The 113320-nt window shown below is 70.7% G+C and carries 105 protein-coding genes and 2 pseudogenes (2 of these 107 cut by a window edge); 56 read left to right on the top strand and 51 right to left on the bottom strand.

What is annotated here, in order from left to right; genetic code table 11:
• A protein-coding gene (locus SSP08S_RS13795; protein WP_026178467.1) for a glycosyl hydrolase crosses the window boundary here: on the bottom strand, positions 1-3072 show its 5' portion. Its footprint begins 879 nt before the window's first position; the window shows 3072 of its 3951 coding nt (coding positions 1-3072); its start codon is at positions 3070-3072; the stop codon falls past the left edge of the window.
• Between the two features lie 219 nt (positions 3073-3291).
• Between SSP08S_RS13795 and SSP08S_RS13790 the strand changes: the two genes are divergently transcribed.
• Positions 3292-4584, top strand: coding sequence for an MFS transporter (locus SSP08S_RS13790; protein ID WP_019068191.1), 1293 nt, complete (start codon positions 3292-3294; stop codon positions 4582-4584).
• Between the two features lie 32 nt (positions 4585-4616).
• Positions 4617-6086 (top strand): L-fucose/L-arabinose isomerase family protein, encoded by a 1470-nt coding sequence (locus SSP08S_RS13785; RefSeq protein ID WP_019068190.1) that lies wholly within the window; start codon positions 4617-4619, stop codon positions 6084-6086.
• A gap of 11 nt (positions 6087-6097) precedes the next feature.
• Here the strand turns inward: SSP08S_RS13785 and SSP08S_RS13780 are convergent, their stop codons facing one another.
• Together SSP08S_RS13780 and SSP08S_RS13775 are read right to left on the bottom strand one after the other, a co-directional pair.
• On the bottom strand, positions 6098-6364 hold the full coding sequence (locus SSP08S_RS13780) for a DUF6959 family protein (protein ID WP_019068189.1): 267 nt from the start codon (positions 6362-6364) through the stop codon (positions 6098-6100).
• A gap of 92 nt (positions 6365-6456) precedes the next feature.
• The gene (locus SSP08S_RS13775; protein ID WP_019068188.1) at positions 6457-7122 is read right to left on the bottom strand and encodes a DUF6629 family protein; all 666 of its coding nucleotides are present in this window, start codon (positions 7120-7122) and stop codon (positions 6457-6459) included.
• Positions 7123-7397: 275 nt separating this feature from the next.
• Between SSP08S_RS13775 and SSP08S_RS13770 the strand changes: the two genes are divergently transcribed.
• Complete coding sequence (locus SSP08S_RS13770) at positions 7398-7613, top strand: DUF4177 domain-containing protein (protein WP_019056094.1); 216 nt, start codon at positions 7398-7400, stop codon at positions 7611-7613.
• Positions 7614-8276: 663 nt separating this feature from the next.
• Here SSP08S_RS13770 and SSP08S_RS13765 read toward each other — a convergent pair.
• Positions 8277-9284, bottom strand: coding sequence for a LacI family DNA-binding transcriptional regulator (locus SSP08S_RS13765; RefSeq protein ID WP_026178466.1), 1008 nt, complete (start codon positions 9282-9284; stop codon positions 8277-8279).
• A 163-nt stretch (positions 9285-9447) separates the two neighbouring features.
• Between SSP08S_RS13765 and SSP08S_RS13760 the strand changes: the two genes are divergently transcribed.
• From SSP08S_RS13760 to SSP08S_RS13735, 6 genes are all read left to right on the top strand, one after another.
• On the top strand, positions 9448-10257 hold the full coding sequence (locus tag SSP08S_RS13760) for an ATP-binding cassette domain-containing protein (RefSeq protein ID WP_051105898.1): 810 nt from the start codon (positions 9448-9450) through the stop codon (positions 10255-10257).
• A complete protein-coding gene (locus SSP08S_RS13755; protein ID WP_019068185.1) occupies positions 10254-11315 on the top strand; it encodes an ABC transporter permease in 1062 nt (353 codons plus the stop codon). Before SSP08S_RS13760 ends, SSP08S_RS13755 begins: the two co-directional genes overlap by 4 nt.
• 52 nt (positions 11316-11367) lie before the next feature.
• On the top strand, positions 11368-12369 hold the full coding sequence (locus SSP08S_RS13750) for an ABC transporter substrate-binding protein (protein WP_019068184.1): 1002 nt from the start codon (positions 11368-11370) through the stop codon (positions 12367-12369).
• A gap of 113 nt (positions 12370-12482) precedes the next feature.
• Positions 12483-13928: an argininosuccinate synthase gene (gene argG, locus SSP08S_RS13745; protein WP_019068183.1), complete on the top strand. Its 1446-nt coding sequence runs from the start codon at positions 12483-12485 to the stop codon at positions 13926-13928.
• Positions 13929-14074: 146 nt separating this feature from the next.
• On the top strand, positions 14075-15136 hold the full coding sequence (locus tag SSP08S_RS13740) for a M20 family metallopeptidase (protein WP_051105903.1): 1062 nt from the start codon (positions 14075-14077) through the stop codon (positions 15134-15136).
• Between the two features lie 110 nt (positions 15137-15246).
• Entirely contained in the window at positions 15247-15780 is a 534-nt protein-coding gene (locus SSP08S_RS13735; protein ID WP_019068181.1) for a TerD family protein, read from the top strand.
• Here SSP08S_RS13735 and SSP08S_RS55280 read toward each other — a convergent pair.
• Complete coding sequence (locus SSP08S_RS55280; RefSeq protein ID WP_019068180.1) at positions 15746-16474, bottom strand: hypothetical protein; 729 nt, start codon at positions 16472-16474, stop codon at positions 15746-15748. The genes SSP08S_RS13735 and SSP08S_RS55280 overlap by 35 nt on opposite strands.
• Before the next feature lie 187 nt (positions 16475-16661).
• On the opposite strand from SSP08S_RS55280, the gene SSP08S_RS13725 reads away from it, so the two are divergent.
• The gene (locus SSP08S_RS13725) at positions 16662-17798 is read left to right on the top strand and encodes a PP2C family protein-serine/threonine phosphatase (RefSeq protein ID WP_019068179.1); all 1137 of its coding nucleotides are present in this window, start codon (positions 16662-16664) and stop codon (positions 17796-17798) included.
• A gap of 13 nt (positions 17799-17811) precedes the next feature.
• On the opposite strand, the gene SSP08S_RS13720 is transcribed toward SSP08S_RS13725, so the two are convergent.
• From SSP08S_RS13720 to SSP08S_RS13685, 8 genes are all read right to left on the bottom strand, one after another.
• Complete coding sequence (locus tag SSP08S_RS13720; protein ID WP_026178465.1) at positions 17812-18786, bottom strand: MASE1 domain-containing protein; 975 nt, start codon at positions 18784-18786, stop codon at positions 17812-17814.
• A gap of 48 nt (positions 18787-18834) precedes the next feature.
• On the bottom strand, positions 18835-19665 hold the full coding sequence (locus SSP08S_RS13715; protein ID WP_019068177.1) for a PP2C family protein-serine/threonine phosphatase: 831 nt from the start codon (positions 19663-19665) through the stop codon (positions 18835-18837).
• Positions 19666-19793: 128 nt separating this feature from the next.
• A complete protein-coding gene (gene ykgO / locus SSP08S_RS13710) occupies positions 19794-19916 on the bottom strand; it encodes a type B 50S ribosomal protein L36 (RefSeq protein WP_006130958.1) in 123 nt (40 codons plus the stop codon).
• Positions 19913-20161, bottom strand: coding sequence for a type B 50S ribosomal protein L31 (locus SSP08S_RS13705; protein WP_026178464.1), 249 nt, complete (start codon positions 20159-20161; stop codon positions 19913-19915). The genes ykgO and SSP08S_RS13705 overlap by 4 nt, the downstream gene beginning before the upstream one ends.
• Positions 20162-20211: 50 nt before the next feature.
• A complete protein-coding gene (gene rpmG / locus SSP08S_RS13700) occupies positions 20212-20376 on the bottom strand; it encodes a 50S ribosomal protein L33 (protein WP_019068175.1) in 165 nt (54 codons plus the stop codon).
• A gap of 94 nt (positions 20377-20470) precedes the next feature.
• Positions 20471-22348: a Na+/H+ antiporter NhaA gene (gene nhaA / locus SSP08S_RS13695; RefSeq protein WP_019068174.1), complete on the bottom strand. Its 1878-nt coding sequence runs from the start codon at positions 22346-22348 to the stop codon at positions 20471-20473.
• A gap of 102 nt (positions 22349-22450) precedes the next feature.
• The gene (gene pgm, locus SSP08S_RS13690) at positions 22451-24091 is read right to left on the bottom strand and encodes a phosphoglucomutase (alpha-D-glucose-1,6-bisphosphate-dependent) (RefSeq protein ID WP_019068173.1); all 1641 of its coding nucleotides are present in this window, start codon (positions 24089-24091) and stop codon (positions 22451-22453) included.
• A 115-nt stretch (positions 24092-24206) separates the two neighbouring features.
• Positions 24207-25127, bottom strand: coding sequence for an SGNH/GDSL hydrolase family protein (locus SSP08S_RS13685; protein WP_019068172.1), 921 nt, complete (start codon positions 25125-25127; stop codon positions 24207-24209).
• Positions 25128-25390: 263 nt separating this feature from the next.
• On the opposite strand from SSP08S_RS13685, the gene SSP08S_RS13680 reads away from it, so the two are divergent.
• Positions 25391-26065 carry a hypothetical protein gene (locus SSP08S_RS13680; RefSeq protein ID WP_026178463.1) on the top strand — a complete coding sequence of 225 codons (675 nt, stop codon included), beginning with the start codon at positions 25391-25393 and terminating at the stop codon, positions 26063-26065.
• A gap of 54 nt (positions 26066-26119) precedes the next feature.
• Here the strand turns inward: SSP08S_RS13680 and SSP08S_RS13675 are convergent, their stop codons facing one another.
• The 8 genes from SSP08S_RS13675 to SSP08S_RS13640 all read right to left on the bottom strand — a co-directional run bounded on the left by SSP08S_RS13675 (position 26120) and on the right by SSP08S_RS13640 (position 36093).
• Positions 26120-26350, bottom strand: coding sequence for a chaplin (locus SSP08S_RS13675; RefSeq protein ID WP_019068170.1), 231 nt, complete (start codon positions 26348-26350; stop codon positions 26120-26122).
• 125 nt (positions 26351-26475) lie between these two features.
• Entirely contained in the window at positions 26476-26928 is a 453-nt protein-coding gene (locus SSP08S_RS13670) for a flavodoxin family protein (protein WP_019068169.1), read from the bottom strand.
• 9 nt (positions 26929-26937) lie between these two features.
• On the bottom strand, positions 26938-28527 hold the full coding sequence (locus SSP08S_RS13665) for a serine/threonine-protein kinase (RefSeq protein WP_019068168.1): 1590 nt from the start codon (positions 28525-28527) through the stop codon (positions 26938-26940).
• A 111-nt stretch (positions 28528-28638) separates the two neighbouring features.
• Positions 28639-30849, bottom strand: a complete 2211-nt coding sequence (gene katG / locus SSP08S_RS13660) for a catalase/peroxidase HPI (protein WP_019068167.1) — start codon at positions 30847-30849, stop codon at positions 28639-28641.
• Positions 30850-30882: 33 nt separating this feature from the next.
• Complete coding sequence (locus tag SSP08S_RS13655) at positions 30883-31320, bottom strand: Fur family transcriptional regulator (RefSeq protein WP_019068166.1); 438 nt, start codon at positions 31318-31320, stop codon at positions 30883-30885.
• Positions 31321-31370: 50 nt separating this feature from the next.
• Positions 31371-32888 (bottom strand): AMP-binding protein, encoded by a 1518-nt coding sequence (locus SSP08S_RS55275; RefSeq protein WP_019068165.1) that lies wholly within the window; start codon positions 32886-32888, stop codon positions 31371-31373.
• Positions 32885-35197, bottom strand: a complete 2313-nt coding sequence (locus tag SSP08S_RS13645; RefSeq protein ID WP_019068164.1) for a CaiB/BaiF CoA-transferase family protein — start codon at positions 35195-35197, stop codon at positions 32885-32887. The genes SSP08S_RS55275 and SSP08S_RS13645 overlap by 4 nt, the downstream gene beginning before the upstream one ends.
• Positions 35198-35214: 17 nt before the next feature.
• Positions 35215-36093: an alpha/beta fold hydrolase gene (locus SSP08S_RS13640; protein WP_019068163.1), complete on the bottom strand. Its 879-nt coding sequence runs from the start codon at positions 36091-36093 to the stop codon at positions 35215-35217.
• A 127-nt stretch (positions 36094-36220) separates the two neighbouring features.
• Between SSP08S_RS13640 and SSP08S_RS13635 the strand changes: the two genes are divergently transcribed.
• Positions 36221-36706 (top strand): FAS1-like dehydratase domain-containing protein, encoded by a 486-nt coding sequence (locus SSP08S_RS13635; RefSeq protein WP_019068162.1) that lies wholly within the window; start codon positions 36221-36223, stop codon positions 36704-36706.
• Complete coding sequence (locus SSP08S_RS13630) at positions 36703-37110, top strand: hotdog family protein (protein WP_019068161.1); 408 nt, start codon at positions 36703-36705, stop codon at positions 37108-37110. Before SSP08S_RS13635 ends, SSP08S_RS13630 begins: the two co-directional genes overlap by 4 nt.
• On the opposite strand, the gene SSP08S_RS13625 is transcribed toward SSP08S_RS13630, so the two are convergent.
• Positions 37031-37732, bottom strand: coding sequence for an HAD family hydrolase (locus tag SSP08S_RS13625; RefSeq protein ID WP_019068160.1), 702 nt, complete (start codon positions 37730-37732; stop codon positions 37031-37033). The two genes, SSP08S_RS13630 and SSP08S_RS13625, sit on opposite strands and share 80 nt — an antisense overlap.
• 64 nt (positions 37733-37796) lie before the next feature.
• Entirely contained in the window at positions 37797-38978 is a 1182-nt protein-coding gene (locus SSP08S_RS13620) for an MFS transporter (protein ID WP_043259410.1), read from the bottom strand.
• A gap of 89 nt (positions 38979-39067) precedes the next feature.
• Between SSP08S_RS13620 and SSP08S_RS13615 the strand changes: the two genes are divergently transcribed.
• Entirely contained in the window at positions 39068-39829 is a 762-nt protein-coding gene (locus SSP08S_RS13615; protein ID WP_019068158.1) for a DeoR/GlpR family DNA-binding transcription regulator, read from the top strand.
• Positions 39830-39857: 28 nt separating this feature from the next.
• Here the strand turns inward: SSP08S_RS13615 and SSP08S_RS13610 are convergent, their stop codons facing one another.
• The 3 genes from SSP08S_RS13610 to SSP08S_RS13600 all read right to left on the bottom strand — a co-directional run bounded on the left by SSP08S_RS13610 (position 39858) and on the right by SSP08S_RS13600 (position 43907).
• Positions 39858-40811, bottom strand: a complete 954-nt coding sequence (locus tag SSP08S_RS13610) for a quinone oxidoreductase family protein (protein ID WP_019068157.1) — start codon at positions 40809-40811, stop codon at positions 39858-39860.
• 196 nt (positions 40812-41007) lie between these two features.
• Entirely contained in the window at positions 41008-42009 is a 1002-nt protein-coding gene (locus SSP08S_RS13605; protein WP_019068156.1) for an NAD(P)H-dependent flavin oxidoreductase, read from the bottom strand.
• Between the two features lie 98 nt (positions 42010-42107).
• A complete protein-coding gene (locus SSP08S_RS13600) occupies positions 42108-43907 on the bottom strand; it encodes an AMP-dependent synthetase/ligase (RefSeq protein ID WP_019068155.1) in 1800 nt (599 codons plus the stop codon).
• Positions 43908-44303: 396 nt separating this feature from the next.
• Between SSP08S_RS13600 and SSP08S_RS13595 the strand changes: the two genes are divergently transcribed.
• Positions 44304-44933, top strand: coding sequence for a TetR/AcrR family transcriptional regulator (locus SSP08S_RS13595; protein WP_043259409.1), 630 nt, complete (start codon positions 44304-44306; stop codon positions 44931-44933).
• A gap of 55 nt (positions 44934-44988) precedes the next feature.
• On the opposite strand, the gene SSP08S_RS13590 is transcribed toward SSP08S_RS13595, so the two are convergent.
• Positions 44989-45621, bottom strand: a complete 633-nt coding sequence (locus SSP08S_RS13590; protein ID WP_019068153.1) for a TetR family transcriptional regulator — start codon at positions 45619-45621, stop codon at positions 44989-44991.
• Between the two features lie 346 nt (positions 45622-45967).
• Between SSP08S_RS13590 and SSP08S_RS13585 the strand changes: the two genes are divergently transcribed.
• Both SSP08S_RS13585 and SSP08S_RS55270 read left to right on the top strand, forming a co-directional pair.
• Complete coding sequence (locus SSP08S_RS13585; RefSeq protein ID WP_019068152.1) at positions 45968-46840, top strand: alpha/beta fold hydrolase; 873 nt, start codon at positions 45968-45970, stop codon at positions 46838-46840.
• Positions 46837-47856 (top strand): annotated as a pseudogene (locus SSP08S_RS55270) (VOC family protein). Before SSP08S_RS13585 ends, SSP08S_RS55270 begins: the two are co-directional and overlap by 4 nt.
• 46 nt (positions 47857-47902) lie before the next feature.
• On the opposite strand, the pseudogene SSP08S_RS59255 reads toward SSP08S_RS55270, so the two are convergent.
• Positions 47903-48056: pseudogene (locus tag SSP08S_RS59255) on the bottom strand (thiolase family protein); the annotation flags it as partial.
• A 35-nt stretch (positions 48057-48091) separates the two neighbouring features.
• Positions 48092-49249, bottom strand: coding sequence for an acyl-CoA dehydrogenase family protein (locus SSP08S_RS13575; RefSeq protein ID WP_019068149.1), 1158 nt, complete (start codon positions 49247-49249; stop codon positions 48092-48094).
• 123 nt (positions 49250-49372) lie between these two features.
• Between SSP08S_RS13575 and SSP08S_RS13570 the strand changes: the two genes are divergently transcribed.
• The 19 genes from SSP08S_RS13570 to SSP08S_RS13475 all read left to right on the top strand — a co-directional run bounded on the left by SSP08S_RS13570 (position 49373) and on the right by SSP08S_RS13475 (position 67912).
• Positions 49373-50224, top strand: a complete 852-nt coding sequence (locus SSP08S_RS13570; protein ID WP_019068148.1) for an enoyl-CoA hydratase-related protein — start codon at positions 49373-49375, stop codon at positions 50222-50224.
• A complete protein-coding gene (locus tag SSP08S_RS13565; RefSeq protein ID WP_019068147.1) occupies positions 50221-51408 on the top strand; it encodes a TetR/AcrR family transcriptional regulator in 1188 nt (395 codons plus the stop codon). The genes SSP08S_RS13570 and SSP08S_RS13565 overlap by 4 nt, the downstream gene beginning before the upstream one ends.
• A gap of 287 nt (positions 51409-51695) precedes the next feature.
• Positions 51696-52904 carry an aromatic ring-hydroxylating oxygenase subunit alpha gene (locus tag SSP08S_RS13560; RefSeq protein WP_019068146.1) on the top strand — a complete coding sequence of 403 codons (1209 nt, stop codon included), beginning with the start codon at positions 51696-51698 and terminating at the stop codon, positions 52902-52904.
• 115 nt (positions 52905-53019) lie between these two features.
• Entirely contained in the window at positions 53020-54354 is a 1335-nt protein-coding gene (locus SSP08S_RS13550; RefSeq protein WP_019068144.1) for a M20 family metallopeptidase, read from the top strand.
• Entirely contained in the window at positions 54351-55310 is a 960-nt protein-coding gene (locus SSP08S_RS13545) for a DODA-type extradiol aromatic ring-opening family dioxygenase (protein ID WP_019068143.1), read from the top strand. The genes SSP08S_RS13550 and SSP08S_RS13545 overlap by 4 nt, the downstream gene beginning before the upstream one ends.
• A complete protein-coding gene (locus SSP08S_RS13540) occupies positions 55307-56176 on the top strand; it encodes an alpha/beta fold hydrolase (protein ID WP_019068142.1) in 870 nt (289 codons plus the stop codon). Before SSP08S_RS13545 ends, SSP08S_RS13540 begins: the two co-directional genes overlap by 4 nt.
• Before the next feature lie 43 nt (positions 56177-56219).
• Positions 56220-57035 carry an IclR family transcriptional regulator gene (locus SSP08S_RS13535; RefSeq protein WP_019068141.1) on the top strand — a complete coding sequence of 272 codons (816 nt, stop codon included), beginning with the start codon at positions 56220-56222 and terminating at the stop codon, positions 57033-57035.
• Positions 57032-57553, top strand: coding sequence for an FAS1-like dehydratase domain-containing protein (locus SSP08S_RS13530; protein ID WP_019068140.1), 522 nt, complete (start codon positions 57032-57034; stop codon positions 57551-57553). Before SSP08S_RS13535 ends, SSP08S_RS13530 begins: the two co-directional genes overlap by 4 nt.
• Positions 57550-57942, top strand: a complete 393-nt coding sequence (locus SSP08S_RS13525; RefSeq protein WP_019068139.1) for a hotdog family protein — start codon at positions 57550-57552, stop codon at positions 57940-57942. The genes SSP08S_RS13530 and SSP08S_RS13525 overlap by 4 nt, the downstream gene beginning before the upstream one ends.
• 68 nt (positions 57943-58010) lie before the next feature.
• Positions 58011-59024, top strand: coding sequence for an NAD(P)/FAD-dependent oxidoreductase (locus tag SSP08S_RS13520; RefSeq protein ID WP_019068138.1), 1014 nt, complete (start codon positions 58011-58013; stop codon positions 59022-59024).
• Positions 59025-59026: 2 nt separating this feature from the next.
• On the top strand, positions 59027-59347 hold the full coding sequence (fdxA, locus tag SSP08S_RS13515; protein WP_019068137.1) for a ferredoxin: 321 nt from the start codon (positions 59027-59029) through the stop codon (positions 59345-59347).
• A 156-nt stretch (positions 59348-59503) separates the two neighbouring features.
• Positions 59504-60841: a metal-dependent hydrolase family protein gene (locus SSP08S_RS13510; protein WP_245607876.1), complete on the top strand. Its 1338-nt coding sequence runs from the start codon at positions 59504-59506 to the stop codon at positions 60839-60841.
• Between the two features lie 11 nt (positions 60842-60852).
• Entirely contained in the window at positions 60853-61815 is a 963-nt protein-coding gene (locus SSP08S_RS13505; protein ID WP_019068135.1) for an ABC transporter permease, read from the top strand.
• The gene (locus SSP08S_RS13500; protein WP_019068134.1) at positions 61805-62683 is read left to right on the top strand and encodes an ABC transporter permease; all 879 of its coding nucleotides are present in this window, start codon (positions 61805-61807) and stop codon (positions 62681-62683) included. Before SSP08S_RS13505 ends, SSP08S_RS13500 begins: the two co-directional genes overlap by 11 nt.
• Before the next feature lie 53 nt (positions 62684-62736).
• Complete coding sequence (locus tag SSP08S_RS13495; RefSeq protein WP_019068133.1) at positions 62737-64320, top strand: ABC transporter substrate-binding protein; 1584 nt, start codon at positions 62737-62739, stop codon at positions 64318-64320.
• Complete coding sequence (locus SSP08S_RS13490) at positions 64317-65354, top strand: ABC transporter ATP-binding protein (RefSeq protein WP_019068132.1); 1038 nt, start codon at positions 64317-64319, stop codon at positions 65352-65354. Before SSP08S_RS13495 ends, SSP08S_RS13490 begins: the two co-directional genes overlap by 4 nt.
• Positions 65347-66336: an ABC transporter ATP-binding protein gene (locus SSP08S_RS13485; protein ID WP_019068131.1), complete on the top strand. Its 990-nt coding sequence runs from the start codon at positions 65347-65349 to the stop codon at positions 66334-66336. The genes SSP08S_RS13490 and SSP08S_RS13485 overlap by 8 nt, the downstream gene beginning before the upstream one ends.
• Positions 66336-67127: an alpha/beta fold hydrolase gene (locus SSP08S_RS13480; RefSeq protein ID WP_019068130.1), complete on the top strand. Its 792-nt coding sequence runs from the start codon at positions 66336-66338 to the stop codon at positions 67125-67127. Before SSP08S_RS13485 ends, SSP08S_RS13480 begins: the two co-directional genes overlap by 1 nt.
• Complete coding sequence (locus tag SSP08S_RS13475) at positions 67124-67912, top strand: IclR family transcriptional regulator (protein WP_019068129.1); 789 nt, start codon at positions 67124-67126, stop codon at positions 67910-67912. Before SSP08S_RS13480 ends, SSP08S_RS13475 begins: the two co-directional genes overlap by 4 nt.
• On the opposite strand, the gene SSP08S_RS13470 is transcribed toward SSP08S_RS13475, so the two are convergent.
• A complete protein-coding gene (locus SSP08S_RS13470) occupies positions 67866-68672 on the bottom strand; it encodes an alpha/beta fold hydrolase (protein ID WP_019068128.1) in 807 nt (268 codons plus the stop codon). The two genes, SSP08S_RS13475 and SSP08S_RS13470, sit on opposite strands and share 47 nt — an antisense overlap.
• Positions 68673-68713: 41 nt before the next feature.
• On the bottom strand, positions 68714-69787 hold the full coding sequence (locus tag SSP08S_RS13465) for an Lrp/AsnC family transcriptional regulator (RefSeq protein WP_019068127.1): 1074 nt from the start codon (positions 69785-69787) through the stop codon (positions 68714-68716).
• Between the two features lie 173 nt (positions 69788-69960).
• Here SSP08S_RS13465 and SSP08S_RS13460 point away from each other — a divergent pair, with 173 nt between their 5' ends.
• Complete coding sequence (locus tag SSP08S_RS13460; RefSeq protein ID WP_026178459.1) at positions 69961-71241, top strand: metal-dependent hydrolase family protein; 1281 nt, start codon at positions 69961-69963, stop codon at positions 71239-71241.
• A 5-nt stretch (positions 71242-71246) separates the two neighbouring features.
• Here SSP08S_RS13460 and SSP08S_RS13455 read toward each other — a convergent pair whose 3' ends face one another.
• On the bottom strand, positions 71247-72317 hold the full coding sequence (locus SSP08S_RS13455) for an LLM class flavin-dependent oxidoreductase (protein ID WP_051105895.1): 1071 nt from the start codon (positions 72315-72317) through the stop codon (positions 71247-71249).
• Positions 72318-72462: 145 nt separating this feature from the next.
• On the opposite strand from SSP08S_RS13455, the gene mgrA reads away from it, so the two are divergent.
• From mgrA to SSP08S_RS13410, 9 genes are all read left to right on the top strand, one after another.
• Positions 72463-73506 carry an L-glyceraldehyde 3-phosphate reductase gene (mgrA, locus tag SSP08S_RS13450; protein WP_019068124.1) on the top strand — a complete coding sequence of 348 codons (1044 nt, stop codon included), beginning with the start codon at positions 72463-72465 and terminating at the stop codon, positions 73504-73506.
• Positions 73507-73558: 52 nt separating this feature from the next.
• On the top strand, positions 73559-74569 hold the full coding sequence (locus SSP08S_RS13445; protein WP_102133336.1) for a Dyp-type peroxidase: 1011 nt from the start codon (positions 73559-73561) through the stop codon (positions 74567-74569).
• Positions 74570-74675: 106 nt separating this feature from the next.
• Positions 74676-75557 (top strand): FAD binding domain-containing protein, encoded by an 882-nt coding sequence (locus SSP08S_RS13440; RefSeq protein WP_019068122.1) that lies wholly within the window; start codon positions 74676-74678, stop codon positions 75555-75557.
• The gene (locus SSP08S_RS13435; protein WP_019068121.1) at positions 75554-76111 is read left to right on the top strand and encodes a (2Fe-2S)-binding protein; all 558 of its coding nucleotides are present in this window, start codon (positions 75554-75556) and stop codon (positions 76109-76111) included. The genes SSP08S_RS13440 and SSP08S_RS13435 overlap by 4 nt, the downstream gene beginning before the upstream one ends.
• Positions 76108-78504, top strand: a complete 2397-nt coding sequence (locus tag SSP08S_RS13430; RefSeq protein ID WP_019068120.1) for an aerobic carbon-monoxide dehydrogenase large subunit — start codon at positions 76108-76110, stop codon at positions 78502-78504. Before SSP08S_RS13435 ends, SSP08S_RS13430 begins: the two co-directional genes overlap by 4 nt.
• A gap of 11 nt (positions 78505-78515) precedes the next feature.
• Positions 78516-79391 carry an XdhC family protein gene (locus tag SSP08S_RS13425; protein ID WP_019068119.1) on the top strand — a complete coding sequence of 292 codons (876 nt, stop codon included), beginning with the start codon at positions 78516-78518 and terminating at the stop codon, positions 79389-79391.
• The gene (locus SSP08S_RS13420) at positions 79388-80281 is read left to right on the top strand and encodes an AAA family ATPase (protein WP_019068118.1); all 894 of its coding nucleotides are present in this window, start codon (positions 79388-79390) and stop codon (positions 80279-80281) included. Before SSP08S_RS13425 ends, SSP08S_RS13420 begins: the two co-directional genes overlap by 4 nt.
• Positions 80278-80892: an SRPBCC family protein gene (locus SSP08S_RS13415; RefSeq protein ID WP_019068117.1), complete on the top strand. Its 615-nt coding sequence runs from the start codon at positions 80278-80280 to the stop codon at positions 80890-80892. The genes SSP08S_RS13420 and SSP08S_RS13415 overlap by 4 nt, the downstream gene beginning before the upstream one ends.
• Complete coding sequence (locus tag SSP08S_RS13410) at positions 80889-82193, top strand: vWA domain-containing protein (protein WP_019068116.1); 1305 nt, start codon at positions 80889-80891, stop codon at positions 82191-82193. The genes SSP08S_RS13415 and SSP08S_RS13410 overlap by 4 nt, the downstream gene beginning before the upstream one ends.
• Here SSP08S_RS13410 and SSP08S_RS13405 read toward each other — a convergent pair.
• On the bottom strand, positions 82168-83127 hold the full coding sequence (locus SSP08S_RS13405; protein ID WP_019068115.1) for a LysR family transcriptional regulator: 960 nt from the start codon (positions 83125-83127) through the stop codon (positions 82168-82170). The two genes, SSP08S_RS13410 and SSP08S_RS13405, sit on opposite strands and share 26 nt — an antisense overlap.
• Before the next feature lie 313 nt (positions 83128-83440).
• On the opposite strand from SSP08S_RS13405, the gene SSP08S_RS13400 reads away from it, so the two are divergent.
• A complete protein-coding gene (locus SSP08S_RS13400) occupies positions 83441-84193 on the top strand; it encodes an NPP1 family protein (RefSeq protein WP_026178456.1) in 753 nt (250 codons plus the stop codon).
• A gap of 25 nt (positions 84194-84218) precedes the next feature.
• Here the strand turns inward: SSP08S_RS13400 and SSP08S_RS13395 are convergent, their stop codons facing one another.
• The 3 genes from SSP08S_RS13395 to SSP08S_RS13385 all read right to left on the bottom strand — a co-directional run bounded on the left by SSP08S_RS13395 (position 84219) and on the right by SSP08S_RS13385 (position 88891).
• On the bottom strand, positions 84219-85634 hold the full coding sequence (locus SSP08S_RS13395; protein ID WP_019068113.1) for an FAD-binding oxidoreductase: 1416 nt from the start codon (positions 85632-85634) through the stop codon (positions 84219-84221).
• Between the two features lie 101 nt (positions 85635-85735).
• Entirely contained in the window at positions 85736-88336 is a 2601-nt protein-coding gene (locus tag SSP08S_RS13390) for a helix-turn-helix transcriptional regulator (protein WP_019068112.1), read from the bottom strand.
• Between the two features lie 45 nt (positions 88337-88381).
• A complete protein-coding gene (locus tag SSP08S_RS13385; protein ID WP_019068111.1) occupies positions 88382-88891 on the bottom strand; it encodes a hypothetical protein in 510 nt (169 codons plus the stop codon).
• 307 nt (positions 88892-89198) lie between these two features.
• Between SSP08S_RS13385 and SSP08S_RS13380 the strand changes: the two genes are divergently transcribed.
• The 6 genes from SSP08S_RS13380 to SSP08S_RS13355 all read left to right on the top strand — a co-directional run bounded on the left by SSP08S_RS13380 (position 89199) and on the right by SSP08S_RS13355 (position 96663).
• Complete coding sequence (locus SSP08S_RS13380; RefSeq protein ID WP_019068110.1) at positions 89199-90569, top strand: chitinase; 1371 nt, start codon at positions 89199-89201, stop codon at positions 90567-90569.
• A 52-nt stretch (positions 90570-90621) separates the two neighbouring features.
• Positions 90622-92847: a pectate lyase-like domain-containing protein gene (locus SSP08S_RS13375; RefSeq protein WP_043259408.1), complete on the top strand. Its 2226-nt coding sequence runs from the start codon at positions 90622-90624 to the stop codon at positions 92845-92847.
• Between the two features lie 26 nt (positions 92848-92873).
• A complete protein-coding gene (locus SSP08S_RS13370) occupies positions 92874-94172 on the top strand; it encodes a ThuA domain-containing protein (protein WP_019068108.1) in 1299 nt (432 codons plus the stop codon).
• Positions 94173-94292: 120 nt separating this feature from the next.
• The gene (locus SSP08S_RS13365; RefSeq protein ID WP_019068107.1) at positions 94293-95000 is read left to right on the top strand and encodes a TetR/AcrR family transcriptional regulator; all 708 of its coding nucleotides are present in this window, start codon (positions 94293-94295) and stop codon (positions 94998-95000) included.
• A complete protein-coding gene (locus tag SSP08S_RS13360; protein ID WP_019068106.1) occupies positions 94993-95736 on the top strand; it encodes an SDR family oxidoreductase in 744 nt (247 codons plus the stop codon). The genes SSP08S_RS13365 and SSP08S_RS13360 overlap by 8 nt, the downstream gene beginning before the upstream one ends.
• Positions 95737-95763: 27 nt before the next feature.
• Positions 95764-96663: an SDR family oxidoreductase gene (locus SSP08S_RS13355; protein ID WP_019068105.1), complete on the top strand. Its 900-nt coding sequence runs from the start codon at positions 95764-95766 to the stop codon at positions 96661-96663.
• A gap of 9 nt (positions 96664-96672) precedes the next feature.
• On the opposite strand, the gene SSP08S_RS13350 is transcribed toward SSP08S_RS13355, so the two are convergent.
• The 4 genes from SSP08S_RS13350 to SSP08S_RS55265 form a co-directional block, all read right to left on the bottom strand.
• Entirely contained in the window at positions 96673-97434 is a 762-nt protein-coding gene (locus SSP08S_RS13350; protein WP_043259407.1) for an IclR family transcriptional regulator, read from the bottom strand.
• Positions 97435-97680: 246 nt separating this feature from the next.
• Positions 97681-98691 (bottom strand): 4-hydroxy-2-oxovalerate aldolase, encoded by a 1011-nt coding sequence (gene dmpG / locus SSP08S_RS13345; RefSeq protein ID WP_019068103.1) that lies wholly within the window; start codon positions 98689-98691, stop codon positions 97681-97683.
• A complete protein-coding gene (locus tag SSP08S_RS13340) occupies positions 98688-99638 on the bottom strand; it encodes an acetaldehyde dehydrogenase (acetylating) (protein ID WP_019068102.1) in 951 nt (316 codons plus the stop codon). The genes dmpG and SSP08S_RS13340 overlap by 4 nt, the downstream gene beginning before the upstream one ends.
• A complete protein-coding gene (locus SSP08S_RS55265) occupies positions 99635-100507 on the bottom strand; it encodes a 2-keto-4-pentenoate hydratase (protein ID WP_102133320.1) in 873 nt (290 codons plus the stop codon). Before SSP08S_RS55265 ends, SSP08S_RS13340 begins: the two co-directional genes overlap by 4 nt.
• Before the next feature lie 231 nt (positions 100508-100738).
• Between SSP08S_RS55265 and SSP08S_RS13330 the strand changes: the two genes are divergently transcribed.
• Positions 100739-102346 carry an FAD-dependent oxidoreductase gene (locus tag SSP08S_RS13330; protein ID WP_019068100.1) on the top strand — a complete coding sequence of 536 codons (1608 nt, stop codon included), beginning with the start codon at positions 100739-100741 and terminating at the stop codon, positions 102344-102346.
• A gap of 53 nt (positions 102347-102399) precedes the next feature.
• On the opposite strand, the gene SSP08S_RS13325 is transcribed toward SSP08S_RS13330, so the two are convergent.
• Both SSP08S_RS13325 and SSP08S_RS13320 read right to left on the bottom strand, forming a co-directional pair.
• Complete coding sequence (locus SSP08S_RS13325; RefSeq protein ID WP_026178454.1) at positions 102400-103014, bottom strand: TetR/AcrR family transcriptional regulator; 615 nt, start codon at positions 103012-103014, stop codon at positions 102400-102402.
• A 36-nt stretch (positions 103015-103050) separates the two neighbouring features.
• Positions 103051-103911, bottom strand: coding sequence for an alpha/beta fold hydrolase (locus SSP08S_RS13320; RefSeq protein ID WP_019068098.1), 861 nt, complete (start codon positions 103909-103911; stop codon positions 103051-103053).
• Positions 103912-104080: 169 nt separating this feature from the next.
• Between SSP08S_RS13320 and SSP08S_RS13315 the strand changes: the two genes are divergently transcribed.
• A complete protein-coding gene (locus SSP08S_RS13315) occupies positions 104081-104953 on the top strand; it encodes a VOC family protein (protein WP_019068097.1) in 873 nt (290 codons plus the stop codon).
• A 54-nt stretch (positions 104954-105007) separates the two neighbouring features.
• Here the strand turns inward: SSP08S_RS13315 and SSP08S_RS13310 are convergent, their stop codons facing one another.
• Genes SSP08S_RS13310 through SSP08S_RS13295 form a run of 4 tightly spaced genes read right to left on the bottom strand, consistent with a single transcriptional unit; the run spans position 105008 to position 107393 of the window.
• On the bottom strand, positions 105008-105199 hold the full coding sequence (locus SSP08S_RS13310) for a ferredoxin (protein ID WP_019068096.1): 192 nt from the start codon (positions 105197-105199) through the stop codon (positions 105008-105010).
• 13 nt (positions 105200-105212) lie between these two features.
• The gene (locus SSP08S_RS13305) at positions 105213-106025 is read right to left on the bottom strand and encodes a mycofactocin-coupled SDR family oxidoreductase (RefSeq protein WP_026178453.1); all 813 of its coding nucleotides are present in this window, start codon (positions 106023-106025) and stop codon (positions 105213-105215) included.
• 16 nt (positions 106026-106041) lie between these two features.
• The gene (locus tag SSP08S_RS13300; RefSeq protein WP_019068094.1) at positions 106042-106251 is read right to left on the bottom strand and encodes a hypothetical protein; all 210 of its coding nucleotides are present in this window, start codon (positions 106249-106251) and stop codon (positions 106042-106044) included.
• Positions 106248-107393 carry an amidohydrolase family protein gene (locus SSP08S_RS13295; RefSeq protein ID WP_026178452.1) on the bottom strand — a complete coding sequence of 382 codons (1146 nt, stop codon included), beginning with the start codon at positions 107391-107393 and terminating at the stop codon, positions 106248-106250. The genes SSP08S_RS13300 and SSP08S_RS13295 overlap by 4 nt, the downstream gene beginning before the upstream one ends.
• A 181-nt stretch (positions 107394-107574) precedes the next feature.
• Here SSP08S_RS13295 and SSP08S_RS13290 point away from each other — a divergent pair, with 181 nt between their 5' ends.
• Positions 107575-108438 carry a mycofactocin-coupled SDR family oxidoreductase gene (locus SSP08S_RS13290; protein ID WP_019068092.1) on the top strand — a complete coding sequence of 288 codons (864 nt, stop codon included), beginning with the start codon at positions 107575-107577 and terminating at the stop codon, positions 108436-108438.
• Between the two features lie 9 nt (positions 108439-108447).
• On the opposite strand, the gene SSP08S_RS13285 is transcribed toward SSP08S_RS13290, so the two are convergent.
• From SSP08S_RS13285 to SSP08S_RS13265, 5 genes are all read right to left on the bottom strand, one after another.
• Entirely contained in the window at positions 108448-109425 is a 978-nt protein-coding gene (locus SSP08S_RS13285; RefSeq protein ID WP_019068091.1) for an NADPH:quinone oxidoreductase family protein, read from the bottom strand.
• A complete protein-coding gene (locus SSP08S_RS13280; protein ID WP_019068090.1) occupies positions 109422-110609 on the bottom strand; it encodes an acyl-CoA dehydrogenase family protein in 1188 nt (395 codons plus the stop codon). The genes SSP08S_RS13285 and SSP08S_RS13280 overlap by 4 nt, the downstream gene beginning before the upstream one ends.
• Complete coding sequence (locus SSP08S_RS13275) at positions 110606-111373, bottom strand: SDR family NAD(P)-dependent oxidoreductase (protein ID WP_019068089.1); 768 nt, start codon at positions 111371-111373, stop codon at positions 110606-110608. The genes SSP08S_RS13280 and SSP08S_RS13275 overlap by 4 nt, the downstream gene beginning before the upstream one ends.
• A 27-nt stretch (positions 111374-111400) precedes the next feature.
• On the bottom strand, positions 111401-112549 hold the full coding sequence (locus SSP08S_RS13270; RefSeq protein WP_019068088.1) for an acyl-CoA dehydrogenase family protein: 1149 nt from the start codon (positions 112547-112549) through the stop codon (positions 111401-111403).
• 126 nt (positions 112550-112675) lie between these two features.
• Positions 112676-113320, bottom strand: the 3' end of a protein-coding gene (locus SSP08S_RS13265) for a FadR/GntR family transcriptional regulator (RefSeq protein ID WP_019068087.1). The gene runs 828 nt beyond the window's last position; the window shows 645 of its 1473 coding nt (coding positions 829-1473); its start codon lies off the right edge, out of view; the stop codon is at positions 112676-112678.

Raw genomic sequence — 113320 nt, 5'->3', positions numbered from 1 at the left:
TTCGCCTTCTTCCAGGGTGAGTTGATGACGGAAGAACATCGGCACGGCGCCCCAGTCGGACTCGTAGTACTCCGCCTTCTCCTGGCGTGCGACCACCGCCCCGTCGAGCAGCACAGTGACACCCACCGCGGCACCCACGACGAGTACCGCCTCTCCAGCGGCGCGCAGACGCCCTCGATACGTCACCCCGCCCTGCGGTCGTACGCCCTCGGGCAGGCACATGAACTGTGGGCGCGAGGAGAATCCGTCCGGTCGGGTCAGGCAGAAGTAGCTGCCCAGGGGTGTGCCCGCGGTGCCGGAGATCAGCAGCGGTCTGTCCTGGGCGTCGGCCAGTTCGTATTCGAGGACGTTGCGGGGCCGCTCGACCGTCACGCGTGCGGTGGTGAGGTATCCGGTGGCGGTGTCGAGGAGTTCGCCGTTCCACCACACCCGTTTGACGGCCGCGGCGCCCACGTGCAGATCGGCGGGTCCGCGGTGGTCCGTCTCGACGATCGCCCGGATCCTGGCGACCGTCCCGGGTCCGGGCGCAGGGACGCGCACGAACTCCTCGGGCACCAGACCCTTGTTGCCGAGAAGGCCGTCCGGTTCCGGGATCCCTCGGCTCGACGAGTACAGCGAGACCTGCCAGTCCTCGTCCGAGGGGGTGAGGGGGAGGGTGTCGGCAAGGACTCGTTCGACACCGGGTCCGTCCAGCGGTTCGGGGGCCCGGGCGGCCGGTGTCGGCGGCAGGACGCGGACCCGGTTGCCGTAAGTCGCCCGAGTGGATTGCCAGTTGGCGTCGGGGCCTTCCGTCTCGGTCCAGTGCGTGGTCCAGATCTGCGGTGCGGCTACGGACGAGCCCGCCGGGAGCGCCAGGTCGCCCCAGGTGTTGTCCATGGTGGGGACCAGGCGGCCTTCCCAGCCGTCCGAGAGGTCGGTCGTCCGCTCCGCGCTCGGTGGTGGTGCGGCCGTCCGGGGCGTCCGCGGGGTGCCTTCGCGCCATACGACGAGGACGGCGGGGGCGCCCTCCAGTGGCACCGCGATGGTCGAGCGGCCCTCGCGGACCGTGATGTCCGCCTGCTGTCGGGTGCCGGTCGCCGGGTTCCAGATCTCGGCCTCGGCGACCTCGGCGCGCACGGTGACGGTCGAGTGGCGGGCGTAACGGGCGGGGTCGGCCTCGTGGTTGGCGTCTCCCGGCAGCATGCGGGCGTCGGGGAAGGCGCCCGTCACCAGGGCGACCGCCTCAACTCCCTTTCTCCTGACGAGGAGTGGCATCTCACCGGTGGCGTGTCCGGCGTTGTCCGCCACCGTCGTCGCGCCGGCCTCGGCGTCGCTCGCCCGCTCCAGTCGCGGGTGCTTCAACAGGGCCGCGACGACGGAGTCGTCACCGGCCAGTCCGGCGGCCGACGCGGGCGGACGGCCCACGACCACCACCCGGCCGCCCGTGTCGAGGAGTTGGGTGAGCCGACGTGCCGTCTCCTCCTCCAGGACGCTCGCCGAGGGCAGCAGCACGGCGCGATAGGCCAAGTCCCTTACACGCAGGGCGCCTTCGGTTGCCGTGGCGCACTGCACGGAGGCGTCGTCGATGATGTCGTAGGAGATCCGGTGGCGGTCCAGTGAACCGACGCGCGGGCCGAGCCAGTTGTTCGTGCCGCACAGGCCAAGGTAGTGCTCCTGGGTCTCGTCGACGTCGGCGTGCTCGTCGCCGAGGCGGCCGTCGCCGAAGTGGTGGACGGGTGCGTCGAGCGGGAGGAGTGCCTGCATGGTGGCGGTGGGGTGCAGGACCGCGACGTCGGCGCTGTAGGTGCCCCAGGACATGATCGAGCAGATGCGGGCGACGGCGCGGGAGAACGCCGGGTACTGCTGCCAGTAGGGCTGGCGCCAGTCGGTGGACGGCGGTGCCCACTCGAACCAGCCGCCCGCGGTGCCGAAGTAACTGGCGTGCGGGTTGTACAGGTTGGCGCCGCTGCGCAGGAACGGCAGCAGCCAGTCGTAGGTGTCGGCGAGGGTGCCGCCCCAGCCGGAGGAGTGGAACGCCTCGATCCAGACGCGTTCGTGGCCGTACAGGTGGGCCATGGAGGAGTGGACCTTGGAGTCGCCGTGGTGGTCGCTGCCGACGGCGCCGTACCAGCGGTGGGTGCGGAAGTAGTCGGTGTAGATCTGTGTCGACTGGGCCGGGAACCCGGCTCGCGCGGGGTTGCTCTGGTCGGCTCCGACGAGCATGCCGCGTTCCGCGTGCCAGACGGCGAGGGGCTTGAAGAGGGCCTCTTCCGTGAGTTCGGCGCGGACGGCGTAGTAGTCGGCGCGGATCTTCGCCGCGCGGGCGTCCGCCGGGCCGAACAGGGCCGGCAGGTGGTCGAGCAGGTCGTAGCCGCGGCGGGCGCGGAACTCCTCGGGGAAGCGGGGGCTCCAGGAGTTCGTGGCGGGCAGTTCGTCCTGGAAGCTGCCCGCGATGACGTTGCCCAGGTACTCGGGGACGCGGCGGTCGTACTCGTGGTGGACGGCGTCCAGCAGCAGTTCCCCGGCATGCGGGGAGAGGTAGTCGAAGGCCGTGGGGACGGCGACGACGAGGCGTACGTCTGTGCCGTCCGCTGCGGCGATCCGGAAAGTGCCGGAGTCGGGATCCAGGGACAGCCGACGGCCCGTCAAGTCGTAGGCGGCGACCAGGGTTTCGGCACCCTGCGGGGCGACCGTGCCGCCCGAGACGGTGGCCCGGCGGGAGCGCAGTGCGCGGCCGGTGGCGGTCAAGTGCCGTCGGGTGACGGCGCCTTGGACGTTGGCGCCGGAGAAGCCGATCTGGTCGTAGAGCCACAGACGGGTGCCGATGTCCCGGGCGATCCGGCAGGTGTCGGTGAAGCGGTCCCACCACTCCTCGCCGAACCACGGGGGGTCGTCGGTCCGGGCGCCGAAACTCGGGCCCGCCGGGGCCAGGTTGATCACCACGAGGTTGTGGACGCCGCCGTCCGCGAATCTGCGCAGTTGCCGGTCGAGACGCTCGCGGGTGACCTTGGCGCCGGACCACCACCACAGCGGGGTGGGGCCGAAGTCCCGGGGCGGGGCGTCGAAGAGCTGCTGGAGCGCGGGAGAGATCACGTCGGCGGTCCTTCCGAGTGCGGCTCGGTCACCCATACGGATCAAAAACGTTTTTGGTCGACTCAGTCGTCTGCCACCTGCAATGTTGGCACCGGTGGCGGGGAGCGGGAAGAAGGCTGACACTTCTTCACGTCGAATGGCGCAAGGGGACTTGTTGGAACGTTTTCCGAACCCTATATTCACTGCGACCCCGGCCCCCGAGCCGCGAGGAGCCGCACCATGAGCCGATTCCTGCCCGCTGCCCAGGCACACCCGGAACAGCCCATCCCGAAGCACTTGTGGAAGGTCGCCGCCCTCTCGGGCATGGCCTCCTATCTGGACGCCGCGCTCATCGTCAGCATCGCCGTCAACCTGGCCATCTACCGCGACAGTTACGACATGGGCGTGTGGATGGCCGGGGCGATCAGCGCGATCGTCACCGGTTGCATCGCCGTCGGCTCGCTCGTCGGCGGCCGGCTCGCCGACCTGTTCGGGCGCCGCCGCGTCTACAACCTGGACATCCTCTGCTACGCGGTGGGCGCGATCGTCATCACGCTGGCGCCGAACGACATCGTGCTCTTCGTCGGCGTGCTCGTCGCGGGGCTCGCGGCCGGTGCCGATCTGCCGACGTCCCTGGCCGTCGTCTCGGACGCCGCGCCTCCCGAGGGCCGGGCGCGGCTGGTGTCCTTCACCCAGGTCATGTGGGTGCTGGGCATCGTCGTCGTGATCTTCCTCGGGTATCTCCTGTCCGACACCGGCCTGACCGGGGCGCGGTTCATCACCGGCCATCTGGTCGTCGCCGCACTCGTCACCTGGCAGCTCCGCTCCCGGCTGGAACTGCCCGACGAACCGACCGAGGAGGAGGTGCCACAGCAGGCCGTGCCGCGTGGCATCGAGCTGAAGAACATCTGCAACCGCGCCGCGCTGGTGCCGATGGTCGCGACCTTCGTCTACTACGTCACCTGGGGCATCGGCGCCAACACCTTCGGCCAGTTCGGCACTTACCTGCTGGTCACGGTCAGCGGTGCCTCGCAGAGCCTGGCCACCGGGATCAACCTGGCCTTCCTGCCCATCGCGCTGGTGCTGACATTCGTCTTCGTCCGACTCGCCGACACCCCCTGGCGCGACCGGCTCTTCTACGTCTTCACGGTCGTGCAGGTCCTCGCCTTCTGCATCGCCTCCCTCACAGCCGGCGCACTCGCCGGCATGCTCGTGTTCTTCGTGCTCTACCAGATCTCCAACCCCTTTGCCGGGGAGGCCAGTTACAAGGTGTGGTCGCAGCTGACGCTGCCCCCGGACACCCGCGGCACCACCCAGGGCCTCACCTACGCCCTGTCGCGCGGGGTCTTCGCGGGCGTCGCCTTCGTCACGCCCGCCCTGATGGACTACAGCGCCTCCGTCCTGCTCTGGTCGATAACCATCTGCATGGCGGCCTCGGGCGTCGCGGGCGTGTACGTCATCCACACCCTCATCCGGCGTTCCCCCGAGGCAACGGCCGCTCGGGTCAAGGGACTCGGCGTGGCACGGACCTGAGTCCACACCGGAACCCGGAAGGAACACCCCGCATGACTACGACCGACCCCCTGACCGTGACCGCGGAACGCGCCGCGGTCCTGCGTGAGTTGCTCCCCCCGGTGTCCCGCCGCCGCACCCGGATCGGACTCGTGGCGGGCGGCCTGGGCGCCTACTGGCCCCAATTCCCGGACCTGCTCCCGCAGTTGAAGGAGTCGTCCGCGTACGTCGCCGAGCGTTTCCAGCGGCTGGACGCGGAGGTGACCGACGTCGGCTTCATCTCCGACGCGGTGGAGGGAGCGGCAGCGGCGGAGCAACTGCGGCGCGCGGACTGCGATTTGATCGTGCTGTTCCTGACGACGTATCTGACCTCGTCGATGGTGCTGCCGATCGCCCAGCGCTCGCACACCCCCGTCCTGGTCATCGACCTCCAGCCGTCCGAGCGGATGGACCACGCCTCCTTCGACACGGGCGCCTGGCTCGCCTACTGCGGGCAGTGCCCGGTGCCCGAGGTCGGCAACGTCTTCCGGCGGGCCGGTATCCCGTTCCGCTCGGTGTCGGGCTGGCTGCGCCAGGAGTCGGCCTGGCGACGGATCGAGCAGTGGGTCCGGGCGGCGCACGTCCGGGCCGCGCTCCGGCACGCCCGGCACGGTCTGATGGGGCATCTGTATCCCGGCATGCTCGACGTGTCGACCGATCTGACACTGCTCCCGGCGACGTTCGGCTCACATGTCGAGGTGCTGGAGTTCGACGATCTACGGCAGCGCGTGGAGCGGGTGAGCGAGGCCGAGACCCGTGAGCGGACGGCTCTCGCCCGGCGGATCTTCGCCGTGGACGACAGCGTGGTCGACGAGGACCTCACGTGGGGGGCGACCGTGTCGGTCGCGCTGGACCGGCTCGTCGAGGACTTCGGCCTCGACACCCTCGCCTACTACCACCGCGGTCTCGACGGCGAACTGCACGAACGGCTCGGCGCCGGCATGATCCTGGGTGCCTCCCTGCTCACCGCCCGGGGTGTGCCGGCCGCCGGCGAGTACGAACTGCGCACCAGTCTCGCCCAGTTGGCGACGCAGAGCATCGGCGCCGGGGGTTCCTTCACCGAGATCCAGGCCCTCGACTTCGAGGACGGGGTGGTGGAGATGGGGCACGACGGGCCCGCGCACCTCGCGGTCAGCTCCCGTGACCCGCTGCTGCGCGGCCTGGGCGTCTACCACGGCAAGCGCGGCTGGGGCGTCAGCGTGGAGTTCGACGTCCAGCACGGTCCCGTGACCCTGCTCGGCCTGGGCCAGGACGCCGACGGCTCCCTGTCGTTCATCACCTCCGAGGGCAGCGTCGTACCCGGACCGCTGCTCGCGATCGGCAACACCACCAGCCGTGTCGACTTCGGCCGCGATCCCGGCGAGTGGGTCGACGCGTGGAGCGCCACGGGCGTCGGCCACCACTGGTCCCTCGCCCTCGGCCACCACTCCGCCGACTTCCGCGCCGCCGCGAGCCTGCTGGGCATCGAACACCGGGAGGTGTGAGGGCGGTCGGGTCAGTAGGGCGCCTGGATGCTGTGGTTCGCCAGCGCCACGGAGTAGCGGGTCAGCAACGCGTCGAGGCCCGCCAGCAGAAGCCCCGCAGACTCCCCCGCCTCGGCGAGGTCGCCGCGCTCGCAGGCCTCCACCACCTCGGCCACATCGCTGCGGAGTATGTGCAGGGAGTCGCCCTGGATCAGCACACCGGGGAACCGGCGCCCGGGCAGACGGACCACGGCGTCGTTCCCGCCGTCAGTGAACAGCTCTACGTCAACGCGTTCCATGGCGCCATCCAACCCGACAGCACCGCCCGACATCAACGAAGTTGTACGCGGGGCACGTTGGGCTTCACCGAACTCTTGCCCCGTCCTCGTCGTCACGGTCGCGCGGATCCGCCGCCCGCCACACCGGCGTACGGTCGCTTCCCCGGCGCCCCGTCCCGGCCGCGCACCCAGAAGAACAGGACCACCGAGGACACCGCGGCCACCGCGCACCAGGTCGAGACGAACTCCAGCTCCCACAAAGTCCAGCAGACGAGCGCGCCGACCGTGACCAGGATCCCCAGCACCAGCAGCCCGCGGTCGCCGGACAGCAGCAGCGAGCCGACCGTCGCCACGAGGTAGCCGGCGATGACCAGTTGAGGATGGGAGAGGTCGACGACGTACCCGACGGTGTGGCCGCGGATCTCGGACGTCACCGGATGCGCGACGAGGGCGTAGGCGAGTGCCGCGGCCGTGGCCGCCCCGATCGCCAGCAGTACGGCGATCCGGGGCCGGGCCTGCGGTGGCGCGGCGCACCACACCCCCGCCGGGACCCACACCGCCAGCAGCGGCAGGGCGATGACGGCCCAGGTGACGGTGGCGGCACCGGTGCCTCCGCCGGCGGCCCACACCAGCGACTCGACGATCTGATGGACACCGAGCAGCCACGGCAGGGCGGCCAACGGCAGATCGGCCGGCCGACGGGTCCGGGCCACACACGCCACCCCCACGGCGAGGACCCCCGCACCCGCGACGAGATCGGCCTTCGCACTCCAGCACATCGCTCCCCCACGTGATCGGTCCGCATCCGCCTGCGCCACTGTTCACGCTACGTCTCCGCCCCGCCATGTGCCGGGCGACATCACGGCCGCGGCGCGCCGTGATCACATGTCCGCGCGCGCTCTTTCAACCCCCCGCCCGCTCAACGCACCCACCCCCCGGCCCAGTTGACGGACGTGCCCCGAAACCACCCCCGGCCTGCGCGCGAGCGTCCTCCCGTGATTGGCTGACCCCGCCCACCGCACACCGTGCGCACGCACAGGAGGACATCGCAGCCATGAGCAACGCCTACACGTTCGAGTACAAGGTCGTCAGCTTCCGGGAGTCGCTGATCGGCGACGCGCTGGACAGCGACAAGCTGGAGAAGGTCCTGAACAAGCACGCCGAGGACGGCTGGGGTCTGAAGGCGATCACCGCCGCCGACGTCAAGGGCCGGATAGGCCCCGGCGCCGTCGAGGGCCTGCTCCTCACCTTCGAGCGACCCCGCGCGTAGCGGCGGGCGCAGCGCCTGACTGGCCGGGCGGGGCGCCGGAGGGAAACGGCGACCGTCTAGCGCCGGTGAGCGGAACTCGGCGCGTCCAGCCGTGAGGCGGAGAAGGGCGTGCCGGGCCCGCGTCCACGGCATGATCCGCCGGACAGGACCTGCGCGGCAGCCGACACGGGACGCGTGCCCCGCGCTGCGGCCGACTCCGTGCGCGGGGCGCGGGCCGGGAGTCGTAGGCGCCCAAGACCCGGAAGCAACCCGGCGGGCGCCGGAATCTCCCCCGACTTACGCGGAATCAGCTCCGTCGGCATCACCACCCGCCGCGGCGGCGACGCGTCCCCACGGGCCCGAGCGAACAACAGATCCGCAGCATGCGCCGCCCGACCGCTCCCCCGCCACAGACGACTCCGCGCAAGGCGCAGGCCTGCAGCCATCAGCCCCGAGAACCCGGAAGCAACCCGCCAGACCCCGGAACCTCCCCCGACCCACCCGGAATCAACTCCGCCGACATCACCACCCACCACAACGGCGACGCGTCCCCACGGGCGCCAGCGAACAACAGATCCACGGCCCTCGCCGAGCGAAGCGTGCCCGGCCCCGCGTCCGCAGCACGAGCCGCCCGACCGCTCCCCCGTCGCAGACGACTCCGCGCAAGGCGCAGGCCTGCAGTCGTCAGTCCCGAGAACCCGGAAGCAACCCGCCAGGCCCCGGAATCTCCCCCGACCCACGCGGAATCAGCTCCGTCGGCATCACCACCCGTCGCGGCGGCGACGTGTCCCCGTGGATGCGGGCGAACAGCAGATGCGCGGCGTTCGTCGCGAGGGCGACCGGGTCCTGTGCGATAACGGTGACCGGCGGGGTCAGCTGCGCGGCCAGCGCGAAGTCGTCGAAGGCGATGAACGCGACGCCAGCGGGCAGCACCGGCAGCGCGCCCAGCGCGAGGACCTCGTTGCCCGCGAGCACGGCCGTGGGCGGTTCGGGCGTGGAGAGGATCGCGGTGACGGCCCGGGCGGCGTCCGCGCCGGAGCCGAGTCCGTGCCGTACGAGTGCCGGGTCGGCGTCGATGCCCGCGGCGCCCAGGGCGGCCAGATAGCCGCGGTGGCGTTCGCCGAAGGTCCAGATCTCCCGTCGGTCGCCGAGGTAGCCGATCCGGCGGTGGCCGTGTGCGACGAGATGGCGTACGGCCTGTTCCACCGCGCCGAAGTTGTCCACCACGACGGTGTCCACGTCCAGGCCCGGTGCCGCCCGGTCCACGCACACGATCTTCGTGCCCCGTGCCTGCGCCGGGCGCAGAAATCGGTGGCTGCCCGCGGCCGGGGTGAGGATGAGACCGTCGACGCGACGGGCGGTGAAGGCCGCGACGACCTCCCGTTCGCGGCGCGGGTCGGCGCGGCTGGAGCCGATGAGGACCATGTTGCCGCGCCGGTGGGCGATGTCCTCGATGGCCGAGGCGACGGCGGCCATGAAGGGGTCGGCAACGTTGTCCACCATCAGTCCGATGGTCTGGCTCAACTGGTCCGTACGGCGCAACTGCCGTGCCACGTCGTCGCGTTGATAGCCCAGCTTGCGGACCGCCGCCTCGACGCGAGCGGCGGTGCGGGGCGCCACGCCCGCCTCGCCGTTGACCACCCGGGACACCGTCATCACGCTCACGCCCGCTTCCGCGGCCACGTCTTTCATCCTGGGACGACCGGCCACGCCACGTCCTCCAGATCTCGTCGCGCGCGACCTGACCGACGGCCGATGACATGCGCCCGAACCGTGTCCGTCACGACCCTTGACGCCCACTCATGGGCCTCTCAGAATCGACGAACTGTTAACGATACCAACCAGAAAGCACAGCATGGCCTCTGCAAGGGAACCACTTCTCGCGGCACATGGTGTGGTCAAGCGTTTCGGCCATGTCCAGGCGCTCCAGGGCGCCGACTTCACGGCGTACGCCGGTGAGGTCGTCGCACTGATCGGTGACAACGGTGCCGGCAAGTCGACGTTGGTGAACGTACTTTCCGGTGTGCTCACCCCGGACGAGGGCGAGGTGCGCCTGGACGGGGTGCCGGTCCGGTTCACGGGCCCGATGGACGCGCAACGGCACGGAGTCGAGACCGTCTACCAGGATCTCTCGCTGGCGCCCGATCTGGACGCGGCGGCCAATCTCTACCTCGGCAGGGAACTCGTGCGCGGGGGTCTGCTCGGCCGCCTGGGCGTGCTCGACCGGCCCACGATGCGGCGCGAGGCGATCGCGGCCTTCGGTGAACTGGGAGTCGAACTGAAAGATGTGACGGCTCCTGTGACAACGTTGTCGGGAGGGCAACGGCAGTCCGTGGCCGTCGCCCGCGCGGTCGCCTTCGCCAACAAGGTCATCTTCATGGACGAGCCGACCGCCGCCCTGGGCGTCGTCCAGCGCGCCCGGGTCCTGGAGACCGTGCGCAGGGTGGCCGACCGGGGCATCTGCGTCGTCCTCATCAGCCACAACATGCCCGAGGTGCTGTCGGTCGCGGACCGGGTCGAGGTGCTGCGGCTGGGCCGCCGGGTCGCCTCGTTCACCGCGGCCGACGCCACGATCGAGAAACTCGTCGGCGCCATGACCGGGTCCCTGGACGAGCCCGCGCAGAACGGGAACCACGGCGCGACCGAAGCGGAGGACGGCCGATGAGCGCCAACAGCCAGGACATCAAGCCGGCGGCCAAGGCGCCGGACGTGCCCCCGTCCGACGGCGGAAGGTTCGCGATACCCCCGTGGCTGCGACGGGCCGCCGGCATCAGCGAGTTGTGGACCTTCGTGATCCTGGTCGCGCTGGTCGCGTTCTTCACCATCGCGGCGCCGGGCAAGTTCTTCACGCAGTACGACCTCACGCAGATCGCCGTGAACGCGGCCATCTATCTGGTGCTCGGTGTCGGCATGACGTTCGTGATCATCACCGCGGGCATCGACCTGTCGATCGGTTCGGTGCTGGTGCTGGCCGCGGTCGCGGCGGGCGAGTACAACATCCACCACGGCGGACCCGCCTCCAGCTGGGGCACGGTCGCCGTCTGTGTCGTCATCGCCCTTGCGGTGGGCGCGGGTTGGGGCGCGTTGCAGGGGGCGGTGGTGGCGACCGGGAAGGTGCCGCCGCTGATCGTGACCCTGGGCGGTCTGGGCGCGGCGCTGGGCATCGCCGAACTGGCCACCGGCGGCCAGGACCCGGCCGGTGCCGCCGCCACCCACCTCCAGAACAGCCTGGGCTTCGGCAAGTTGGCCGGCATCCCCTGGATGGTGATCCTGGCCGCGGCGGTCACCGCCCTGTTCGGCGCGGTGCTCGGCGCCACGAGGTTCGGCAGCCACACCCTGGCGATCGGCTCCAACCCGACCGCCGTCCGGCGCGCGGGCATCCCGGTGGGCCGCCATCTGATCATGGTGTACGGCCTGATGGGCCTGCTGGCCGGTCTCGGCGCGGTGATGTGGCTCGCCTCGTACGGGACGACGTCCATCGCCGGGCACTCCACCGACAACCTGAAGGTGATCACCGCGGTGGTCCTGGGCGGTACCAGCCTGTTCGGCGGGCGGGGCTCCGTGCTCGGCACGGTGATCGGTGTGTTCATCCCCGCCGTGCTGACGACCGGGCTGATCGTCATCGGCGTGCAGCAGTACTGGCAGGACGTCGCCGTCGGTGTCGTCCTGGTCGCGGCCGTCTACATCGACCAGATGCGCCGGAAGACCCGAGAGCGTGCGTGACCCCCTCCCCGACCTTCGCCCCAACCCTCGTACGACCCTGGAGGACAGCCTTATGTCGAGCATTCGCATCACGCGCAAAGTACTGGTCGCCGCGGGCACCGTGCTGGTCCTGACCGGCGCCGCCGCCTGCAGTTCGTCGAGCGACAGCGGCGGTTCGGGGTCGAAGGGGGGTGCCTCCGGGAAGAAGGTCCGGCTGATCACCGGCGTGAAGAGCGACCCCTTCTACATCACCATGACCTGTGCGGCGCAGACCGAGGCCAAGGCCAAGGGCATGGACTTCTCGGCGGACGGTTCCGCGCAGTGGGACGTGTCGGTGCAGCGGCCCCTCCTCGACTCGGTGGCGGCTTCCCGGCCCGACGGGCTGCTGATCTCGCCGGTCGACGTCAGCGCGCTCACCCCGTCGCTCAAGCAGATCCAGTCGGCCGGGACGAAGGTCGCCCTCGTCGACACCACGGTCACCGATCCCTCGATCGGTATGACCCGGATCTCGTCGGACAACGAGAAGGGCGGCCGGGTGGCGGCCGACGCGCTCGCCAAGCTGATGAACGAGAAGGGCTCGGCGATCGTCATCAGCGTCAAGCCCGGCGTCTCCACCACGGACGCCCGCATCAAGGGCTTCACCGAGGAGATGAAGAAGTACCCGAACATCAAGATGCTGCCCACGCTCTACGACAACGACCTGCCGGCCACCGCGGCCTCCCAGATCCAGTCGACGCTGGCGGCCCACCCGGACCTCGGCGGTGTCTTCGCGGGCAACACCAACACCGGTACCGGCATAGCCACCGGTCTCAAGCAGGCCGGCAAGCAGGGCACGGTGAAGGTCGCCGCGTTCGACGCCGAGCCGGACGAGGTCGCCTCCCTGAAGGCGGGCACCCTCCAGGTGCTGGTCGCGCAGGACCCGGCGGCGATCGGCAAGGAGGCCGTCGACCAGCTGGCCGCGGCCTTCGAGGGCAAGTCGGTCCAGAAGTCGATCGGCACCAACATGGTCGCCATCACCAAGGCGAACATGGACCAGCCCGAGATCAGCAAGTACTTCTACAAGGCGGGCTGCTGACCGGCCCGCGAGAACAGGTTCTGCCGGGCATCCCAGCGCTTCCGGGGTGCCCGGCAGAACTGCTCCCGCAGAGGGACTTTGCATGACCATGCGCGAGCGTGCATAATCTTCCTATGTCTAAGGTCCTCACCTCCCTCCCCACCGGCGAGCGCGTCGGCATCGCCTTCTCGGGCGGACTCGACACCTCGGTCGCGGTCGCCTGGATGCGCGACAAGGGTGCCGTCCCCTGCACCTACACCGCCGACATCGGCCAGTACGACGAGCCCGACATCGCCTCGGTGCCCGGCCGCGCGCAGGCCTACGGCGCCGAGATCGCGCGTCTGGTCGACTGCCGTGCGGCGCTGGTCGAGGAAGGTCTGGCCGCTCTGACCTGCGGGGCGTTCCACATCCGCTCCGGCGGGCGCGCCTATTTCAACACCACCCCGCTGGGCCGTGCCGTCACCGGCACCCTGCTGGTCCGGGCGATGCTCGAGGACGACGTCCAGATCTGGGGCGACGGCTCGACCTTCAAGGGCAACGACATCGAGCGGTTCTACCGCTACGGCCTGCTCGCCAACCCGCATCTGCGGATCTACAAGCCCTGGCTGGACGCGGACTTCGTGACCGAGCTCGGCGGCCGCAAGGAGATGTCGGAGTGGCTGCTCGCGCACGAGCTGCCCTACCGCGACAGCACGGAGAAGGCGTACTCCACCGACGCCAACATCTGGGGCGCCACCCACGAGGCCAAGACGCTGGAGCACCTGGACACGGGCGTGGAGACCGTGGAGCCGATCATGGGCGTCCGCTTCTGGGACCCGTCGGTCGAGATCGCCACCGAGGACGTGACGATCGGCTTCGACCAGGGCCGCCCGGTGACGATCAACGGCAAGGAGTTCGCCACCCCGGTCGACCTGGTGATGGAGGCCAACGCCATCGGCGGCCGGCACGGCCTGGGCATGTCCGACCAGATCGAGAACCGGATCATCGAGGCGAAGAGCCGCGGCATCTACGAGGCACCGGGCATGGCCCTGCTGCACGCCGCCTACGAGCGGCTCGTGAACGCGATCCACAACGAGGACACCGTCGCCCAGTACCACAACGAGGGCCGGCGCCTGGGCCGACTGATGTACGAGGGCCGCTGGCTGGACCCGCAGGCCCTGATGGTCCGGGAGTCCCTGCAGCGCTGGGTCGGCTCGGCGATCACCGGTGAGGTCACCCTGCGGCTGCGGCGCGGCGAGGACTACTCGCTGCTCGACACCACGGGCCCGGCGTTCAGCTACCACCCGGACAAGCTGTCCATGGAGCGCACCGAGGACTCGGCGTTCGGCCCGGTCGACCGCATCGGCCAGCTGACCATGCGCAACCTCGACATCGCCGACTCCCGCGCCAAGCTGGAGCAGTACGCCGTGCTCGGTCTGATCGGCAGCGGCAACGCGGCGATCGGCGCCGCGCAGGCCGCCGCGACCGGCCTCATCGGCAGCATGCCGGAAGGCGGCGCCGAGGCCATCGCCTCCCGCGGCGAGGTCTCCGAGGACGAGGTGCTGCTGGACCGCGCCGCGATGGAGTCCGGCACGGACTGACCGAACTCCTGGGATCAGTACCGCCGTTGGGCCGGTTCGACGCGTTCGCCGTCGGGCCGGCCCTTCGTCGGTCGGGGTGCGAACCGGGGCCCGCGTAACCTTCCCCCGTGACCACAAGCGAGACGGTCGGCCTGAGTGTCGACGCGATGATCGAAGACCTCCGGACCCTCGTCGAGGTCGAGTCCCCCTCCCGTGACCTGGACGCCTTGCGGAAATCGGCCGAGACCGTCGCCGCCGTCGTCGAGGGGCGGCTCGGTGGCCGGGCCGAACTCGTCGACAGCGAGGGCGGGCCACACGTCCACTGGTCCGGCGGCGGCACACCCCTCGTGCTGATCCTCGGTCACCACGACACGGTGTTCCCGCTCGGCACTCTTGAGCGCCGCCCGTTCCGGGTCGAGGACGGTCGCGCGACCGGACCCGGTGTCTTCGACATGCTCGGCGGTCTGGTGCAGGCGATCCACGGGCTGGCCTCGCTCGAGAACCGGTCCGGCGTCGAGATCCTGGTGACCGCCGACGAGGAGGTCGGCTCCCACTCCTCCCGGGCTCTCATCGAGGAACGCGCCCTGGCCTGCGGTGCCGTGCTGGTGGTCGAGGGCGCCGCCGACGGCGGGGGTGTGAAGACCGGCCGCAAGGGCTGCGGCACCTTCGAGGTGTCCGTCACGGGCCGGGCCTCGCACGCGGGACTCGAGCCCGCCGCCGGGGTGAACGCCCTGGTCGAGGCGGCCCACCAGGTGCTGGCCATCGCGGAGTTGGGGCGGCCCGAGGTCGGTACGACGGTCACCCCGACCGTCGCGTCGGCGGGCACGCTGGACAACGTCGTACCGGCGGCGGCGACCGTCGTCGTGGACGTCCGGGTCGAGTCGGCCGAGGAGAAGGAGCGGATCGAGTCCGCGTTCGCGGCGCTGACCCCGCGTCTGGACGAGGCCGTGATCACCGTACGGGGAAGTGTCGGCCGGCCGCCGATGCCCGAGTCGGCGGCGGCCGGACTGTTCGCGGTGGCGCGGCGGCTGCTGCCCGGTCTCGAGGGCAGGGCGGTCGGCGGTGGCAGCGACGGCAACTTCACGGCCGCGCTGGGGGTGCCGACGCTCGACGGACTGGGCGCGGTCGGGGGCGGGGCGCACGCCGACCACGAGTATCTGGTGGTCGCGTCGATGGCCGAGCGGGCCCGTCTCGTCGCCGGGCTGGTGGACGCGATCCGGAGTGTTTGATCCCTGGCATGTCAGAAGCGCCCGGACGGCATCAACCGACCGGCGAAGAGCCATACTTGACCATACGGGGGATTGTCCCGTCCTGGCCTGAATCGGGAGAGCGGCATCCGGTGAGCAGCATCAGCAAGGTGGCGGGCAAGGTCGAGGTACGGCTCCGCTGGGATCCGAGTCCCTGGGGCAGCCGGCCGTGCCGGCTGGACATCATCGCGGCGACCTACACGGCCGACGCCCCGCACGGACGTCCGGTGTACGTCGTCAACTCCGAGAGCCGCTCGCCGGACGGCACCATCAACATGAGCCGGCACAGCGAGACAGGTCAGGGCTACGGCGACATCGAGGTGATGGTGCTGGAACTCGACCGCCTGGCCACGTCCTTCGGGCGGGTGGTCGTCGGAGTGGCGATCCATCAGAACGGCGGGACGCGGACCTTCGGCGATCTGTCGCACGCCAGGACGCAGGTCGTGGAGGGTTACAAGGAGTTGCTGTCGGACGACTTCGCCGGGGTGGGCGGGTCCACCGCGGCGACGGTCGGCGAGTTCACCAAGGACGCCTCCGGGGACTGGGAGTTCCGCCCGATGGTGCGCGGCTTCGACAGCGAGCCGGTCGGCTTCAGTGCGGAGATGGGCAGCGTGCCTCAGGCCTGACCGGCCGGTCCGTCTTGAAGTGCGGGAGCAGCGTGGCGGCCGTGGGCCGCCGGTGGCGCAGTTCGTGGACCAGACCGAGGACGACGGCGGTGCCCACCGCGACGAGGTGCTCGCGGCCCGCCAGGTTGGGCTTCACGATCGACTCCCACACCATCGAACCGCCGGTGAGGAAGAACACGACGGGCGCGCGGCGGACGACGGCGAGATAGGTGAACAGTCCTACGACGGCTGCGGACGGCCCGGTGTCGAGGACGTGCCCGATCTCGGGCCGCAGTCCGATGCCCCCGCAGCCGGGCCCGATCAGGAGCATGACGCGCACGGTGAGGGTGCCGGCCAGTGTGGTCGCGTAGGCGACGACCAGGGTGCGCACCCGGCCCAGTGCCAGTTCGGCGAGCGCGAAGGCCAGGAACAGCTGGGTGATGCCGGCCCACACGGGCAGGTCGAGGGCGGGCACGTACAGCGATATCGGAGTGCGCAGCAGGGCGAGCCACAGCGGCAGGTCGCCCTGGACCCCGCCGAGGTGCCGGACGATCGAGGCGCCGCCCGGCCGCTGTGCCAGCGCGTGGAAGAAGATGACACCGAAGGCGGCGACGAACGCCAGGGACATACCCGGCAGTCCACGCCGCAGCAGCTGTCGTACGGGATCGACGACGATGCCCTGCCATTCACCCCGCAGTGTGCGCCAGATGAACACGCTCTCCCCACTCCCCCACCCTTGGACGAACACACGGATCGGAATCTAGCCCCCTGACGGGGTCAGGTGCGTCCCGGCTCGGGCCGGAGTGGTGTTGCGGCTCGCGGACGGTACACATGGGGCTGATATTGAAGAGTGGGAAGTGTTCCCGACGGTTGGCCGACGACCGCAGGCAGTGGGAGGGCCGGTGCGTATCTCCGGAGATCCGGCCGGTTCCACCGCGGCCGACGCAGGGCACCGGACCACGCCTCCGCTCAGCTGGGCCGCGGTGATGTTCTGGCTGGTCAGCATCACCGCGCTGGTGGCCCTGACCGGTATCGCCCTGGGCCGCGACACCCGGCCGGCGCCCTTTCTGGTGGTGCTGCCCGCGCTGATCGCCGGGCGCGGGACAGTGCGGCAGACCACAGTGGCGTCCGTGTGGGTGACGATCGTCATCGTCGGCTCCCTCTTCGACAGCCCGCTGCACACGGTGGGCGCGGACGCGGCGGTCATCGCCTTCGCCCTGGTCTTCAACGGCCTCAGCGTGGCGCGGGCGGCGCAGCGGATCCGCTGGGAGGGCGAGATCGCCCGGCTGCGCTCGGCGGCAGCGGCCCTGCAACGGCAGATCCTGCGCCCGTTCCCCCTGATGACCGACCAGTTGCTGGTCCACGGCCTGTACCGGCCGGTGGAGGAGGACAGCCGGGTGGGCGGCGACGTCTACGAGGTCGTCGCCTCCCCCTACGGCACCCGGGTCTTCATCGCCGACGTCCAGGGCAAGGGCCTCCAGGCGATCAGCGCCGCGTTCGCCGTTCTGAGCGCCTTCCGCGAGGCGGCCGTGGCCGAGCCCACGCTCACCGCCGTGGTCGACGCCCTGGAGGAGGCGGTGCTACGGCACAACTCCTTCGCGGCGCAGACCGGTGAGCGGGAGCGGTTCGTGACGGCGATCGTCCTCGGCGTCGACGGCGAGCAGGAGGTCCAGGCGATCAACTGCGGTCATGTGGCGCCGCTGCTGCTGCGCGAGGAGCGGGCCGATCCGGTGCTGCGGCAGGAGCCGTGTGTACCGCTGGGCCTGGACGCCCTGGCCCCCGAGCCCCGTACCGTCGAGTGGTTCGCCTTCCCCGCCGACGGCACACTCCTGCTCTGCACGGACGGTGTCACCGAGGCCCGCGATCCGTCCGGGGTCTTCTACCCCCTTGAGGAGCGGGCGGCGGCCTGGGGCGACGTCCTCCCGAAGGATGTTCCGGCCACCGTCTACGGCGATCTGCGCCGCCATACGGCGGGGATGCCCCGCGACGACACCGCGCTGCTGGTGCTGCGCCGCAGGGGCGACGCGCGCCTTCTCTGACGGGACGGCCCGGTCAGGGCCGGCCACCCTGACGGGGGTCGCCCGCGGTGAGGTGTTCGAGGACCTCGGCCAGTTCCTGGCAGGCCTGTTCCACCGAGAGTCGGGTGTTGCGCTGCTCGGTGATGACGGAGGAGAGCAGCAGGGCGGTGAGGGCCATCGTGCCGTTGAAGGCCTGGAGTTTCATCATCACCTCGACGTGCGTCAGGTCGGCGAAGGGACCCGACTCCCGGGTCGCCGCGATGGTGGCCATCACGGAGGCGAACAGGGCGCACAGCATGCTGCCCGCGAAGCGGAACCGCAGCGCGGCCCAGATCAGCAGCGGATAGACCAGGAACAGCAGGCTGACGTGGCTGTGGGTCACCAGGGGGACGATGACGGCGATGGTGGCCACCAGCAGCAGGGCCTCCTTCCAGCGGTGCAGGTCCAGCGGGAAACGCACCGTGCGCAGCATGAGCAGGAGCGGGGTGACGATGAGCACGCCCATCGCATCGCCCACCCACCAGCCCAGCCAGACCGGCCAGAAGGAGTGCGAGGCCAGCTTGTCGGTGGCGAGGAGCAGGACGACCCCGCAGCTCGCGCTGATCAGCATGGCGGTCAGGGCGCCCAGGAAGACCAGGGCGAGGCCGTCGCGGAGTCTGCCGAGGTCGGTACGGAAGCCCACCCGGCGCAGCATCAGGCATGCGCAGACGGGAGCCACGGTGTTGCCGGCGAGGACGACGAGCGCCGTCGGGTGGAGCGAGGTGAGTGACAGGATCACGAAGAGGATGCCGAGGGCGATACCGGGCCAGACCCGCAGCCCGAAGATCAGCAGGGCGGCCACCGCTACGCCGGTGGGAGGGTAGATCGGGGTGAACACGGCGCCCTCGACGACGAGCTCGCGGAGCAGGCCGAGCCGTCCCGCCGCGAAGTAGCAGCCGGCGACGGCCAGCGTCAGGAGGGCGTACCCGGCCGGTCGCCGCAGATCATCGAAACCCACCACAGCTGCCATCAGACACCGACCCCGCCGTGTCGGCGAGGCGAGCGACGCGGGGCGGGCCTATGGTCCGCTCTCGGGCGCGTCGTGTCCCACGACCAGTACGGCCGCGTCGTCCTCGTGCCCCACACGCTCGGCTCCCTTGATCACGGCGGCGGCGAGCGCACCCGCCTCCATGCCCGCCACAGCGGCGATTCCGGCGAGGCGCATCACCTGGTCGAGGCCTTCGTCGACGCTCATCGAGGGGCCCTCCACCACGCCGTCGGTCACCAGGACGAAGACCCCGCCGGTGGTGAGCCGGTGCTCGGTCACCGGGTACCGCTGTCCGGCGACGATGCCGAGCGGCGGTCCGCCCTCGTCGTCGGCGATGCCGCACCGGCCGTCGGCAGTGGCCCAGACGGAGGGTATGTGTCCGGCCCGCGCGCTCTCCAGCACCCCGGTGGCGGGGTCGAGCCGTACGAAGGTGCAGGTCGCGAAGAGTTCGGTGCCCAGGGACAGGAGCAGGTCGTTGGTCAGGGCGAGGAGTTCGCCGGGCTCGCTGGTGACGGAGGCGAGGGCGCGCAGGCCGACCCGGACCTGGCCCATGAACGCGGCGGCCTCGATGTTGTGGCCCTGGACGTCGCCGATGGACAGGCCGATGCGCCCGTCGGGCATGGTGAAGGCGTCGTACCAGTCGCCGCCCACGTTGAGGCCGTGGTTGGCGGGCGAGTACTTGACCGCCAGGTGGAACCGGGGGGTGACGGGCATGTCTCCGGGCAGCATGCCGCGTTGCAGGGCGACGGCCAGTTGCAGCAGGGAGCGCTGCAGCTCCGCCCGCTCGCGCGCCTGGGCGGTCAGCGTCCCGAGCCTGGCCAGCAGCTCGTCGCCGTCGTCCGTCGGGCGTATCCGGGACATCGACCACTCCAAGGGGGTTGGTACCGCTATAAGCATAAAGAACCGATTTTTCTCCTCCCGGGCAGGAAGACGAGAACGGCCCGGCCGCCGCCGTAGCGGGGCCGGGCCGACCGGTCGTGTGCGCTGTGTCAGCCCTGGCGGGCCTTGAAGCGCGGGTCCTTCTTGTTGATGACGAACGTCACACCGCGGCGGCGGACCACCTGCGCGCCGGGCTTGGCCTTCAGCGAGCGCAGGGACTTGCGGACCTTCATGACTTCCTCCCGTAGCGGCGCTCGAAGCGCTCCACACGGCCGGCGGTGTCCACGACCCGTGTGTTGCCGGTGTAGAAGGGGTGGCTGGCCGACGAGATCTCGACGTCGATCAGCGGGTAGGTGTTCCCGTCTTCCCACTCGATCGTGCGCGCGGACTGCGCCGTCGAGGTGGTGAGGAACGCGGTGTCCGCGGCACGGTCGCGGAAGACGACCGGACGGGACACGGGGTGGATGCCAGACCTCATGGTGTTTCCTTCCTCAGGCCGTCCCCGGAGGGACGGCCGCTCTGCTGGGTTCAACGCTGTTCGCGGAATTCGACGTGCTCGCCGGCGACCGGGTCGTACTTGCGCAGGACCAGCCGGTCGGGGTCGTTGCGACGGTTCTTCCGCGTCACATAGGTGACGCCGGTCCCGGCCGTCGACCTGAGGGTGACGACGGGACGGTTCGTGGTGCGTGCCATGAGGACCTCCTTCCGCCCACATCCCGGGATCTTGTCCCGAGCATGTCAGCTACATGCGTTTCAACACCGGCACCCCTCGGCGCATTCCCGCCGTCTAGACCCGCAGCGCGGCCTTCTCCCTGGCCGCCCGAACGGCCTGGGAGAGGCCCTCGATGTCGTACGCGCCGTAGTGCCTGCGGCCGTTCACGAAGAAGGTGGGTGTGCCCGCCACTCCGCTGAGGTCGGCCGACTCGACGTCCTCGGCGACGTGGCCGGCCCCGGCGTGGGCCCGCATGTCGCGTTCGAAGCGGGCGGTGTCCAGGCCGATCTGTTCGGCATAGCCCCGCAGGTCCTTGAGGCGCAGGGCGCCCTGGTGGCTGAGCAGCAGGTCGTGCATGGCCCAGTAGCCGCCCTGGAGCGCGGCGGCCTCCGCGGCCTCGGCGGCGAGCTGGGCGTGCAGGTGGACGTCGGTGAGCGGGAGGTGCCGCCACACGTAGCGCACCTCGTCCCCGAAGTCGCCGAGCAGTTCACGGACGACCGGCTCGGCCTGGCCGCAGTACGGGCACTCGTAGTCGCCGTACTCCACGACGGTCACCGGGGCGTGTCGCGGGCCGCGCAGATGGTCGCGGTCGGGGTCGACGGGGACGGACAGGTCGACGATGGTCTCCGCCCGGCCGAACAGCACCCGGGGCCGGATCTGCGGCGGGAGCAGTCCGATCACGCCGGTGACCAGCCGGGCGACCAGGAACGAGCCGACGACGGCGCTGAGGATGCCTGTCTTCGCGTCCTCCAGGGTGGTCCCGTCGAAGGCGAGCGTCGCGATCAGCAGGGAGACGGTGAAGCCGACGCCCGCCAGGGTGCCGCCCGCGGTCACGGCGCCCCAGCCGACCGGCGGCCGGACCCGGGACAGGACGCTGGTCAGCGCCGTCGAGGAGATGATGCCGAGCGGCTTGCCGACGACGTACCCGATGAGGATGCCCAGCCCGACGGGCGAGGTGAAGGCTCTCGCCAACTGCTCCCCACTGATCTGGAGCCCGGCGTTGGCCAGCGCGAACAGCGGGACCACGGCATAGCTAGCCCACGGGTGGTAGATGCGCTGGAGGCGGTCGTTCGGGGAGATGGACGCGGCGATGCCGGCCCTTACGTCGCGTTCCAGTTCGGGGGTGGGCTGTTCGCGGAAGAGCCGGAACAGTCCGGTGGCGCGTTCCAGGTCGTCGCGTCCCGCCGGGTAGGCGAAGGTGATCAGCCCCATGGCGAGCCCGATGACGACGGGGTCCACGCCCGATTCGAGCAGCGCGACCCAGGCGACGACCCCGAGCACCGCGTACACGGGCCCCCGGCGCACCTTGAACCGCCGCAGCAGCAGGACGACGCCGAACGTGCCCACGGCGGTCAGGAGCGCCGGTACGGCGATGTGGTCGCTGTAGAAGACGGCGATCACCACGAGCGCCAGGAAGTCGTCGACGACGGTGATCGTGAGGAGGAAGACACGCAGTCCGGGCGGCATCTCCCGGCCCACGACGGCCAGCATGCCTAGCGCGAACGCCGTGTCGGTGGACATCGCCGCGCCCCAGCCGCCCGCCGTGCCGTGGCCGGCGTTGATCGCCAGGTAGATGCCGATCGGCACGAGCATGCCGCTCAGGCCCGCGACGAGCGGCAGCGCCAGTCGCTTGCGTTCGCGCAGCTCGCCCATGTCGAACTCGCGGCGCGCCTCCAGGCCGACGACGAGGAAGAACAGCGTCATCAGCCCGCTGTTGACCCACTCGCGCAGATCGAGGGAGACCCCGTGCGAGCCGAGCCGGACGGAGAGGTGGGTCCCCCAGAACGACTCGTACGCCGACGGCGTGACATTGGCCCAGACGAGCGCGACCAGCGCCGCCGCCACGAGGACGGCGGCGCTTCCGGTCTCGGTCCGCAGGAAGTCGCGCAGCGGGGTGCGGGCTTCGTCGCCGCACGACGTCTGCCCCGTGTAGTCGGTGGCTTCGAGGGACATACGGGGTTCAACTCCACCTGGCGTCGTGACTCACGTGTCGGCCCAACACCGGCCGCCCCACCGTTCATTCCGGCCACGGGCGGCACACGGCCGACCGTACGGTCAGCCGCCGAGCGCCGTCCCGACCACGGCCTTGGCCTCCTCCTGCACCTGACCGAGGTGGTCGGGACCGAGGAAGGACTCGGCGTAGATCTTGTACACATCCTCGGTGCCGGAGGGCCGCGCCGCGAACCAGGCGTTGGCGGTGGTCACCTTGATGCCGCCGAGGGCCGCGCCGTTGCCGGGCGCCTCGGTGAGCACGCCGGTGACGGGCTCACCGGCCAGCGTGTCGGCGGTGACCTGAGCGGGCGAGAGCTTGGCGAGCAGCGCCTTCTCCTCGCGGTTCGCCGGTGCGTCGATCCGGGCGTAGGCCGGGGTGCCGAAGCGGTCGGTGAGGCCGGCGTAGTGCTGCGAGGGCGTCTTCCCGGTGACGGCCGTGATCTCGCTGGCGAGCAGCGCCAGGATGATGCCGTCCTTGTCGGTGGTCCACACGGAGCCGTCCCGGCGCAGGAAGGACGCGCCGGCCGACTCCTCGCCGCCGAAGCCGAGCGAGCCGTCGACCAGGCCGTCCACGAACCACTTGAAGCCGACGGGCACCTCGACGAGCCGGCGCCCGAGGTCGGCGGCGACCCGGTCGATCATCGACGAGGACACCAGCGTCTTGCCGACCCCGGCGTCCGCGGGCCACTGCTCGCGGTGGGCGTAGAGGTACGAAATGGCCACGGCCAGATAGTGGTTGGGGTTCATCAGGCCCGCGTCCGGCGTGACGATGCCGTGCCGGTCGGAGTCGGCGTCGTTGCCCGTGGCGATGTCGAACCGGTCGCGCTGGGCGATCAGCGAGGCCATCGCGTACGGCGACGAGCAGTCCATGCGGATCTTGCCGTCCCAGTCCAGGGTCATGAACCGCCAGGTCGGGTCCGTGAGCGGGTTGACCACGGTCAGGTCGAGCCGGTGCTCCTCGGCGATGCGCCCCCAGTAGGCGACGGACGCCCCGCCCAGCGGGTCGGCGCCGATCCGCACCCCGGCCGTCCGGATCGCGTCCAGGTCGAGGACGCTCGGCAGGTCGGCGACATACGTGCCGAGGAAGTCGTAGCGGCCCGTGCCGGGGGCGGCGAGCGCCTGCGTGTAGGGGATGCGGCGGACGTCCTTCATGCCGCCGGCGATGATCTCGTTGGCGCGGTCCTGGATCCAGGAGGTGATCTCGGAGCCGGCCGGGCCGCCGTTCGGCGGGTTGTACTTGAAGCCGCCGTCTGCGGGCGGGTTGTGCGAGGGGGTCACCACGACGCCGTCCGCGAGGCCCGAGGTCCGGCCCCGGTTGTGCGTGAGGATGGCGTGGGACACCGCAGGGGTGGGCGTGTAGCCGTCCGCGCTGTCGATGAGGACGGTGACCTCGTTGGCGGCGAACACCTCCAGCGCGGTGACCTGCGCGGGCTCGGACAGCGCGTGGGTGTCGGCGCCGAGGAAGAGCGGGCCGTCGGTGCCCTGGCCTGACCGGTACTCGCAGATGGCCTGGCTGGTGGCGGCGATGTGGTCCTCGTTGAACGCCGTGTTCAGGGAGGACCCGCGGTGCCCGGAGGTGCCGAACGCGACGCGCTGCCCCGGCTCGGCGGGGTCCGGGTGCAGCGCGTAGTAGGCGGTGACCAGTCGGGCTACGTCTACGAGATCCTCGGCACGGGCCTGTTCGCCCGCTCGCTCGTGTGGCATCTGCCCGCTCCTCCATGTCGACCGACTTCGCGTACGGCCCCATCTTTCCTCGTCAGGGGCGCGTTTAGCGAGTACACCCCCGCCGCCTGTGGAAAACCCGGGCCTCCGCTGTCCGTCAGTACCGGTGGCGCCTGTCCAGTTGCTTCAGGACCGCGCCCGCCATGGCCGCCTCGCCCTTCGCGTTGGGGTGCGCCGGAGCCGCCGAGGAGGCGGGCTGCAAGGGTTCGATCCAACGGTCGGCGGGCGCCTTGCACATGTCGTGGCCGACGGTCGGGCCGTAGGTGTCGACGTACTCCGCGCCGTTGAGGGCGGCCACCAGACGGAGCATCAGGTTGAGCCGCTTGCCGGTGTCGCGGAGGTAGGGGAAGTCCTTGGCGGCGAACGGCACCGAGGGGTAGCAGCCGCTGCCGTCGTCGGGCAGGAGGTCCGGGTACCCGACGACGAGCACGCGCGCGTGCGGTGCCTTCTTGTGGACCGCGCGGAGCACCTTGGTCACCTTCGGCGCGGTGTTGAGGATGTTCAGCGCCAACTGGTCGACGCCGGAGGAGTTGTAGTAGCGCTGGCAGGGGTTGCCCGCCAGGTCCGTGGCGCTGAGCTTGGCGCAGGTGCCGATGATGGTGCTGAACCCGATGTCGTTGCCGCCGATCTGGACGGTCACCAGGTCCGTGTCCCGCTGTACGGCGTCCAGTTGGGGCGGGTTGGTGCCCTGCGCCTGCCACATCTCCGCGGTCGTCGCCCCGCTGCAGCTCACGTCCGTGAGGACGGTCCCTCTCTGGTCCGCCGTCACCACCGAGGGGTAATTGTGGTCGGAGCGGGCGCAGTTGGCGTCCACCTGGGTCGGTATGTACGGGCCCGACGTGTAGGAGTCCCCGAGCGCCACGTACTGGGTGGTGCGGTCGTGGCCGTGTCCCGAGTCGTGTGCCGCCGCGGGCGCCGCGGACGCCACGACGAGGGCGCAGCCGCTGACCGCCGCCGCGACCGCCACGGCCCTGCCGCGGTGGTGCGCCGACGCGGCCGGATGCGTCTCACGGTTCATGGAGTTCCTCCCCCAGGTAGGAGACGGCGCGACAGGACACCCCGACGTGGTCGTCTCTCGTCCAACTGGCCTTGTATACCGGGCGGTAAGTCCCGGGGGCCAGGGGTCGGGAGGGAGGAGTTCGCTGCCCCCAGGGGCAAGGCGCGCCGAAATGGTTCGGCCGGTTCGGTGGCCGGTTCCCGGCGCCACGCACATGGACCCGCTCCGCCGGGTATCTCTACGGCAGGCACCAACGCGCGTGGGGGTGGGGGGAGTTGGCGCTGTTGACGGAGAGGTTGCGGAGGCACGAGAAGCGCGCGTCGCGCCGTTCTCGACGGCGGGAGACGATTCGCGCGCTGCGCGCCCAGGGACGCTACGGCCCCGGACTGCGCGAGGTGCTGCCCGCGCTGTTGGTCGTGGCCCTCGTCGTGTGCGGGATCGTGGCCGGCCTCGCCGTGGCGTACCGCACCCTCGGCGCCGGCGCGCTCGTCGGCGGTCTGGCGCTGCTCGGCGTGATCGCCGTGGCCGCGGTCGTGCACCACCGGCCGCTGGCCCGTCGCCGCCTGGGTTTCTACACGCCCGAGGAGATCGCCGACCTTGACGTGGAGGGCCTCGCGCTGGCCGTGTCCCGGATGCTGCGCCGCGACGGCTGGCGGGCGCTCGCCCGGCCCGACGCGCTGGGCAGGCCCCGCGTCCGGGCCCGCGACCGGCGCGGTCGCCGTCTTGAGGTGGCCTTCCGGCCGGTCGCCGAACCGCTGCCCGACGAGGAGGCGCCGACCCGCTCGGGCCGCACGGCCGGCTCCGGGCCGCACCTGCGTCTCGTGGTCCACCGGGGGACCTTCAGCGGCCGTGATGTGCAGTGGGCACGCCGTCAGGGCGGCGTCCAGCTCATCGACGGCACGCGATTACGGCGCTGGGCCCACGGGACTCCCCTGCACCGGTTGACCGACGTCCCGTGAAACGCGGAACGAGCCGCGGGCACAACACCCACGGCTCGTTCGCGGTACGGCTCGTCAGCCCTCGCAGTGGTTGCCCGCCGCCGGGTTCAGCAGACCGATCACGTTGATCGAGTTGCCGCACACGTTGAGGTCCAGGTCGATGGGGATCTGGACGACGTTTCCGGAGAGCACGCCCGGGCTGTCGACGGCGACACCGACGGGGTCGGGGTCCGCGCTCGCCGTACCGGCGCACAGCAGCAGTGCCGCACCCGCCAGACCCACGGCGGCCGTCAGACGCTTCCTCATGGAGAACTCCTGTCATTCGGAGGGGCATGTCCCTCCACGCTGAGGGTGCTCCCGGGGGTGCCGACACTCTTCGGCGTCCGAACGGGTGGCGGCCGTCCTCCAGACCGTCGCTCCAGGCCGCCCGCTCAGGCCGTCAGGCCAGCGGCGACCGTCGCCCCGAGTTCCCAGCAGGCCTCGGTGCCCGCTCTGTCAGGCTCGCCGGTGAGCGTCACCGACTCCGCGACCCGCCGCCAGCCCAACCCGGTCGTGATCGACTCGATGCCGCGCACGGCTCCCGTCACGTCGTTCCCGCCGTGCACGTAGTACCCGAAGGGCCTGCCGCGGGTCTCGTCCAGGCACGGGTAGTAGACCTGGTCGAAGAAGTGCTTCAGCGCGCCGGACATGTAGCCGAGGTTCGCGGGCGTGCCGAGCAGATACCCGTCGGCGGCCAGCACGTCGGATGCGGTCGCGGACAGGGCGGCACGCCGTACGACCTGCACGTTCTCGATCTCAGGGGTGGTCGCTCCGGAGACCACGGCCTCGAACATCGCTTGGCAGTTGGGCGAGGGGGTGTGATGGACGATCAGCAGGGTGGGCACGGGGTGAACTTACTCGTCGGCCGGATACGTCTTGGTCACCTTGCCCTGGGGATCAGCCTCCAGATATCCACTCGACCCGTACTCGTCACTCAGGTAGACGGACATGTTCGCGGGCTCGTCGAAGGTCTTCCACGGGCCCTCGACCAACAGGTAACGGGACGTCGGGTTCTTCACCTTGAGCACTTTCCCCGCACGGGTGAGCAACGCGGGGACAGCGTCCCAGTCGAACTTCCCCAGGTCCACCGGCTCATACCCGTCCATCAACTCGTCCTTGATGATCCCCTCCTCCACGCTGCCGCCGACACGGTAGGTGTACGAGTCGAACTTGGTGTTGCTGCCGTTGACCATCACATCCGCCAGGACGTACTCGGGATAGACGCTCAGGTTGCCGAACCTGTCACGTCCCGATTTCTGCTCGATGGCCTTGATCGCGGTGCGGATGCCGTTGGGGGTGAGCAGGTCGGTGGTCTTCGCGGAGCCCGAGCTGGAAGGCGTGGCGGTGGGTGAACTCTGCTGTGTCTGTCCGGTCGCGCCCGGGGAGTTGGTCGCACCCTTGTCGTCGCTGTTCCCGCCCGGCAGCACCTTCCAGGCGAGCGTCCCGATCAGCAGTACGCCCACCACGCTGGAGGCGACCGCGACGCCCGGTCGCCCGCGTCGCCGTACCGCCTGCATGTCGTCGGTGGGCGGCAGCACAGGCAGCACCGGCGGAGCCGGGGGTGCGAGCGGGTACGACGTGGTCTCGGGGCCGCGGGCCACCGGCTGGGCCGCCGCCGCGGCCAGCATCCGGCCCACCGTCCCCGCGTCCGGCCGCGCCTCGGGATCGCGGACCAGGACGCAGGACAGCATTGGCGTCAGCGACCCGGCACGGACCGGCGGCGGGACCTCCTCCTGGAGTACGGCGGCCAGCGTGGCCAGGGTCGTACCGCGCCGGAGCGGGTGGTGGCCCTCGACGGCGACGTAGAGCATCATCGCCAGCGACCAGAGGTCGGCGGCGGGTCCGCCGCTGTGGCCGGAGACGCGTTCCGGTGCCATGTAGTCGGGGGTGCCGATGATGGAGCCGGTGGCGGTGAGGGCCGTGGCGTCGCGGATCGCGGCGATGCCGAAGTCCGTGAGGACGGGGCGGCCGTCGGTGCGCAGCAGGACGTTGGCGGGTTTCACGTCACGGTGCTGGACGCCGGCCGCGTGTGCCGCGTTGAGGGCGTCGAGCACTCCGGAGCCGAGCCGGGCGGCCTCCGCCGGTGCCATGGGTCCGCGCTCCAACCGGTCGGCCAGGGAGCCGCCTTGGACGAGTTCCATGACGAGCCAGGGGTAGGTGCCCTCGCCGCCGTCGACGATGTGATGGATCGTCACCACGTTCGGGTGCTCGACCCTCGCCAGGGCGCGTGCCTCGCGCAGGACCCGCTGGCGGAGCATCTCGGCCGCGCCGGGGTCGTACTCGGCGAGGTCGAGGTCCGGCGGCCGGACCTCCTTGACGGCGACATACCGGTGCAACAGCAGGTCGCGGGCGCGCCACACCGTGCCCATGCCACCGCCGCCGAGCCGTGACTCGAGCTCGAAGCGGCCGTCGACGACCCGTCTGTCGGTCTCCCCCTCGTTCATGCGGAGGAGCTTATGTGACGAACGTGCACTCCTGTGCCGCGCGTTCGGTGATTGAGAAACGTCCGGGCCGACCCGTGTGGGCCGACCCGGACGTCAGGTGGTGCGGACTGCTCAGATCAGGTCGAAGCGGTCCAGGTTGGAGACCTTGACCCACGCGTCGACGAAGTCCTTCACGAACTTCTCCTTCGCGTCGTCGCTCGCGTACACCTCGGCGAGCGCGCGGAGTTCGGAGTTCGAGCCGAAGACCAGGTCGGCACGCGTGCCGGTCCACTTGACCGCGCCGGAGGCGTCGCGGCCCTCGAAGGTCTGCTGGTCCGAGGAGGTCGACGACCAGGTGGTGCCCAGGTCGAGCAGGTTGACGAAGAAGTCGTTCGTCAGCGTGCCGACCTTGTCGGTGAGGACACCGTGCGTGGACTGGCCCTGGTTGGCGCCCAGGACGCGCAGGCCGCCGACGAGGACGGTCAGCTCGGGGGCGGTCAGCGTGAGCAGGTTGGCCCGGTCGAGCAGCAGGTACTCGGCGGGGAGGCGGTTGCCCTTGCCGAGGTAGTTGCGGAAGCCGTCGGAGGTGGGCTCCAGCGCGGCGAACGACTCGACGTCCGTGTGCTCCTCGGTCGCGTCGACACGGCCCGGCGTGAAGGGGACCTCCACGTCGACGCCGCCGTCCTTGGCGGCCTTCTCGACCGCGGCGGCACCGCCGAGGACGATCAGGTCGGCCAGGGAGACCTTCTTGGCGCCGGAGTTGAACTCCTGCTGGATGCCTTCGAGGACCCGCAGCACCTGGGCGAGCTGGTCGGGGTCGTTGGCCTCCCAGCCGCGCTGCGGCTCCAGGCGGATGCGGGCACCGTTGGCGCCGCCGCGCTTGTCGCTGCCCCGGTGGGTGGAGGCGGACGCCCAAGCCGTGGACACGAGCTGCGAGACGGTAAGGCCGGAGGCGAGGAGCTTCGCCTTGAGGGCCGTGATGTCGGCGGCGTCGATGGTCTCGCCCTCGGCGGCCGGCAGCGGGTCCTGCCACAGCAGGGTCTCGGACGGGACCTCCGGGCCGAGGTACAGGGACTTCGGGCCCAGGTCGCGGTGGGTCAGCTTGTACCAGGCGCGGGCGAAGGCGTCCGCGAACTGGGCCGGGTTCTCGTGGAAGCGCTTGGAGATCTCACCGTAGATCGGGTCGAAGCGCAGCGAGAGGTCGGTGGTGAGCATCGTGGGGAGCTTCTTGGCGTCGCTGTGGGCGTCCGGGATGATCGCCTGAGCGTCCTTGGCCACCCACTGGTTGGCGCCGGCGGGGCTCTGGGTGAGCTCCCACTCGTAGCCGAAGAGGATGTCGAAGAAGTCGTTGCTCCACTGGGTGGGCTTGGTGGTCCAGGTGACCTCGAGACCGGAGGTGATGGCGTCGCCGCCCTTGCCGGTGCCGTAGGTGGACTTCCAGCCCAGGCCCTGCGCCTCGAGCGGGGCGGCCTCGGGGTCGTCGCCGACCGACTCGGCCGGGCCCGCGCCGTGGGTCTTGCCGAAGGTGTGGCCACCGGCGATGAGGGCGACGGTCTCCTCGTCGTTCATCGCCATGCGGCGGAAGGTCTCACGGATGTCGCGGGCCGCGGCCAGCGGGTCCGGGTTGCCGTTGGGGCCCTCGGGGTTGACGTAGATGAGGCCCATCTGGACGGCGCCGAGCGGGTTCTCCAGCTCGCGGTCGCCGGTGTAGCGCTGGTCGTCGAGCCAGGTGGTCTCGGGACCCCAGTACACGTCCTCGTCGGCCTCCCAGACGTCGGCGCGGCCGCCGCCGAAGCCGAAGGTCTCGAAGCCCATGGTCTCCAGCGCCACGTTGCCGGTGAGGATCATGAGGTCGGCCCAGGAGATGGACTGGCCGTACTTCTTCTTGACCGGCCACAGCAGACGGCGGGCCTTGTCCAGGTTGCCGTTGTCCGGCCAGCTGTTGAGCGGCGCGAAGCGCTGCTGGCCGCGGCCGCCACCGCCGCGGCCGTCGCTGATGCGGTAGGTGCCGGCGCTGTGCCAGGCCATACGGATCATCAGCGGGCCGTAGTTGCCGAAGTCCGCCGGCCACCAGTCCTGCGAGGTGGTCAGTACCTCGGCGATGTCCTGTTTGACGGCGGCGAGGTCGAGGGCCTGGAACGCCGCGGCGTAGTCGAAGTCCGCGCCGAGCGGGTTCGCGACCACCGGGTCCTTGGCGAGGATCTTCAGGTTGAGCCGCTCCGGCCACCACTGACGGTTGCCGCCGCCCTGGGTGGGGTGCGGGGCACGCCCGTGCGCGACGGGGCAGCCCCCGGCATCCTCCGACTTCGCGTCCGTGACGATTGCGTCGTGGTTCTCAGACATGGGAATCCTTCCAAACGGGGTGGATCACGTGACTCAGGAACTGGGGGCAGCGGTACAGGTGGGGCACAGACCCCAGTAGATGACCTCGGCCTCGTCGATCGAGAAACCGTGGTCGTCGGACGCGGTCAGGCAGGGTGCCTCGCCGACCGCGCAGTCGACGTCGGCGACGACACCGCACGACCTGCACATGACGTGGTGGTGGTTGTCGCCGACGCGTCCTTCGAAGCGGGCGGGACTGCCGGCCGGTTCGATACGGCGTATGAGTCCGGCCGAGGTCAGTGCGTGGAGGGCGTCGTAGACGGCCTGGAGCGATATGTGTCCTACGCGGTCACGGACCCCGGACGCGACCGCCTCGACATCGAGGTGGTCGCCGTGCCGGACGGTCTCGAGCAGCGCGACGCGGGCTGCCGTCACCCGCAGGCCGGCACCGCGCAGCTCCTCGGCGGTGGTCGGAGGCGGGGAAGCGGTCATGGCGCTCAACCTACAGCCATAAACACGAGTGATTCAAGAAAACAAACGGTTCAAGTTTGATGTCGTGCCGGGGTGGGCGATGTGGAACGGTCCCAGGTGGTGGCCGTGACCCCACGTTCCCGCAATGCGGCCTTGCGAACTTTGCCGGTCTCGGTGAGCGGGAGTTCACGGACGGTATCGATGTAGCGGGGCACCGCGAACGGGGGCAGCTCCTCCGCGCAGTGCCGTACGAGGTCCCGGAGGTCCAGCACCTGCCCGGGCGCGGGAACTACGGCGACCATGACCTCGTCCTCGGCCAGTTCCGAGGGGACGGGGAAGGCCGCCGCGTCGGCGACCGCCGGGTGCGCGCGGACGGCGGACTCCACCTCGTGCGAGGAGATGTTCTCGCCGCGCCGCCGGATGACGTCCTTGATCCGGTCGACGAACCGGAACCACCCGTCGGGCTCGCGCACCACCCGGTCGCCGGTACGCCGCCACTCGGTGGGGCCGGGTTCCGGCTCGCCCAAGTAGCCGGTGCAGAAGGCGAATCGGTGTGCGCTGCGGACCAGCAGCTCGCCGGGGACTCCGTCCGGGACGGGGTCGAGCAGTTCGTCGACCACGCGCGCGGAGAAGCCCTCGCGCACAATGCCGACGTAGCCGGGCCGCTGTTCCTCGGGGGTCGAACCGATCACGAGGTTGGTCTCCGTGGATCCGAACCCGTCGACGAGCGTGACCCCGAACCGCTCACGGAACGGCTGCCACGCGGACCCCGGAGTGGCCGGCGAGAGCGCGCGCCAGGCCCGGTGCGCGCGGTCGGCGGGGCCCGGCGGCTGCGCGAGCAGCATGGGCACCATCGCGCCCAGCAGATAGACGACGGTCGCCCCGGTCCCGGCCACCCGCTCCCAGTACCGCGTGGCGGAGAACCGCTCGTCGATCACACAGCTCGCGCCCACGACCATCGCCTGCGTCAGGGTGGTCAGGGCATTGGTGTGGAACAGCGGCAGGCAGGTGTACAGCACGTCGTCGGCGGTGAGGCGGAGCGAGTCGGAGACGTTGCGGCCCCACCGGACGGCCTGCGCGTGCGGGCAGCGCACCCCGCGCGCCGCCCCCGTGGTGCCGGAGGTGAACAGCACGAACACGGTGTCGTCCGGGCGCACTTGGGCCGCCGGTACGGCGGGCGCGATGCCCGGGGCAGGTATGCCGTCACGGCCGAGGACCCACAACTCCCCCTGGAATCCGGCCGTTACGACCCGCTCCGCCAACTCCTCCTCCACCACAAGGAATCGCGGTTCCGCCGCACGCAGCACCTGTCGGAGTCCACCACCCCGCAACCCGGTGTTGAGCGGGATCAGCACCGCGCCCAGCCAGGCGCAGCCGAGGAGGAGGTCGACGAGCTCGATCCGGTTGCCGGCCATGACGGCGACCCGGTCTCCCGGCCGACAGCCGCGCGCCGCGAGCGCGCCCGCCATCGTGGCCGCGGCCGTCCGGGTCTCCGCGTACGTCCGGGTCACCTCCCCCATCCGCAGGAAGGTCCGTTCGCCGAACTCCCCGGCCGCCGCGTCGACGAGGCCGGGAATGGTGTCGATCACCGCAGGACTCCGGCCTCCCGGAGCTGTTGGACGCGCTCCGCCGAGAACCCGGCCACCTCTTCCAGTACGGCGTCGGTGTCGGCGCCCAGCACGGGCGCGGGCTCGCGGACCGCGCCGGGTGTGCGGGTCAGGCGGATCGGGACGCCCTCGTGGAGGAAGGCGCCCGCGACCGGGTGCTCCTTGCGCACATAGAAGCCGCGGGCCCTCAACTGCGGGTCGTGCTCGACGAGTTCACGCCCGTCCTGGACCGCTCCGGCCGGGATGCCGTGGGCCTGGAACGCCTCGGCGGCGACGTCGGCGGGGAGCGTGCGGGTCCACTCCCCCAGGGCTGCGTCGACCAGGTCGGTGGCATGTCTGCGCGCGTCGGCCGTCAACGTCCGTTCGTCGGCGGCGAGTTCGGGGCGGCCGATGACCTCGCAGAGCGCGGCCCACTCCGTGTCGTCGCGCACGCTGACGGCCAGCCAGCGGTCGGCGCCGAGACAGCGGTAGACGCCCTGCGGGCTCCAGCTCGGGTGGGTGTTGCCGGCCGGTGTCACCTTCGGGCCGCCGAGGAGGCTGGTGCCCATGTGGGCGGCGATCGCCTCCAGTTGGGACAGGTCGATGTGCTGTCCGCGTCCGGTGCCGGAGCGGTGCTCCAGGGCGGCGACCGTGCCGAGGGCTGCCTGCAGTCCGGCGACGATGTCGCCGTGGCCGTAGATCACCCCGACCACGTCGTCCGGCCCCCAGCCGGTGAGGGCGGTCAGGCCCCCGCTCGCGGAGACCGTGTCGGCGTACGACACCCAGCCGTTGCGCGGTCCGGTGTGGCCCATGCCCGACATGCTGACGTAGACGAGTCCGGGGTTGATCCGGCGCAACTCCTCGTAGTCCAGGCCGAGTTTGCGCATGACCGTGGAGCTGAAGTTCTCCACGAGGACGTCGCTGTGGGCGATGAGTTCGCGCAGCACCGTGATGCCGTCGGCGGTGCGGGTGTCGAGGGCGATGCTGCGTTTGTTGCGGTTGACCTCGTTGAAGTAGCCGTTGGTGTTCGGGTCCGTGTGGGGGCCGCGCGAGAGGTGCATGAAGGGCGCGAAGCGGGTGGGGTCGGGGCGGCCCGCGGACTCGACCTTGATGACGTCGGCGCCGTGGTCGGCGAGGATCTTCGTGCAGTAGGGGCCGGCCAGGACCCAGGTCAGGTCGAGGACGCGGATGCCGTGCAGGGCGGGGTGTGCGGAGGCTTGCCGCGCAGGGCGTTCGGCACGTGGTCCGGCCTGGATCAGGTCCTGGTCCGCGCCCACCTCCCGGACGTCCAGCTCCCGTACCCGGTGGCCCTCGGGGAACGCGAACGGGAAGCCCAGGTCGGTGCGTTCGCCCTGCGGTGTCCGTACCCGGGTGAAGAACTCGCGGGCCGCGAGCTGGGGGTTGTCGGGGAGTTCGTGGGGCAGGTCGACGGCGGCCCAGGGGAGTTTCCTGGCCTGGGCTCGCTCGGCGAACTCGGCCTTCGGCCAGGTGCCCACGAAGTCCTGGACGACCTTGAAGACGTGCTCCTGGTGTTTCTTGCGTTCGACCGGGTCCTGCCAGCGCGGTTCGGTGAGGTCGGCCGCCGCGTCCTCCTCGCGCAGCCAGGCGAGCAGTGCGTCCCACATGCGGGGGCTGCCGCCGAGCCCGCCGCCCAGGTAGCCGTCGGCGGCCCGGAACAGGCCGTGCGGGACGAGGGGGTGGACGCGGCCGGGGCGTGGCGGCACCCGGTCCTCGTGCAGATAGGCGAGGGTTCCGGCCTCCAGGGCGGCGGCCACGCAGGCCTGTGCGGAGACGTCGACGAGCTGTCCCGGGCCGGTGCGGCGGGCGCGCAGGCCGAGCAGGGCGGCGATCGCCGCGTTGACGCCCGCCAGTTGCTCGGCCTGCTGCTCCGGGAGCCGCAGCGGCGGGCCGTCGGGGTCGCCGACCTGGGCGAGCATCCCGCCCAGCGCGGCCACCACGAGGTCGGTGCCCTGCCAGTCGCTGCGCGGGCCGATCAGCCCGAAAGGGGTGACGCGGACGTGCACGAGGTCGTCGAGTCCGGCGGCCAGCGCCTCCGCGCCGCCCGGAGTCCCGTCGAGCAGCACGTCGGCGGTGGTCAGCAGGGCGCGCAGTTCTTCCGGCGAGGCGGCTACGACCGAGCGTTTGCCCGCGTGCCAGTGCGTGAAGGCGTCGCCGTCGAGTTCGCGTCGCGTCCCGTCACCCTCCGGCGGCTCGACGAGCACGACCTCGTAGCCGAGCCCGACCAGCAGTCGGCCGGCGAACCGGGTGAAGGGACTGGACAGTTCGACGACGCGCGGAGCGGCCTGGCTCACGTCTCCTCCCCGGAGAGTCAGTGGTGCTGCTGGTTCAGGAAGCCGGTGACGACGCTGTGGTAGTCGTGGGGCCGTTCCTCCTGCGGGTGGTGGGAGGCCTCGCTCATCACGTGCAGGTTGCCCTTGGGGATCATGCGGGCCAGCATCAGCGGGTAGTCGGGGGTCAGGAACGCGTCCTGCATGCCCCACACGAAGAGTGTCGGCGCGGCGATCAGGCCGAGTTCGGCGGTGAGATCCTGCCAGTCGCCGCGCGGGTTGTCGGAGGCGCCGGCGAGGGCGGTCTCCTCGGGGTCGAGGCTCTGTTCGTAGCGCAGAGTCACGGTGCCGTCGGGGATGGCGTCCGGGTCGAACCACTCCAGGCGGGCGATGAGTTCGCGCATCTTCTGCCAGGAGGGGCCGGTGCCGCCGTAGTACACGTCCCGGGCGTTGCGGCCGCGTCGGCCGCCCTCCGGGAGCGGGGCGAGAGGGCCGTAGAAGACGGGCATGCTGCCGGTGATGACCAACGACCGTACGCGGTCGGGGTACTTGGCGGCCAGGTTGAGGGCGATGGTGCCGCCCCAGGAGTTGCAGACGAAGTCGGCGCGGTCGATGGCGAGTTCGTCGAGGAGGGCCACGGTCTTGGCCGCGTGGTAGTCCCACATGGGGCCCTCGATGACGGGCTTGGCGGACTTGCCGTACTGGAGGATGTCGACGAGCAGACAGCGGCGTTCCTGCGCGAACAGGGGGGCCACCTGTCCGAAGTCCGACCAGCCGGTGCAGCCGGGGCCGCCGCCGTGCAGGAAGACGGTCGGACTGACCGCGGGGCCGCCCTCCCCCAGTTCGACGTAGTGGTATTTGACGCCGTCCGCTTCCGCGTAGGCGCCCTCCGGCGGCGGCTGGATGTCCATGAGGTCCATGTCCCGATGGTGGGACGGCGGCGATCTCCGCCCAAGCGGAACGGTCCGCTGAGCGGGCCGGATCCGTGGCGGCCGGGGGACGGTCCTCCTTAGCGTCCGGGCATCGGACGAGAACAGGAGGCAGCCCATGTTCCGGAACGCCGAGCTGGAGCTGGTCGAGGAGCGGGCCCGGGCGTCCCTGGGGGCGTGGGAGCGGCGGTCGCTGGGGGTCGTACGGGCCGAGGACGCGGCGGAGTTCGCGCGGGCGGCCGGGGAGAGAGCGCCACGTCTCGTCGATCCCGGCCACGCCGACTTCGCCGTACATCCGATGTACGTGGTGAGCCTGCTGCGCGGGGCACCCGGTGCCGAGGCGTCGGAGCTCCGGCCGGACGGCATGTACCGCGACGAGGTGCCCGGCACCGACGGGCTCGGGGTCCGGCTGATGGCGGGCGGCCAGGCGGTGCGCTGGATCGCGGCGGCACGGGCCGGCGACCGGATCGAACTGCGGCGCGCGCTGACCGCCGTGGAGCGCAAGGGCAGTGGTGAGGGGTTCGTGCTGCTCACGGTCGAGAAGGTGTACGGCTCGGTGCGGGGGACGCTGGTCGAGGTCACGGAGAGGTTCATCGTCCGATGACGGACCGTCACATCATCGTCGGGCAGGCCGTGTTGCCGGTCGGAATGGCTCCCGACGCGATCACCCTGCTGCGGTTCGGCGCGGTCACCCGCAACGCCCATCGCATCCACTACGACACCGAGTTCGCCCGCTCGGAGGGGCTGGCCGGGCCGGTCGTCATGGCTCAGCTGCACGGCTGTCTGTTCTATCGCGCCGCCGCGCAGTTCGCGGGCGAGGGCGGGCAGGTCCGGGAGGTGGAGTGGCAGAACCGGGCGCCGGCCGGCGTGGGAGAGCGGCTGGTGGTGACCGGAACCGTGCGTGCCGTGGGCGGAGCCGACGGTGAGATCACTCTCGATCTGGTCGAGCGCTGCGGTTCCGGTGACGTGGTGTGCTGCCGGGGGCGGGCCGTGGTCGTCCTGGGGTGAGAACCGCTCGCTCCGGCAGCCAGGCGTCGATGGCGGCCGCCAGCTCGGCGCGGTCGGTGAAGACGTGTCCGTCCATGCCCGCGGCCCGCGCGGCGCGTACGTTCTCCTCCCGGTCGTCGACGAAGAGGAAGTCGGCCGGGGCGGCGCGCAGGGCGACGACACAGTGCTCGAAGGCCGCCGGGTCCGGTTTCGCCGCGCCGATCTTCCCGGAGAAGGCGACATGGTCCAGCCGGTGCAGCCAGGGCTGTGCGGCGAGGAAGGCGTCCGCGTGGTCCGAGGGGATGTTGGACAGCAGGGCGACCTCGGCGACGGCACGGAGGGACTGGGCGTAGGCGACCATCGAGGGGTCGACGCGTGACCAGCTGTCGATGTCGGTGCGGCGCAGTTCCTCGACGGTGTCGGCGTCGACGGGCCTGCACAGCCATCGGAGTACGGCGGTCCAGTACTCGGGCGCGGACTGGTGACCGGCGTCGTAGGGCGGGCGGCAGGCCCAGTAGGCCTCGGTGAAGGCGTCGGTGGGTGTGGCACAGCGGGCGGCCATCCTTCCCAGGGCGCCCGGGCGTTGATGGCGGGCGATGACTCCGAAGAGGTCGAAGAGCACGATGCTTCGGTCGGTGGGCATGGCGAGGGTTCCTCCGGGTTCCGGGGGCCTGTGCGGCACGGAGTGAGCCGTGCCGCACAGGCGGTCAGTGGCCGCTGGGTGCCATCTCGGGCGTGCGGTCGGATCCGGTGCGCAGGATTCCGGCGGCCACGGCGGTGATCGCACAGAGCAGGATCAGCAGGACGAAGGCGTGGTTCAGGGCGACGAGGTGGGTCAGCCAGCCGATGACAGCGGGGCCGGCCAGCATGCCGACGTAGCCGAGCCCGGCGACGCGGGAGACATTGGCCCCGGCGGCGGAGGGGTCTGCGTGCCCGGCCGCGCTGAACAGCTGCGGGACGCAGCCGGACAGCCCCAGGCCGAACAGCGCCCACCCCACGAACGCGGCCCAGATCCATGGGGAGACGGTCACGATCGCGATGCCGACGGCGGCCGTCGTCGCGCCGTGGCGCAGGATCGCCATGGATCCGAACCGGGCGGCGAGGTGGTCGGCGAGGAGTCGGCCGATGGTCATGGTCGCCGCGAAGGTGCCGTAGGCGAAGGCGGCGGTGCTGGCGGGGGCGCCGAGGACGTCCTTCAGGTGCAGCGCGCTCCAGTCGTTGGCGGCTCCCTCGCACAGCATGACCATCAGGGCCAGGGCGGCGAGGATCCAGATGCGTCTGGCGGTGCCACGCCGCTCGGGAACCCGGACCTCCGCCTTGGCGGCGATCGGCGCGGTCGGCAGCAGGGCGCGTGCGGATATCAGGGCGGTCGCAATACCCAGAACTCCCACGGCGGCCATGCCCGTTGCCGGGCTCAGGCCCGCGCTCGCCGTGGCCGCTCCGACGACTGCGGCGAGGACGCCGCCGACCGAGAACGTGGCGTGGAAGGCCGACATGACGGGCCTGCCGTACGCCTTCTCCACGTGCACGGCGTGCGCGTTCATGCTCACGTCCAGGCAGCCGTTGCAGAACCCGAAGACCAACAGAGCACCGGCCAGCGTCCACGGGTCCCGGGCCAGGCCGGGCAGTACCAGGGCCGCGCTGCACAGCACGGCGGTGGCGGGGACGACGACGCGCGCCCCGAGCCGGTCGGTCAGCGGCCCGGCCACCTGCATGCCGATGAACGCTCCGAGCCCGAGCAGTACCAGCAGTCCCCCGAGCGTCGCGTGCGTGATGCCCACGCGCTCCTCGACGGCGGGGATGTTCACCACCCAGGTGCCCATCAGCGTCCCGCACAGACTGAAGTGGACAAAGGTCGCGATGCGGGCACCTCGAAGCGAATCATTCATGAGATCCACCGTAACGAACACTCTGTCCGATTGAATATTGGCATTTCGCACACATTGAATGTTCGTTTTGGCTGGTGTTCAATCGCGGTATGAGCAACGCAGACCGGCACGGGACCATCGCGCAGGCCGTCCGGGAGACGGGCCGGATCACCGTCCAGGAACTCGTCGAACTGACCGGCGCCTCCGAGATGACCATTCGGCGCGACCTCGACGCGCTGGCCGCGCAGGGCGTCCTCGAACGCGTCCGGGGCGGGGCGCGCACCCTGCTGCTCCGGGGCGAGGAGCCGCCGTTCGCGCTGCGGGCGCACGAGTCCGTCGAGGCCAAGCGGCGGATCGCGGCCGAGGTGTCCTCGCTGATCGCCGACGGCGAGACGGTCCTCCTCGACAGCGGTACCACCTGCCTGGAGGTCGCTCACTTGCTGCGTCGGCGGCCGGTCACCGTGATGCCCCTGTCCCTGCAGGCCGTTCACGTGCTCGGCGAGAGTCCGGGCCCGGCCACCCTGATGGTGCCCGGCGGGCAGCCCCGGGCCGCCGAGGGAGCACTCACCGGGCCCCTCACCCTCGCGTCCCTGTCGGCACTGCGCTTCGACACCGCCGTCATGGGCTGCTGCGGGCTGAGCGCGGCCGAGGGTCTGACCGCCTACGACCTCGACGACGCGGCGGTGAAGAAGACGGGCATCGCCTCCTCGCGCCGCATCGTGGTCGCCGCCGACGGCGGCAAGCTCGGCCACACCGCCTTCGCCCACGTCGGCCCCGCCACACTGCTGCACACCCTCGTCACCGAGACCACCGCGCCCGCCGACGAGGTGACCGCGCTCGAAGGCGCCGGCGTCGTCGTCAAGGTCGTGTGACGGGACTGCCCCGAGGCGCGAGGTCGCCTCAGCCCAGTTCGAGAACGACCTTTCCCACGGCCTCTCCGCTCCGCAGCCGCTCGGCGGCCTCCGAGAATCCGTCCAGTCCGTGGCGCTCGATCTCCAGGGTCAGCGCCCCCGTCCGCAGATCCGCCAGCAGTGCCTCCGCGTCCGCCGCGATCTCCCTGCCCCGGGTCATCAGGTTGACCGGCAGCAGGGACACGTCGGCCAGCAGGAAGTCGGCGAGGTCGACGGTGAATTCGCGTCCGGCGGTGTAGCCGACGAGCGCCACCCGGCCGCGCGGGCGGACCAGCGGGAGGGCGTCGCGGAGTACCGGGCCGCCGACCGTGTCGATGACGACGTCGACGGGGCCGCCCACCGCCTCGGCGGACAGGTCGGAGGCCAGCAGGGACTTGGCGGGCGCGGGGACATGGGCGAGCTTGGCCGGGCGTCCGACAACCCCGATCACCTCGGCCCCGGCGCGCGCCGCGACCTGCACGGTCAGCGCCCCGACCGCGCCCGCCGCGCCGGTCACGAGCACCCGTTCCCCGGGCCGCACCTTCGCGACCGCGTGAACGGCCGCCCACGCCGTGCCCGCCGGTGAGAACCAACTGCACGCCAGGGCAGGGTCCGTACCCTCCGCCACGACCTCCACGGCGGCGTCCGGCACCAGCGCGTGGTCCGCCCAGCAGCCGTCACGGCGCAGGCCGAGGCCCTTGCCGCCGAGTCGGACGAGGGTGCCCTCGGGGTGGATGCCGGAGGCGAGGACGACCCCGCATCCCGTGGTGCCCGGTACAGCGGGCAGCTCGGGCAGGATCCCGAACTTGCCGTCCACGACGTTGAGATCGAGGTGACCCACCTGGGCCGCCCGCATCCGTACCAGGGTGTGGCCGGGGCGCGGCTCCGGCACCGGGCGCTCCACCAGGCGGGGCAGCGAGCCGAAGTTCTCCAGGACCAGGGCGCGGGACATCGCGGTCGTCACAACTTCACTCCGAATCGATGCGGGATGCGGGACGCGACGCTCCTTAGGTCGCGGGCGGGGCCGGTGCGGCCCGGCAGTTCGACGCACCGTAGAACGGCTGGTGGCAGCCGCGCAGCGACGAGGGTCCGCTGAACGGGACGCGCGGGTGGGCGGCGGTCCGGGGCACCCAACTGCACTCGCACGTCAGGGGGTTCGCTCAGGCGACCCCGTGTGCGGTCGCGCCGTGCGTGCGTGTCTTGGTGTCCAGGGCGAACCGCGCGTCGTCGTACTGCTCCTTGAGCGTTGTGACGAGGTCCCCGACGGTCATGCTCTGTTTGACGGCACCGATGCCTTGGCCCGATCCCCAGACGTCCCTCCATGCCTTCGGCCTCGCGGTGTCGCTCGTGCCGAAGTCCATGGCGGTCGGATCCGACTCGGAGAGGTTGTCCGGGTCGAGTCCGGCGGCGGAGATGCTGCCGCGCAGGTAGTTGCCGTGGACGCCGGTGAACAGGTTGCTGTAGACGATGTCCTTCGCGGCGCCGTCCACGATCATCTGCTTGTAGGCGGTCGAATTGTTCGCCTCAGTGGTGGCGAGGAATGCGGAGCCCACGTACGCGAGGTCCGCGCCCGCGGCCAGTGCGGCCAGGATGGAGCGGCCGTGGGCGATCGCTCCCGACATCAGCAGTGGACCGTCGAACCATTCCCGGATTTCCTGCACCAGGGCGAACGGCGACTGTGTGCCGGCGTGGCCGCCGGCCCCGGCGGCCACCCCGATCACACCGTCGGCACCCTTGTCGACGGCCTTGTGCGCGAACTCGTTGCTGATGACGTCGTGGAGCACGACGCCTCCGTAGGAGTGCACGGCGTCGTTGATCTCCGGCCGCGCACCGAGCGACGTGATGACGATCGGCACCTGGTGCTTCACGATCACGTCCATGTCGTGCTCGAGGCGGTCGTTGGAGCGGTGCACGATCTGGTTCACCGCGAACGGGGCGACGACGGCCTGCGGGTGCGCGGCCGCGTAGGACGCGTTCTCCTCCGTGATGCGGTCGAGCCAGTCGGGCAGGAGTGAGGCGGGCCGGGCGTTGAGGGCCGGAAACGAGCCGATGACCCCTGCCTGGCACTGGGCGATGACCAGTTCGGGGCCGGAGGCGATGAACAGCGGCGAGCCCACGACGGGAAGCGTGAGGGGCAGCGAGAGAACAGGGGGCAACGGCATTGCGAGTCCTTCGGCGGGTTGGGGGTCGGCCCTGTGGCGGGCTCGGCACTCCGCGTCGGCCATCGGGTTCCGGGCGCGGGTGCGGAATGACAAACGGATCAGGCCGTGCCGGCGACTGCGGCGTGCTCGGCGTACATCGCCTCGATCTGCGCCGCGTAGTGCTCATGGATCGGCCTACGGCGCGTCTTGCGAGTGTGGGTGACGAACTCGCTGCCGGGGTGCCAGTCCTCGGCCAGCACGGTGTGGGCGCGCACCTGTTCGGGCCGGGACAGGACGGAGTTGGCCGCGGCCAGTCCCGTCTCGATCGCCGCGCGGACCACGGGATGCCGGCACAGTTCGGCCGGTCCGCCGTCCAGGCCGTGCCGTACGGCGAAAGCGGTGACCGCGTCGGGATCGGGCACCAGCAGCGCGGTCACGAAGGGACGGGCGTCGCCGATCACGACCGCGTGCGCGAGCAGGGGAGTGTGGGAGAGGACGGCTCCCTCGATGGCGGAGGGCGACAGGTTCTTGCCGCCCGTGCTGATCATGAGGTCCTTCTTGCGGTCCACCACGGTGATCGCGCCGGACGGGTCGATGGTGGCGACATCGCCGGTCCGCAGCCAGCCCTCGGCGGTGAACGCGGCGGCGGTCTTCTCTGGGGCGCCCCGGTAGCCGCGCATGACGATCTCGCCGCGGATCAGCAGCTCGCCGTCCGCGGCGATCGACGCTTCCACCCCCGGCAACAGGTGGCCCACCGAAGCCACCGGGGCCTCACCGGGAGGCGAGTAGGTCACCATCCCCGACAGTTCGGACATGCCGAGGCCACTGCTCACCGGGATACCCAGGCCGCGCAGGTTCAGCAGCAGGCTCGGCTCGATCGGCGCGGCACCCGAGGCCGCCACCCGCAGCCGGTCGAGGCCGAACCGCTTTCGCAGCGGTGCCAGCACCTCGGAGTCCAACTCCGCCCAGCGGTCGGCGAGTTCGGCGGTGAGCCGGCCATGCTCGGCGGCCTCGGCGCAGCGCAGGCCGAGACCGGGGGCCTCGGACAGTGCCAGTCGTCGCACCTCGTCGGGTTCGCTGTCCGCGGCCTGTTCCAGTGCCGCGCAGAGGTTGTTGTGGAGGCGTTGCCAGATCTGCGGCACCGCTCCGAAGACCTGGGGGTGGACGTCGGCGAGGGCGGCGGCGATGTCACGAGGTTTGTCGACGGTCGTCAGTTCGGTTCCGGCGGTCATCTGTGTGTAGTGCGAGGACCAGCGGTCGGCCATATGGGCGGAGGGCAGGAAGGAGATCATCCGGTCGAAGGGGTTGATGCCGAGCCGCTCGTTCGAGGCAGCGCACAGGGCGAGTTCGGCCCGGTGCGTGATCTCGACGCCCTTGGGCTGTCCGGTCGTACCCGAGGTGTAGATCAGTGTCAGTACGTCGTCCGGACCCACGGAGCGCCAGATCGCCTCGAAGTCGAAGCCCGGCACCGTGCGGGCGGAGACGTCGTCCAGCGACAGGGTCCCGGGGAAGGCGCCGTCGACGGTGACGACCGTCGCGTCCACCGCGCGGGCGGGCTGGTCGAGCACGGGCAGGAAGCACTCCTCCGTGATCACCAGCCGAGCCCGCGAATCCGTGAGCAGGTGGGCGACCTGCTGGGGCGAGGAGGTGTTGTAGACCGAGAACGGGATCGCTCCGAGATGGAGGACGGCCGTGTCGGCGACGTGGAATTCGGGCCGGTTGCGCAGCATGAGCGCGACCGTGTCGCCGCCGCGCACACCGAGAGCCGTCAGCCCCTCGGCGAGCGCCCGGACGCGGTCGGCGTACTCGGACCAGAGCAGGGTCGTCGTGTCACCGACGGTACGCAGGGCGACCTGGCCGGCCTGGCGCGCGGCGGTCCACTGGAACGCCTCACAGAACGTGCGGGGGGCGGTCGGCATCACCGGGCGGCTCCTTCGCTGTCGGGAGAACGGGTTTGCTCGTGCGGGCGCCGGGCGAGGCGGCGGGGCGCGGCCGCGACACACCAGCGGTCTTCTTCACGGAGGGGTGCGGCAGTCCGACTCTCCGCGACTCCCGCCGTCACGGGGCACGCGCCGGGCGGCGGACATGGACCACTGTCACCTCATTATTGGCGACCCGTCAATAGCTTCCCGGGGATTTCGTTCCAGTTTCTTGACGGGTCGCCAATAAGGGGCGAGGGTGATGAGAAGCCGCCTCGGCCCCTCGCACCCGGAGCCTCTGGTCGCCGTGCGGAATCCCCTGGTGCCGCAGGAGGCGTCCGATGCGCTGCGGCTTCCGCCGACCGTCGTCTACAGGGATCGTGAAAAGATGCGGCGATGACAGCCCCCTCCCCCGCCGAAGGCCGGGCACGGACCCGCATGGAGCCGGAAGCCCGCCGCGGCCAGATCATCGCCTGCGCACGCCGCGCCTTCGGCGAGAAGCCCTACGGCGCGGTGTCACTGGCGGACGTCGCACGCGAGGCCGGCGTCGCCCGAGGGCTGGTCAACCACTACTTCGGCGGCAAGCGGGAGCTTTACCTGGAGGTGCTGCGCGAGATGGTCGCCGTGCCCGACTCCGTGCTGGAGCGGCTGCCCAAGGGCACCCTCCAGGAGCGGGTGCACGGCGTCGTCGAACGCTTCCTCGGCGTCGTCGACCGCAATCGCGGCATGTGGCTCGTCACCGTGGACGCGCTGTCGCACGGCCACGACCCGGACGTCGACGCCGTCATGCGGGAGGCGGAGGAGGTGACCGTCGACCAGACCCTGCGCGCGCTCGGCATCGACCCGGGCACCGAAGCGGACGAACCGCTGCGCGGCATGTGCCGGGCCTTCGCCGCGATGACTCGGTCCGCGACCAACGAGTGGCTCAACCGCGGCACCCTGAGCCGGGAACAGACGCTCGCCCTGCTGGAGCGCACCCTTCTGCTGATCATCACGGAGTTCGGGCCGGAAGGCCGCAGGGACTGACGGGCGGAGGGGCGAGAAGGCTGTTGCGCGGCGGAGGGCTCGGCCACCCGCACGTTCACCGGGCTTCGCCGGTCGCCATCCAGCGTGCGGCATCGTGCACCAGCCGGGCGTGCAACTCGAACAACCTCACCAGATCGACGGAGTCCCCGCCGATCTCACGTTGCACGAACAGGCCGTCGGCACCAGCCAGTCCATAGATGGTCAGCGTTCGGACCGAGTCCTCGTCCAGCTCCGGGAAGAGGATCCGCGCGGACTCGGCGAACCTGCGGCGGGCGGTCTCCCGGACCTGGAGGAAAACGGTCCTGCCCCGGGGCTCATCGGGCCGTCGCTCCAGGGCGAGCATGAGGCCCAGGCGCAGAAAGTCAGGGGCGTCGACCAGCGACTTCGCGAGGTTCACGGCCATGACGGTGATCCGCTCCAAAGGCGTGCCCGTCTCCTCGTCGGGCAGCTCCACCGCGGCGAGCCACGTGTCGAAACTGCGCTCGATGACGGCCGCGATCAGGTCGTCCTTGTCCTTGAAGTGCCAGTAGATCGAGCTGGCGGGCAACCCGCACTTGACGCTGACGGCCGCGATGGACGTGCCCTCGTACCCGCGCTCACCCGCGATCTCCACGGCGGCGTCGAGGATGCGCTGCCGCGATTCGATGCCGTTCGCGCGCTTCTTGCGAGTCGCCTGGGACCCGGTCATGCGAACTCCCCTCCTGATGACACCCGCTCTTGACTCTATCCGGCGTCGAGCTTACCGTAGCGTTCACTCCAATTGGAATGAGCGCTACGGTAAGCGAGTCGCTGCAGGCGCTGCGGTACGGCCGGCCGGAGGGACACGTATCCGGCGCCTGGCCGGAGCCGGTGCGTACGACATGGCAGTGACTTGGCCACGGGCCGCCGGAAGGAACACACCGGCGAGTCCGCCGGGCGCCATGAGCCGAAGGCGACAGTCCTCGATCGCGACGCCGACTTCCTGTCGCGCGCCCAGCCTCTCCCCCGGCCGAGGGTCTCCGTCCGACCACGACCACAACCTCGTGAGGAACGCCATGTCCACACCGACCGACCTGCCGACGATGCAGGAGACGACGTACGACGTCGACGGAAAGAAGATCTTCGTCGCGGAGACGGGCGACGGCCCGCCGGTGGTGATGCTGCACGGCGGCGGCCCCGGCGCCTCCGGTGTCTCCAACTACACGCGCAACATCGCCGGGTTGGCCGAGAGGTACCGGGTCATCGTTCCCGACATGCCCGGCTACGGCCGCAGCAGCAAGGGCGTCGACAGCGCCGACCCCGTCGGGTACATGGCCGGCCACATCCGCGGCCTGCTCGACGAACTCGGCCTGGACAAGGTCCACCTGGTCGGCAACTCCTACGGCGGCGCCTGTTCCCTGCGGCTGGCCCTGGACACTCCCCACCGGGTCGACCGCATGCTGCTGATGGGCCCCGCCGGCGTCGGCACCACCCGCACCGTGCCCACCCGCGGCGCGAGGAGCCTGCTCGGCTACTACACCGGCGACGGACCGTCCCGGCTGAAGCTGGAGACGTTCATCCGCACCTACCTCGTCTTCAACGCCGCTGGTGTCCCGGACTCCGCCATCGAAGACCGCTACCAGGCCAGCATCGACCCCGAGGTCGTCGCTTCCCCGCCCACCAGGCTTCCCTCCGGGCCGGGCGCACTGCGCATCCTGTGGAAGTCGGACTTCACCCGCGACCCGCGCCTGAGCCGGCTGTCCGTGCCCACCCTCGTGCTGTGGGGTGCCGAGGACAAGGTCAACCGCCCCTCCGGTGCGCGCATGCTGGCCGACCGCATGCCCAACTGCGACCTGTACATGGTCGCCAACACCGGGCACTGGGTGCAGTTCGAGCAGGCCGACCTGTTCAACCGTCTCTGCTCGGACTTCCTGGGAGGCCACCGATGAACACGTACGAGGGGCACGACGCCCCGTCGGTCTTCGGCGCCGTCCACCTCGGCTACATGATCATCGAGACCAACCGCTTCGCCGACTGGCAGCGGTTCGGCACCGACGCCATCGGCATGCATCACGACGCGCTCTCCCGCGACCTGATGCGCTTCCGCCTCGACGACCAGGAGTGCCGCTTCCTGCTGCGGCGCGGCCTCGCCGAAGACGTCGTCGTCACCGGCTGACACATCGACGACCACTCCTCCTTCGAACAGATCGAGGCCCGTATACGCGCGCACGGTGTGCCGCTCGTCGTCGGAACCGACGAGGAAGCCGCTCTGCGCGGGGTCGAACGCCTGCTGCGCTTCCCCGGTCCCAAAGGCATCACCCAGGAGATCTACACCACCCCGGTGAAGTCCGCCGAGCCCCTGCGCATGCTCGCCTCCGGCTTCGTCACCGGCGATGCCGGCATCGGACACATCGCCCTGACCTCCACCAGGCCGACGCAGATCCGCAGCTACTTCAACACCGTCTTCGACGCCCGCCTGACCGACTACATCGACGAGACCATGAGCGGCCTCAAAGTCAAGATCCGCTTTCTTCGCGTCAACGAACGCCATCACACCATCGCGGTGGGCAACGCCCGCCGCCTGCCGATCGACCCGATCCGCACCCGCGTGCAGCACCTCAACATCCAGGCCGCCACCCTCGACGACGTCGCCCAGAGCTACCAGCGCGTCCACGAAATGGGTTTCGGCTCACTGACCGTCGGCCAGCACACCAACGACCGTGAACTCTCCTACTACGCCCGCACTCCCTCCGGCTTCGACTGGGAGGTCGGCTGGAACCCGATCGTCGTCGACGAGGCGACGTGGGAACCCAGCACCCATCAGGGCATCAGCATCTGGGGACACCTCCCGGTCGGCCAGACCATCATCGACAAACTCGCCCAGTTCGGGACCGGCGCCCGCTCTCTGGCCCGCCCGGAAAACGCCGTTCCCGCCCTCAGCGGTACCGGCATCGCCGACGACTGACAAGCCATGCCACCGGCCCGGACCGCCGCGCCGAGGGCCGGGCCCACGGGCGCCCGCGACATCGATTCGACGCCGACCGCGAGCACCAGTTCCTCGGAGCCCGAACAGACCTTCTGCGCGGCTGTGTTGACCGCCTCCAGACCGGAGGCGCAGAACCGGTTGAGCTGAAGACCGGTGGTGGTCCCGGGCAGTCCGGCGACCGGGGAGACGGGCCTGGTCCCGTGCAGGGCGCCGCTCACAGCGAGCGGGCGACAAGTTCCTTCATGACCTCGTTGGCCCCGCCGTAGATGCGCTGGACCCGGCCGTCGGTGAACATCCGGGCGATCGGGTACTCGGCCATGTAGCCGTAGCCTCCGTGCAGTTGGAGGCAGCGGTCCACCACCTCGGTCTGCCGGTCGGTGATCCAGTACTTGGCCATCGAGGCGGTGGCGGCGTCCAGCTCTCCGTTCAGGTGGCGCTGGACGCAGTCGTCGAGGAAGACCCGGGCCACCCGCGCGGTCGTGGCGCAGTCCGCGAGCTCGAAACGGGTGTTCTGCAGTTCGAACAGAGGTCGCCCGAAGGCCTGCCGCTCCTTGGTGTAGGCGACCGTGGTGTCCACGGCGGCCTCCAGCCAGGCCTGTCCGAGCGCGGCGACCAGCAGCCGCTCCTGCGGCAGTTGCTCCATCAGCTGCACGAAGCCGAGGCCCTCGCGGGGGCCGAGCAGGTTCGCCGCCGGGACGCGCAACTCGTCGAAGAACAGCTCCGCGGTGTCGGTGCTGTGCTGGCCGATCTTCTTCAGGACCCGGCCGCGCCGGAAGCCGGGCGTGTCCTCGTCCACCTCGGCGACCAGGAGCGAGACGCCTCGGGCGCCCTGGGCCGGGTCGGTCTTGGCCGCGATGATCACGAGGCCGGCGTTGTGGCCGTTGGTGATGAACGTCTTCGCGCCGCTGATCAGGTACTCGTCGCCGGTGCGCACCGCCCGGGTCCGGATGCCCTGGAGGTCGGATCCGGTACCCGGTTCGGTCATGGCGATCGCGCCGAGCAGTTCGCCGCTCGCCATCCGGGGCAGCCAGCGGCGCTTGTGTTCCTCGGTGCCGTAGGCGTTGACGTAGTGGGCCACGATGCCGGAGTGGACGGTCGTGGGCATGGCCCCGGCGCCCGCTTTCATCTGCTCCTCGATCAGCACGATCTCGTGAGCGATCGTGCCGCCGCCGCCCCCGTACTCCTCCGGGATCGACGCGCACAGCAGGCCCAGCTCGCCCGCCCGGCGCCACAGCTCCTTCGCGGGGAACCCCTGCCGGGCGAACTCCTCCTCGCGCGGCGCGGCCTCCTTCGTGAAGAAGGTGCGGGCCAGGTCGCGCACGGCGTCCAGCTCGTCGGTCAGCCATGGGGATCGATATGCCGTCGTGGTCATGCGACACCCTCGCAGTCTTCATAGCGTCCTAATCGCCATTAACTTCATGCAACTCAAGCCTTGCTGTCAAGGCTTGAAGTGCATGACACTCAGCCTAGTGATGATTAACAAGAGAGGCTGGAGATGTCCTCCTACCAGCAGATTCGCTATGCGCTGACCGATCGGGTGGCGACCATCACGCTCGACCGCCCCGCGGCGCGCAACGGCTACACCCTCCGCATGGCGCAGGAGCTGCGGGACGCCCTCGCGCGCGCCGACGCCGACGAGGAGGTCCGGGTCGTCGTCCTCACCGGCTCCGGGCGGGACTTCTGCGTGGGCGCCGACCTCTCCGGAGGCGGCTTCGACGTGGACGGAGAGGGCAAGGAGGAGGACCTGCCGCCGCTGGAACTGGAGCCCGCCGGCAGCGTCTCCGCCCGCATGTTCGCGATGAACAAGCCCGTGATCGCCGCGCTCAACGGCGCCTCGGTGGGCGCGGGCGCGACGGTGCCGCTGGCCGCCGACTTCCGGCTGGCGGCCCACGACAGCAGGTTCGGCTTCCCCTTCACCCGGCGCGGCATCGTCGCCGAAGGCGGATCCACCTGGTTCCTGCCCCGCCTGGTGGGCCTGTCCACCGCCCTCGACTGGACGCTCACCGGGCGGGTGTTCGGCGCGGAGGAGGCGTTGCGCTCGGGACTGCTGCACAGCGTCCACGAGCCCGATGCGCTGGTCGACGCGGCCTACGCGCTCGCGCACGAGATCGCGGAGCACACCGCCCCGGTCGCCGTCGCGATCACCCGGCAGATGATCTATCGTCTGTCGTCGCTCGACTCACCCGACCGAGCCCACCAACTGGAGACTCGACTGGTGCGCCTCCTGACGCTCAGCGCGGACGCCGTGGAGGGCGTCACGTCGTTCCTGGAACGCCGGCCGCCGAAGTTCCCCGGCCGGATCGACGACGGCCTGCCGGGCTTCCTGCCCTGGGCCGGTGGTCAGTGACGTCGCCCTCCGGCGCCCCGCCCCGGCCCGGAAAGCCGACGCGCCGCGACCAGCTCGCCGCGCTCGCCGCCGGACTCTTCGCGCGCGACGGCTACCACAACGTCTCCGTCCAGGACATCGCCGCAGCCGCCGGGCTCAGCGGGCCGGCGCTCTACCGCCACTTCCGCGGAAAGCAGGCCGTGCTCGCCCACATCCTGCTCGCCGGCCTCGACGAGGCCGGTCGGGTGCTCGACGGGTGCACCCACGACGGCACGGGTCCGGAACTGCCCGCGGCTTACGCGCAGTTGGCGGCTCTCGTGGTCGCCCGGCCCGAGTTCGGCATGCTCTGGCGGCGCGAGCGTCGGCACCTCGCGCCCGAGGACGCCATCGAGGTGAGAAGGCGCGCGGTGCGAATCGGCACGCCATTGATCCGCGCGCTGCGCAACCGGCGGCCCGAGTTGGGGCCCTCCGAGGCGTCTCTGCTCACCTGGGGGGCGCTCAGTGTCCTGGGGAGCGTCTCCGACCACCGCGTCCGGCTGCCACGCGCGGCTTTCGAGGAAGTCCTCACGGACATCGCCCTCAACACCCTGGCGACCGATCTGACCGCTGCCTCCGCACCGCGACTCTCCCCGGCGGGCACCCCGTCCCTGCTGGACGCCCGGCGTGAACAACTGCTCGCCGTCTCGGCCCGGCTCTTCCGGGAGCGCGGTTTCCACGCGGTGACCATGGAGCACATCGGCGCCGCGGCGGGCATGGCCGGGCCCAGCGTCTACACCCACTTCGCGGGCAAGACCGACCTGCTCCAGACCGCCGCGAGCCGGATCCGGGAACGCCTGCGGCAGAATGTCGCAGCCGCGCAGACGGCCGGGCTGCCCGCGCGCGACACTCTCGACCTGCTGGTCGTCTCCTACGTAGACACGGTGCTGGACTACCGGGACCTGGTCGCCGCCTACTTCGCCGAGGGCCACAACCTGCCCGAGCGCGATCGCACGGAGCTGCGCCGCTTCCAGCGTGCCTTCGCCACGTACTGGGCGGAGGTGACGGGAGCGGCAGCGCCGAGCCCGGACCCGAAAGTGGTCCAGGTCCGCGTCCATGCCGCGTTCGCCGTCGTCAACGACCTGGCACAGACCGGCCGGTTCACCTCCCGCCCGGCCTTGGCCGCGGAGCTTCGCGCCCTGATGCACGCGGTCCTCACCGAGAGATAGCGCCGGTCTCCAGCGCCACGGGCACCGAGTGACTCATGCGGTGCGACAGCGCGAGGCATGCGAGTCGTCGGGTGTGATCAGTGGCTACGCGGTGGGCGTCGTCAGCAGAGGGAGCGTCGCGAAGACCCGCAGACCCCCTCGAAATGCGGTGGACGAGGGCAGAAGTGCCGCGTTTCCGCCGCCTCCCCGGCACCCGGTCTGCTCAGTGGACCAGGTCCCTTGGGCGGATCCTGCCGCCCGCCGCATGCTCGGCGTACAGCTCACCCGGCAGCAGGAGGACGCCCACGATGACGGTCGACGACTCTCCCGACACCCCGCCCCCGGTCCGGAGCCGCCGCAGACCGACCGGCGAGCCCGGCCGCCAGGACTGGAAGTCGTGGCCCCACTACGACGCGGCGGGCTCGGGCTTCCGCGGCTACTGGTATCCGGTCACCTGGTCCAGCCAGATCACCGGCGATCCGCTCCCGTTCACGATCTGCGGCGAGAAGATCACCCTGATCCGGGACAACGGTACGGCGTACGCGCTGCACAACCGCTGCCCGCACCGCGGTGTCCCGCTCTCCGAGGGCAACCAGCAGTTCCCGGGCACGGTCAGCTGCCCGTACCACGGCTGGACCTTCGACCTGCCCACCGGCAAGCTCGCCGCGGTCATCACCGACGGCCCCGGCTGCCGGCTGACCGGCAAGGTCTCGGTGCGGACGTACCCGGTCGAGGAGCGGCTCGGCATGGTGTGGGTGTACATCCCCCTCGCCGACGAGGAACCGCACCCCATCGACTCGCAGCTGCCCGAGGAGCTCGTCTCCAACGCCTTCGTGATGGGCGGCCGGATCGACCCGCGCAGCGGCAACTGGCGCTTCGCCTGCGAGAACGGCTTCGACGAGGGCCACGCCAAGTACCTGCACCGCACGGCACTCTGGCGTCTCTTCAAGCCGATGCCGACCTGGAACATCACCCGGATCGTGCCCAAGGGCCGGTGGATCTTCCGGGTCCAGGACGAGGTGTACTGGGAGGCGGAGTTCCCCGGGGTCGGCCGTTGGACCAACAAGCGCTGGTGGAAGGCCCAGCCGCCGAAGGAGACCTTCAACATCGGCAACACGGGCAAGCCCGACAAGGTCAACCCGACGATCGAGGCCCAGGAGTTCCCCGGCTTCGCGTCCCTGTCGATGCCCGGCGTGCTGCGCATCGCGTACCCGAACTTCATCCACTACGAGTTCTACGTCCCCGTCGACCAGGACAACCACCGCTATGTCGGCGTGATGGTCAACTTCACCGAGGGCTGGGAGACCCTGCGTTTCTACGCCAAGTACCTCGGTGCGATCCGCTGGTTGTTCCACGGCCAGTTCTCCGGCCAGGACGCCTGGATGGTCGACATCACCGACGCTCCCCCGGAGAAGCTCTACCGCCCCGACATCTCGCTGACCGCCTGGCGGAACCTCAGCGAGGAGGAGTACGGCAAGAAGCTCGCCGGTACGGGCACCGAAGAGAAGGAAGCCTGACCATGGGCCGCACACTGCTCACCCTGCTCGTCGGAATAGGGATCGCGATCGGGCTCCCGCTCGCGAAGAAACGCTTCGAGCGTACGACGATGACTCAGGTACACAGGATCAACCAGTGAGCGCCACGGGCGAGTTGGCCGGTCTGGACGACAAGCGGGCCGCCTGGGTCGCCGACGCCTGGCAGCACGTCACCGCCGAGCGGCTGCGCGACCTGATCACCGGGCTCGTCGACGTCCCGTCCCCGACCGGTGACGAGGGCCCGCTCGCCGCGCACATCGCCGCCACCCTCACTACGGCCGGCTGCCCGGCCCGGGTCCAGCCGCTGGACGACCGGCAGGCCAACGCCTGGGCCCGGCTCTCCGGCGACGGCACCGGCCCCGACCTGATGCTCTACGCGCCGATCGACACCCTGACGGTGGGCGAGGAGAGCGAGGATCTCCCCTGGATCGGGCCGGAGTTGCGTGACGACATGCGTCCGCGCGCCACCGTCCACGACGATCTCATCGTCGGCCTCGGCGCCTCCAATCCGAAGGGCCACGCGGCCTGCGTGATGATGGCCGCCGAGGCGATCGCGCTGGCCGGCGTCCCGCTCACCGGCGACCTGGTCGCGGCCTTCGGCGCGGGCGGCATGCCCACCAACGCCCGCCCCGGCTCAAGGCGCCTCAACACCGGCCAGGGCGTGGGCTGTTCGTTCCTCCTGGAGCAGGGCGTGTGGACCGACTACGCCCTCATCGCCAAGCCCGGCTGGACGGTCTCCCCGGACGAGGTCGGCCTGGTCTGGTTCGAGGTGACGGTCCACGGCACGCACACCTACGTCGGCTCCCGCCACCGCCTCCCCTACGACAACCCCGTCGCGCGCGCCGGTGAGGTGACCCGGCATCTGGAGGAGTGGTTCGTCGAGTACGCCGAACGGCACACCTCCGGCACGGTCGCGCCGCAGGGCATCGTCTCCTCGATACAAGGGGGTTGGCCCCGGATGGCCGCGGTGACACCGGCCTCCTGCACCCTCATGGTGGACCTGCGGATCGGCCCGGACACGACGCCGATGCAGGCCAAGCGGGAGTTCATGGCGGCCATCACCGCCCTGCGCGACAAGAACATCGACGTCGGCGCCGAGATGGTCCTGGCCATCCCCGGCACCAGCACCGACCCCGAGAGCTGGATCTGCCGTAGCGCGACGGCGAGTTGGGCCGCCTTCGAGGGGCGCGAGCACGAGGTGATCCGGGGCAACAGCGGTGCCACCGACGCAAACATCCTGCGCGGGCGCGGCATCCCGACCGTACGGGTCGGCATGCCGAAGGTCACGGACTCCCTCTTCGACATCGACTTCGCGCGGGGCATGAACACGGTCTCCGTACAGGCGATGGAGAAGCTGACGCGCCATCTGATCCGTACGGCGGTCGACACGGTGACCCGGTCCCGCGCCGAGGTGGAAGGAAGAGCGGCATGACGGAGATCGTCCTGGGCGTGGGCGCCTCGCACAGCACGCTGATGAACACCCACTGGGAGGAGACCTTCCACAAGGACCGGGCGGAGCGGTTCCGCGACGCGCTGTCCGAGGCCCGGGAGGCACTGCTCGCGGCCCGCCCCGACACGGTGATCCTGGTGGGTTCCAATCACTTCCGGGGTTTCTGGCTGGACCTGATCCCGAGCTTCACGATCGGCGTCGGCGAGTGCATCGCGAGCGGCGAGTCGGGCACCCCGAAGGGGCCCCAGCCGGTCGACGTCCCGCTGGCCCGGCACCTGGCCAACTCCCTTGTGGAGGGCGGGAGTTTCGACCCGGCCTTCTCCGCCAGGCTGCAGATCGACCACGGTCAGTCGCACGCCATCCAGTACCTCTTCGAGGGCCTGGACGTGGAGATCGTGCCGATCGTCGTGAACGTCTTCGCCCCGCCGCTGCCCACCCTGTCCCGCTGCGAGGAACTGGGCCGGGCGATCCGGGAGGCCATCCTGTCCTTCCCGGGCGACCGGCGGGTCGCGGTGGTCGGCTCGGGCGGGCTCTCGCACCGGCTGCCCTGGCCGGACTGGCGCGAACCGCACGGCGACGACGAGGAGTTCATGGTCGGCGCCTGGCTGAACGGCCGGGAGAACTGGCAGGACTACGACGTCCGGCGCCGCGAGATCATCCGCGCCGCCGAGGCCGCGCTGAACCCGGAGTTCGACGACGATTTCCTGTCCCTCGTCGAGCGCGGCGAGATCGGGCGGATCACGGCGTACTCCACCGAGGAGTTGGAGAAGGTCGCCGGCAACGGGGCGCAGGAGCTGCGCACCTGGCTGCTGATGTCGGCCGTGCTCGACCACGTGCCCGGCCGCCGGCTGGCCTACGAACCGATGCCCGAGTGGCTCACCGGGATGGCCGTGGCCGTCCTGGATCCCCAACAAGCAGACACCGAAAGGCAGTCATGACCATCTGGACCGAACTCTCGGGCATCGACTACCGGCACGCGTACGTCGAGACCGGCGATGTCACCACCCGCGCCCTGCAAGCCGGTCCGGAGGACGGCGAGCACGTGGTGTTCCTGCACGGCACGACGGGCCACCTGGAGGCCTTCGTCCGCAACATCCCGGCGCACGCCGAGGCCGGCTATCGCTGCCACGCCATCGACATGCTCGGCCACGGCTACACCGGCAAGCCCGACCGGCCCGGTGAGATCCCGGCGTACGTCGACCACTTGATGGCCTACCTCGACGCGGTCGGCGCCGAGCGCGCGCACCTGGTCGGCGAGTCGCTGGGCGGCTGGGTGGGTTCCTGGGCGGCCAGCGAGTACCCGGACCGGGTCGCCTCCCTCCAGCTCCTGTGCATGGGCGGCACGAAGATCAACCCGGCGGTGATGGAACGGCTGAAGACCTCCACCCGCGCCGCGGCCATGGAGCCGGAGATCTCCTACACCCGCGACCGGCTGGCCCTGCTGTGGGCGGAGTGGGACGAGGACCTGGGCGAGGAGCTGACCCAGGTGCGCTACGAGATCTACCATCACCCCGACTTCCAGCGGAACCTGCACAACCTGCTCGCCCTGCAGGAGGTCGAGGCCCGGGAGCGGAATCTGCTGCGCCCGGACCGCATGGCCCGGATCAAGGCCCCGACGCTGGTGGTGTGGGGCAACAAGAACCCGCTCGGGGACGTTCCGGAGGCCGAGGCGATCGCCGCCGCGATCCCGGGAGCCAGGCTCGAGGTCTTCACGGAATGTGGACATTGGCCGCAACATGAGAAGGCTTCGCTGTACAACCCGCTGAGCCTCGCGTTCCTCGCCCAGTCGTCGTCCGGTCACTGATCGTGAGATTCCAGCCGTAACCCCTGATCGTGAGGTGTCTGCCATGACCGTCGTCCCGATCGCCCGCGCCGTGGCCCCCGCTCCCCCGCCTCCCGCGACCGGACCGTCCCTGGGACCCGATTCGATGAACTCCGTCCTCGGCAAGGTGCGGCCCATCCTGGAGGCGTTCACCGTCGACGACGAGTCGCTCTCCCTGGCGGATCTCGTACGCCGTACGGGCGTCGCGAAGGCCACCGTGCACCGGCTCTGCCAGGAGCTGGTGGTGTGGGGGCTGCTGGAGCGGGCGGGGTGCGACTACCGGCTCGGGCTCAGGCTCTTCGAGATCGGGCAGCGGGTGCACCGGCAGCGGATCCTGCGCGAGGTGGCACAGCCGTACATGGAGGATCTGCTGCTGGCCACGCAGGAGACCATCCACTTCGCGATCCACGACGGCCTCGACGTCGTCTACCTCGAGAAGATCCTGCCGCACCGGGGCCTGAGCGAGGAGTCCCGGGTGGCGGGGCGGCTGCCGCTCTACTGCACCGCCACCGGGAAGGCGATCCTGGCCTTCTCCCCCGCCTCACTGTTCGGTGAGGTGATCCGGAACGGGCTGAAACCGTTCACCCGGCACACCATCACCTCGCCGGGGCGGCTGCGCGCCCAGGTGGAGCGGATCCGGGAGGAGCGCCTCGCGACCGAGGCGGAGGAGGTCAGACTCGGCTACATGAGCATGGCGGTGCCGGTCTTCGGGCGGCAGAACACGCTCGCCGGCGCCCTGTCGATCACCGCGCCGACCTACCGGGTGGACGCCGCCGCGCACGCGAGCGCGCTGCGCACCGCGGGTCTCGGCATCGGCCGGGCGCTGCGGTCGGCCCTGTGAGCGCTCTGGACGAGGTGCTGGCACGGGCCCACAGGCTCGTCGGCCGCTGGGAGGACGAGGACTGCGGCACGGTCACCGTCAAGGACTTCTGCCGGTACGCCGCCGCGCTCAACGACGCCGACTACATCCGCCGCGCCCGCGAACAGGACGCGGCGGGCGCCCCGGTCGACGCTCCCGCCCTGTTCCTCGCGGCCACCATGAGCTGGGAGGACGGGCCGCCCGAAGGGGAGTTGCGGCCCGACGGGCTCGCCGCCCGGGAGTCGCCGTGCACCGAGGGCCTGCCGGTCCGCCAGGTGCACGGCGGCCAGAGCGTACGGCTGCTGCGGGCCCCGGTCGCGGGCAGCCGGGTCACCGCGTCCCGCGCGGTGATCTCCGCAGAGCGCAAGCAGGGCCGCTCCGGCCCGTTCGTCCTGCTCGGCCTGGCCACCCGCTTCACGACCGCGGACGGCACCGAACTGACCGCCGTGGACGAGACGATCGTCGTCCAGGAGGCCCTCGACCCCGCAGGAGCCGCATGAACACGCCGGTGGCCGGGGACAGTTGCCCGCTGCAGCGGTACACGCACAGCACGGTCCAGCTCTTCCGCTTCAGCGCCGTGTCGTGGAACTCCCACCGCATCCACTACGACTCCGGTTTCGCCGCTTCGGAGGGCTTCCCGGACGTCGTCGTACAGTCCACTCTGCACGGCGAGACCCTCACTCGGTACGCGTTGGCGTGGGCCGGGCCGAACTCCCGGCTTGAGACGGTGAGTTGGCGCAACCGTACGACCGCCGTGGCCGGTGAGCCCCTCACCTGGACCGCGACCGTGCGCGCGGTGGAGGGCGCCCGGGTGTCCCTGGACGTGGCGGTCGTCAAGGCCGACGGCACCCCGTGCGTGACCGGAAGCGTCGAACTCGCCCTCGTCTGACCGGGGCGTCCCGGCAGCCGGACCGGTTCCGTTGGGCGGAGAGCGGGCCGTTCCTACGCTCCTGAACCATGAGCGTTCACCTTGCCGAGCCGGTCGAGACACCGGTGATCGAGACCGACATCCTGATCATCGGCGCCGGCCCTTCCGGCCTCTACGGCGCCTACTACGCGGGCTTCCGCGGACTGCGCGTCACGGTCATGGACGTACTGCCGCAGTGCGGCGGCCAGATCAGCGCCATGTACCCGGAGAAGCCCATCTTCGACATCGCCGGGTTCCCCTCGGTGCGCGGCCGCGACCTCGTCGACAGCCTGGTCGCGCAGGCCGCGCCGTACGACGTCCGCTATCTCCTGGGAGAGCGGGCCGAGGATCTGGCCCACGACCACGACGGTCACCCCGTCGTCCGCACCGACCGGGGAACCGTCGTACGGGCGGGGGCAGTTGTGATCACGGGCGGGGTGGGGACGTTCACGCCCAGGCCGCTGCCTGCGGGCGAGGGGTATCTCGGCCGCGGGCAGGTGTACTTCGTGCCGGACCCGGCCGAGCACACCGGCCACGACGTGGTCGTGGTCGGCGGCGGGGACAGCGCCTTCGACTGGGCGGCGCTGCTGGCCCCGATCGCCCGGTCCGTCACCCTCGTCCACCGCACCGCCCGCTTCCGGGCGCACGCGGCGAGCGTGGAGAAGGCGCGCGCCCTCGGCATCGAGATCGTCACCGACTCCGAAGTGAGCGCGATACACGGCGAGTCGGGGGTCGAACGGGTCGAGGTGCGGCACCGGGTCGAGAAGACGACCCGGCTGCTGCCCGCCCGTACCGTCGTCGCCGCCCTGGGTTTCCTCGCCGACCTGGGACCGCTGCAGACCTGGGGACTTGAGCTCCAGGCCCGGCGGATCGCCGTCGACACCCGGATGGCCACCAATCTGCCCCGCGTGTTCGCCGCCGGCGACATCACCGACTACCCGGGCAAGGTCCGGCTGATCTCGGTCGGCTTCGGCGAGGCCGCCACCGCCGTGAACAACGCGGCCACCGTCATCGACCCGGAGGCAGCGCTGTTCCCCGGGCATTCCACCGAGAAGGAGAGCTAGTCATGGCCTACGTCATCGGATCGGCCTGCGTCGACATCATGGACCGGTCCTGCATGGAGGAGTGCCCGGTCGACTGCATCTACGAGGGCGAGCGCAAGCTCTACATCAACCCCGTGGAGTGCATCGACTGCGGCGCCTGCGAGACGGCCTGCCCCGAGCAGGCGATCACCGTCGACCGGCGCGCCGACCCGGAGCACCGCGCCGACAACCGCCGCTTCTTCGAGGAGCCCCTGTCCGGCCGTACGGCCCCGCTGGGCAACCCCGGCGGGGCGACCGCGCTGGGTCCGGTGGGCACCGACACGGCGTTCGTGAGCGGCCTGTGAGAGGCCGCGGGTGGCGCAAATCTGCGCTTCCAGGGGTGGCGCATTCCTGCGCGCCCCTCGTGAATTCCAAGCGAAAGCTGCACCGCAACACGGTGACATCACCGCCGCCCCACACTCCTCTGTACCAGTCCCCCGGAGAGGAGTGAACACGGTCCCATGACGGAGCGAACAGTCCTGGCGGGAATGACGTTGGTCGACGGCACGGGAGGTGCCGCACGGACCGACATGGCCGTGGTGATCGACGGTGCCGTGATCGCCGAGGTGGGTGCCGCCGACACGGTGGCGACACACCCGTCGGACACGGTGTACGACCTGCGGGGGACGACCCTGCTGCCCGGACTCATCGACTGCCATGTGCATCTGCGGTCCAACGCGGGCACCCGGCCGCAGGACGTGCAGCTGTGGAACATGCTGACCTCCACCGAGGAACAGACCCTGCACGCCGCGGCCAACGCCCGTGAGGCGCTGCGGTCCGGATTCACCACGGTCCGGGACACCGCGGGCTCGCTGCCCGAGGTCGCGGTCAAGCACGTGATGGACGAGCACGTCCTCGACGGGGCGCGGGTCGTCGCCTCCGGGCTCGTGGGCATGACGGCGGGGCACGGCGACATGTTCTGCCCGGCCACCCTCGACGAGAAGCGGATGTGGCCCCCGGCCGACGGCGTCGACGAGTGCCGCAAGCGAGTCCGGGAGTACGCCCGGATGGGCGTGGACCTGATCAAGATCTGCACCAGCGGGGGCACGCTCTCGGTCGGCGACAAGACCGGGTGGCGCAACTACACGGACGCCGAGATCGACGCGATCGTCGACGAGGCGCACGCCCTGGACCTGCGGGTCGCGGCCCACGCGCACACCCGGGCCGGGATCACGGCGGCGCTGGTCGCCGGGGTGGACACCCTGGAGCACGGCTCCGACCTCGACGAGGACCTCGTGGAGCTGATGCTCGGACAGGGCACGTTCCTGTGCCCGACCCTGTCGATCAGCGAGTTCATGACGGTGCACGGAGCCGAACGCGGGCTGGTCGCCGAGCAGTTGGACAAGGCGGCGGCGCTGCGTGAGCGCCGGCTCGACTCGGTGCGCCGGGCCCATCGGGCCGGGGTGCGGATCATCGCGGGCAGCGACTCCTCCAACACGATGCGCTTCGGGAACCACGCCCGCGAACTGGAGCTGCTGCACGAGCAGATCGGCATGACCCCGGCGGAGGTGCTGGTCGCGGCCACCTCGGCCGCCGCCGAGGCCCTCGGGCTCGGTGCCCGGACCGGAACGGTCGCCCCCGGCATGTGGGCGGACCTGCTGCTGGTGGACGGCGACCCGCTCGCCGATCTGAGTGTGCTCACCGACCGGCGCCGGCTGCGCGCGGTGTTCCGCGAGGGCCGGGCCTTCGACCCGAACGCGGACGACGCCGTACGCGGTGCGCTGGCCGCGCGGCGCCGCCCGTCCGATGCGGCCCGCCCCACGACGGCGCGGGCGTCGGCGCCCGCCGTCGCGATCTAGGGAGAGATCCAGTGCTGCGCTACCTCTCGATCCGTGTGGTCCGCTCGCTCGCGGTGGTCCTCTGCCTCAGCGCCATCGTGTTCGCGCTGGCGCACCTGGTCCCCGGTGATCCGGCGGCCCTGATCGCCGGCGAGAACTCGACTCCCCAGCTGCGCGCCCAGATCACCCACCAGCTCGGGCTCGACCAGCCCGTGTGGTCGCAGTACCTGAGCTGGATCGGGCACGCCGTCCGCGGCGACCTCGGTTCGTCCCTGCTGGACGGGCAGAGCGTCGGCGCACAGGTCGCCGACCGGCTCCCGGTGAGCCTGGAACTCGCCGTGTACGCGGCGGTGATAGCGGTCCTGTGGGGCATTCCGGCGGGCATCTGGTCGGCCATGTACCAGGGGCGCGCGAGGGACCGCGTGGTCAACAGCACCGCCTTCCTCGGGCTCGCCGTCCCGCCGTTCGTGGTCGGCACGGTCATGGTCCTCGTGTTCAGCACGCTGGTACCGGCCTGGCCGCTGTTCTCCTTCGTGCCGTTCTCGCAGGACCCGCTGCTCAACCTCCAGGTGCTGCTGCTTCCGGCCGTCGCCCTGGGCATCCCGTTCGGCGCGACCCTCTGCCGGTACATGCGGGCAGCCGTCCTCGACGTCGAGGGCCAGGACTTCATGCGGACGGCGGCGGCGAAGGGCGCGGGGCGACGGCGGCTGATGCTGCGGCACGCGCTGCGCAACGCGCTGGTGCCGGTGGTCACCGCCGGCGGGCTCCAGCTCGGGGTGCTGGTCGGCGGCACCGTGATCATCGAGCAGGTCTTCGCGCTCCCCGGTCTCGGTTCGCTGATCGTCAACTCCATCACCCAGCACGACTTCACGGTGATCCAGGGCGCGATCCTCGCCCTCGGTGCCTCCTATGTGCTGATCAATCTGGTGACCGATCTGGTCTATCCCCTCATCGACCCCCGTATCAGGACGACAGGAGCACGCCGTGACGGTTGAATCCACCGCGCCCGCCGTCACCGTCCCCGCGGCGCGCCGGCGCAGGCCGCGCCTCGGCTGGAACGCGACGCTGACCACGGGTGTCTGCATTCTCGGCGGGATGGTGCTGCTGTCCCTGGTCCTCGGTGTCTTCGGCCGCTACGCGGCGACGGACGTCAGCGACTCGCTGCTCACCGGCCCCTCGGGCAGCCACTGGCTGGGCACCGACAACCTCGGCCGTGACCTGTTCACCCGGACCTTCGGCGCGGCCCGGCAGTCCCTGCTGGTGGCCTTCGGCGCGACCACGCTCGCCGCGCTGATCGGCATCCCGATCGGGCTCGTCGCGGGCTACAACGCCCGCCGGCTGGACGCGGTCCTGATGGCGGCGATGGACACCGCGATGTCGATTCCCTCGGTCCTGCTGGCACTTGTGCTGGTGTCGGTGTTCACCCCGGGCCTGTGGGTCCTCATCGCGGGCATGGGCCTGATCTTCGTCCCGTACTTCGCGCGGATCGTGCGGGCCCCGGCGCTCACCGTGCGCGAGCGCGACTTCGTCTCGGCGGCCCGGATCGCCGGGGTGCCGACTCCGGTGATCATCGTCCGGCATGTGCTGCCGAACGTGCTCTCCTCCGCCCTCGTCCAGTACGCCAACACGGCGGCGACCTGCGTCCTCGTCGAGGCGTCCCTGAGCTATCTGGGCCTCGGCATCCAGCCGCCGACGCCCAGTTGGGGCCGGATGATCTTCGAGGGCCAGCGCTACATGAAGGACGCGCCGCTGCTGGTGATCGTCCCCGGCATCACCCTGGCCATCGCCACGGCGGCCTTCGGCCTCATCTCCGACGGCCTGCAGGAACAGCTCAACCCGCGCGGCAAGCGCCGTACGCCCTGAACGGGCCCCGCACCACGTCACCTCACCCTCACGTTCTTGAGAAACAGGCGGTCATGATGACGAACCACACCTTCACGCGCAGAGGCGCGCTGGCACTCGGCGGCAGCACATTCGCCGGCCTGTTCCTGGCGGCCTGCGGCGGTACGGCCACCACGGCCGGCAGCACCTCCGGGAAGCCGGTCGCGGGAGGAACCCTCACCATCGGGCTCGACGGGGAGCCCACGGTCGGCTTCGACCCGCAGGTGGCGCAGGCGTTCTTCGACCAGCAGATCGTCGCGCAGTTCTACGAGGGTCTGCTGAGCCTGGACAGCAAGGGGCAGATCAAGCCCGGTCTTGCCAAGAGCTACCAGCAGGTGGACGCGACCACCCACCGCTTCGCGCTCCGCGACGGGGTGACCTTCCACGACGGCACCAAGCTCACCACCGACGACGTGATCTTCAGCCTGGAGCGGCTGATGGACCCGGCGATCAAGTCGCCGTACACCCAGCAGTACCGGATCAAGACGGTGACCGCCGTGGACGCCAGTACCGTCGAGGTGAAGCTCAGCGCGCCGCAGCCGTCGCTGTACAACTTCCTGGCCCGCCCGTGGAGCGGCGCCATCATGAGCAAGAAGTGGACGACGTCCCGCAGCGGGAACCAGCTCAAGCAGACGGAGAACGGCACCGGGCCCTTCTCCCTGAAGAAGTGGTCGAAGGGCATCTCCATCACGCTCTCCGGCTACAAGGGCTACTGGGACAAGCCGAAGCCGTATCTCGACACGGTGATCTACCGGCTCATCCCCGACGAGACCTCCCGGGTGGCCTCGCTGCGCTCCAACTCGGTGCAGCTGCTGTCCTTCCGCGACCTGCGCATGGTGAGCGACGTCAAGAGCACCAGCGGTGTCACCGAGGCGAACGGGCCCCTCGTCTCCAGTGTCTGGCTCAACATGAACACCCTCAGCGGCCCGCTCGCCGACAAGCGGGTGCGGCAGGCGTTCAACCTCGCCATCGACCGAGAGACCCTCATCAAGACGCTGGGCAGCGGCTCCGCGAGCTTCGGCTACGTCATCCCGCCGCAGGACCCGTACGGCACCACGCCCACCACCTCCGACCCGATGTACCAGCACAACCAGGCGAAGGCAGTGGCCCTGCTCAAGGCCGCGGGCAAGAGCGAGGTCGGCATCGAACTGACCGCCCCGAGCGATTCCGCCTACGGTCCCGACATCTCCGCCCTGGAGCTGATGAAGGCGCAGCTGTCCAAGGTCGGCATCACCCTCGACCTCAAGCTCGTGCCGTTCGCGAGTGTCGTGCCGAAGGTGCTGGGCGGCGACTACACCGACATGATCATGCTGACCAGCGTGCTGAACGCCGACCCGAGCCAGTACCTCGACCTGTGGTTCGCCAAGGGCAGCCCGGCGACCAAGGTCAAGGACCAGCACCTGTGGGACCTGATGGCCGCCGCGAAGAGCGAGCAGGACAACGCGAAACGCGTGACGCTCTACCACCAGCTCGCCCAGTACATCGCCGACGAGGCCTACCTGCTGGTGCCCTACGCCAAGGCGGTGCGCGGCGAGGCCTGGAGCGACCGGCTGCACGGCTACCAGCCGGACGCCACGGCGACCCGCCTCAACCTCAAGAACGCCTGGCTGACGTCGTGAAGGCGGACACCCTGACTCCCGCTCGGGCCGGTGCCGGGAAGGACGGCACCGATCCGGTCCTCGACGTCTCGGGGCTGCGCATCGGCTTCGGCGGCTCGGACGTCGTCTCCGGGGTGGATCTCCGGGTCGAACAGGGCGAAGTGGTGGGCCTGATCGGCGAGAGCGGCTGCGGCAAGTCCAGCGTCGCGCTCGCCGCCATGGGGCTGCTGGGCCCGGGCGCCGACGTCCGGGCCGACCGGCTGGTGGCCTGCGGTACGGATCTGCTGGGCAGCGGCGACGCGGAGCTGGAGAGTCTGCGCGGCGACCGGGTGGCGATGGTCTTCCAGGAGCCGATGACCTCGCTGAACCCGTGCATGCGGGTCGGCACGCAGGTCGCCGAGGTGCTGCGGATCCACGGCAAGGCCGGCCGGAAGGAGGCGGAGGAGCGGGCGGTGGACCTGCTGCGGCTGGTGGAGATCCCCTCCCCGGAGCGCCGGGCCCGGCAGTTCCCGCACGAGCTGTCCGGCGGTATGCGGCAGCGCGTGGTCATCGCGATCGCGATGGCGGGCAACCCGCGCCTGCTGCTGGCCGACGAACCGACGACCGCGCTCGACGTCACCGTGCAGGCGGAGATCCTGCGTCTGCTGCGCTCGCTCCAGCAGGAGCACGGCATGGGGATGCTGCTCATCTCGCACGACCTCGGTGTCATCACCGCGATGTGCAGCCGGGTGCAGGTGATGTACGCCGGCCAGGCGGTGGAGTCCGGCACCGTCGACCAGGTGCTGAACGCGCCCCGGCATCCCTACACCCGGGCGCTGCTCGCGGCGGTGCCCCGGATGCGGGAGGGCGACGGCACCCCGCTGACCGCGATCCGCGGCCAACTCACGGACGACGCGCGCCGGTTGCCCGGCTGCCGCTTCGCGCCGCGCTGCCCGCTGGCCGCCGACGCCTGTGCCGCGCCCCAGCCCCTGCGGCCCGTCGGCGACGGGTGGGTGTCGCGCTGCTGGCGCGACCTGGACGACTCCCCGACCGCAGCCGGAGGAAACGATGACTGAGACGCAGCCCGACCGGACCGGGAGCGAGCCGCTGCTCGAACTCTCCGGCATCGGGCACGAGTTCGGCGGTCGCCCGGGCCGTTCCGGTGTCCGGGCGGTGGACGACATCACCCTCGCCCTGAGTCCCGGCGAGACGGTCGGCCTGGTCGGCGAGTCCGGGTGCGGCAAGAGCACACTGGGCCGGATCGCGACCCGGTTGTACCGGCCCACGCGGGGCGCGGTGCGCTTCGAGGGCAAGGACATGACGCACAAGCCGAAGAGCGCCGACCTGAAGGCGTTCCGGCGTGCGGTGCAGATGGTGTTCCAGGATCCCAACGGCTCGCTGAACCCCCGGCTGCCGGTGGGCGCCGGCATCGAGGAGCCGCTGCGCGCCCGGGGCGTGGCGCGCGCCGACCGGCGTACCCGGCTCGCGGAGGTCCTGGAGGAGGTCGGTCTCGACGCCTCGGCCGCCGCCCGCTATCCGCACGAGTTCTCCGGCGGCCAGCGCCAACGCCTCGCGCTCGCAAGGGCGTTGGCCCCGCAGCCGTCCGTCATCGTCCTCGACGAGCCGACGTCGGCGCTGGACGTCTCCATCCAGGCGCAGATCCTCAATCTGCTCCAGGAGATCCAACAGCGCGACCGCATCGCCTACTTGTTCATCTCGCACAACCTCGGTGTGGTCCGCCACCTCAGCGAGCGGGTCGCGGTGATGTACCTCGGGTCGATCGTCGAACTCGCCCCGGCGAAGGAGCTGTTCGAGAACCCGCAGCACCCGTACTCCATGGCGCTGCTCTCGTCCGTCCTGGAACCGGGCGACGACAGCGCGCCGGGCGAGCAGATCGTCCTCAAGGGCGAACTGCCCTCCCCCTCGGACATCCCGACGGGCTGCCCCTTCTCCTCGCGCTGCTGGCTGGCCGACGACCGCTGCCGCAGCGAACGCCCCGCGCTCACCGAACAGGCACCGGGCCATCTGACGGCATGTCACAAACCAGGGAGTCACTGATGACGGACCCACTGCGTCGCGGCTACGCACCCAGCCGTTTCGGTCAGTTGCACTATGTCGAGTGCGGTACGGGCGAGCCCGTGCTGATGCTTCATCAGACGCCCCGGTCCTGGACCGAGTACCTGGACGTGCTCCCCCGCGTCGGGGCCGTGCACCGGGCGATCGCGATGGACACCCTGGGCTTCGGCGCCTCCGCGAAACCCGACGAACCCCACTCGATCGAGCGGTGGGCGGACGCGGTCGACGACCTGGTCGAGGAACTGGGTCTGGAGCGCTTCCATCTCGTGGGCCACCACACCGGCGGGGTGATCGCGGTGGAAGTCGCCGCGCGCCACGGGAAACGGGTCGGGAGCCTGTTCCTGTCCGGCACGCCCTTCATCGACGACGAGAAGCGGCGCACGGTGAACTCGCGCAAGCCCGTCGACCATGTCGTCCCCAGCCCCGACGGCTCGCATCTGCTCGAACTGTGGAACCTGCGGCGCCCGTTCTACAAGGACGGCGAGGAGGCCGCCCTCAACCGGTTCATGGTCGACGCGCTGACCGTGCTGGACCGGGTGGAGGAAGGGCATGTGGCGGTGCGGGGCTCGATGATGGACCAGCGGCTGCCCCTCGTCACCGCCCGCACCCTCGCCGTCTGTGCCTCCGAGGACCACTTCTCGATGCCGGGTCTGGAGAGGTTCGCGGACGCCGGCTGCGAGACGCTGGTCGTCCCCGGCGGCCACGTCCCCGTGCCGGAGCAGCTGCCGGAGGAGTTCTCCCGGCACATCCTCGACTGGGTGGCGGCGGGATGACCACCGCCGGCGCGGTCCGGGAGGGCGACGAGCGACCCAACTCGGTGCTCGGCAAGGTGAGTCTCATCCTGTCGGCCTTCGGCGACGACGACTTCTCGCTGGGTCTGGCCGAGCTGCGGGACCGTACCGGCATCGCCAAGGCCACGGTCCACCGGCTCTGCCAGGAGCTCGTCGCCACCGACTTCCTGGAGCGGGACGGCTGCAACTACCGCCTGGGCGTACGGCTTTATGCGATGGGCCTGCGCTCCCCGCACCAGCGCACGCTGCGGGCGGCGGCCAGGCCCGTCATCGAGAGCCTCGCGCAGAGCCTCGACAACGCGGTGATCCTGGCGATCCCGCACGACTCCGAGCTGCTGTGCGTCGAGAACCTCGGCACCCACCGCAACCAGGCCCGCTCCACCGCCGACGGCAGACGCATGGAGCTGCACTGCACGGCCGCGGGCAAGCTCACCCTCGCGCTCCTCCCCGAGCAGTATCCGCTCGGGGAGGTGCTGCACTCGATGGTCCGCCTCACCCCGCACACGCTCGGCCCGGCCCAACTGCCCGGCGAACTCCGCCGTATCCGGGAGCAGGGCTACGCGATCGAGGTCGAGGAGAAGCGCCTCGGGTATCTCGCGGTCGCGGTGCCGGTACGCGGACGGGCGGACACCTACCTGGGCGCGCTGTCGGTCATCGCGCCCACGGCGGGCAGCAGGATCACCCGGCTGCTCACGGCCCTGACCCAGGCATCGAGCATCATCACGGCCCGACTCGCCCGCTACGACTCCCTGCGCGTTCCCCTCTAGGAGCAGGTCCCGCACCGGCCTCGACCAGGGCCGCCACGAACCCCTCGGGGTTGTCCCCCATCATGTGGTGGCCCGCGTCGGGGACTTCCACGACCGGGATCCCGGCCTGCCGGACGGCGGGCTCGTCCGCGTAGGGGCGGCTGCGGGTGCCGATCAGCATCACCCGCGGCTGCGGAAGGCCGTAGAGGAGTTCCCCCGTTCCCCGGCTGGTCCCGGTCACCAGGCCTACGGCGCTGCGGTGCAGGATCGCGGGGTCCGTCACGCGCATGCGGGCCGCGTAGTCGGGATCGAGGCCTGCCAGGACCGTACGGAATCCGTGGCTGACGAAGTCGTCCTCGCCGTATGCGGCGATGGCACCGCTGAAGAGGCCGCCGCCTGCGCGCAGGTTGGGCTCGGCGACGACGAGGCGGGAGACGAGGTCGGGGCGGGTCGCGGTGAGGACGATCGCGATCGCGCCGCCCATCGAGTGGCCGACGAGCACGGCGTCGGTGATCCCGCAGTGGTCGAGGACGGCGGCGACCGTCCCGGCGTGGGCTTCCAGGGTGGCCGGGAAGTCCTCCGGGCGGTCGCTGTAGCCGTGGCCGAGGAGGTCGACGACGATCGCGCGTCCGTCCCGGAGGTCGGGGTGCGCGGCGATCCCCGCGAAGTCGGCGGAGCCCGCGCAGCCCAGGCCGTGGAGGTACACCCGGGCGGGGCCCTCGCCGGGGAGGTCGATCCAGCGCAGGTGGCCGCCGACCTCGGGAAGGTACAGGGAGCGCATCGGTGGTCCTCAACAGCCTTGAGAGATACGGACGTTGGTGCTCATCGCCAGACGCGCTCCTCGTCCGGTACCGCGAGGAGCTGGTGGGTGCCCTGGGGTTCGCGCAGCGGTACGACGCCGACGCAGCAGCCGTCGCGGTCCAGCAGGCGGCCCATGTGCTTGACCGTGCGCAGGACCACCGAGCGATCGTCGATCACCAGGCGTGGCAGCCGGCGCGACAGATGTGCCTCGAAGGTGTGCACGTCGGCGAGGGCGCGCAGCCACACGTCGATCACCAGGTTGTGCGGTCCCGCGGTGATCGCGCAGGAGCGGACCTCGCGGACACTGGACAGGACCCGGCTGGTCTCCTCCAGGTACTGGGCGGGCACCGACGCGAAGTACACCGCCGACAGCGGCCAGCCGGACAGCGGCCGGGCCAGGTCGCAGCGCAGGCTCACCCGGGAGGCCAGCAGCGACTGGAGGCGGCGGCGCACCGTGGTGAGGCCGACGCCGGTGGCGGTCGCCAGGGCGCGGATCGACATCCGGCCGTCGGAGCTGAGCAGTTCGAGGAGGTGGGCGTCCAGGGAGTCCCAGGGCGCGGAGGGGCCGGTGGCCGTGTCGGGCGGGATGTCCGAGGCGTGGCTCGCCTCGATGCGGGCGCACTGGGCCGCATCAAGGCTGCGCAGCCGCCAGCGGCTGCCCTCGGTGGGGACACCGGTGGAGACGTGGGTGCGGGTGGCCCGTACGCCCGGGGTCTGCTGGAAGAGCCGGGTGGTGAGGTGGGCGAGTTCGTCGAGGTCCCTGGTCTGTACGGCGGTCACGATGTCCCGGCCGCCTGCGGTGATCTTGACGTTGGCCACGACGTGCTCGGCTGCGAGGGCGCGGGCCACCTCCTCGGCGACGCCAGGCTCGGTGTCGACCTCGACGATGCCGGTCACCACGATGCGGGAGTCCGACAGCCGCGGGTAGGCGGTGACCCACGCGAGCCCGGCCTCCTCCAGCCGCTGCCAGCGCCGGGCGACCGTCACCGGGTTCACGCCGAGGACGTCGCCCACCAGGGTCCACGGGGCCCGCGGGTGGATCTGCAGCGCGTGCACGACTCCGCGGTCCAGTTCGTCGAGTTCGGCGGCAGCCAATTCCTGCGCCTCCTGGGGCGGCGCATTCCTGCGTGCCCGACTGAAATCGGGATCGGAAGCTGCACCGTGGCGCGGCGTTGTCTCGACCATTGCAGACTCCCTTTCGCCTGTTCCTGATACCGAGGTTCCCCACCCCAGAGGTTCCTGATACCGAGGAGTGATTCGGTCCCACCATGACGGATGCCATGACGCAAGAGACTTTTCGGACCATTTTGCGCGTCGAGAACGCCCGCCTTGTCGACGGTACCGGTGCCCTTCCGGTGGCCGACGCCGTCGTCGTCGCGGACGCGACGGGCACGCTCACCTACGCCGGACCGGCGGCCACGGCCCCACCCGTGCCCGGCGACGGCTCGCCGGTCCGGATCATCGACGCCGGCGGGCGGACCGTGCTCCCCGGGTTCTTCGACTGCCACACCCACCTCGCGTACGCGCAGGGCTCGCCGCCCGGGCGGCGCGGCGAACTCGACCCGGTCCTGGTCACCTACGACACCGCGACCCGGCTGCGGCAGACCCTGGACGCGGGCATCACCACCGCCCGTGACCTGGGCGGACTGTCCACCGGGTTCCGTACCGCCGTCGAGACCGGCCGGATCGTCGGCCCCCGGCTGCACACCGCGGTACGGATCATCAGCCACACCGGCGGGCACGGCGACTTCCGGCTCCTCGACGGCACCGATCTCAGCGGCGGCGAGATGGCCGAACTGGCCGACACCGTGGACGAGTCGCGGATCGCCGTCCGCAGGATGCTGCGCGCGGGTGCCGACGTGATCAAGATCTGTGCGAGCGGCGGCATGGCCAGCCCCTACGACCAGCCCGAGGACGAGGGGCTGATGGAGGAGGAGATCCGGGCCGTGGTGGACGAGTGCCGGCGCCACGGCGGCAAGCCGGTCGCCGCCCACGCGCAGGGCACCGCGGGCATCCTCAACGCGATCCGGGGCGGGGTCACCAGCATCGAGCACGGCTACGGCCTGGACGAGGAGGCGCTGGACCTGGCGGGCGAGCGGGGCACCTTCGTCGTGCCGACGCTTTCCACCGTGTTCGCGGGCATCGACAGGGACCTGATGCCGGAGCACCACTACCAGAAGAAGGTCCGCTGGTCGGGCATCACCAAGGAGAACATCGCCCGCGCCATCGAGCGGGGCGCCCGGATCGCGCTCGGCACCGACGCGGCCGTCTGCCCGCACGGCCAGAACCTGCTGGAACTCCGCTTCCTCGTGGACCTGGGCATGGACCCCATGGCCGCGATCGTGGCCGGCACCCGTGTCTCCGCCGAACTCCTGGGCCTGTCCGACCAGTTGGGCACTCTGACCGCCGGCAAGACCGCCGACCTGGTCATGTGCGAGGGCGATCCGCTCAAGGACATCGGCGTGCTGGGCGATCCCGGCAACATCGTGTGCGTCGTCCAGGACGGCGTCGTACGCAAGGATCTGCTGACCGCGGCCGGGGCGCGCTGACCGGCTCACCGTCGGAGGGCCGGCAGGACCGAGGCGCCGATGGTCTCGATGAGGTCGGTGGGCGGGTCGTAGGAGCCGACGTGCTGGAGGAAGACGTCGGTCACTCCCGAGGCGCGCAGGGTGCGGAGCCGTTCGGTGATCTGGGTGGCCGTGCCGAAGAGGCAGAACTCCTCGGCGAAGCGGACGGCCGCCTCGTCGCTGATCCAGGCCGAGCAGATCTCCACGGCCGCGTCCCAGTCCTCGGCGTGCACGAGGTCCGGGTAGACGCCCTCCACCGTCGCGGGGACGTCCACGTCGATGCCGGCGAGGGCGAGGAAGGACGCGCCGCCGTTCTGGGCGATCGAGGCACAGATCGGTTTGATCAGGCGCGCGTCGGCCTCGATGTCGTCGGTCACCTCGCAGAACGCGGACACGGTCACCGGCAGTCTCCCGGCGCTCCGGCCGGCCGCCTCGGCGCCCTCCCGGACCCGGGCCATGGCGGCGGTCAGGGTGCGCGGCGAGACACCGCTGAGCAGGATGACCCCGTCGGCGATCTCTCCGGCGAGGCGCAGGTTGCGGGGTCCGCTGGCCGCCAGGTGCAGCGGCACGGACGGCTGCGGGTCGCGGAGCCGGGAGCGGACCTTGCCCTCGAAGTCCCACTCCTGCCCGTCCAGCAGGGCGCGCAGCATGGTCAGCCCCTCGCGCAGTGCCGCCGAGCCGGTCTGCGGCAGGCCCACGGGTCCCACGGAGCTGTTGCCCACGCCGAGGCCGAGGGTGAACCTGCCGGGCGCGAGTTCGGCGACGCTGCGCGCGGCCGACGCCACGACGGACGGGTGCCGGGTGGCCAGGTTGGTGACGGCGGTGCCGAGGCCGATCCGCTCGGTGGCGAAGGCCGCCGCGGTGAGCGTGGTGAACACGTCCCGCCACAGCAACTGCGAGTCGGGGAACCACACTTGGTCGAAGCCGAGCTCCTCGGCCCGCCGCACGGTCCGGGCCACCCGGTCCGCCCGGTCGCAGGGCGGGACGCGCACGCCGACCCGCAGCGATTCCTCTTCGACGCCCACCGGGTCGACGCCCACCGATATGTCGCAGTTCATGAGAAGGACCCTAGGGACGGGCGAGCGGCCACCGAACAGCAGCGGTCCGCTCAGCGATCCGCTGCCGGATTGTGCGCCGGCGCTGCTGAATGCGATGACCGGGATCGGTTGGACGCGCGCGGCGGGCGCGGGCAGAGTTGGCGCGGTGAACCACATCGCAGATCCGGGGCGCTACGACAGCACGATGCGCTACCGCCGCACGGGCCGCTCGGGGCTCGACCTGCCCTTGCTCTCGCTGGGCTACTGGCACAACTTCGGTGACGACCGTCCGTTCGAGACCCAGCGCGAGATCGCGCTGCGCGCCTTCGACCTCGGCATCACCCACCACGACCTGGCCAACAACTACGGCCCGCCCTACGGCGCCGCCGAGCAGAACTTCGGCCGGCTGCTGAAGCAGGACCTCGCGCCGTACCGGGACGAGCTGATCGTCTCCACCAAGGCCGGCTGGGACATGTGGCCCGGCCCCTACGGCCAGGGCGGCGGCTCCCGCAAGTACGTCCTGGCCTCCCTCGACCAGTCCCTCAAGCGGACCGGCCTCGACTACGTGGACATCTTCTACTCCCACCGCCTCGACGCGGGCACCCCGCTCGAAGAGACCATGGGCGCGCTCGACACCGCCGTCCGCCAGGGCAAGGCGCTCTACGTCGGCATCTCGTCCTACGACGCCGAGCGGTCCCGTCAGGCGGCCGCGATCCTCCGCGAGCTGGGCACGCCGCTGCTCATCCACCAGCCGTCGTACAGCATGCTCAACCGGTGGATCGAGACCGACGGGCTGCTCGACGCGGCGCGGGACGAGGGCTTCGGGGTCATCGGTTTCACGGCGCTGGCGCAGGGGCTGCTGACCGGGCGGTACCTGGACGGGATTCCGGAGGGGTCGCGGGCCGCGCAGGGCACGTCGTTCGACGAGGGCTGGCTGACCGAGGACATGGTGCGCCGGCTGCGCGCGCTCAACGACATCGCGGCCAAGCGCGGTCAGACCCTGGCGCAGATGGCGCTCGCCTGGGCGCTGCGCGACGAGCGGGTCACCTCGCTGGTCATCGGCGCCTCGCGCGCGGAGCAGCTCGAGCAGAACGTGGCCGCGCTGGAGAACCTCGACTTCAGCGCCGAGGAGCTGGCCGAGATCGACTCGTACGCCGTCGACGGCGGGGTGGATCTGTGGCGGGACGCGCGGACTGGGAAACTCGGCTGAGTTGTGAGGTGCCGCCGGGCGCCTCGTAGGACGCAGCGGAGGCGTGGAGTACATGACAGTTGACGGCTCGGTGGAGAGCACGGACGGCACCGTCGGCGGCGAGGGGACCGTCCCGACCACGCAGGCGGTGCTGGAGTCCCTGACTCCCAGCGCGACCTTCCTCGTCGTCACCGTGGAGCCCGGCGGCGAGGAGACGGTGCGCCAACTCCTCGGCGATCTGGGCGGGTTGATCCGGTCCATCGGGTTCCGGGCGCCGGACGGACGGCTCAGCTGTGTGACCGGCATCGGATCGGAGGCGTGGGACCGGCTGTTCGACGGCCCGCGCCCCGCCGAGCTGCATCCGTTCCGCGAACTCACCGGCGACCGCCACACCGCCGTCTCCACCCCGGGCGACCTGCTGTTCCACATCAAGGCCGTACGGGCCGACCTCTGCTTCGAGTTGGTCACCGAGATCATGGGCCGGCTCGGCGGCGCGGTCGCCGTGCGCGACGAGGTGTCCGGGTTCCAGTACTTCGACGTACGGGATCTGCTGGGCTTCGTCGACGGCACGGAGAACCCCGTCGGCGAGACGGCCCGCCAGGCCGTGGTGATCGGCGGCGAGGACCCGGAGTTCGCGGGCGGCAGCTATGTGATCGTGCAGAAGTACGTCCACGACATGGCGGCCTGGAACGCGTTGACGGTCGAGCAGCAGGAACGGGCCGTCGGGCGCACGAAGTTGACCAACATGGAGATGGACGACGACGTCAAACCGGCCGACTCGCACATCGCCCTCAACGTCATCACGGGCCCGGACGGCACCGAGCGGAAGATCCTGCGCGACAACATGCCGTTCGGCAGCGCGGCACAGGGCGAGTTCGGCACCTACTTCATCGGGTACGCCCGCACGCCCTCGGTCACCGAGCAGATGCTGCGCAACATGTTCCTGGGCACCGACTCCGCGTCCCACGACCGCATCCTGGACTTCTCCACGGCCGTCACCGGGAGTCTCTTCTTCGTCCCCTCGGCCGACTTCCTGGACGACCTGCCCGCTTCCCCGGCTCGCAAGGACGAGCAACTTAAGTGAACGGTTAACCAGCCGTTGACACCCCCGTCCGCCGGGCGCCCAATGAGGCCCGGACACGGCGCTCGGCCGACCGGCCAACTGCCGTGCAGGACAGGGGGATTGCGGTATGCAGGTTCCCGCTCCGTTCGAGTACCAGCGGGTCGGCAGCGTGGGCGAGGCGGTCGCGCTGCTCGACCGGCTGGGCGACACGGCACGGCTGGTGGCCGGCGGGCACAGTCTGATCCCGATGATGAAGTTGCGGCTGGCCAACTTCGAGTACCTGATCGACATCAACGACCTGCACGACGAGCTGGGTTACGTCCGGGTCGAACCCGGACTGATCCGCATCGGCGCGATGACCCGGCACCGCGAACTGCTGGAGTCGGACGAACTCGCCGCCGCCTTCCCGGTGTTCCGTGACGCCGAGCGCGTCATCGCCGATCCCGTGGTGCGCAACCGGGGCACGCTCGGCGGCTCCCTGTGCCAGGCGGACCCGTCCGAGGACCTCTCCGCGGTGTGCACCACGCTCGACGCCAGCTGCGTGATCCGGGGCAGGGACGGCGAGCGGGTGGTGTCGATGGAGGACTTCCACCAGGGACCGTACGAGACCGCCGTCGGCGACGCGGAGATCCTCACCGAGGTCCGCTTCCCGGTCCGGCCGAACGGGTCCAGCGCGTACGAGAAGGTCGAACGGCGGGCCGGTGACTGGGCGGTGGTGTCGGCCGGTGCCGCGGTGTGGCTCGACGGCGACGGACTGATCGCCGACGCCCGGGTCGGACTCGCCGCCGTGGGACCCAACACGGCCGGCATCCCCGGCATCGCCGAGGCCCTGCGCGGCAGGCGTCCGAGCGAGGAACTGTACGGACAGGCCGGGGACATCGCCGCCGAGGCCTGCTCCCCCGTGACCGACCGACGCGGCAGCGCCGAGTACAAGCGCCATCTGGCACGGGAGTTGACCGTGCGCGTACTGCGCCGGTCGGTGGCCCGCATCGACGGACAGGAGGTGTGATCGTGCAGGTGAGCATGGTCGTGAATGGCGAAGAGGTCACCCGGGAGATAGAGGGGCGGCTGCTGCTGGTCCACTTCCTGCGCGACCACCTCCGGCTGACCGGCACCCACTGGGGGTGCGACACCAGCAACTGCGGTACGTGCGTGGTGTGGTTGGACGGCGAACCGGTCAAGTCCTGCACGGTACTTGCCGCGATGGCGGGCGGCCATGAGGTGCGCACCGTCGAGGGGCTCGAACAGAACGGTGAACTCGACCCGGTACAGCGCGGGTTCGTCGAGTGCCACGGCCTCCAGTGCGGCTTCTGCACGCCCGGCATGATGATGACCGCGCGTGCGCTGCTGGACCGCAACCCCGACCCCTCCGACACGGAGATCCGGGAGGCGATCTCCGGGCAGATCTGCCGCTGCACCGGCTACGCGACCATCGTCCGGTCGATCCGGTGGGCGGCGGCCGAGGAGGCAGGCACCCGAACTTCCCTGGAAGCACAGGCCACTTCGGCTTCGGCTTCGGCTTCGGCTTCGGCTTCGGCTTCGGCTTCGGGGAGCGCGTCATGACCGCGGTCTCCGAGAACGGCCACCGCACCGCGTTCGTCGACAACGACAAGAAGCCCTGCGGCCACGGCCGGATGCTCCGCAAGGAGGACCCACGCTTCGTGCGCGGCAAGGGCCGCTACGTCGACGACCTCGACCTGCCCGGCATGCTCCATCTGGCCGTCCTGCGCTCGCCGTTCGCGCACGCCCGCGTCCTCTCCGTCGACACCACACTCGCCGAGGCCCACCCGAAGGTCCGGCTGGTCGTCACGGGCGCGATGCTCGCCGAGAAGGGCCTGGCGTGGATGCCGACCCTCTCGAACGACGTGCAGGCGGTCCTCGCCACCGACAAGGTCCGCTTCCAGGGCCAGGAGGTCGCCTTCGTCGTCGCGGAGGACCGTTACGCGGCCCGGGACGCCCTGGAGTTGATAGACGTCGAGTACGAGCCGCTGGACCCGGTGATCGACGTCCGCACCGCCCTCTCCCCCGACGCGCCCGTCATCCGCGACGACCTGGAGGGCAAGGCCGACAACCACTGCTTCGACTGGGAGACCGGCGACGAGGCCGAGACCGAGGCCGTGTTCGCCCGTGCGGACGTCGTGGTCACCGAGGACATCGTCTACCCGCGCGTGCACCCGGCGCCGATGGAGACGTGCGGCGCGGTCGCGGACTTCGACCAGGTCGACGGCCGGCTCACCCTGTGGTCCACGACCCAGGCCCCGCACGCCCACCGCACGCTCTACGCGATCGTCGCCGGACTGCCGGAGCACAAGATCCGGGTCGTCTCCCCCGACATCGGCGGCGGCTTCGGCAACAAGGTGCCGATCTACCCGGGTTATGTGTGCGCGATCGTCGGCTCGCTGCTGACCGGCAAGCCGGTGAAGTGGATGGAGGACCGCGCGGAGAACCTCATCAGCACCGGCTTCGCCCGCGACTACGTGATGCGCGGCGAGATCGCGGCCACCCGCGACGGCAGGATCCTCGCCGTCCGCACCCAAGTCCTCGCCGACCACGGCGCGTTCAACGGCACGGCCGCCCCCGTGAAGTACCCGGCCGGCTTCTTCGGCGTCTTCACCGGCAGCTACGACATCGAGGCCGCCCACTGCAAGATGACCGCCGTCTACACCAACAAGGCGCCCGGCGGGGTCGCTTACGCCTGCTCCTTCCGCATCACCGAGGCCGTCTACCTGATCGAGCGGATCGTCGACTGCCTCGCCTACGAACTCGCCATGGACCCGGTCGAGTTGAGGATGAAGAACTTCATCAGGCCCGAGCAGTTCCCCTTCCGCACCAAGACCGGCTGGGTCTACGACTCCGGCAACTACGCGCCCACCATGGAACTGACTAAGGAGCTCGCCGGCTACGACGCGCTGCGCGCCGAACAGGCCGAGAAGCGGGCCCGCGGTGAACTGATGGGCATCGGCGTCTCGTTCTTCACCGAGGCGGTCGGCGCGGGACCCCGCAAGGACATGGACATCCTCGGCCTCGGCATGGCCGACGGCTGCGAACTGCGGGTGCATCCGACGGGCAAGGCGGTCGTGCGGCTCTCGGTGCAGTCGCAGGGGCAGGGGCACGAGACGACGTTCGCGCAGATCGTCGCCGAGGAACTCGGCATCCCGCCGCAGGACATCGACGTGGTGCACGGCGACACCGATCAGACCCCCTTCGGCCTGGGCACCTACGGCAGCCGCTCCACCCCCGTCTCGGGCGCCGCCGCCGCGTTGGTCGCCCGCAAGGTGCGGGACAAGGCCCGGCTGATCGCCTCCGGGATGCTGGAGGTGTCGGTCGCCGACCTGGAGTGGGAGAAGGGTTCCTTCCATGTCGCGGGCGACCCGGAGGCCTCGGTCACCATCCAGGCCATCGCGATGCGGGCGCACGGCGCGGGCGATCTGCCCGAGGGTGTGGAGGGCGGGCTGGAGGCGCAGATCTGCTACAACCCGGAGAACCTCACCTATCCGCACGGCGCCTACATCTGCGTCGTCGACATCGACCCGGGCACGGCGAAGGTCACCGTCCGCCGCTTCGTCGCCGTCGACGACTGCGGTACCCGGATCAACCCGATGATCATCGAGGGGCAGGTGCACGGTGGGCTCACCGACGGGGTCGGTATGGCCTTGATGGAGATGATCTCCTTCGACGAGGACGGCAACTGCCTCAGCGGCTCGTTGATGGACTATCTGATCCCCACTTCGCTCGAAGTCCCGGACTGGGAAACGGGGTTCACCGTCACGCCCTCCCCGCACCACCCCATCGGTGCCAAGGGGGTCGGCGAGTCCGCGACGGTCGGCTCGCCGCCCGCGATCGTCAACGCGGTGGTCGACGCCCTGAAGCCGTACGGCATCCGGCACGCGGACATGCCGCTCACACCCTCGCGGGTGTGGGAGGCGATGCAGGGCCGACCGACTCCGCCGATCTGAAGGTGGCTGTGATGACCGGCAAGTTGAGTGCCCGCGCGCTCGAACTCACCGAGCGGCGCGTGCCGTTCGTCCACGCGCGCGTGGTCCGCGCCCAGGCACCCGCCTCGGCGCACCCCGGCGACGAGGCCATCGTCCACGGCGACGGCACCATCGACGGCTTCGTCGGCGGCCAGTGCGCCGAGGGCTCGGTCCGTACGGCCGCGCTCGGCGCCCTGCACGACGGCGGACCCCTGCTGCTGCGCGTTCTGCCGCAGGGGGACGCCGAGTTCCCCGAGACACCCGGGGCGCGGGTCGTCATCAACCCCTGCCTGTCCGGCGGGGCGTTGGAGATCTTCCTGGAGCCGGTGCTGCCACCGCCGCTGATCGAGGTCGTCGGGACCACGCCCGTCGCGGAGGCCTGCGTAGCGTTCGCCGCCCTGCTGGGCTACGCAACGGCCCGCTCGCTGCCCGAAGGACCGCCGAGCGAGCACACCTCCGCCGTGATCGTGGCCGGCCAGGGCCGCGGCGACGCGGAGTCCCTGCGTGCCGCCCTGGACGCGGGTGTCGGTCACATCGCGCTGGTCGCCAGCCACCGCCGCGCCGCCGCACTGCTCGACGAACTCGGCCTGACCGACGCGGAACGCGCCCGCGTCCAGGCTCCCGCGGGGCTGGACATAGGCGCCCGTACGCCGACCGAGATCGCGCTGTCGATCCTCGCGGACGTGGTGCGAGTCGTCCATGCGGCGAAGGCCGCCGTGCCCGAGCGTCCTGCCCAGGGCGTGGACCCGGTGTGCGGGATGACCGTCACCGTGCGCCCCGACACACCCCATCTCGCCACCGGGGACGGGGAGTTCTGGTTCTGCGGGACCGGCTGCCGGGACCGCTGGTCCGCGGGTGCCACCGGGTGAGCGGACTCTTCACGGACGCCGACGACGTACGGCGGCGGCTCGGCGAGGTCGGCCACCTCGTCGACGACGGCACGGCGACCGCACTCCTCCTCGCCACCCTGCTCGACCGGCCGCTGCTGCTGGAGGGCGAGCCCGGCGTGGGCAAGACCAGCGCCGCGAAGGCACTCGCCAAGGCCTTGGACACCCCGCTGATCCGGCTCCAGTGCTACGAGGGGCTGACGGCGGGCGAGGCGCTGTACGAGTGGAACTACCAGCGCCAGTTGCTCGCCGTCCGGCTCACCGAGGCGCACGGGCGGGAGCTGTCCGACGCCGATCTGTTCAGCGAGGAATTCCTGCTCGACCGGCCGCTGTTGCGGGCGGTGCGCCATCAAGGTCCGTTGCCACCCGTGCTGTTGATCGACGAGATCGACCGGGCCGACGACGAGTTCGAGGCGCTGCTCTTCGAGTTCCTGGGCGAACGGTCCATCACCGTCCCGGAGTTGGGCACCTTCACCGCCGTACGACCGCCCGTCGTGGTGCTCACCTCCAACCGCAGCCGGGAACTCCACGACGCGCTGCGCAGGCGCTGCCTCTACCACTGGATCGACTTCCCGACGCCCGAACGCACGGCGGAGATCCTGCGCCGCACGGTACCGGCCGCGAACGAGCCACTGATCGCGTCGACCATCGAATTCATCGGCCGGGTACGGGAGTTGGACCTCGACAAGGCGCCCGGCATGGCGGAGGCCATCGACTGGGTCTCCGCCCTGGCAGCCCTCCGGGTCGCGCGGCTGGCCCGCGACGACATCGTCCGCACGCTCAGCACGGTCGCCAAGAGTCCGGACGACCGCATCGCCGTCGTCGGGGCCCTCGACACGCTCGGCTATCCCGAAGAAGCGAGGAGACCATGAAGATCGACAACGAGTTCAGCGTCGGTGTGCCGGTCGAGCGGGCCTGGCAGGCGCTCACCGATCTGGAGGCCCTCGCCCCGTGCATGCCCGGCGCGGAGCTCACCGGCGTCGACGGCGATGTCCACCGGGGCAAGGTCAGGGTCAAAGTCGGGCCCATGGTCAGCCAGTTCGCGGGCACGGCACGCTTCGTGGAGCGGGACGAGGCCGCCCATCACGCCGTGATCAGCGCGGCCGGCAAGGACATGCGCGGGGGCGGCAACGCGTCCGCGACGGTCGACGCCCGGCTGCGCGGCGAGGGCACGGGCACGGTCGTGACGGTCAGCACGGACCTCAACATCAGCGGCAGGCTGGCCCAGTTCGGCAGCGGGATGATCAAGGAGATCTCGGAGAAGCTGTTCGCGCAGTTCGTGGCGAACGTGGAGACGCAGCTGCTGGCGACGCAGGACCAGCCACCGACAGAACCAGAGGCGGAACCGGAGACGGCCCCAGCACCCGTGGCACAGCCGCTGGACCTGATGAGTGTGGCCGGCGCATCGGTGTACAAGCGGCTGATCCCCGTCGTCGTCGCGGCCGTCGTCGTCGCGGTGGTGGTCTATCTGCTGGTCCGATGACACCGACCGGCCCTCTGCTGCCCGCCGTCGACCGGGCCGCCTTCGCCACCGCGCTGGCCGCCCGGCTCAGGGAGCACGGTGTGCCGGTGGGCCCGACCGCCGCCCGGGACTTCGTGCTCGCGCTCGCCGCGGTCCCGCCCAGGACACGGACGTCGCTGTACTGGACGGCGCGCGTCACCCTCGTACGCGACCAGCCCGAACTGGCCCGCTTCGACGAGGTCTTCGACGCTGTCTTCGGGCAGTCCGTACTCGCCCTCGACCCGAACGCGCGCCGCAACGGGCACGACGCGGGGGCCGGCGGCCAGGACTCCGGAGACTCGGACTCGATCGGCGGTGACCCCGTCGGCGGTTCGGGTCTGCCGTGGGTGACCCTGCCGCCCGCCGTGGACACCGCCGACCACCGCACGGACCACTCCCTGACCGTGCCCGAGCGGCTGCCGAGCGAGCTGGCGGCCGAGGTGGACACACCGTTCGGTGAACTCGGCCCGGAGCAGGCCGAGTTGCTCGGCCGCTGGCTGGAGGCGCGACTGCGCGAGTGGCCGGTTCGCCGGACCCGGCGCCTCGCCGTGCGGGCGGGCGGCCGTCGGGTGGCGGTCCGGGAGACGGTGGCGCAGGCCCGGCGCACCGGCTGGGAGCCCGTACGGCTGGTCCGGGCGGGGCCGGTGGACCGGCCGCGCCGGGTCGTGGTGCTGTGCGACATGAGCCGGTCGATGCAGGCGCAGGCGGTGGCGTATCTGTACCTGATGCGGGCCCTCGCGGTGACGACCCGTGCCGAGGTCTTCGCGTTCGCCACGTCGTTGACCCGGCTCACGCCGGTCCTCGCGCACCGCTCGGCGCGGGAGGCGTTCGACGAGGCGTCTGAGCGGGTCACCGACCGGTTCGGCGGCACCCGTATCGCGCACTGCCTGGGCACGCTCCTCGCCTCGCACCACGGCGGCACCCTGCGCGGGGCGGTCGTACTGATCGCCTCGGACGGCTGGGACGGCGATCCGCCGCACCGGCTGGCCGCGGCCATGGCCCGGCTGCGGCGCCGCGCCCACACGGTGGTCTGGCTCAACCCCCGGGCCGCCGCCCCCGGCTTCGCACCCCGCACGACGACGATGACGGCCGCCCTGCCGTACGTCGACCTGCTGCTGCCGGCCGACAGCTTCGGGGCGCTGCTGCGGGTGCCGGGCGAGATAGCCGGGCTTGGAGGCCGCGCGAGGCGCGCCTCCCAAGGGGCGCGGGGAACTGCGCGACCAGCCCCCACCGGCCCGCTGACGAAGGACCTGACCCTCAACTCCACAAAGTCACATGAATAGCCGGCCGAAACCGCCCCGCCGTAACCCCCGCCCCACGCAACATCGCCTGCGTAGCCCGCGGCGTGGTGACGAACCGCCGCAACTCCGCGGCGGCGGACGGCGCTTCGCGGTCGGGGAGGGTGAGCAGGTTCCACGAGCCACGGGCAGGCAGTTGGGGGCCGTTCAGCCGACGGAGGTCGCCCTCGGCGAGGTCCTTCGTCACGGCGAAGGCGACCGCGAGAGCTACTCCCTTGCCGCGCTTGGCCTCGTCGACGGAGGCGGCATGGCTCTGGAAGATCCGCTGGTTGTGTTCGGGGATGCCCAGCCGGCGCAGTACCGACGGCACCATGCCCGTGCGCCCGACCGCCGAGGGGCCCAACAGCCAGGTCTGGCCGCGGAGTTCGGCCGCCCCGGCACTCGCCGCGGCCGCCAGCGGATGGTCGGGTCCCACGACGGCGACGACCTGGTAGTTGAGGAAGTGCGTGCAGGTCAGCGCGGAGTCGAGGGTGGCGGGGCGGGGGCCGATGGCCACGTCGACGGAGCGGTTGAGGAGCAGGGCGGCGAAGTGCTGCGGGCTGTGCACGCTGAGTTCGACGTCGAGGTCGTCGGCGCGGCCCGCGAACAGTTCGATCAGCCCTGGCGCCGCGTGCTCGGCGAACAGGCTCGACGCGGCGACGCGCAGCAGCCGTCGGCCGGAGCCGGCCTGTTTCACCTCGAGGATCGTCCGGTCCTGGAGTCCGAGCAGTTCGGCGGCCCGGCTGGCCAGCCGCAGCCCGCCGGGGGTGAACGCGAGCCCGTTGGCCGTGCGGGCGAAGAGCTTGTCGCCGAGTTCTCTGCGCAGATGCGCGATGTGGATCGACACGGCCGACTCCGTCACGGCGAGATCGGCCGCGGCGGCCTTCACGGAACCGAGGCGGACGGTCGCCGCGAAGGCCCGAAGCTGTGCCGGGGTCAACCAGAACCTCCCGCACTATCCACGGGTGCCCATTCACCTGTGCCGTGGACCTCAAATTAGCGCACCTGTTCGCCGAGAGCCATGGTCGCGCCGAGAGCCGCGTGAACACAGGAAAAGCACAGGCTGGAGAGTTCAGCGGCGGGTCAAGGCCCGTACATCGCAAGGGTGTTGACGTGCACACACCGGCCTGCGATGGTCTGGACCTGGCGCATCCAGTAGCGCCCCCCACCGCCAAGAAACTGGAGTCGGCGTGCCCGAACAGACACCCCCCACCGACAGCCCGGCGAGAGCCCCGAAGTCCCGAAGCCGGCGCCTGCGCCGCTCCGCCGCCGTCACCGTCCTCGGTGCGCTGGCCCTCGTGGTCGGCCAGGCGACGGCCGCCCAGGCCAATGTCCTCACCCTGCTGCCGCAGAACGCGGACGGTCTGGAGCAGACCTTCTCCCCGGCCTACGACTACGACGGGGACGGCTGCTACGCCACGGCCGCCATCGGTCTGGACGGCACCATCAACCCCGGGCTGAAGCTCGGCGGCGACGTCAACGGGCACTGCCACGACATGGCCCAGCTGAACAACGCCAACACGTACTCCCGCGAGAAGTGCAACAACGACTGGTGCGCGGTGATGTACGCCAGTTACTTCGAGAAGGACCAGGTCACCCTGGGGCCGGCCGCGATCGGTCACACCCACGACTGGGAGCACGTCGTGGTGTGGATCAAGGACAACACGGTCCAGTACGTGTCGGTGTCGCAGCACTCCGCCTACCAGGTGTCGGCGGCCTCGGGGGTGCGCTTCGACGGCACACACCCCAAGATCGTCTACCACAAGGACGGCATCGGCTCGCACGACTTCCGCTTCGCCAACACGAACGACGAGCCCGCGGAGAACGCCACCGGCAACTGGTTCTACCCGCGTCTGGTGGGCTGGAACGGCTACCCGGCGGGCCTCAAGGACAAGCTCCTGGCCGCCGACTTCGGTTCGGCCACGCTGAAGATCAGGGACAGCGACTTCAACTACGCGCTGTCCATCGCGAAGCCGTCCGGCATCTCGTTCGACCCGAACGCGTGATGCCGGCCCGGCCTCGGAATCGTGGCTATGGGCGGGTCTCGTAGCGCGGTTTCGGGGCCGGGTGGATGTTCTGGTTGAGGCGGAAGACGTTGTCCGGGTCGCGGTCGGCCTTGATGCGGGCCAGCCGCGCGTAGTTGCCCCGGTAGCTGGCCCGGACGCGTTCCTGACCCTCGTCCATCATCATGTTCACGTAGGCGCCGCCCGCCGAGTACGGGTGCAGGGCCTCCTGGTAGTCGACGGCCCACCTCTTGATGAGCTCGGCGTTGGCGGGGTCCCTGTCGACCCCGGCGAAGACGGACGCCCAGGTCGCGTCGCGATACGCCCACGGGGTCTCGTCGTTGCCGACGTCGTGGGCGGCGCCGTCGATCGGGTAGAGGTGCATCGTGGACTGCGGGGTGGGCACCTCGGCGCCGAACTTGGCGTGGAGTTCCACGGCCTCGTCGGGGATCTCGTCGACGAAGTCGGCGCGCCAGTACCACTGGTCGCCGGGCGGGTAGAGCCCGTCGAACATGCCCTGCATGTCGGGGTGTTGCATCGGTCCGGGCGCGTGCAGCAGCGGTGCGGGCAGGGCGTCGAGCAACGGGGCCATCTCGCGTGCGGCGGCCTCGGTGTCGCCGCCGGTCCAGCACCAGACGACGCCCGCCGTCTTGCGCAGCTGGAGCTCCTCGGGGAACGGCGGGGCGGGCGGCACGCTGCCGTGCAGGAAGAACGCGTTCAGCTCGCGGGGCGCGGTCGGCAGGAACTCCCGGTAGGCGGTGAGGACTTCGGCGCTGATCTCGACCGGCCAGAAGGTGGGTCCGGCGACGACCGTGCTGATCTCGTGCAGGCGGAACAGGAACGAGGTGACGACGCCGAAGTTGCCGCCGCCGCCCCGGACCGCCCAGAACAGGTCGGTGTTCTCGTCTGCGCTCGCCCGCACCCGGCTGCCGTCGGCGAGGACGAGGTCGGCCGCCAGCAGGTTGTCGATGGTCAGCCCGCACTTGCGGGTGAGATGGCCGAGCCCGCCGCCGGTGGCGATGCCGCCGACGCCGGTGGTGGAGATGATGCCGCTGGGCGTGGCGAGCCCGTACGCGTTGGTGGCGCGGTCCACCTCGCCCCAGACGCAGCCGCCGCCGACCCGGACCGTACGGGCCTCGGGGTCCACGTGGATGTCCTTGAGCAGGGAGAGATCGGCGACCACTCCCCCGTCGACGGTGCCGAGCCCGGCCCCGTGGTGGCCGCCGCCGCGCACCGCGAGGGGCAGGCCGTGGGCGCGCGCGAAGCCGATCACCCGGGCCACGGCGTCCGCGTCGGCGCAGCGCGCGATCAGCGCGGGCCGTTTGTCGATCATCGCGTTGTAGACGGCGCGGACCTCGGGATAGGCGGCGTCGTCCGGGCCGATCAACTCCCCGGTGAAGTCGGTCAGTTCACGGCGCGCGTCCTGGGCTGGTGAGCTGGACATGGGTTCCCCGTTTCCTGGTGCACTGGATGACCCACTTGTTCTATTTCGCCCGCAACGTGCGGTCATCCGTACGCGTCACCCACCTCGGCGCCCCCGGCTACCTACGTTTCGCCGTACGGCGGCAGACCGAGCTCCGCGGCCCGCGCGGCCGCCTGCCGTCTGGTGGGCGCGTCCAGCTTCTCCAGGACGGCCCGCACATGGTTGTCGACGGTACGGACGGACACGACGAGCCGGTCGGCGATCTCCGGGTTGGTCAGACCGTCCACCAGCAGTCGTACGACCTGGAGTTGGCGGTCGGTGAGGCCGGCCGGGTTGCCCCGGGTCGCCGCGTGCGGACCGCGCGGGACGTGGCGGACGCCGAGGCGGCGCAGTTCGGCGCGGACCAGGCCGGCGAGGGGTTCCGCGCCGAGGGCGTCGAGTTGGGCGAGGGCGGTGAGTTTGTCGGCCGGGTCGGGGCTCTCGGCGAGCGCGGCGGTGTGTTCGTAGGGGCAGCCGGCCTGCCGCCACAGGTCCGCGGCCCGCTTCCACTCCCCGGCCGCCTGGAGCGCGTACGGGTGGTCGCTGTCGTCGGTATCGACGGCGTGCCCGGCTTTGCTGAGCCAGTAGCCGAGTTCGGCCCGGTAGGGCCCGTAGTCGAGCCGCCCGGCCTGCGCGTGGACCGGTGCCGCCGCCTCGGCCGCCGCCGCGTGATCGCCGCGCAGCCAGGCCGCCTCCGCCCGTGCGGCGGCCACCGGCCCGGTGCGCTGGAGTTCCTGGGTCCGTTCGGCGATCTCCCAGGCCTGGTCGAGGAGTTCACCGGCGCCGGGCCTGCCGCGGCGGACCCGTACCCGGGCCAGGACGGTCAGCGCGGGGCAGCGGGCCGGTACGAACTCGTGCATCCCGTACTCGGCGTGCCGCTCGGCCTCCTCCCAGTCGGCGGCGGCGAGCCGGCGCATGGCCTGCTCGACGTGCAGGTAGTTGAGGAACCCCAAGTGCTCGGCGCGGTCGGCGAGTTCCATGGCCGGGGGCAGGAAGCGGTCGGCCTCGGCGTACTGGAGGTTGTCGAGGAGGGTCCAGATGATGTTGGCGTAGGACCGGCAGGCGTGTTCGACCTCGCCCGCGGCCAGCGCCACCGCGAGGCTCTCCTCCAACTGCCGTCGCCCGTCCGGGTCTCCGCTGCGCCAGCGGGTGGTGCCCACGTTGTTGAGGGCGTGCGCCAGGATCGCCGGGTCGTCGGCGCGGCGGGCCAGGACGATGGCGCGCTCGCCGTGGGCGAGGGCTTCCGCGTACTGGTCGGAGAGCATCCGCAGTTGGGCGGTGTTGCTGTGCGCGAGGGCCAACAGGCGGTCGTCCCCGGCGTGTTCGAGGACGGCGATGGCCTCGCGTGCCGCGTCCTGGGCCTCGTCCGCGTGGCCCGCCCACCAGTGGATGCGGGACAGCCAGCGCAGGTCGGCGCCGAGCGCGAGGGTGTCACCGAGGGAGCGGCGCAGGGCCACGGCGTCGCGCTGGGCGGCGACGGCCTCGACGGAGTCGGCGAGGGTGTAGCACTCCACGGCGTAGCGTTCGAGCAGGTCGGCGAGTTCGGCGGGGCTGTAGCGGTGCCGCTGTCGCAACACCAGCCGCAGATGGGCGGCGGCCTCGCGGTGGGCGCCGGCCTCGGTGGCGTCGCGGGCCGCGTCGGGGCCGTAGCGCGCGATGGCGTCCTGGTCGCCGGCCCGCGCCGCGTGGTGGACGATACGGGCCGGATCGGAGCCGGGCCGGGCCACCAGCGCGGTGAGCACCCGCCGGTCGAGGTCGATACGGCGGGCCGCGGGCAGCGAGTCGGCGACGGCCCGGCGGATCAACTCGTGGCGGAACGCGACCCGTTCGGGGGTGACGGTGAGCAGTCCGCGCTGTTCGGCGGCGGCGAGTCCGGCCACGCCGTCCGCCAACAGCGCGTCGACGAGGGTGCGTTCGACGGCGGAGGGGACCACGGCGAGTTGCTCCAGGGCGTCGACGCTGCGGCCGTCGAGACCGCGCAGCCGGGCGAGCACCGCGTCGACGACCGTCGGGGGCACGGTCCCGGTGCCGCCGGCCGCGAGGATCTCGGTGACGAAGAAGGGGTTGCCGGAGGTCACCTCGTACACCTGGGCCGGGTCGAGCCTGCTGGCCGAACTGAGCGTGCGCACGGCCGACTTGGAGAGGCGGGCCAGCGGCAGCCGGTGCACGCGGTCCGCGCGGGAGACCTGCCCGAGGAGGTGGCGCAGCGGGTGCTCGCGGCTCAGCTCGTCGTCCCGGTAGGTGAGGACGAGTACGGCGGGCAGCTGTGCCATCCGCCGGACCAGAAAGCGCAGTGCGTCCAGCGAGGCCTCGTCGGCCCAGTGGACGTCCTCCACGACGAGCACCGCCGGATGCGGTACACCGGACAGCTCACCTTGCAGGGCTTCGTAGACGCGGTGGCGGTCGCCGCCCTCCATGACGGCCCGGGCGAGTTCGGCGCCGACGCTGCCGATCAGGTCGCGGAACGGGCCGAGGGGGCGGCGGGTGGCGAGGTCGTCGCACTGGCCCAGGAGGATGCGGGTGTGCTGCGGCAGCCGCTCGGGCATGGCTCTGACCAGGCTCGACTTGCCGATGCCGGCCTCGCCGAAGACGAGCGCGACGGATCCGGCCCCGTCCGCCGCCTCACGCGCGGCCGCGGCCAGCCGTACCAGCTCCGGCTCGCGTTCCAGGATCCCCCGATCCACGGCGTCGATTCTGCCACTCGCGGGGACATGCCGGACCCGCCCGGCTCAGCGGGGAGTTCGCGTGCCCCGCGGCGCCTTCCGCACCGGCATGATCCCGTGTCGACGGCGCGGTTTGGGGGCGTCGAGCATGCTGACGCCGTTGTAGCTCAGGCTGCGGACGAAGAGCACGGGGCCGGCCACGAAGGTGACGAAGACGGCGATCACGCTGACGGAGAAGAGGGCGGGCAGCGACTGCCCCTCGGGGAGGGTCTTCCCGCCTTCGTGAATGGCGTAGGCGAAGGCCGCGAAGAAGACGACCAGGCACAGCACCGCGAGGACGCGGAGGACGCTCGCGATCGTCCGGGTGGAGGAGTGGTCGCGCACTTCGGCCAGCAGGGAGGCCGAGCACTCGGGGCAGGTCAGCTCCACCGTGTGCTTGCCCGACGTGGGCCGCTTGACCACATAGCGGGCGTCGGTCCAGGTGATCGTGCGCGTTCTCGGTCTGAGGAATCCCCCGGAGACCTTGTCACCGAGTATGTGCCGGACTGCGACCTCAACGGCCCCCGTTGTGTTCATGTTTCCTCCGACCGGTGCACCTGGCGATCATCACGAAGCCCGCACAGTCTGACCTGTGAGAACCAGCCACTCAATGATCCTGGTGATTTCTTTTCCCTCGCCTACAACTTCTCAACTCAGCCCTGCCCTGCGGGACTTCTCCGGTCGCACCTCTTGACGGCTTTGGTGCAGACCTTTAGGTTCACCAGCCAACAGACCTCCCATGAATGCACTTTGCGCTCACATATGTGAACACGCGTGTTCACCTCTCACCGCCCTCACGCCGGCGGCGTCCACCCCCCACCCCAGGACGAAAGGCCCCCTCGTCATGCAACGCCTCGCCCTGCGCTGCGCCCTCGCGCTGTCCCTCGGTCTCACCGCCGTCGGCACCCTCGGAGCCCCCTCCGCCTCGGCAGCGACCGGCACCATCACCGGACTGGCCGGCAAGTGTCTCGACGTGGCCGGCGCGAGCTCGGCCGACGGCACCGCCGTACAGCTCTACGACTGCAACGGAACCGCCGCCCAGCAGTGGACGGTCGGCTCCGACGGCACCATCAGAGCCCTCGGCAAGTGCCTTGACATCACCGGCAATTCGACGGCCAACGGCGCCCAGCTCCAGCTGTGGACGTGCGCGGGCAGCGCCAACCAGCAGTGGACGGTCACCGCGGCGCGCGACATCGTGAACCCGGCCGCGAACAAGTGCCTCGACGTCACCGGGAGTTCGTCGGCGAACGGCACCCGTACCCAGATCTGGACCTGCACGGGCGCCGCCAACCAGAAGTGGACCGCACCGGCCGCGGGCGGCACGACCCCGCCCACGACCGCGCCGATGGCCGTCGCGCCGTACCTCTACAACGGCTGGGGGAACCCGCCCAGCCCCACGACTGTCATGAACGCAACCGGCGTGAAGTGGTTCACGCTCGCGTTCGTCCTGAGCAACGGCTACTGCAACCCGCAGTGGGACGGCGGCCGGGCGCTGACCGGCGGGGTCGACCAGTCGACCATCAACACCGTGCGGGCCAACGGCGGCGATGTCGTCCCGTCCTTCGGCGGCTACAGCGGCAACAAGCTGGAGAGCTCCTGCTCCAGCGCGAGCGAGCTGGCGGCGGCCTACCAGAAGGTCATCAGCGCCTACTCGCTGAAGGCCATCGACATCGACATCGAGGCCGACGCGTACAGCAACGCGACCGTGCAGCAGCGCACGGTCGACGCGCTGAAGACCGTCAAGGCCAACAACCCGGGCATCAAGGTGTACGTCACCATCGGCACCGGGCAGAGCGGCCCCGACACCAGCCTCATCAACCGGGCCGCCTCGTCCGGGCTGACCGTGGACGCCTGGACGATCATGCCGTTCGACTTCGGCGGCGCGGGCCAGAACATGGGCACGCTCACCCAGCGCGCTGCCGAGGGCCTCAAGACCGCGCTGAAGAACGCGTACGGCTACAGCGACGACGCGGCCTACCGGGACATGGGCATCTCGTCGATGAACGGCATCACCGACAACAACGAGACCGTCACCACCGCCGACTTCCAGACCATCCTCGGCTACGCGCAGGCACACCACCTGGCGCGGCTGACGTTCTGGTCCGCGAACCGTGACCGGCCCTGCCCGGGCGCCTACCCGAACGACGACACCTGCTCGGGCGTGAGCCAGACCAACTGGCAGTTCACCAGCATCTTCGCCCAGTACACCGGCTGACGGACGCCCTCCGACCCTTTCCTCCCAACCCCCCATCACCACAGGAGAATCCGTGCTCAGACGGAAAAGACTGTCCGGCCGTCACGTGATACCGAGAGCGCTCACGGCCGTCGCGCTCGTGGCGACCACCGTGACCGGCATCGAGTTCGCCGCGCAGGGTTCGGCGAGCGCCGCGAACTCGGCCGCCGCCGCGATCCCGACCGGCTACACCACCGTGGTCAACAAGGGCAGCGGCAAATGCGTCGACGCCCGCTCGGCCGCGAGCGCCGACGGCACCGCCGTCCAGCAGTACACCTGCAACGGATCCACCGCGCAGAACTGGCAGTTGGTCGCCACCGACAGCGGCTACTACCGCGTCAACAGCAACCTGAACGGCGCCGAGGCCTGGGACGTCACCAATGTCTCGACCGCCGACTCCGCGCCGATCCAGCTGTGGACGTACTCCGGTGGCAACAACCAGCAGTGGCTGCCGGTCGCCGAGTCCGACGGCTCCTACCACTTCGTCAACCGCAACAGCGGCAAGTGCCTCGACGTGCCGAGCGCGTCGACCGCCGACAGCGTGCAGCTCGCGCAGTACACCTGCAACGGCACGGCCGCGCAGTCCTTCACGCTCAGCGGCGGCGGTACGACGAACCCGCCCGGCACCCCGGACTTCGGTCCCAACGTGACGGTGTTCGACCCGTCGATGTCGGCGTCCAGCATCCAGTCCAAGCTGGACTCGGTCTTCTCCCAGCAGCAGACCAACCAGTTCGGCTCGGCCCGCCAGGCCCTGCTGTTCAAGCCCGGCACCTACAGCGCGAACGCCAACGTCGGCTTCTACACGCAGGTCGCGGGCCTCGGCTTCTCGCCGGACGACGTGACGATCAACGGCGCGGTGCACGCGGAGGCCGACTGGTTCCAGGGCAACGCGACGCAGAACTTCTGGCGCGACGCCGAGAACCTGTCGGTCAACCCCACCGGCGGTACTGACCGTTGGGCCGTCTCGCAGGCCGCGCCGTACCGGCGTATGCATGTGCGCGGCAACCTGGCGCTGGACGACGGCGGTTGGTCCAGCGGCGGCTTCATCTCCGACACCAAGGTCGACGGCCAGATCCAGTCCGGGACCCAGCAGCAGTTCCTCACCAGGAACTCCACGATGGGCAGTTGGTCCGGCTCCAACTGGAACATGGTCTTCGTCGGCGACCAGGGCGCACCCGCCCAGTCCTTCCCGACGTACACCAACGTCGCCAGCTCCCCGACGATCCGCGAGAAGCCCTTCCTCTACGTCGACAGCGCGGGCGCCTACCAGGTGTTCGTCCCCGGACTCCAGTCCAACGCCGTCGGCACGACGTGGAGCGGGAAGACCCCGGCGGGCAAGTCCCTGCCGATCGACCAGTTCTACATCGTCAAGCCCGGCGCCACCGCCGCCGACATGAACACGGCCCTGGCCGCCGGCAAGAACCTCCTCGTCACCCCGGGTGTCTACCACCTCAACCAGACGATCAACATCACGCGCCCCGACACGGTCGTCCTGGGCATGGGCCTGGCCACCTTCGTGCCGGACGGCGGGATCACCGCGATCTCCACGGCCGACGTGGACGGCATCGAGCTGGCGGGTCTGCTGGTCGACGCGGGCACCACCAACTCCGCGACGCTGGTGCAGATCGGCCCGTCCGGCTCGACCGCCTCGCACGCCGCCGACCCGACGCAGTTGTCCGATGTCTTCGTCCGCATCGGTGGCGCCACCATTGGCAAGGCCACCAACTCCGTGGTGATCAACAGCGCCAACACGATCGTCGACCACACCTGGATCTGGCGGGCGGACCACGGCAATTCGGGCACGGTCGGCTGGACCACCAACACGGCGGACACCGGACTGATCGTCAACGGCGCCAACGTGACGGCGTACGGCCTGTTCGTCGAGCACTTCCAGAAGACCCAGGTCCTCTGGAACGGCAACGGCGGCAGAACGTACTTCTTCCAGAACGAGATGCCCTACGACCCGCCGAACCAGTCCTCCTGGATGAACGGCACCGGCAAGGGCTACCCCGCCTACAAGGTCGCCGCGGGCGTAACCACCCATGAGGCGTGGGGACTTGGCAGCTACTGCTACTTCAGCTCCAACTCCAGCGTGGTCGCCGATCACGCCTTCGAGGTGCCGAGCGTGTCCGGGGTCAAGTTCCACGACATGGTGACCGTCTCACTGGGTGGCGTCGGCACGATCAGCCACATCATCAACAGCACCGGCGGACCGTCCAACTCCAGCACCAACGTCGCCTACCTGACCAACTACCCGTAGACGCACGGAAAGGATCGATCACTCACATGAACACCAACAGATCCGGTTCCACCCGCGCGCTCCTGCGGGTCCTGCTCCTGCTGGCGACGCTGCTCGGTCTCGCGTCCGTGCCGCCGGCCGCCCAGGCGAGCACCGCGGCAACGCCGTTCAAGATCCTCGCGCTCTACAGCGGGACCTACGACGCGGCGCACATCGACTTCGACAAGGAGGCGAACGTCTGGTTCCCGCAGCAGACGGCGGCCAACGGCTACACCTACACGGCCAGCACCAACTGGGACCTGCTCGCCAACGGCGGGGTCAACGCGTACCAGGTCGTCCTGTTCCTCGACGACCTGCCGCAGACCGCCGCCCAACGCTCCGGTTTCGAGGCGTACATGAGGGGTGGCGGCGGCTTCATGGGCTTCCACGTCTCGGCCTTCACGACCAACGCGGCGAGCTGGTCCTGGTACCACAACACGTTCCTCGGCTCGGGGAACTTCGTGTCCAACACCTGGGGGCCGACCTCGGTCACCCTGAAGGTGGAGGACCATTCGATCCCGCCCACCGCCACCCTGCCGGCCACGTTCACCTCGTCGGTCAGCGAGTGGTACAGCTGGTCCAACGATCTGCGGCAGAACCCGGACATCAAGATCCTGGCGTCGATCGACCCGAGCAGCTTCCCGGTCGGCACCGACCCCAACCAGTCCTGGTACAGCGGGTATTACCCCATCATCTGGACCAACACGAAGTACAAGATGCTGTACGCGAACTTCGGCCACAACGCGATGAACTACACGACCAACACGCGGCTGTCGTCGACGTTCGCGAGCGCCACCCAGAACCAGTTCCTGCTGAACGGGCTCAAGTGGCTGGGCGGGGGCGACACTTCGACGCCGCCGACGGACACCCCGATCTCCGAGACCTCCTGGTACTCCGTGCAGAACGGCGGCAACGGCACCTGCGTGGACGCCCGTTCGGCGGCCACGGCCAACGGGACGGCGATCCAGCAGTACGCCTGCAACGGCACGACGGCGCAGCAGTACCAGTTCCGCTCCACCGACAGCGGGTACATGGAGATCACCGCGCGCGGCAACCCGGCACAGGTCATCGACGTGACCGACCGCTCGACGGCGGACAACGCGCCGTTGCAGCTGTGGGCCTACTCCGGTGGCACGAACCAGCAGTGGCAGCCGGTGCGTGAGACGAGCGGGCGCTATCACTTCGTCGCCCGGCACAGCGGCAAGTGCCTGAGCGCCGCCACGGCGGCGACCAACAGTGTCCAGCTCACCCAGCGGGCCTGCGACGGCTCGACCGCGCAGTCCTTCACACTCGCCGTGCAGTCCTGAGCCACCGCACGGCAGAACAAGGGTGCCTCCCACCGCACGGACGCGGTGGGAGGCACCCTTGTTTTCATTGCTAACAGAAGACTGTTGTCATCGATACGGATCACTGTTATCGTCGATTACATGAACACGAGATCGCTGATTATCGAGGCAGCGGCGGAGCTGATCGCCCAGTCGCCGAGCGGCGATGTGTCGACGCGCGCGGTGTGCGAGGCGGCGGGGGTGCAACAGCCGGTCCTCTACCGCCTGTTCGGCGACAAGGACGGGTTGCTGGCGGCCACGGTCGACCACGTCTGGGACCAGTACCTGGAGACCAAGCGCGCCGCGGAGAAGTCCGAGGACCCGCTCCGGGACCTCCGGGCCGGCTGGGACAGCCACACGGCGTTCGCGCTGGCGCACCCCAACGCCTACAAGCTGATGTTCTCCCCGGCGCTGCGTTCCGTGCCCGAGGCGGCGGCGGAGGCGATGCGCATCCTGCGGGAGGACCTGGAGCGGCTCGCCGCACAGGGCCGCCTGCGTATCGCACCGGAGATCGCGGCACGCATGGTCATGTCGGCCAACACCGGGGTGTCCCTGGCACTGATCACCCGTCCCACGCTGTATCCGGACTCCGGCCTGTCGAGGCTGGTCCGGGACGCGATCCACCAGGCGATCCTGCTCGACCCCGCGGCGGACACCACGGCCGTGGACGCCCGCGCCGCGGCCGCGACCACGCTGCTCTCGTCCCTGGACGACCTCACCCCCGAACCGTTCACCCCCGCGGAGTCGGCCCTGCTCGGGCAGTGGCTCACGCAGATCCCCACCTCACGGAAGGACCCCCACCATGACTGACACCGACACCACCACCCGCGTCGCCCTGGTCACCGGCGGCTCCGGCGGCATCGGCCGCGCGGTAGCGGAGCGGCTGGCCAAGGACGGCGTCGCGATCGGCGTGCACTACGCGGGCAACAAGGCCAAGGCCGACGAGACGGTCGCCGCGATCGTCGCGGCCGGCGGCAGGGCGATCCCGGTCGGCGGTGACGTCGCCGACGAGGACGCGATGTCGGCCGCGTTCGACGCGGTGGAGCAGGAGTTCGGCGGCATCGACGTCGTCGTCAACACCGCCGGGATCATGGTCCTCTCCCCCGTCGCCACCCTGAACCTCGACGACCTCGACCGCATGCACCGCACCAACATCCGAGGCACGTTCGTCGTCTCCCAGCAGGCGGCCCGGCGGGTCCGCGCGGGCGGCGCGATCATCAACTTCTCCACCACCGTGACCCGCACCAAGTTCCCGACGTACGGCGCCTACGTGGCGAGCAAGGCCGCGGTCGAGGCGATGACGCTCGTCCTGGCCCGCGAGCTGCGCGGCAAGGACATCACCGTCAACGCCGTCGCCCCCGGCCCGACCGCCACTCCCCTGTTCCTGAACGGCAAGGACGAGGCCACGGTCGAGAACCTCGCCAAGGCCGCCCCGCTGGAGCGCCTGGGCACCCCGGACGACATCGCGGAGTCGGTCGCGTTCCTGGCGGGCCCCGCCCGCTGGATCAACGGCCAAGTGCTGTTCGCCAACGGCGGGTTGGCCTGAGCCGTCACACCCCTCAAGGAGATCCCCATGAACAACATCGTCGTGATCACCGGCGCCTCCAGCGGTTTCGGCGCCCTCACCGCCCGCGCCCTCGCGGACGAGGGCGACACCGTGTACGCCGGGATGCGCAACACCACCACCCGCAACGCGCCCCAGGTTCAGGCCGCCGCCGACTACGGCAAGGAACACGGCGTCGACCTGCGCTCCATAGAACTCGACGTCAACGCGCAGGACTCGGTCGACTCGGCGATCGACCGGGTCATCGCCGAGCACGGCCGCATCGACGTCCTGATCCACAACGCCGGCCACATGGTCACCGGACCGGCCGAGGCCTTCACGCCCGAGCAGCTCGCCGAGCTGTACGACGTGAACGTCCTCTCCACCCAGCGCGTCAACCGCGCCGCACTGCCCCATCTGCGCGCGGCCGGCCGGGGTCTGGTGATCTGGGTGTCGAGTTCGAGCGTCAAGGGCGGCACCCCGCCGTATCTGGCCCCGTACTTCGCCGCCAAGGCCGCGATGGACTCACTCGCCGTCAGTTACGCGGCCGAGCTGGCCCGCTGGGGCGTGGAGACCTCCATCGTGGTGCCCGGTTCCTTCACCAGCGGCACGAACCACTTCGCGCACTCCGGGCGCCCGGCGGACAGCGCGGTCGAGGCACAGTACGAGACGCGGTACGCGGGTCTGATGACCCAAGTGGCCGAGAAACTGGCCGCGTTGGCGCCCGAGGGTGCGGACGCCTCGCTGGTCTCCGAGGAGATCGCCCGTATCGTCGCGCTCCCCGCGGGGCAGCGCCCGTACCGGGTGCACATCGATCCGGCCGACGACGGCTCCGAGGCGGTCTCCGTCCTGGCCGACCGCATCCGCCGCGACTTCCTGACCCGCGTCGACCTCGCGGACCTGCTCTCCGTGCACCCCTCGGCGGCCTGACCACCCCGGCTACAGACCCGCCGCCTCGGCCACCTCCCGCCGCAACGACTCCCCGCCCCCGAACAACTCCTCGGACACGGCCCGTACGGCGTTCACGACCAGCGGAGCCACCAACTCCAGCGGTGCCCGCCCGTCGCCGACGACCGAGATCGCGCCGACCGGGCCGTCGGGCCCGCGCAGCGCGAGGCCGACACAACCCAGGTCGGGGAAACACTCACCCCGATCGATGGCCAGCCCGTTGCGCCGGCGTACGGTGCTCAACTCCCGGTGGAGCAGGTCGAGTCGGCCGATGCTGTGGGAGGTGCGGCACTCCATCGACTGCTGGTAGCGGGCGTCGATCTCCTCCGGGCTGAGCCAGGCGAGCATCGCCTTGCCGAGACCGGTGCAGTGGGCGACCGCCCGGCCGCCGACCCGGGAGGGGATGTCGACCGCGGCCCGGCCGCCGACCTTGTCGAGGTAGTAGATCTCGGGGCCGTCGAGGACGGCGAGATGGACGACCATCTTCGTGCGGACGGCCAGGTCGAGGAGTTGCGGCGCGGCTGCCGCGCGCAGTGTACTGTGTCCGATCTCCCGTCCGCCGAGACCGAGCGCGCGCGGTCCCAGCGCGTACCCGGCGACCGTGTGGTGCAGCCAGTCCAGGCGCACCAGTTGGTCGAGGATCCGGTGGGTGGTCGAGCGCGGCAACTGGGTCCTGCGGGAGACCACTTCGAGGGTGAGGTGTGTCTGGGGCCGCTCGAAGAGGTCCATGATCAACGTCACGCGCTCCATCATCGACGGTGGCAGCGCATGCCGGTCGGCCTCGTATCGCGGCTCCAGTCGAAGGGCAGACGTCATCGTCAATGCCTCTCTGCTCAAACTGAAATCAATTCTAGTTCGGCGCCTTCGTCAACGTACCAACGGCGTCCGACGCGGGCCAAGAGGCGTGCACGAGTTTATTGGTACGCCCGGTCTAATCAACGCGCCGAAGAGCCGCTCCCCGGTGCGTGGTCCGGGGAGCGGCCCTGCGGAGACGTGCGGTCAGCAGCCGCGCGTGAGGTCCAGCGCGATGTCCACGATCATGTCCTCCTGCCCGCCGACCAGCCCCCGCCTGCCGACCTCCTGGAGGATGGTGCGCGCGTCGAGGCCGTACTGTCCGGCCGCCGTCTCGGCGTGCCGCAGGAAGCTGGAGTAGGCGCCCGCGTAGCCGAGGGTGAGGGTCTCCCGGTCGACGCGCACGGGGCGGTCCTGCAGCGGCCGTACCAGATCGTCGGCGGCGTCCTGCAGGGCGAACAGGTCGCAACCGTGCTCCCAGCCAAGGAGGTTGGCAACCGCGATGAACGGCTCGATCGGGCAGTTGCCGGCGCCCGCGCCCTGTCCGGCGAGGGACGCGTCGACCCGGGTCACCCCTTCCTCCACCGCCGTGACGGAGTTGGCGACCGACAGGGAGAGGTTCTCGTGCGCGTGGATGCCGATCTGCGTGTCCGGGTCGAGTACGTCCCGGTATGCGCGGATGCGGTCGCGGACGCCGTCCATGGTCAGCCGGCCACCGGAGTCGGTGACGTAGACGCAGTGCGCGCCGTAGGACTCCATCAGGCGTGCCTGGCGGGCGAGTTCGGCGGGGTCGGTCATATGGGCCATCATCAGGAAGCCGGAGACGTCCATGCCGAGTTCGCGGGCGGTGGCGATGTGCTGCGCGGCCACGTCGGCCTCGGTGCAGTGGGTGGCGATCCGGACCGAGCGGACGCCGAGGGAGTACGCCTGCTTGAGTTCGGCGATGGTGCCGATGCCGGGCAGCAGCAGGGACGTGAGGGTGGCCCGGTGGATGGCGCCGGCCGCCGCCTCGATCCATTCCCAGTCGGTGTTGCTGCCGGGGCCGTAGTTGAGGCTGCCGCCGGAGATGCCGTCGCCGTGGGCGACCTCGATGGCGTCCACGCCCGCCCGGTCCAGGGCCGCGCTGATGGCGGCCAAGTTCTCGGGCGTGATCCGGTGCCGGATGGCGTGCATGCCGTCCCGGAGGGTGACGTCCTGCACATAGAGCCTGGGGGTCACCGGGTCACCTCGCTGGAGAAGCGCTGGGCGATGCGTTCGGCGACCCGCAGGGCGGCCGAGGTCATGATGTCGAGATTGCCGGCGTAGGCGGGCAAGTAGTGGGCGGCGCCCTCGACTTCGAGGAAGACGGACACCTTGGTGGTCACCTCGGAGGCGTCGCCGGTGAAGAGGGTGTGCACCGGATCACCGGCCGGGATCGGGGTGAACTGCACCTGCTGCTTGAGCCGGTAGCCGGGCACGTACTCGGCGACCGCGTCCACCATGCCCTCCACGGAGGCCCGCACCTGCTCCTGGTCCGCGTCGCCGATCAGGCAGTACACGGTGTCCCGCATGATCAGCGGCGGCTCGGCCGGATTCAGCACGATGATCGCCTTGCCGCGCTGTGCGCCGCCCACCTTCTCGATCGCGGCGGACGTCGTCTCGGTGAACTCGTCGATGTTGGCGCGGGTTCCGGGTCCGGCCGACTTCGAGGCGATCGAGGCGACGATCTCGGCGTAGGGCACAGGGGTGATCCGGCTGACCGCGTGCACGATCGGGATGGTGGCCTGGCCGCCGCAGGTGACGAGGTTGAGGTTGTCGACATCGTTGGCAAGGTGCTCGTCGAGGTTGACCGGCGGCACGACGTACGGGCCGATGGCCGCGGGTGTGAGGTCGACGAGCCGTTTGCCGTAGGGGGCGAGGCGCTTGGCGTTCTCGACGTGTGCCTTCGCGGAGGTGGCGTCGAAGACGATCCCGATGTCGTCGAAGCCGTCCATCCGGATCAGCCCGTCCACGCCCTCGTGGGTCGTGGGCACCTTCAGGCGCGCGGCGCGCGCGAGGCCGTCCGAGTCCGGGTCGATGCCCACCATCGCGGCCATCTCCAGGGTGTCGGACAGCCGCAGCACCTTGATCATCAGGTCGGTCCCGATGTTCCCGGAGCCGATGACGGCCACCTTGGTCTTCGTCATCCCTGTTCCTTCGAAGAGTTCGATGAGTCGGATGAGTTGGCTGATTCCCCTACGGCGGAGAACGTCGCGGTCACCGAGCCGAGGCCCGACATCTCGGCCCGTACGGTGACTCCTGGCGGGGTGGGGACGAGCGGGCCGAGGGCGCCCGAGAGCACGACCTGCCCGGCCCGCAGCGGATCGCCGAACTCCCGCGCGGTGCGCGCCAGCCACAGCAGCGCGGCGAGGGGATCACCGAGGCAGGCCGTGCCGTCGCCCTCGGACGCGAGCTGCCCGTCCGCGTACAGCCGCATGCGCACGTCCCGGGGTTCGAACGCCTTCAACTCGACCCGCTCGCCGCCGAGTACGAACAGTCCGCTGGACGCGTTGTCGGCGACGGTGTCGGTGATCGCGATGTCCCAGTCGGCGACCCGGCTGTCCACGATCTCCAGCGCGGCGACGCCGTACGCGACGGCGGACCGGACCCGCTCGATGTCGAGATCGTCGTCGTCGAGGTCGGCGGCGAGGACGAACGCGATCTCCGCCTCGACCCTGGGCTGCAGCAGCCGTTCGCTCGGCACGGCCGGCAGCGCGCTGACGTCCATGTCGGCGAGAAGCACTCCGAAGTCGGGCCGGTCGACGCCGACTTGGCGCTGCACCGACTCGGAGGTCAGTCCGATCTTGCGGCCGACGACGCGTGCTCCGGCCGCGATCCGGTCGGCGACGACGCGCTGTTGGACGGCGTAGGCGAGGCTGATGTCGGTGGCGCCGAGCAAGTCCCGTACGGGGGCGCACGGTTGACGGTCACGGGCCGCGCGCGTCAGTCGTACGACCGCCTCGGCCACCGCCGCCTCACGGTCCGCCACGGCCCTCGGTTCCCAAACGTCTGTCATTCGCATCCTCACCTCGTGATGGTCTCCAGCCTGGGCATCCGTGCCCCTTCACGGGCCCGCGCGTTCCGCTCACCGGGACTTGATCCGCGAGTGGACAAATGGTCTCGCTGAGCGAGATGGCCGGTCGGAGCCGGGGAGTTGGCTCGATACCGTCGCCCGCACATTGCTTGAGGTTGTGGCGTTGAGCCGCGCTCGGCCGTCGAGAACGTCAGCACACCTGAGGAGGTCATCTTGGCCAGCAACGAGGACGTCTACGACGTGATCGTGGTCGGGTCGGGCGGAGGTCTGGTCGGTGCCTATGCCGCCGCCTCGCGCGGACTGCGCACCCTCGTCATCGAGAAGACCGACCGGGTCGGCGGCACCACCGCCTACTCCGGTTCCGGTCTCTGGTACCCCGGGTCCGCGCCCATGCGGCGGGCGGGGCTCGACGACAGCATCGAGGACGCGCGGACGTATCTGCGCGACAGCGTCGACGACAAGTCGCGCGAGCCGCTCCAGGAGGCCTATCTGCGGGCCGGCGTCCAGCTGATCGACGAGCTGGAGCAGAACCCGTGGTTCCAGTCGTTCGAGCACCTCCCGGTGCCGGACTACTATCCGGCGGTCGCCGGCGCGTCCCCCACCGGGCACACGGTCTTCCCGCCGCGGGTCACCGTCGCCGAGCTCGGCGAACACGCCCGGCTGGTCCGCGCCTGCCTGCCGTCCCAGCGCTGGGGGCAGGACGAGGGCCCGGTCCTCAGCGGGGGCCGCGCGCTGATCGGCAGGACGCTGGCCGCCTTCCTGGAGACGGGCCACGGCACGCTCCGCCTCGGCACGGCGCTGGAGAGCCTGGTCGTCGAGGACGGCAGGGTCGTCGGCGTGGAGGCGGTGAGCGACGGCGAGCGGGTCACGTTCCGCGCCACGGGCGGGGTGATCCTCGCGGCCGGCGGCTTCGAGCGCAACCGTGAGCTGCGCGAGAAGTACCAGCCGGTTCCGGAGCGCGGCAGCGAGTGGACCCACGGTGCCCCGGGCAACACGGGCGACGCGCTCCAGGCGGGTATCGCGGTCGGCGCCGCCACCGATCTGCTCGACGCGGCCTGGTTCACCCCCGGGCTCGTCTGGCCGGACGGCCTGCCGCTCTTCCACACGGGCACCCGTGGCGGAATCTGGGTCAACGCGGCCGGCGAGCGCTTCGTCAACGAGACCCGCCCCTACGACCAGGCGGGCCGCGAGATAGTCCGCCTGCACGCGACCTCGGGCGTCTCGCACATCCCCGCCCACTGGATCATCGACCAGCGCCAGCTCGACCGGGACGGCTTCGGCGGCCCGTACGACGAGCCGGTGCGCCCCGAGTGGTTCGAGTCGGGCGCGCTCAAGAAGGCCGACACGCTGGAGGAGTTGGCGCAGCTGATCGACGTACCCCTCGAATCCCTGCGCAAGACGATCGAGGAGTTCAACGGCTACGCGCACACCGGGGTCGACGAGAAGTTCCACCGCGGCGAGACGCCCTGGGACCAGATGGCCCAGTACGTCCTGGGCTTCCCGGCCCTCCCCCAGCTCAACTACCCGGCACCGCCGCCCACGAACGACTGGCCGAACCCCATCCTGCCCCCGCTCGACACCCCGCCGTACTACGTCGCGACGATCGTCCCGGCCGACATCGGCACCAAGGGCGGCCTGAGGATCGACGAGCACGCGCGGGTGCTGCGCCCGGACGGCGGCCCGATCGAGGGGCTCTACGCGGCCGGCAACACCGCCGCCGCGATGACGGGCCGTGTGTACCCGGGGGCGGGAGCTCCCATCGGTTCGAGTGTCGCGTTCTCGTATCTGGCCGTGCTCGACATCGCGGACACCGATAACTGACACAACGTCAAGTGCCCGGAACGCAAGGGTGTTCCGGGCACTGTCGTGATGTCCTACGGCGTGAGGAGCAGCCGTGCGGCCAGGCGCATGTTGGTCTCCGCCTCCTCGGTGGTGAGTTCCTCGGTGAGCAGGGCCACGAACAGGCCCCACCAGCCGTAGATGAGCAGGCGGGCCCGGCTGCGGTCGGTCTGCGAGGCCTCGCGGACACTGCCGCGGAGCAGGCGCAGGATGGCCTGGCCCAGGGGGCTGTCGACGAGGTCCGCGCGGGCCGGGACGACCCTCGTGTACTCGGTGAACGACGACAGGGCCACCGCCGAGGCGAGCAGCGGGCTGTCCAGCAGCTTCAGACTGAGCGTGATGAGGAGTTCCGCGATCTCGGCGGCGGGGTCCGCGCCCTCGGCGGCGACGGCCGTGTGCCCGTGGCCGCCCACGAACTGCTCGATGTGCCACTCCAGGACCGCCATGAACAGATACGGCTTGGAAGGGAAGTAGCGGTACAGGGTGGCGATGGCGACGCCGGCCTCCTTGGCCACGTCGTGCATCTGGACGCTGGCCAGTCCCTCGCGGGCGCCGAGTTCGGAGGCGGCGCGGAGGATGCGGACCCGGCGGGCGGCCTGGCCGCTCGACATCGGGGCCGCCGGTTGCCGTCCCTCAGCGGGTCTCGCCACGTCGTCCCCCCGGTCGTTGGGTGCTCCCGCCGACGCTCAGGACGCCTCGGGGCGGGTCAGGAAGGCCAGGACCGCGCTCTCCCAGGCCTCCTTCTGCTCGATCATGGCCCAGTGGCCGCAGTCGGGCAGCACATGCAGTTCCGCTTTGGGAATCGTACGCATCGGGATGAGCGCGCTCTCCAGCGGTGTGACCCGGTCGTCGCGGCCCCAGGTGAGCAGCGTGGGCGCGGTGATCTTGTGGAGGGCGGCCCAGATGGGCTGGTCGGAGTGGGCCTGGGCGGCCTGCATGGCGGCCATGGCCTGCCGGCCGTAGATCCGCCGGGAGGCCTCCAGGGTCGCGGGCTCGGTGGCGCTCACCCAGCGCTCCTCGATGAGTTCCTCGGTGAGGAGGGACTGGTCGTGGACCATCGACCGCAGCCACTGGACGAGGTTCTGGCGGGTCGGGTTCTCGGCGAACTCGACCAGCAGGTTGAGGCCTTCGCTGGGACCCGGCGAGAGAATGTTGCGGCCGACGCCGCCGATGGTGACGACCCGGCGGAACAAGTCCTTGTGGGCGACGGCGAGTCCGGCGGCGACAAAGCCGCCCATGGAGTTCCCGATGACGTCGACACGGTCGAGGCCGAGGCCGTCGAGGAAGCGCAGGACGGCCTTCGGGGCCGCCATCATCGGGTTTTCGTCGGTGGGGTCGCTGACCCCGAACCCGGGGAATTCCAGGGCGAGGCAGCGGAAGTGCTTCGCGAACAGGGGGAGATTTCCCCGGTAGTTGCGCCAGCCGGTCACGCCCGGACCGGAGCCGTGCAGCAGGAGCAGGGGTGGCCCGTCGCCCGCCTCGTGGTAGCGCAACGTGCCCTCGTCGGTGTGCAGTTCGCGCAGGGTGTCCTCAGCGGTGAGTGTCATGGCGGTGCGTGGCCTCCGGTCGCGGGGTGACGGGCGACAGTCACCGTGCCACCGCGTCCCGCCCGGGTGTCGCACTCCTCCCGATCAGTGGGACGTCCACGGCTGCTGGTCCGCCCGCCTGATTAGCGTCGGAGGGCAAGGACTTGACGACGGTGATGGGAGAACCCTGATGGGTGTGCGCTCACTCGGGTATGTCCGGCTGGAATCCAGTGACATCGAGAAATGGAAGGTGTTCGGGGCGGATTTCCTCGGCCTGATGCCTGTTGCGGGCGGCGACCCGGAATCCCTGTACTACCGGATGGACGACTATCCGGCCCGCATCGTGGTCTCCCCCGGTTCGCAGAGCGGAATGACCGCGCTGGGCTTCGAGGTCATCGACGAGCGGGAGTTGGCGAGGCTGGTCGCCGATGTCGAGAAGACCGGCATCAAGGTGACCGCCGGCACCGAGGACGAGGCCGCGGAACGCAGGGTCACCGGCTTCGTCAAGTTCAACGACCCGGGCGGCAACCCGGTCGAGCTGTTCTACGGCGCGATCCTCGACCACGTCCCGGTGCACACCCCGCTGGTCTCCGGCTTCCTGACCGGTGACATGGGCTTCGGGCACGCGATCGTCTCCGCCGAGGACGCGCGGGGCACGTTCGACTTCTACGTCAACACCCTCGGCTTCATCGAGCGCAACACGATGCGCTCGCCGGGCGGCACGACCTGGTTCATGGGCTGCAACCCCCGCCACCACACCCTGGGCGTCACCCCGGCGCCGGGTCCCGGGCGGCTGCTGCACTTCATGGTCGAGGGCAAGACGCTGGACGACGTGGGCCGCGCCCTGGACCGGGCCGCGAAGCTCGAGGTCCCGATGATGCACTCGCTGGGCAAGCACACCAACGACCACATGGTGTCGTTCTACGTGTGGTCGCCGGAGAACTATGCCGTCGAGTTCGGCTGGAACGGCCTGAAGGTGCCCGAGCCGGTCCCGGTCTACGAGATCACCGACGGCGCCTTCTGGGGCCACCACTTCACCCCGCCGCCGCAGCCCGCCGGCTGATCCGAGCAGGCAGCAGAACAGCCCCACGGTCCACGGCCGTGGGGCTGTTCCGTGTCACTGCTCGACGGTGATCGCCCGCTCAGGGCAGGCCAACTCCCCATCTCTGGCCGCCTGTTGCAGCTCCCGCGGCACCTCGCCGTCGTAGGGCAGCGCGTAGCCGTCGTCGTCGAGCCGGAACACCTCCGGCGCCGCCGCCGCGCACCTCGCGTGCCCGGAGCACAGCGAGGAGTCGATCGTGATCTTCATGCACAACTCCGCTCTACGGCTTGTTCGTCGAGCCCGCGTCGACGGTGAACTGGAGGCCGGTGACATAACGCGACTCGTCCGACGCGAGGAACAGGACGGCGTTCGACACGTCGCGCGGCTCGACGTACGGGGCGAGGGGATTCATCGCGGCGAGCGCGAACAGCGGTTCCCGCGCGGCGAGTTCCTCGATCGGGACGCCGACGGTGATGCCGGTGTCGCTGACGCCGGTGGGGTGCACGGTGTTCACCCGGATGCGGTGCGGGGCGAGTTCGTTGGACAGCGCCTTCATCAGGCCGACGACACCGTGTTTGCTGGCCGTGTAGTGGGCGTACGGCACATGGCCGCGGATGCCGGCGGCCGAACTGGTGATGATGACGGAGCCGCCCTGTCCTGCCTCGATCATCCAGGGGATCGCGGCCCGCACCGCGTTCCAGGGGCCCTTGAGGTTGACGTCCATGACGACGTCCCAGGCCTCCTCGGAGAGTTCCCAGGCGGCTCCGATACTCATCACACCCGCGTTGGCCACCAGCGTGTCGAGCCGCCCGAACTCCTCCCGCGCCGCGTCGACCGCGACCCGCATCTCGGCGACCGAGCGCACATCGGCCTGAACGGCTACACACCGGCGGCCGGTCGCCCGCACCAACTCCGCTGTTTCTTCGAGCTGTTCCTTGGACGCCAACGAATAGGGCAGCTCGTCGCTGATGTCGTGGCACACGTCGGTGACGACGACGTCGGCGCCCTCCTCCGCCAGCCGCACGGCGTGCGAGCGCCCTTGACCACGGGCCGCGCCCGTGATGAGCGCGACCTTGCCCTCCACACGCCCCACGCCAACTCCCCTTCGCTCAGCGGACATTGAGATCCTCGGCGGCCTCGCGCAGGGCGCGCAGCCGGGTGTCGAGGAGTTCTCGTTCGGCCGCGTCGTCCGCGCCGAGTTCGGCGAGCCGACCGACGGTGAGGCCGATCTCCTCCTGGAGACGGCCGTACGCCTCGTCGCGGGTCAGCAGGTCGAGGTCGGTCCAGTCGGAGCGCTCGGACTCCGGGCGCCCGCTCATGCGGGGAGGTTGTAGAGACGGCGGGTGTTCAGTTCCACGATCTTGTGCACCTCGTCGTCCGGCACGTCCGCGAGGACCTCGGCCGCGTAGGCGCGGCTCTTGGGCCAGTACGAGTCGGAGTGCGGGTAGTCGCACTCCCAGGTGATCTTGTCGACGCCGATGTGGTGCCGTACCTCCACACCGAAGCGGTCGTCGATGAAGCAGCCGTGGAAGTGCTTGTGGAACAGGTCGGACGGCCGCACGGTCTGGTTGACGTTCTGGTAGAAGCGGTGCCGCTCCCAGGTGCCGTCGGCGCGCTCCAGCAGATACGGGATCCAGCCGATCCCGCCCTCGGACAGGCCGATCTTCAGCCGCGGGTGGTTGTGGAGGACCGGGGAGAACAGCAGGTCGGCGGCCGCGTACATCGAGTTGGTGGCGAACAGGGTGATCGTCACCGCGAAGGGCGCCTCCGGAGCCGTCCTGGGCGCCGCGCCCGAGGTGCCGAAGTGCAGGCACAGCGGCATGTCGGTCTCCTCGGCCGCCGTGAACACCGGGTCCCAGTGGTCGGTGTGGAACGACGGCAGGCCCAGCGGGACCGGGTTCTCCGGGAACGAGATCGCCTTGGCGCCCTTGGCCGCCGTACGCCGGATCTCGGCCGCGCAGGCGTCGACGTCCCACAGCGGCAGGATGACCAGCGGGATGAGGCGGCCGGGTGCGGTGGCGCACCACTCGTCGATCACGAAGTCGTTCCACGCCTGCACGCACAGCAGGGCGAGTCGGCGGTCCTGGCCGTCCAGGAACACGGTGCCGGCGAAGCGCGGGAACGACGGGAAGCACAGGGCGCCCCACACCCCGTCCAGGTCCATGTCGCGCAGCCGGGCCTTCGGGTCGTAGCAGCCCGGGATCATCTCGTCGTAGCGGGTCGGTTCGAGGCCGAACTCCTCGGGCGACTTGCCCGCCACGGCGTTCAGGCCGATGTAGGGGTAGATGCGGCCCTCGTAGTTCCACACCTCGGCCGGGGCCTGGCCCTCTCCCCGTGCCTGCTCGACGATCCTCGGCCCGAGGTCGCGGTACTTGGCCGGCAGGCGGTCCGTCCACAGGCGCGGCGGCTCGATCAGGTGGTCGTCGGTCGACAGCAACTTCATCCATGGCTGCAATGGCATCGATGTGCTCCCTCGAATCTCATGGACTCTCTAGCACCGGCCGAATTGTGTGCACTGTTCAGGTCCCACTGAACGGAAACCGGCCAGCGGTCAGCGGACTTGATACCGATCATGGATCACGAACAGCGCCATCGGACAGTATTCAGGCTACTCTTTTATTTCCGGCGGAAGGAGCCCCAGGATGGGCCGAGTACAGGACAAGGTCGTGTTCATCACCGGGGCGGCACGCGGACAGGGCCGCGCCCACGCGCTCCGGCTGGCCGCGGAGGGCGCCGACATCATCGCCGTCGACCTGTGCGAGGACATCGCGACGAACGCGTACGCGCTGGCGACCCAGGACGACCTGGACGAGACCGTGCGCCAGGTCGAGAAGCTCGGGCGGCGCATCGTGGCGCGCAAGGCGGACGTACGGGATCCGGCGGCGCTCAAGGCTGCCGTGGCCGACGGGGTGGCCGAACTCGGGGGGCTGGACGCCGTGGTGGCGCAGGCCGGAATCGCACCGCTCGGTCCCCAGCAGGGCGTCCAGGCCTTCATCGACGCCGTCACCGTCGACTTCAACGGAGTCGTGCACGCCGTCGAGGCCGCTCTCCCGCATCTGCCGAACGGCGCCTCCATCGTGGCGACCGGGTCCATCGCGGCCCTGACCCCGGCGACCGTCGACAGCCCGACCAACGGCCCCGGGGGCCTCGGCTACTCCTTCGCCAAGCGCCAAGTGGCCGCGTTCGTCCACGACTTGGCGACCGTGCTGCTGTCACGGCGGATCCGGGTCAACGGCCTGCATCCCACCAACGTCAACACGGACATGCTCAACAGCGACATCATGTACCGCTCGTTCCGGCCGGACCTCGAGAACCCGACGCGCGAGGACGCCCTGCTGTCGTTCCCGGCGACGACCGGGATGGACATTCCCTACGTCGAGCCGGAGGACGTCTCCGACATGGTGCTCTTCCTGGTCTCCGACGAGTCCCGCTATGTCACCGGCATGCAGATGCGGGTGGACGCCGGCGGCTATGTCCGCAAGCGTCCTCAACTCCCCACGTTCTGACGGTATTTGCTACGCCATGAGATCCAGGACCACCTTGCCGGTGGTCCTGCGCTCGGCGACATCGGTGAGGGCGGCAGCGACCTCGGCGAGCGGGTGGACCCGGGAGACCAGCGGGCGCATCCCGTCCCGGACCATCCCGGCCAGGGCGCGGTCGGCGGCGGCCACGGCCTCCGGGGCGTACTGCCGTACCGTACGGATCTCGAAGCCCCGCACGACCAAGTCCTTGAGCAGCACCAGGTTCAGCGGGATGCGCGGGATCTTCCCGTCGGCGTACCCGACCGTGACGAACCGGCCGCCCCGGCGCAGCGCGCGCAGGGCGGCCTCCGCGTGGTCGCCGCCCACCGGGTCGATCACGAGGTGGACGCCCTCGCCGCCGGTCAACTCCCTTGTGCGGAGCTTGAGATCCTCGTGGACGTAGTCGACACCCGCCTCTGCGCCCAGCTTGCGGGCGACCGTCAGCCGCTCCTGGCTCGACGCGGCGGCGACCACCCGCAGGCCGAGCCGCGTCGCGATGTCGACGGCCGCCGAACCGACCCCGCCGGCCGCACCGAGCACCGCCACCCACTCTTCCGCGCTGCCCTGTCCGACGGTGACGAGGGAGTGGTAGGCGGTGGCGTACGTGACGTGGAAGGCGGCGGCGTGCACCATGTCGAGCCCCTCGGGGACATGGCGCAGGCTCGCGACGGGCACCACGACCTGTTCGGCGAAGGCGCCGGTGAGCACCGCTCCGGCGACGGGTGAGCCGACGGGTGGGCCGGACACTCCCGGGCCCAACTCGGTGACCACACCGGCGAATTCACTGCCGGGCGTGAAGGGCAGTGGCGCGGGCACCTGGTAGCGGTTCGCCACGAGGAGTACGTCCGGGAAGTTCACCGCCGCCGCGTGCACGCGGACCAGTACCTCGCCCGGTCCTGGCCGGAGATCGTCGAGTTCGACGACCGCGAGGCCACCGGGCGGACCGTACTCCGTGCAGCGTGCGGCCTTCATCGGGTCCTCTCCACGGTCGGCATCGCCGGGTCACGGGGCAGGCCGAGCACCTGCTCGGCGATCGTGTTGCGCTGGATCTCGGCGGTGCCCGCGCCGATGGACGAGGCGCGGGTGCGCAGGAACCCCCATACCCAGCGCCCGCGTTGGACGGCGTGCGGGTCGCGGCGGCCGAGGATGCCGTACGGTCCGAGCAGGTCGAGCGCGAACTCGTGCAGCTCCTGCTCGAAGGTCACGATGGACAGCCGTGCGGTCGAAGAGGCAGGCCCGGGCTCGCCCTTGGCCATGATGTCGGCGATGGTGCGCATGCCGGTGAGCCGCATGACGCGGACGCGGATCTCGAAGTCGGCGAGCCGGTCGCGGACGAGCGGGTCGGCCGTGGCGCCGCGTTCGTGGGCGAGTTCGATCAACTCGTCCAACACCCGGCGGTACAGAGCCGCTTGGTTCATCGCGCCGGCCGCGCGCTCGTGCCCGAGGCTCGTGCGCACCAGCGGCCAGCCGCCGTTCTCCTCGCCGATGCGGTCGGCGACCGGGACACGGACGTCGTCGAAGAAGATCTCGCAGAAGTGCGCGTCGCCCGTCAGGTCGCGCAGCGGCCGTACCGTCACTCCGGGGGCGTGGGCGTCGATCAGGAGGTAACTGATGCCTTCCTGGCGGGAGTCGGGCGGTCCGGTGCGGACGAGGGTGAAGAAGATGTCGGCGATGTCGGCCGAACTGTTCCACACCTTCTGACCGTTGACGACGTACTCCTCGCCTTCGCGCCGCGCCGTCGTGCGCAGCGCGGGGAGGTCCGAGCCCGCCTCCGGTTCGGAGTAGCCCTGGGCCCACACCATGTCGCCGCGCAGCATGGGGCGCAGGTGGCGCTCCTTCTGCTCGGGTGTGCCGTACTTAATGAGGGTGGGGGCGGCGATGCCCAGTCCGGTGCCCAGGGGTCCGGGGACGCGGGCGCGTGCGTACTCCTCCTGGTAGCTGACCTGGCGTGCGAAGGACAGGTCCATGCCGCCGTACTCACGCGGCCAACTCGGGCCTGCATAACCGGCGTCGAACAGCGTTGCGAGCCACTTCTTCTGCCAGGCGACCCGCTCGACGGGGTCCTTGGGGCGGCGCCCGGGATGGTGCTCTGTGAGGAAGGCCCGCAGTCGGGCGCGGAATTGGTCGTCCGACTCGCCGGTCTCGTCCGCTGTCATCGCGGGGCCATGCGGATGGCGCCGTCGAGGCGGACGGTCTGGCCGTTGAGGTACGGGTTCTCCAGCATCTCCACGGCGAGGCGCGCGAAGTCGTCCGGGTCACCGAGTCGCTTGGGGTGCGGTACGGAGGCGGCGAGGCCGTCGCGGATGTCGGCGCGGAGGCGGCCGAGCATCGGGGTGTCCATGATTCCGGGGGCGATGGTGTTCACCCGGATCTGCCAGCTGGCCAGGTCGCGGGCGGCGACGAGGGTGATGCCGTGGACTCCGGCCTTGGCGGCGGTGTAGGAGGTCTGCCCGATCTGGCCGTCGAACGCGGCGACCGACGCGGTGAGTACTACGGCACCCCGGTCGCCGTCGACGACCTCGTTGCCGGCGAGGCGGGCGGCGGCCAGGCGCAGCACGTTGTAGGTGCCGATCAGGTTGACGCGTACGACCTCGGCGAAGGTGTCGAGTTCGCCGGGGTTTCGGTCGCGGTCGATGATCCGGGTGCGGTCGCCGCCGCGTCCGGCGCAGTGCACGACTGCGCGCAGGGTGCCGAGTTGCTCGGCGGCGTCGAGGGCGGCGGTGACCTCGCTCGGGTCGGTGACGTCCGTGCGGACGAAGCGTGCCGCCTCACCGAGGTCGGCGACCGCCTTGACGCCCTGTTCCTCGGAGATGTCGGCGAGGACGACGCGTCCGCCGCGTTCGATGATGCGGCGCGCGGTGGCCAGGCCGAGCCCGGAGGCGCCGCCGGTGACGAGTGCCGCTGAACCGTCGATGTTCACACCCAACTCCTCATGGTCTAAACGGTCTTATAGGCCCAGGGACTTGCTGATGATGAGCTTCATGACCTCGCTGGTGCCGCCGTAGATACGGGTCACACGGGCGTCCGCGTACAGGCGGGCGATCGGGGATTCGAGGATGTAGCCGTAGCCGCCGTGCAGTTGGAGACAGCGGTCGACCACGCGCCCCTGGGTCTCGGTGCACACCAGCTTGGTGCGGGCCGCGTCCACGGGGTCGAGTTCACCCGCGACGAGCGCGGTGATCGATGCGTCCAGCAGGGCTTGCGCGGCGGTCAACTCGGCGTCCAGCGCGGCGAGTTCGAACTTCGTGTTCTGGAACTGGGCCAGCGGTTTCCCGAACACCGTCCGGTCGCGGACATAGGCGACGGTCAGGTCGATCGCGGTACGGGCCTGGGCGACCGCGCCGACCGCGATGGCCAGGCGTTCCTGGGCGAGGTTGCGGCCGAGGAGGGTGAAGGCGGCGCCTTCCTCGCCGAGGAGGTTGGCGGCGGGCACGCGGACGTCGTCGAAGGCGAGTTCCACGGTGTCCTGGACGGGCAGGCCGATCTTCTCCAGCCTGCGCCCGACCGTGAAGCCGGGCGTGCCCTTCTCCACGACGAGGAGGGAGAGTCCGGCGCGCCGGTTGCCGGGGTCAACTGTCGTGCGGGCGACCACAATCACCAGGTCGGCGTGGTGGCCGCCGGTGATGAAGGTCTTCGCGCCGTTGAGGACGAAGTGGTCGCCGTCGCGGACGGCCCGCGTGGTGATGCCGGCGAGGTCTGAGCCGGTGGCGGGCTCGCTCATCGCGATCGCGGTGTACAGCTCGCCGGAGGCCAACCCCGGGAGCCAGCGCGCCCGTTGCTCGGCGTTGGCCAGGCCGGTGAAGTACGGGACGACGATGTCCAGGTGGGTGCGCAGCCCGCCGAGTGTGACGCAGGCCCGTGCGCACTCCTCCTGGATCACGGCGTTGTAGCGGTAGTCGTCCTGGCCGCCCCCGCCGTACTCCTCCGGGATGGACGTGCCGATGATGCCGAGCTTGCCCAGTGCGGTGAACAGGTCCCGGGGGACGAGTCCGGCGCGCCGCCAGTCCTCGTACGACGGGACCACCTCGCGGGCGATGAAGTCACGGACCAGCAGACGGAAGTCCTCATGGGTCTCTTCGAACAGGGTCCGGCGCATCGGATCTCCTTCGGCTCGACCTATTCAGTATACCTAATTAGTCTCGGCCGACACAGGTCGATCCAACAGAACGCCCCCGTGGGCCCGACGGCCGCACAGGGGCGTTGCCCGTCGATCGTCAGGAGGTCAGTGCCACCAGGGGATCAGCGCGTCCAGGTGGCGGCGCATCCGGTGCCGGGCCACTCCGGCGTCGCCCTCGACGATGGCGTCGAGAATCCGCTGGTGCACGTGCTGGACCTCCTCGGCCGCCGTGTCGCCCGGCAGCGGGCGGTCGTGGCCCGAGGCGTGGCGGCGGAACAGTTCGGTGATGATGGAGAGGAACAGGGACAGCACCGGGTTGTCGGAGAGCGCGGCGAGTTCGGTGTGGAAGAGGTCGGCCTTGCGCGGGTCGTCGGCGGGGCCCTCCGTGCTCCAGCGGACGGCTTTGGCGAGCCTTTCGGTCACCTCTTTGTCGCCCTCCGCGACTCTGGCGGTGACCCGGGCGACGATGCCCAGTTCGATGGCGTTGCGGACGATCCGCAGGTCGTCGGCGGTGACGCCCTGGTACTCCAGGAACAGGGCCATGGTGTCGATGCTGGCCTGCGGCTCGGGCTCGGTGACGATCAGGCCGCCGCCGGGGCCGCGGCGCATCCGGGCCACCGAGTGGTACTCCAACAGCCGTACGGCTTCCCGGAGTACGGCCCGGCTGATCGAGTAGCGGGCGAGCAGGTCGGCCTCCGAGCCGAGCACCATGCCGGTCTGCCAGCCGCGCGCGGCGATGTCGTCGTGGAT

The organism is Streptomyces hokutonensis (assembly GCF_000376565.1).
Classification (GTDB): Bacteria; Actinomycetota; Actinomycetes; order Streptomycetales; family Streptomycetaceae; genus Streptomyces; species Streptomyces hokutonensis.
Note: the sequence above shows the minus strand (reverse complement) of the source record. Positions and strands in the feature narration are given on the sequence as shown.

Coding starts and splice junctions, on each gene's coding strand:
- SSP08S_RS13425 (WP_019068119.1), top strand. CDS start 78,516: ATGACCGGCAAGTTGAGTGCCCGCGCGCTCGAACTCACCGAGCGGCGC.
- SSP08S_RS13615 (WP_019068158.1), top strand. CDS start 39,068: ATGAGCAACGCAGACCGGCACGGGACCATCGCGCAGGCCGTCCGGGAG.
- SSP08S_RS13620 (WP_043259410.1), bottom strand. CDS start 38,978: ATGAATGATTCGCTTCGAGGTGCCCGCATCGCGACCTTTGTCCACTTC.
- SSP08S_RS13785 (WP_019068190.1), top strand. CDS start 4,617: ATGACTACGACCGACCCCCTGACCGTGACCGCGGAACGCGCCGCGGTC.
- SSP08S_RS13510 (WP_245607876.1), top strand. CDS start 59,504: ATGACGGAGCGAACAGTCCTGGCGGGAATGACGTTGGTCGACGGCACG.
- SSP08S_RS13285 (WP_019068091.1), bottom strand. CDS start 109,425: ATGAAGGCCGCACGCTGCACGGAGTACGGTCCGCCCGGTGGCCTCGCG.
- SSP08S_RS13540 (WP_019068142.1), top strand. CDS start 55,307: ATGACCATCTGGACCGAACTCTCGGGCATCGACTACCGGCACGCGTAC.
- SSP08S_RS13445 (WP_102133336.1), top strand. CDS start 73,559: ATGACAGTTGACGGCTCGGTGGAGAGCACGGACGGCACCGTCGGCGGC.
- SSP08S_RS13455 (WP_051105895.1), bottom strand. CDS start 72,317: ATGAACTGCGACATATCGGTGGGCGTCGACCCGGTGGGCGTCGAAGAG.
- SSP08S_RS13495 (WP_019068133.1), top strand. CDS start 62,737: ATGATGACGAACCACACCTTCACGCGCAGAGGCGCGCTGGCACTCGGC.
- SSP08S_RS13350 (WP_043259407.1), bottom strand. CDS start 97,434: ATGATGGAGCGCGTGACGTTGATCATGGACCTCTTCGAGCGGCCCCAG.
- SSP08S_RS13430 (WP_019068120.1), top strand. CDS start 76,108: ATGACCGCGGTCTCCGAGAACGGCCACCGCACCGCGTTCGTCGACAAC.
- SSP08S_RS13600 (WP_019068155.1), bottom strand. CDS start 43,907: ATGCCGACCGCCCCCCGCACGTTCTGTGAGGCGTTCCAGTGGACCGCC.
- SSP08S_RS13280 (WP_019068090.1), bottom strand. CDS start 110,609: ATGACAGCGGACGAGACCGGCGAGTCGGACGACCAATTCCGCGCCCGA.
- SSP08S_RS13340 (WP_019068102.1), bottom strand. CDS start 99,638: ATGACGAAGACCAAGGTGGCCGTCATCGGCTCCGGGAACATCGGGACC.
- SSP08S_RS13360 (WP_019068106.1), top strand. CDS start 94,993: ATGACTGACACCGACACCACCACCCGCGTCGCCCTGGTCACCGGCGGC.
- SSP08S_RS13740 (WP_051105903.1), top strand. CDS start 14,075: ATGATCGAAGACCTCCGGACCCTCGTCGAGGTCGAGTCCCCCTCCCGT.
- SSP08S_RS13750 (WP_019068184.1), top strand. CDS start 11,368: ATGTCGAGCATTCGCATCACGCGCAAAGTACTGGTCGCCGCGGGCACC.
- SSP08S_RS13755 (WP_019068185.1), top strand. CDS start 10,254: ATGAGCGCCAACAGCCAGGACATCAAGCCGGCGGCCAAGGCGCCGGAC.
- SSP08S_RS13475 (WP_019068129.1), top strand. CDS start 67,124: ATGACCACCGCCGGCGCGGTCCGGGAGGGCGACGAGCGACCCAACTCG.
- SSP08S_RS13525 (WP_019068139.1), top strand. CDS start 57,550: ATGAACACGCCGGTGGCCGGGGACAGTTGCCCGCTGCAGCGGTACACG.
- SSP08S_RS13590 (WP_019068153.1), bottom strand. CDS start 45,621: ATGACCGGGTCCCAGGCGACTCGCAAGAAGCGCGCGAACGGCATCGAA.
- SSP08S_RS13310 (WP_019068096.1), bottom strand. CDS start 105,199: ATGAAGATCACGATCGACTCCTCGCTGTGCTCCGGGCACGCGAGGTGC.
- SSP08S_RS13520 (WP_019068138.1), top strand. CDS start 58,011: ATGAGCGTTCACCTTGCCGAGCCGGTCGAGACACCGGTGATCGAGACC.
- SSP08S_RS13410 (WP_019068116.1), top strand. CDS start 80,889: ATGACACCGACCGGCCCTCTGCTGCCCGCCGTCGACCGGGCCGCCTTC.
- SSP08S_RS13300 (WP_019068094.1), bottom strand. CDS start 106,251: ATGAGCGGGCGCCCGGAGTCCGAGCGCTCCGACTGGACCGACCTCGAC.
- SSP08S_RS13780 (WP_019068189.1), bottom strand. CDS start 6,364: ATGGAACGCGTTGACGTAGAGCTGTTCACTGACGGCGGGAACGACGCC.
- pgm (WP_019068173.1), bottom strand. CDS start 24,091: ATGCCACACGAGCGAGCGGGCGAACAGGCCCGTGCCGAGGATCTCGTA.
- SSP08S_RS13665 (WP_019068168.1), bottom strand. CDS start 28,527: ATGAACGAGGGGGAGACCGACAGACGGGTCGTCGACGGCCGCTTCGAG.
- SSP08S_RS13485 (WP_019068131.1), top strand. CDS start 65,347: ATGACTGAGACGCAGCCCGACCGGACCGGGAGCGAGCCGCTGCTCGAA.
- SSP08S_RS13575 (WP_019068149.1), bottom strand. CDS start 49,249: ATGACCACGACGGCATATCGATCCCCATGGCTGACCGACGAGCTGGAC.
- SSP08S_RS13545 (WP_019068143.1), top strand. CDS start 54,351: ATGACGGAGATCGTCCTGGGCGTGGGCGCCTCGCACAGCACGCTGATG.
- SSP08S_RS13480 (WP_019068130.1), top strand. CDS start 66,336: ATGACGGACCCACTGCGTCGCGGCTACGCACCCAGCCGTTTCGGTCAG.
- SSP08S_RS13320 (WP_019068098.1), bottom strand. CDS start 103,911: ATGACACTCACCGCTGAGGACACCCTGCGCGAACTGCACACCGACGAG.
- SSP08S_RS13655 (WP_019068166.1), bottom strand. CDS start 31,320: ATGACCGCTTCCCCGCCTCCGACCACCGCCGAGGAGCTGCGCGGTGCC.
- SSP08S_RS13720 (WP_026178465.1), bottom strand. CDS start 18,786: ATGGCAGCTGTGGTGGGTTTCGATGATCTGCGGCGACCGGCCGGGTAC.
- SSP08S_RS13535 (WP_019068141.1), top strand. CDS start 56,220: ATGACCGTCGTCCCGATCGCCCGCGCCGTGGCCCCCGCTCCCCCGCCT.
- SSP08S_RS13595 (WP_043259409.1), top strand. CDS start 44,304: ATGACAGCCCCCTCCCCCGCCGAAGGCCGGGCACGGACCCGCATGGAG.
- SSP08S_RS13705 (WP_026178464.1), bottom strand. CDS start 20,161: ATGAGGTCTGGCATCCACCCCGTGTCCCGTCCGGTCGTCTTCCGCGAC.
- SSP08S_RS13295 (WP_026178452.1), bottom strand. CDS start 107,393: ATGCCATTGCAGCCATGGATGAAGTTGCTGTCGACCGACGACCACCTG.
- SSP08S_RS13440 (WP_019068122.1), top strand. CDS start 74,676: ATGCAGGTTCCCGCTCCGTTCGAGTACCAGCGGGTCGGCAGCGTGGGC.
- SSP08S_RS13630 (WP_019068161.1), top strand. CDS start 36,703: ATGACGGACCGTCACATCATCGTCGGGCAGGCCGTGTTGCCGGTCGGA.
- SSP08S_RS13585 (WP_019068152.1), top strand. CDS start 45,968: ATGTCCACACCGACCGACCTGCCGACGATGCAGGAGACGACGTACGAC.
- SSP08S_RS13370 (WP_019068108.1), top strand. CDS start 92,874: ATGAACACCAACAGATCCGGTTCCACCCGCGCGCTCCTGCGGGTCCTG.
- SSP08S_RS13380 (WP_019068110.1), top strand. CDS start 89,199: ATGCAACGCCTCGCCCTGCGCTGCGCCCTCGCGCTGTCCCTCGGTCTC.
- SSP08S_RS13270 (WP_019068088.1), bottom strand. CDS start 112,549: ATGCGCCGGACCCTGTTCGAAGAGACCCATGAGGACTTCCGTCTGCTG.
- SSP08S_RS13640 (WP_019068163.1), bottom strand. CDS start 36,093: ATGGACCTCATGGACATCCAGCCGCCGCCGGAGGGCGCCTACGCGGAA.
- SSP08S_RS13355 (WP_019068105.1), top strand. CDS start 95,764: ATGAACAACATCGTCGTGATCACCGGCGCCTCCAGCGGTTTCGGCGCC.
- SSP08S_RS13415 (WP_019068117.1), top strand. CDS start 80,278: ATGAAGATCGACAACGAGTTCAGCGTCGGTGTGCCGGTCGAGCGGGCC.
- SSP08S_RS13675 (WP_019068170.1), bottom strand. CDS start 26,350: ATGAGGAAGCGTCTGACGGCCGCCGTGGGTCTGGCGGGTGCGGCACTG.
- SSP08S_RS13560 (WP_019068146.1), top strand. CDS start 51,696: ATGACGGTCGACGACTCTCCCGACACCCCGCCCCCGGTCCGGAGCCGC.
- argG (WP_019068183.1), top strand. CDS start 12,483: ATGTCTAAGGTCCTCACCTCCCTCCCCACCGGCGAGCGCGTCGGCATC.
- SSP08S_RS13685 (WP_019068172.1), bottom strand. CDS start 25,127: ATGAACCGTGAGACGCATCCGGCCGCGTCGGCGCACCACCGCGGCAGG.
- SSP08S_RS13385 (WP_019068111.1), bottom strand. CDS start 88,891: ATGAACACAACGGGGGCCGTTGAGGTCGCAGTCCGGCACATACTCGGT.
- SSP08S_RS13775 (WP_019068188.1), bottom strand. CDS start 7,122: ATGTGCTGGAGTGCGAAGGCCGATCTCGTCGCGGGTGCGGGGGTCCTC.
- SSP08S_RS13770 (WP_019056094.1), top strand. CDS start 7,398: ATGAGCAACGCCTACACGTTCGAGTACAAGGTCGTCAGCTTCCGGGAG.
- SSP08S_RS13460 (WP_026178459.1), top strand. CDS start 69,961: ATGACGGATGCCATGACGCAAGAGACTTTTCGGACCATTTTGCGCGTC.
- SSP08S_RS13570 (WP_019068148.1), top strand. CDS start 49,373: ATGTCCTCCTACCAGCAGATTCGCTATGCGCTGACCGATCGGGTGGCG.
- SSP08S_RS13605 (WP_019068156.1), bottom strand. CDS start 42,009: ATGCCGTTGCCCCCTGTTCTCTCGCTGCCCCTCACGCTTCCCGTCGTG.
- SSP08S_RS55265 (WP_102133320.1), bottom strand. CDS start 100,507: ATGACAGACGTTTGGGAACCGAGGGCCGTGGCGGACCGTGAGGCGGCG.
- SSP08S_RS13760 (WP_051105898.1), top strand. CDS start 9,448: ATGGCCTCTGCAAGGGAACCACTTCTCGCGGCACATGGTGTGGTCAAG.
- SSP08S_RS13715 (WP_019068177.1), bottom strand. CDS start 19,665: ATGTCCCGGATACGCCCGACGGACGACGGCGACGAGCTGCTGGCCAGG.
- SSP08S_RS13635 (WP_019068162.1), top strand. CDS start 36,221: ATGTTCCGGAACGCCGAGCTGGAGCTGGTCGAGGAGCGGGCCCGGGCG.
- SSP08S_RS13365 (WP_019068107.1), top strand. CDS start 94,293: ATGAACACGAGATCGCTGATTATCGAGGCAGCGGCGGAGCTGATCGCC.
- SSP08S_RS13625 (WP_019068160.1), bottom strand. CDS start 37,732: ATGCCCACCGACCGAAGCATCGTGCTCTTCGACCTCTTCGGAGTCATC.
- SSP08S_RS13290 (WP_019068092.1), top strand. CDS start 107,575: ATGGGCCGAGTACAGGACAAGGTCGTGTTCATCACCGGGGCGGCACGC.
- SSP08S_RS13315 (WP_019068097.1), top strand. CDS start 104,081: ATGGGTGTGCGCTCACTCGGGTATGTCCGGCTGGAATCCAGTGACATC.
- fdxA (WP_019068137.1), top strand. CDS start 59,027: ATGGCCTACGTCATCGGATCGGCCTGCGTCGACATCATGGACCGGTCC.
- SSP08S_RS13765 (WP_026178466.1), bottom strand. CDS start 9,284: ATGAAAGACGTGGCCGCGGAAGCGGGCGTGAGCGTGATGACGGTGTCC.
- SSP08S_RS13395 (WP_019068113.1), bottom strand. CDS start 85,634: ATGTCCAGCTCACCAGCCCAGGACGCGCGCCGTGAACTGACCGACTTC.
- ykgO (WP_006130958.1), bottom strand. CDS start 19,916: ATGAAGGTCCGCAAGTCCCTGCGCTCGCTGAAGGCCAAGCCCGGCGCG.
- nhaA (WP_019068174.1), bottom strand. CDS start 22,348: ATGTCCCTCGAAGCCACCGACTACACGGGGCAGACGTCGTGCGGCGAC.
- SSP08S_RS13470 (WP_019068128.1), bottom strand. CDS start 68,672: ATGCGCTCCCTGTACCTTCCCGAGGTCGGCGGCCACCTGCGCTGGATC.
- rpmG (WP_019068175.1), bottom strand. CDS start 20,376: ATGGCACGCACCACGAACCGTCCCGTCGTCACCCTCAGGTCGACGGCC.
- SSP08S_RS13790 (WP_019068191.1), top strand. CDS start 3,292: ATGAGCCGATTCCTGCCCGCTGCCCAGGCACACCCGGAACAGCCCATC.
- katG (WP_019068167.1), bottom strand. CDS start 30,849: ATGTCTGAGAACCACGACGCAATCGTCACGGACGCGAAGTCGGAGGAT.